Here is a 93291-nt window from a genome sequence, read left to right as displayed (position 1 = left end):
AATAACACTTTGTCTCTGAATACAGAAAATCTAAATGAAGGATCTTTTTTAAACGTCTGTAAAAATTATCCTTGGGAACTCGCTCACTCAACTGGAAATTATTAAACAGCTTTTCTTGATATTGCTTCTTGCCTTGCATTATTAAATATACGAAATTTCTGTATCTTTAAAAAATTGTGCAACAGACATACCGTATAAACTTTATTGCTGGCTTTTGCCTACTTACGAAAGTCCTCGCGGACTTTCTTGGTCAGTAAATATTTACTAAATTAGTTGTTCGAAACACGCAACAAAGCTTATACAAACACGTTAGCGAAACTAAAAAAAGCTCAAGAAAATTAAATTCTTGAGCTTTTTTTATTCTATAATTTTTTCTTATACTATGGTCTAAAAGAAATTTTACGCATACGTAAACTTGCAGGAGTTACCTCTAAATACTCATCAGTTTTTATGTATTCCATACATTCTTCAAGTGAAAAATCAATTTTTGGAGCAATTTTAACACTATCATCTGTTCCAGAAGAACGTACATTTGTTAATTTTTTTCCCTTAATTAAATTCACACCCATATCTGTATCCTTGCTGTTTTCTCCAACAACTTGACCAATATAAATATCTTGATTTGGGTCTATAAAAAAACGACCTCTATCTTGCAATCTATCAATGGCATAAGCAGTTGCTTTACCAGCTGCAGAAGAAACAATTGCTCCTTTAATATCTTCAGAAAACTCACCTTTATAAGGTCCATATTCAGAAAAACGATGGTTTATAATGGCTTGACCAGCTGTTGCTGTTAATATTTTATTACGCAAACCTATCAATCCTCTAGATGGAATTGTAAATTCTAAATGTTGTAAATCTCCTTTTGGTTCCATTACTAATAAATCTCCTTTACGTAAAGAAACTAGATTAATTGCTCTTGAAGCTACATCTTCTGGAACATCAATAGAAAGTGTTTCATAAGGTTCAGATTTTACACCATCAATATCTTTAATAATTACTTGTGGACGTCCAACCTGCAACTCATACCCTTCTCTACGCATTGTTTCTATCAATACTGATAAATGTAAAACTCCACGTCCGAAAACATTGAATTTATCTTCAGAATCTGTTGTATCAACTCTTAAAGCAAGGTTTTTTTCTGTTTCTTTAAACAATCTATCACGTAAATGACGAGAAGTTACAAATTTTCCTTCTTTTCCAAAAAATGGCGAATTATTAATAGTAAACAACATACTCATTGTAGGCTGATCTACTTCAATTCTTGGTAATGCTTCTGGATTTTCTAAATCTGCAATCGTATCTCCAATTTCGAAACCATCAATACCTGTAATTGCACAAATATCTCCACTTCTTACTTTAGAAACTTTGGCTTTACCCATTCCTTCAAAAACGTGTAATTCTTTAATTCTAACTTTTTTGTTAGTTCCATCAGCTTTACACAACATATAATCTTTGTTCTCTTCTAAATCTCCTCTATACACACGACCAATTGCGATTCTTCCTGTAAAAGAAGAAAAGTCAAGAGAAGTAATTTGCATTTGTGGAGTCCCTTCTCTGTAAGGAGCTTCTGGTATTGATTCAATTACAGCATCTAATAAAGGAATAATATTATCAGTTGGTTCTTGCCAATCTGTAGCCATCCAGCCATTTTTTGCAGAACCATAAATAGTTGTAAAGTCTAACTGATCTTCTGTGGCGTCTAAAGCAAACATTAAATCGAATACTTTTTCGTGTACCAAATCTGGAGTACAATTTTCTTTATCTACCTTATTTACTACTACAATTGGAGTAAGTCCTAATTCAATGGCTTTACCCAATACAAAACGAGTTTGTGGCATTGGACCTTCAAAAGCATCAACTAATAACAAAACTCCATCAGCCATTTTTAATACACGTTCTACTTCTCCTCCAAAATCTGCGTGACCAGGAGTATCAATTACATTGATTTTTACATCTTTATAATTTACTGAAACGTTTTTAGATAAGATTGTAATACCTCTTTCACGTTCTAAATCATTGTTATCTAACAACAAATCTTTACGTTCTTTTCTATCATCTAAAATTTTAGCTTGATCTATAATTTTATCAACTAAAGTTGTTTTACCATGGTCAACGTGCGCAATAATTGCGATGTTTCTTATTGATTGCATAACTGCTTTCTTAAATTTCGTGCAAAAGTAGTCTTTTCTAAATGATTATTTACAAATTATGAATGATGAATTTGTAAAGTTTAAAAATGAGTTTAATTAATTGAGAAAAAACAAACAAATTATTGAACTAAACATTATTAATCCCTAAAAGCAGAGGGCAAAATATCTGGTATTAATTTGATTAAAAGAGGCAAAAGCAAAGCTCCTCCAGGTAATAAAAAAACAGCTAAAGCTGGTATAGACTTGCAAATGTCTAAAAGTTGAACTCTAATTTTTTCTTTTTCTTCTGCAGATAATTTAGCGTGCGTAGATTTTTTAATTAGATGCATTGCTTCTTTACTTTGAGACAATTCTTGCATTAATCTCAACTTATTTTTATGCAACAATGCTTTTATTTCTTCAACAGTCTGCATTATAATTTTCTACGTTTTCGTTCTGTTTTTAGTAGATTTAATTCTCTACTGGTTTGGCCTGCAACAGAAGTGTTTTCTTCTGCTCTTCTTATTAAATAGGGCATAACATCTCTAACAGGTCCAAAAGGTAAGTATTTTGCTACATTATAACCTTCGTTTGCCAAATTATAACTAATATGATCACTCATGCCAAATAATTGACCAAACCAAAGACGATTATCATTTTCTTTAACACCTCGTTTTTTTGCTAATTCCATAGCTAAATAAGAACTTTCTTCATTGTGAGTACCTACAAATAATGCAACATTTGGTTGTTCCATCATATATGTAATAGCTTCATCATAATTAAGATCTGTGGCTTTTTTATTTTTACAAATTGGAGATGGATATCCTTTCTCTAAAGCTCTTTCACGCTCTTTCTCCATATAAGCACCTCTTACTACCTTCATACCAATATGAAAACCTTTTTCTGTTGCTCTTTTATGCAAATCTTTTAAATAATCCATTCTATCATGTCTATACATTTGCAACGTATTAAACACAATGGCTTTGTCCTTATTATAGGTTTCCATTAAGTGTTCTATTAAATCGTCTGCAGCCTTTTGCATCCAGCTTTCTTCTCCATCTATTAATAAAGGAACATCTTTTTGATGTGCTACCTTGCAAACTTTACGAAAACGAGCCACTACTCTATCCCACTCTTCTTGTTCATCAGCATCTAAAGTTTTTCCTTCGGATATTTTTTGATAAAGAGCAAAGCGTCCAAAACCTGTGGGTTTAAAAACAGCATAAGGAATAGATTGCTTTTCTTCGCAAAAGTTAATGATTCTTAAAATTTTTTCTAAAGCAGCATCAAAACTTTCTTCTTCCTCTTTTCCTTCAACAGAATAATCTAAAACACTATGTACATTTCCGTTTTTATACATATTATCGATAATTGGCAAACAATCGTCTTCTGTTACACCTCCACAAAAATGATCAAAAACAGTTGATCTAATCAAACCCTCTATTGGCAAATGTGCTTTTAAGGCAAAATTTGTAACTGCACTTCCTATTCTTACCATTGGTTGATTTTGTATCATTCTGAACAAAAAATATGCTCTTTCTAATTGTGAATCAGATTTTAAAGCGAAGGCAACCTCTGTATTGTCAAAAAGTTTCATACTATATCGATTTAGTAACCACAAATATACTATATGAATAGTAATAATTATAGAATTTCTATTTAATTTGCACCCTCAACTCTATTACAAATGAAAACCATTCAAGCAGTTTCGTATCCTGTTCATTTTCAAGAAGAAAGCTATGTATTGCTTTCTAATTTAATAAAAAATAATAATTACTCTACTATTTTTATTTTAGTTGATGAAAATACGATGGAACATTGTTATCCGAAGTTTATTCCAAATTTAAAAACTGATAAACGTATTGAACTTATTGAAATTGAATCTGGAGAAATTAATAAGAACCTCGAAACTTGTATTGGAGTTTGGAATGCAATCACAGAATTAGGTGGAGACCGAAAAAGTTTATTGATTACTTTAGGTGGAGGCGTAATTACAGATTTAGGTGGTTTTGTAGCTTCTTGTTTTAAACGAGGGATTGATTTTGTAAACATACCAACAACTTTATTATCTATGGTTGATGCTTCTGTTGGTGGAAAAACGGGTGTTGATTTAGGTGTTTTAAAAAACCAAATTGGATTGTTTGCTAATCCTCAAATGGTTATTGTAGATGATCGTTATTTAACTACAGTTACCCCAAGAGAAATAAAATCTGGAACAGCAGAAATTATTAAATATGGTTTAACTTATGATATTCATCTTTTCAATCAAATTAAAGATAATAAAGATTTAAAAATCAAGGATTTAATTTTTAGATCTGTAGAAATTAAAAACGAAGTTGTTTTACAAGATCCTAAAGAACAAAATTTACGTAAAATTCTAAATTTCGGGCATACTTTAGGGCACGCAATTGAGTCTTTTTATCTAGAATCTGAAGACAAAGAAAATTTAACTCATGGAGAAGCTATTGCTATTGGTATGGTTTGCGAAAGCTATCTATCTTCTCAATTATTAGGTTTATCAACAGAAAAAGTGAATACTGTTAAAGAAGTTGTTTTATCAATTTATAATAAAAACAATTTATTAAAACAAGATTTTTCATCAATAGTGAATTTATTGAAACACGATAAGAAAAACGTAAACGGACAAGTGAATTTTGTACTGCTCAACGATTTTGAAGATTTTAAAATTGATTGTAAAGTTCCTGAAGATTTAATTATTGAAAGTATGGAGTTTTATAATAGATAAACTAATACAAACTAAAGTAATCTTTATCCATCTTCTCACCTACCAAAGATAAATCTTCTACTAATTTTTCGATAAAGGTCTTTAAACCTCCTTGTACATCTTCAATTGTTTTATACTGATGTTCGTATTTTAATTTACCTATTAAAAATGCAGCTGTATCTTTATGAGGAATTTCTTCTTTCGATAAAAAACTGATATAATATAAAATATTGTTTAAAGAGTTCATTATAGATCGTGGACATACAGGATTTAAAATCAAAAAATCTAATACAGTATTGCTTGTAGGTATTTTTCTGTAATATCTACGCATCATATCATAGGTTTGTACACATTTTAATAAAGTAGTCCACTCATAACTTGTTGTTACAGAAGCTCCTGAATTTACTTTTTCTACTAAAGCATCGTTATATTTAGAATTGATGATTCTTATAACCTGGTTAGCTCTTTCTATATAAATTCCTAACATTATGATGGCATATACTTCATCGTGTAAAAGTGTTCCTCTTATTTTTGTTCTTAAAGACGCTACATTAGCTGTAATCATCGTTGTGAAATCAAACAAACCATTTTTTACAAAACGATCTTTATCGTAGTTTTTTACAGTTCTATTTAAAGTATTTATAGATTCGTATAATTCAGTAGAAATCAAATCTCTAGCTCCATTTGCATTTTGTTGTGCATTTTGGATAGAAGATAAAATAGAAAATTGCTTTTCTGGATTCAAACCAATATCAAACAATACTTTTCTCTCATCTAATTCTTTGCCTACTTTAAGCTCTTCTTCATCTGCAACAAATAACATAGAACGTAATACAAATTGTCTTGATTGAGATAACTCACTAGGAGCATCTAATGACGAAAAATAATTGACATTCATATACCTTGCTATATGTTCTGAACGCTCTAAATAACGCCCCATCCAAAATAAATTATTGGCTACTCTTGCTAACATAAAATTATTTTATTTTTTTAATACCCAAGTATCTTTAGATCCTCCTCCTTGTGATGAATTCACAACCAAATTCCCTTTTTTTAATGCAACTCTTGTCAAACCACCCTTTAAAACAAAACTTTTATCTTTTCCTAACAATGTAAAGGTTCTTAAATCTACATGTCTTGGCTCAAAAGAGTTTTCTTCTTCTATATAAGTAGCATGTGTAGAAAGCGACATTATAGGCTGTGCAATATATTTTCTTGGGTCATCTTTTATTGTTGCTTTTACTTTTTCTATTTCTTCTTTAGTAAGTTTATTACCGATTGAAATTCCATAACCACCAGATTCATCCACAGGTTTAACAACCAATTTATCTACATTTTCTAAAACATATTTTAACTCTTCTGGTCTACTACAATGATACGTGTATACATTATTTAAAATAGGTTCTTCATCTAAATAATATTTGATAATTTGTGGCATATAGGTATAAATGGCTTTGTCATCAGCAACTCCTGTTCCTGGTGCATTTACCAAACATACTTTCCCTTTCATATAACATTTAAACAAACCAGGTACACCTAGTAAAGAATCTTTTTTGAATTCTAAAGGATCTATAAATAAGTCATCTACACGTCTGTAAATAACATCTACTCTTTCTAAACCTTTAATGGTTTTCATGTAAACAAAATCATTTTCTATAAACAAATCTCGTCCTTCTACTAATTCTACTCCCATTTGTTTTGCCAAAAAAGAATGTTCGTAATAGGCTGAATTATATACGCCTGGAGTTAACACTACACATTTAGGAATATCTACTCCTTTGGGTTTTACTGATTCTATAATCTCTAATAAATTTTGACCATAATCTGATACATTATACGATTGATAATGATTAAAAACTCCAAACAAAGTCCTTTTTAAAGCATCTCTATTCCCAACAACATAACTCACTCCAGAAGGACATCTAATATTGTCTTCTAAAACATAGTAATCTCCATCTGAATGTTTGATTAAATCTGTACCTGAAACGTGGTTATAAATTCCACCTGGAGGATTAAAACCTTTCATTTGTTTCAAGAAATTTACAGAGGAGTTTATCAATTCAACAGGGACAATATTATCTTTGATTATTTTTTGGTCGTGGTATAAATCCCATAAAAATTCATTTAGTGCTTTACTTCGTTGTAATGCACCTTTTTCTATTTTACACCATTCTTTATTGCCAATAATTCTTGGAAATAAATCAAAAGGAAATATTTTTTCTTTAGTTTCTTTGTCTCCATATACCTGAAAAGTTATTCCTTGATTAAAAAAAGCATCTTTTGCTTTGTCGTTCAAATTTGCAAAATCATCTACAGAATATTCACTGAATAAGTTGAACAAGGTTTCGTATACTTGCCTTACTTCATTATTGTCTGTAAAAATTTCATCATAAAATCTTGAATCAAATTCGTAAGAAGAAAAGATAGGTAAATTAGTTGGTGCTTTCAAATCGAATACTTTTTGTGTAAATTTAATAAAATATTTTTTAACAAACACGTGTGTTTTAGCGTAAAAACTAGATTATTTTTATTGTTTTCAATAAAATCATGATTTTTTTTTACTAAAAATTGTTTTTTATTAAAAATACAATAATTGCTAAAATATGAGATTTATTTTGTAATATTTGTAACGGTTTTAGTAATTTCACACATACAAGACAACTTTATTTAAAGAAGCATTTATGGCACTAAAAATTGTAATTTCACACAAGACGAAATATAAATATGATCGTTCAGTAAAACTCTCTCCACATATTTTTAGATTAAGACCTGCCCCACATTCTAGAACACCAATAGAATCATATTCTTTAAAGATTCAACCAGAAAATCATTTTTTTAACTGGCAACAAGATCCCTTTGGAAATTATTTAGCAAGAGTTGTTTTTCCTGATAAAACAACAGAACTTTCTATTGATGTAGAAATTATAGCAGATTTAAAAACCATAAATCCGTTTGATTTTTTTGTGGAAGAATCTGCAGAAGAGTTCCCTTTTGAATATAATAATACTATAAAAAAGGAACTACTTCCCTATTTAGAAGTTACTGAAAAAGGTTCTTTATTAGAGGGTTTTGTAGCGTCTTTAGATATGACACCTCGTAAAACTATTTATTTTCTGATTGACATCAATAGAAAAATTTATGAATATTTAAATTATAATATTCGTATGGAACCTGGTGTACAAACATGCGAAGAAACTTTAGGTCAAAAAAATGGTTCTTGTAGAGATTATGCTTGGTTATTTGTGCAAACCTTACGTCATTTGGGTTTTGGAGCACGTTTTGTTTCAGGATATTTAGTACAATTAAAATCTGATGAACAATCTTTAGATGGACCTTCTGGACCTGCAGAAGATTTTACAGATTTACACGCTTGGGCAGAAGTTTATATTCCTGGAGCTGGTTGGATTGGTTTTGATGCCACTTCTGGTCTATTAGCAGGTGAAGGTCATATTCCATTAGCGTGTACACCTTCTTTTGAAAGTGCTGCACCTGTTTTTGGACTTTCTGATGTTTGTGAAACTACATTTGAATTCGAAAACTCTGTAAAACGAATTTTTGAATCGCCAAGAGTTACAAAACCTTATACACAAGAGCAATGGAAAGCTATTGATAAATTAGGGAAAAAGGTTGAAAAAGAACTGCAAAAAAATGATGTTCGTTTAACAATGGGTGGTGAACCAACTTTTGTTTCTATTGATGATATGGAAGGCGAAGAATGGAACACTGCTGCAGATGGTGAACACAAGAGAAAATTAGCTTCAGACTTATCTAAACGCTTTTTAGACAAATTTAGCGAAGGTGGCTTTTTACATCACGCTCAAGGAAAATGGTATCCAGGAGAACCTTTACCAAGATGGTCTATAGAATTATGTTGGCGAAAAGATGGTAGAAAAATATGGTTTAATCAAGATTTACTGGCAGCTGTTGGTAAAGAGGTTTCACTATCAGAAAATGCAGATATTTTATTTTTAGAAACATTAACACAATATCTAGGCATCACTTCAAATCATATAAAACCAACTTATGAAGATGCGTTTTTGATGCTGTATGAAAAAGGGAATCTACCTATTGATTACAATCCTTTAGAAGATAAAAACAGCTCTCTAGCTGAACAAAAAATTGCAGAAATCTTGGAAAACGGAACTTCTAAAGCTGTAGGTTATGTTTTACCATTAAATAAAACTGAAGGAAAATGGTTTAGCAGTGAATGGACATTTAGAAGAAATCATATTTATTTAACACCCGGAAATTCTCCTGTTGGTTTACGTTTGCCTTTAAATAGTTTAGCACAAAAACCAGAACACGAACTTTTCCCTATTTACGAACCCGATTTATTTTCTAAAAAGAAACGTTTGCCAAGTTTTAGGCAAATTGTTTCTAAAAGATATACTGACTTTTTAGAAAATGGTGTTCCTAAAAATATGCCTAATTATTTTGTGAGAACTGCTATTTGTTCAGAAATTAGAGAAGGGAAACTGCATTTATTTTTACCTCCATTAGACAACGCTGAATTTTATTTAGATTTATTAGCTTCAATTGAAGCTACAGCCAAAGCATTGCAAATTCCTGTTGTTTTAGAAGGTTATGGACCACCTCACGATAATCGTTTAGAATCGATGAAAATTACCCCAGATCCAGGTGTAATTGAGGTAAATGTGCATCCATCTAAAAGTTGGAAAGATTTAAAAGATACAACATTTACTATTTATGAAGAAGCAAAAAAATCGAGACTAGGTACAGAAAAATTTATGCTAGATGGCAAACATACAGGAACTGGAGGTGGAAATCATGTTACTTTAGGTGGTGTTTCTCCAAAAGACAGTCCTTTGTTGCGTAAACCAAGTTTGTTAAGAAGTTTACTCACTTTTTGGCAACATCATCCAGGATTATCTTATTTGTTTTCAGGTTCTTTTATTGGGCCAACAAGTCAAGCTCCAAGAGTTGATGAAGCCAGACATGATAGTTTGTACGAATTAGAAATTGCTTTTAGTCAAATTCCTAAAGATGGTGAAGTTCCTTTTTGGTTAACAGATAGATTGTTTCGTCATTTATTGACAGATTTAACAGGAAATACGCACAGAGCAGAGTTTTGTATCGATAAATTATATTCACCAGATTCATCATCAGGAAGATTGGGAATTTTAGAATTACGAGGCTTTGATATGCCTCCACACGCTCAAATGAGTTTGATGCAAAACTTATTGGTAAGAACTTTAGTTTCTTGGTTTTGGAAAAAACCTTACGAACACAACCTTGTTAGATGGGGGACAGAATTACACGATAAATTTTTGATAGAACATTTTGTTAGAGAAGATATTAAAGATATTGTAAATCAACTAAATAAAGCAGGTTACAAATTTAAAGAAGATTGGTTTGATCCGTTTTTTGAATTTCGTTTTCCTTTATATGGTATGGTTGATATTAACAACATCCATTTAGAATTACGTGCAGGAATTGAACCATGGAATGTTTTGGGTGAAGAAATGACTGGTGGTGGAACTGCAAGATATGTAGATTCATCATTAGAAAGATTACAAGTAAAAGTGACTAACTTTACAGAAGAAAGATATTCATTAACTTGTAATGGCGTAAAAGCGCAATTAAAAAGTACTGGAGTTCATGGAGAATATGTTGCTGGTGTGCGTTATAAAGCTTGGAATCCATACTCGGCTTTACACCCAACAATTGGTGTAGATACACCTTTAACTTTTGACATTATAGATACTTGGAATAAACGTTCAATTGGTGGCTGTACTTATTTTGTAGCACATCCTGGAGGTAGATCTTACGAAACCTATCCTGTAAATAGTTATGAAGCAGAATCTAGAAGAATTAATCGTTTTTGGGATTTTGGACACACACAAGGAGAAATAGAGCCAGAAAAAAAGAAAAAGAAGAAAAAAACAAATACTGAAAATGTTACTAGAAGTATGGAAAAACAAGGAAGTTCAAAAAAATTTAGTTTTAAAGAGATTCCTGTGAACCCAGAATATCCAAATACTTTAGATTTGCGTCTTAAAAAATAATTCAATTGATAAAACCATCGATAACCTCTTTTTTTACTGATTATTTTAAGGATTTTGAAAACTATGACGAAGTTTTAAAATCTGATATGAGCATCAATCCTAATTGGGAAAAATTATTAACAAATTTTTCTAAACTAGGTATTGATGAATTAAACAAAAGGCAAAATGATTTAGATTGGCTGTTAGCCGAAAATGGTGTTACTTATAATGTTTATAACGATCCTAATGGATTGAATAGACCTTGGAACTTGAACATAATTCCGTTTATTATTGACCAAAAAGAATGGAAAACTATTGAAAAAGGGCTGCAACAACGTGCACATCTTTTAGATTTGGTATTAAAAGATATTTACGGAAAACAAGAACTCATTAAAAATGGTATTGTGCCTTCAGAGATTATTTTTGCTCATAGAGGGTTTTTGAGACCTTGCCATCAAATACAATACAAAACCACACAACAATTATTAATTCACTCTGCAGATTTAGCAAGAGGTCCAGATGGAAGAATGTGGGTTGTAAATGACAGAACTGAAACACCATCAGGAATGGGTTATTCTTTGGAGAATCGTTTTTCTGTTCGCGAAGTTGTTCCTGATTTTTTTAAAGAAATCAATGTAAAACAACCTTTTGGTTTCTTTAAAGATTTAAATGATTTATTAATAAATTCTGCATCAACAAATAAAGAAAACCCAACGATTGTTATTTTAACTCCTGGGCCACATAATGAAACCTATTTTGAACATGCATATTTATCATCATTTTTAGGATATCCTTTAGTAAAAGGAAACGATTTGGTAGTAAGAGAAAACAAAGTTTGGGTTAAAACACTTAAAGGTTTAATTCAGGTTGATGTAATTTACAGACGTGTTGACGATGCCTATTCTGATCCTTTAGAATTGAAAGGCGATTCTTATTTAGGAGTAGCAGGATTATTAAATGTAGTTAGAGCACAAAATGTATCAATAATCAATCCTATTGGAAGTGGCGTTTTAGAAAACCCAGGATTAATTCCATTTATGAATTCTGTCTGCAAATATTTCTTAAAAGAAGATTTAATTTTACCACAAATTGCATCTTGGTGGTGTGGACAAGAAAAAGAACTAAAATTTGTTTTAGAAAACATTAAAAAGTTTGTTGTAAAACCAATAGATAATACACACAGAGAGCATATTTATTTCTGCGAATTTTTAAATGATGAAGAAATAGAAGTGCTAAAACAAGAAATTTTAGCAAAACCTTATCGTTATGTAGCACAAGAAAAAATATCTTTTTCAACGGCTCCTAATTTTACAGAAAATAGTTTAGAACCTAGAAAAGTAATGTGCAGAACCTTTGCTGTTGCAAAAGAGAAATCTTTTAGTATAATGCCTGGTGGTTTAGTAAGAGTTGCATCTGATAGAAAAAAAATACGAGTTTCTAACCAAAAAGGAGGTACTAGTAAAGATTTTTGGGTTACTAACAATACTGATAATACATTAAAAAAGAGACAACGTTATCATTGGCATCATGCTAGTGCAAATAATTTTTCAGGAATTGAAAATTTACCAAGTAATACAGCAGAAAACTTATTTTGGTCTGGTAGGTATTTGGCAAGAACATTAGTAACTGCTAGATATATTAGAATGGTATTGAATCAAGTAACAAATTATGAATTCAATAAACGAGAATCTGACACAGAAAGTTTACATATTTTATACCAATCTATAACACACTTAACATCTATTTTCCCAGGTTTTACTGGTAAAAACAAAGAAAAAGCTATTGAAAATCCTTTAGAAGAAATTGCGATTGTTTTGTTTGATAAAACTCAAATGGGTAGTTTAGCTCATGCACTTTCTTCGTTTAAAAATTCCTACTATTCTTTACGAAATCTTTGGTCTAAAGATATGTGGCGTGTATATGATATGTTACAAAAGGTTTGGCAAGATTTTGATAAGGAAGACCATCAAAATATACCTAAAATTACCAAGTTATTAGATACTATGATTACTAAATTAATTGCCTTTATTGGTTTAATTGAAGAAAGTATATTAGTGGACCAAGGTTTGCTCCTCTATTTTATAGGTTTACAAATGGAGCAAGCTATCATGACTATTGATAAATCAAGAGCGTTGTTGACGATTTCTTATGATGAAGATGTGGAATATGAAATTTTAGAATCACTCTTAAATAGTCATGAAAGTTTGAATATTTACAGATATAGTTTTAGATCTTATTTAGATGTTGAGAATGTAATTAAACTTATTTTATTAGATGATTCTTATTCAAGATCTCTAAAATATCAATTGAATAGAATTCGAAGAGATATTTCTAAACTTCCTAAAAGAACAAATGATACTGCATCTACATCTGTTGAAATAGCTATTTTAAAAGCTTGTAAAATTATTGAAAATGCAAAAGCAAGTTCTTTAACCAAAGTTGATAAAAACGCATTTACAAGATCAGAACTAGAGGAATTATTGGCTTCTTTAAGTGATTTGATTCATAATACATCATTATCTTTAACAGATATGTATTTTAATCATTCAGATGAGCAGATACAATTGGTTAATCAAAATTATACATTGTAATATGATTTTTTCTGTAGTTCATAAAACCACTTATAATTATGCAAACAATGTAACCTATTGTTATAATCTAGCGAATTTAAAACCAAAAACTTTTGATGGACAGGAATTATTAGATTATGAATTAGAAATAGAACCTAAACCAACTGTAATTAAAGAAAATATTGATTTTTTCGGGAACAATGTTACACATTTCTCTATTGAGAAACAACATAAAAAGTTAGTAGTTACTGCTAAAAGTAAAGTTTTACGTTCTTTTGAACATCAAAAGAATGCAGTAATTACTGAAGCCTGTAGAAGCATCACTTTAGAACAAGCTTTATTAAAATTAAAAGTATTATCACCAGAAAATATAGATGCTACACAGTATGTATTGGATTCTGCGTTTATTAAGAAAATTTCTGATAAAATAAATAATTACGCCAAAATTTCATTCCGAAAAGAGCGTTCTGTTTTTGAAGCGACTAACGAATTAATGAAACGTATTTTTACAGAATTTAAATTTGACCCAAGTTTTAGCTCTGTAGCTACACCTATTGATGAAGTTATGGAGGCAAAAAAAGGGGTTTGTCAAGATTTTGCACAAGTTGCGATTGCTTGTTTGCGTTCTGTTGGCATGCCAGCAAGATATGTAAGTGGATATATAGAAACATTTCCTCCTCCTGGAAAAGAAAAATTATTTGGTACAGATGCTTCTCACGCTTGGTTTTCTGTCTATATTCCTAATTTTGGTTGGATAGATTTTGATCCAACAAACAATCAGATTCCTAAAAATCAACATATTATTGTAGCATATGGAAGAGATTACTATGATGTACCTCCTTTAAAAGGTGTAATTTATGGTTCTGGTGAAAGCACTTTAGAAGTTTCTGTAGATATTAGGCCTTTTAAGAATGAAGTTCAACAACAGCAACAACAGCAACAATAATTAATTCTATTAATTATTAGTAGTACATAGTTGTTTTCCTTTTATATTGTAAATTCTTACAACTTATAAATTATCCAATTTCGTAATATACAAGCTTATGTTGTTAGAAATATTACCTTCGTTAAATAGCAAAACACTTTTAGTTTTTAGATGAAAAAAATCCCATCATAATAAAATGATAGGATTTAATAATTTAGAAAAAACTATTGTTTCTATATTTTTTTAACTTTTACTGCATTCATACCTCGCATTCCTTTTTCTAATTCAAAAGAAACCTTATCGTTTTCTGTAATGGTATCTATTAGCCCACTAACGTGTGTAAAATATTTTTCTCCATTATCAGCATCAATAATAAAACCAAATCCTTTAGAAGAATCAAAAAAGTTTACTTTTCCTTTTCTTACAGGGTCTTCTTCTGGTAAGTCTTCTTTTTTAGTGGTAGAAATTTGAATATCTTCTAACTCATACTCAACTTTTAAATCTGGATCTGGTGGAGTGTCTGTTAAATTTCCATTATGGTCTACATAAGCAAATTGAATTCCAGAAGTTCCGTGTTCTTCTTTGGCAGCTTTTCTAGCTTCCATTTTTTTACGCTTATCTTCACGTTTTTTTAAACGTTTTTTTTCTTTTTCACTTTTACTAAATGTCTGTTGTGATTTTGCCATTAATTATTTTACTGTGTTTATTCAATATAATTTTAAGAGACTTTTAAAAATACAATGCGTTCTACAGAAGAATACTATTAAAAATCGAATGAAGAATTATTAGCTATCGCTATAAAAATCTCTGTATAACAAATATATTATAAATAAAAAGGTTATCAAAATTTGAATCTAATTTAATTTTTATGTTAAAAAAATATTAAATAAAAGTATCATGTTTAGTATTTAATAGTAACACTATTATATTTGCATTCAAATTATACAACCATGAGAAATTTATTGTCAGTTCTTAAAATTACTGTCCCTGATAAAATTTACATTAAAGATCCTGAAACATCTCAATTAGGAAAAAGAATTATAGAGAATAGCATTATTTTGATTCATGAGATTGGTTTTGAGAGTTTTACCTTTAAAAAACTAGGTAATAAAATAGGTTCTAACGAGAGTTCTATTTACAGATATTTCGAAAGTAAGCACAAACTACTTTTGTATTTATCTTCTTGGTATTGGGCTTGGTTAGAATATCAATTGGTAATGGAAACATTTAGTGTTTCTAATCCAGAAGATAAACTAGAAAAAGCAATAAATATTGTTACTAGAACTGTTGAAGAAGATAGTAATTATTCTCATATTAACGAAACTCTACTATATAGAATTATAGTAAACGAAAGCTCAAAATCTTTCTTAACAAAAGAAGTTGATAAAGATAATAAAGAAGGATACTTTGAAATTTACAAAAGGTTAGTATCTAGGCTAGAGGAAATGATTTTAGGAGTTAAACCAGACTATACTTTTTCTTTAAGTTTAGCCAGTACAATTTTAGAAGGTGGTTTACATCAACATTTTTTGAACGAACATTTCCCTTCAATTACAAATTGTAAAAATGGACAAACTCCAACAGACTTTTATCAACAACTCGTTTACAATACATTAAAGTAAGTTATGGAAAATAAACAATTAACTCCATGGAAAAGATTTATAAATCTTTTAAGATTGGAGAAGAGAGATATATTTCAAATCTTTTACTATGCCGTTTTTGGAGGTTTTGTAGCTCTAACTTTACCTCTAGGTATTCAAGCTATTATTAACTTAATTCAAGGTGCACAAGTTTCTACTTCTTGGATAATATTAGTTATTGTAGTTACCATAGGTGTTATATTCTCTGGAGCATTGCAACTTATGCAATTAAGAATTATCGAAACCATTCAACAAAGAATTTTTACTAGATCTTCTTTTGAATTAAGCTATCGCTTTCCAAAGATAAAAATGACTGAATTGCGTAATTACTATCCACCAGAATTAGCTAATCGCTTTTTTGATACGCTAACTATTCAAAAAGGATTATCGAAAATATTAATTGATGTACCAACAGCAATCTTGCAAATTTTGTTTGCACTCATACTATTATCATTCTATCATCCTTTCTTTATTATTTTTGGTATTTTATTGTTGTTATTAATTTTTATTGTTTTCAGATTTACAGCTCAAAAAGGTTTACAAACTAGTTTAATTGAGTCTAAAATGAAATATAAGGTAGCACATTGGATTCAAGAAGTAGCAAGAACTGTAGTAAGTTTTAAGCTTTCTGGTAATACAAATTTGGCAATGTCTAAAAATGATAATCTAGTAAGTAAATATTTAGAGGCTAGAGAAAATCATTTTAAAATTCTGATACTTCAGTTTACACAAATGATTGGTTTTAAGGTAGTTGTTACTGCTAGTTTGCTATTAATTGGTGGTGCTTTGGTTTTAAATCAGGAAATGAATATCGGTCAGTTTGTTGCTGCAGAAATCATTATTCTTTTAGTTATTGCATCTGTTGAAAAACTAATAGTTGGTCTAGAATCATTCTATGACGTATTAACATCAATAGAAAAAATAGGCCAAGTAGTAGATAGAGATTTAGAATCACAAAATGGCGAAAAACCTTTATTTAAAGATGGTTTAAATGTTGAGTTAGATGATGTTTCTTTTGAAGTTGAAGATAGAAAGAAAGCAATTCTAAAAAATGTTTCTTTAGAATTGAAGCCTAGTAGCAGAATTTTAATAATGGGAGAAAGTGGTGCTGGTAAATCTACGCTTTTACGATTAATTGCAGGAGTTATTGAGCCAACTTCAGGAAACATTTATGCGAATAATTTATCGTTAAGGAGCTTACATATAAATCATTATCGTTCGCAATTAGGATTGTCACTATCAGAAGAAACCCCTTTTGAAGGTACTATTAGAGAAAACCTAATTTTTGGATCAGAAAAAGTAAAAGACAATGTAATTTTTGATGTGTTAGAAGCTGTGGGATTATCTCAATTTTTAAAAGAACAATCTAATGGTTTAGAAACTTTTATTAATCCTGAAGGTAAACAAATGTCTTACACTATTGCTAAAAAAATAATTTTAGCGAGAGCAATTATAAAACAACCAAAAATTATGATTCTAGAAGATCCTTTAGATCAATTTAATTTAGAGGAAACTCAACAAATAATATCCTATTTAACTGCACCAGAAAGACCTTGGTCTCTTATTGTAGTGAGTAGTAAAAAGAGCTGGCGTACAAAATGCACCAAAATTATAATATTAGAAAAGGGCGAAATTAAATCTATAAATTAATTATTATGTTAAACATTTCTAAAAATCAGTTGCATAAAACAGTAGATTTAACAGCATTTAAATCTGGTAAAGAAATTTTTTCGAAAAAATATTACAAAGCCTTAAATAGATTTTTATTAGTGTTTGCAGGGCTTGTATTGATTATACTTTTTTTACCATGGACACAAAATATAACTGGTAATGGTTTGGTAACTACATTAACTCCAGACCAAAGACCACAAACTATTCAATCTCAAATTCCTGGTAGAATAGAACAGTGGTTTGTAAACGAAGGAGACTATGTAGAAAAAGGAGATACTATCCTTCGAATATCAGAAGTGAAGAGTGATTATTTTGATGATCGATTAATAGAAAGAACCAATCAACAAATTAATGCAAAAAATTCTGCTGTAAATGCATATCAAGGAAAAGTAAAAGCACTTAACAGACAAATTAATGCTTTAAAAAATGAAAGGGAATTAAAATTAGAACAAGCACGCAATAAATTACTACAATCTAAATTAAAAGTACAAAGTGATAGCATAAAATTTGAGGCAGCAAAAACCAATATTGGTATCGCAGAAAGGCAGTACAATCGTGATGTAACACTTCAAAAAGAAGGTTTAAAGGCTGTAAAAGATGTGGAAGCAAAAAAATTAAAGTTACAAGAAACACAAGCCAAATTAATTGAAAGAGAAAACGATTTGCTTGCTTCAAAAAACAATGTAATTAATGCTAAAGTAGAAATAGGAAGAATAAAAGCACAATATGCTGATAAAATTTCTAAAGCACAAAGTGATCAATACACAGCTCAATCAAATCAATTTGATGCAGAAGTTCAAGTATCTAAATTAGAAAACAGTAACAGTAATTACAGAGTAAGAAATTCTCTTTTATACATTTTAGCCCCTCAAAATGGATACATTAACAGAGCTTTAAAAGGTGGTATTGGAGAAACGTTTAAAGAAGGTGAAGAATTAGTTGGCATAATGCCTGCTCAAATAGATTTAGCTGTAGAAACTTTTGTGAGACCTATAGATTTGCCTTTAATTCACCCAGGTGAAAAAGTAAGAGTTCAGTTTGATGGTTGGCCAGCAATTGTGTTTAGTGGTTGGCCTAACGTTTCTTATGGTACTTATGGTGCAAAAGTGGTTGCTATAGAAAGGTTTATTAGCGAAAATGGAAAATATAGAGTCTTATTAGCTCCTGATGAAACTGACCATGAATGGCCAAAAGATATTAGAGCTGGTTCTGGAGCTAGAACAATTGCTTTATTAGAAGATGTACCCATTTGGTTTGAACTTTGGAGACAATTAAATAGCTTTCCTCCTAATTATTATCAACCTGGAGGTGGTACAAAAGGAAAATCTAATAGTAAAAAGAAAAAATAAATATCAATTTATAGAAGATGTCTAAAATCATGAAAAAGTATATTTTAGTATTGTTTTTATTGATGTTTGCAAAACTTAATGCTCAAGAAAAAGTTGAGTCTGTAATGACCTTATCTGAATATTTGGGCTATGTAAAAACCTATCACCCAATTGTAAAACAAGCCAATTTAGTCATCAATAATAGTGAAGCTAAATTGCTGAAAGCTAGAGGTGCATTTGATCCAAAAATTGAGGTTGATTTTGATAAAAAGCAATTTAAGGAAAAAGAATACTATAACAAATTAAATGGAGCTTTTAAAATACCAACTTGGTATGGTTTAGAGTTTAAAGCTAATTTTGAAAATAATGATGGGCTGTTTTTGAATCCTGAAGCAAATGTACCAACAGATGGTTTATATGCAGCTGGTGTTTCTGCATCTTTACTTAAAGATTTATTAATAAACAAAAGAATGGCTTCACTAAAACAAGCTAAATTCTTTGTAAATCAGGCAAAAGAAGACCAGCAAATTTTAGTCAACGAAATTTTATACAATGCTTCTTTATCATATTTTAAATGGTTAAAAACCTACAATGATAAATTAGTTTATGATGATTTTTTACAGAATGCCGTAATTCGTTTCGATAATACAAAAAGAGCTTTTATTGAAGGAGACAAACCAGCAATTGATACATTAGAAGCAGGTATTACTTTAAATAATAGAAAGTTAAATCTAGAAAAGGCTAGAATTAAATTAGTGAAGTCTTCTCTAGAATTATCAAATTTTTTGTGGTTGAATGAAAATACACCTGTAGAACTACAAGATAATATTATTCCTGATATTACTACTTTAGACAAAGTAGATACTACTTTTAATATTGCTTTATTTAATAATGCAGATTTTGATATAGACAATCACCCAAAAATTAGATCTTTAGAGTTTAAAATTAAAAGTTTAAATATCGATAAAAAGTTAAAAATGAATAACTTGTTACCACGATTAGATGTTCAGTATAATTTTTTAACACAAACTCCAAGACAAGGAAATTCTTTAAATGTTGATAATTATAAAGCTGGTATAAACTTTAAGCTACCCATATTTTTAAGAAAAGAAAGAGGTGATTTAAAACTCGCTAGAATTAAGTTACAAGATGCAAAACTAGAAAATGAAGCAACAAAAGTTACCATAAAAAATAAGGTAAATGCTGTTCAACAAGAATTGGAATCTTTTATAGTTCAAAATGATTATATCAACACTATAGTTAGAGATTATGGAACATTGCTAAAAGCTGAAGAACGTAAATTCTTTTTAGGAGAAAGTTCTTTGTTTTTAGTTAACTATCGTGAGTCTAAATTAATTGAAACCAAACTTAAAGCAATCGAATTAGAGAATAAATTCTTTAAATCTAAAGCTAATTTATTTAAGGCTGCTGTTATAACTATAGCAGAGTAAATAGCATTAAAATTAATTTAGATAAATTAATAATTATGAATGTGAGAAGTTTAATCATCTTCTTCTAAAATAAAAAATTCGTTAACTGGTATTTTAAAAATAGATGATAATTTTAATGCCAAAACTGTAGAAGGTACATATCTGCTTTTTTCTATAGAATTGATAGTCTGCCTAGAAACACCAATTTTTTTTGCTAAATCATCTTGAGTTAAATCTAAAATAGCACGTTGCACTTTTATAGTATTCTTCATCCTATTTATTTATTCTTTTTAGTTGCCAAAAAACCATCAATTGAACAATTAGCATATAAAAAAGTACTTGAAAATAATCAAAACCTTCTAATTTTTCTGATTTATCAAATAGAAGTCCAACTCCATAATTTATAAGGGGTTGAATTAAAGCATATAAAATAACCAATACAAATGCAATTCTGTAAGACTGCGAACGCAAACTATCTATAAATTCATCTTCTAATTTTTCTTTTGATAACGAAATAATTAACATACCTATTAATAAAATACCGTGTAAAATTGGTCTTATCCATTCAGAATTATCAATATACTTTCTACCAATCATCAAAATAAAAGTTCCTAGAGCAATAAAATATCCTACTTTTTTAAATTGATGAGACAATTGAAATTTATTCATTTTTTCTAAATGACTTCTTTCTCTTTCACAAATTGATGACTTTGACATAATTTTTTATTTTACAAATTGACAAAAATACTTTATATAATGACAAAAATACTTTACATTTTTGATTTATACAAATATTTTTTATTACTTTTAAATAATCAATTAACTAAACTTTTTTATTTATGGGAACAACTACTAAACCCTCTACTTCTTTTTGGGTAATTGCTGTTTTAGCAATTTTATGGAATTTAATGGGAGTTATGGTATATTTAGGTCAAGCGTATATGACAGAAGAAATGAGATCTTTGATGGATAAAGATCAACTAGCAATTATAGAAAATGCTCCTGCTTGGGCTGTTGCAGCTTTTGCAATTGCTGTTTGGGTAGGTTTATTATCTAGTATATTATTAATTTTTAGACGTAAAATGGCTAAAGTAGGTTTTACTATCTCTTTTATTGGAATCATTATACAGCTAATTTATAATTTTGGTATAGCAGATGCTTATTCTGTTTATGGGGCTAGTGGTCTTATAACACCTATATTAACTGTTGCAATTGGTTTATATTTAATTTCGCACTCAAATAGATGCATTAAGTTAGGCTTATTAACGTAAAACCTATAAATAAAGGTTGTTATAGTTCAAAGTTGCTTTTAACTTCTTTTCTTATTCAAATAAAGCTGCCAAAAATTCTGCAACACAAGCAGGTTTTTCTTGACCTTTAATTTCTATAATACAAGTAAAAGTAATTTTTATGCCATTATTAGCAATCTCTTCGATATTTTTTATTGAGGTCAACATCCTTAATTCACTATTAACAAGAACAGGATTTGGAAAACGTACTTTGTTTAATCCATAGTTCAACCCCATTTTCACACTTTTTATAGTAAAAGTCTCTTCGAGCATTTTAGAAATCATAGCTACAGACATAAAACCATGAGCAACTGTACGTTTAAAAGGACTTTCTTTTGCAGCCCTTTCCTCATCAACATGAATCCATTGTTTATCTAAAGTAGCATTTGCAAAATCATTAATCATTTGTTGGCTAATTGTATACCACTCCCCTTTTGGTAATTCTTTACCTATCATTTCTTTAAAATCAGTAAAATCTTTAAATTCTAACGGCTTCATTTATGTGTCTTTTTTAACTTTTTATTTTAATCAGTCCTGTTTCAATTTATTAAATTAGACAAATTTTTTCAACTATGAGACCAATCTTAATTTTAATTGCATTTTTATCATTTTCAATTCATGCCCAAGACAATCCAAAATGGATGAGGCATTCATCTATTTCTCCAGATGGAACTCAAATTGCTTTCACTTACAAAGGCGATTTATATAAGGTTAGTACAAATGGAGGAACAGCTCAACAACTTACCTATCACAGTGCACACGATTATAAAGCGGTTTGGAGTAAAGATGGCTCTAAAATTGCTTTCGCATCTAATAGATATGGTAATTTTGATATTTATGTTATGAATTCTGAAGGTGGTTCTGCTGAAAGATTAACATTTCACTCAAATGACGAACATCCTTTTTCTTTTACTTCAGATGATAAAAACATTGTTTTTGGTGCTTTAAGACAAGATGATGTAAATCATAGACAACATCCACACAGATCACAATCAGAATTATACAGTGTACCTGTAAAATCAGGCAGAGTTTCTCAAATTTTTACAATTCCAGCAGAATATGTTCAATATTCCAAAAATGGAAAGAAAATGTTATATCATGATAAAAAAGGAGGAGAAAATGAATGGAGAAAACACCACACTTCTTCTATTACCAGAGATATTTGGCTTTACGATGCTAAAACTAATTCTCATAAAATGATTACTAAAAATTCAGCTGAAGATAGACAACCTTATTTTACTGATGATGAAAAAAGCATGTATTATTTAAGTGAAAGAAGTGGTTCTTTTAATATTCATAAAATGGCTTTAGATAGTTCTAAAGATGATAAATTAACAAACTTCAAACTACATCCTGTACGCTTTTTAAGTGTTGGGAATGGTGTAATTTCTTTTGGTTATGATGGAGAGTTATATACGATGAAAGAAGGGCAAAAACCTAGAAAATTAGCTGTAAAAATCATTACTCAAGACAAAGAAAATTCAGATCAATTTATTTCTGTAAATGGAGGTATTAGAGAAATGGCTATTTCACCAAATGGAAAAGAGATTGCATTTATTGCTAGAGGAGAAGTTTTTGTAACTTCAACAGATAAATCATTTACAAAAAGATTAACCAATACTCCTGAAAACGAACGTTTTGTTTCTTGGGATGCTAAAGGTGAATCTGTAATTTACAGTAGTGAAAGAAATGGAAAATGGAGTGTTTATAAAACTGAAAAAGTTAGAAAAGAAGAGCCTTTTTTCTATGCTGCTACATTACTAAAAGAAACACCTCTAATAAGTAATAAAACAGATAACTATTTAGCTAAATACTCACCAGATGGTAACAAAATTGCATTTATTGAAGGGAGAAGAACTCTAAAGATTAAAGATGTAAAAACCAAAAAAGAAGTTACACTTTTAACACCAAAAGATTTGTATCACATGAGAGATGGTGATAAATATTTTACCTGGAGCCCAGATAGTAAATGGTTGTTGATTGATTGGGGTAAAACATTAAGCAACAGTGAAGTTTTATTAATGGCTGCTGATGGCTCTAAAAGGGTAAATTTAAATGAAAGTGGTTATTATGATTATTCTCCTAAATGGGTAAATGGAGGTAAACAAATGTTATGGTTTAGCAATAGAAATGGGCTTAAGTCTTACGCAACAAGTGGTCGTTCTCAATCTGATGTATACAGTATGTTCTTTACAAAAGAAGCTTGGGATGAATTTAATTTAAGTGATGAAGATTTTAAATTAATGCAAGCCATTAAAGAGATTGAGAAAAAGAAAAAAGCGAAAGAGAAAAAGGAAAAAAAGACTGATAAAAAAGACGATAAATCAAAAAAGAAAAAAGATGATAAAACTAAAAAAGATGCAATAAAACCATTGCAATTTGATTGGGAAAACATGAAAGATAGAACTAGAAGACTTACTATACATTCCTCTAGTTTGGGAGATGCTGTTCTTTCTAAAAAAGGAGATTTTTTGTATTATTTAGCTAGTTTTGAAGGCAGATCTAATCTTTGGAGTACAAACTTAAGAACCAGAGAAACTAAAATGCTAATGAAGTTAAACGCTAGATTTGGTAGTTTGCAATGGGATAAGGATATGAAAAATCTTTATTTATTAAGTAGTGGTAGAATTACACAATTAAACCCTTCATCTAAAAAAAGAAAACCTGTTGCTATAAATGGTGAAATAAAATTAGATCAAAATGCAGAAAGACAAGCAATGTTCGATCATGTTTGGATACGTACAAACGCAATTTTCTATCATCCAGATTTTCATGGAATTAATTGGAATAAAATGAAGAAAGAATATCAAAAATATATACCTCACATTGGTAATGGATTTGAATTCTCTGAAATGTTATCAGAAATGTTAGGCGAATTAAATGTTTCTCATGCTGGTGCTGGTTACAGAGGCAGTAACGTTTCTAATGCTGATGCAACAGCTTCTTTAGGTATTTTTATAAATTATGATTATAAAGAGGATGGTATTCTTATTGATGAAATTATTTCTGGAGGACCTTTAGATAGAGCGAAATTCAATATCCAAAAAGGAGATATTATCAAAAAAATTGATGGTATTTTAGTTGATAAAGATCAAGATTTAGCAAAATATTTCAACAGAAAATCGAGTAAATTTATGTTATTGGAAATTGAAAATCCGAAAACGGAAAAAACACAAACAATAACTGTGAAACCAATTTCTTTGGGTGCTGAAAACAGATTATTATATAGAAGGTGGGTTAAGATGAATGAAAAGGAAGTTGCAGAAAAAAGTAATGGACAATTAGGTTATGTTCATATTCCTGGTATGGGTGATGGCCCTTACAGAAGTATTTATCAAGATATTATGGGTAAATATTTTGATAAAAAAGGGGTAATTATTGATACACGTTTTAATGGTGGTGGAGATTTAGTTGCAGATTTAGCGATGTTTTTTACAGGAGTTCCTTTTATAACGTATGCAACAGAAGATAAAGTTGTGGGTGGTGAACCAACTTCACGTTGGACAAAACCAACGCTTTCAATTTTTAACGAAAGTATGTATTCTGATGGCCATTGTTATGCTCAAGGTTACACAGATTTAAAAATTGGAAAAACTGTTGGAATGCCAGTACCTGGTACTTGTAGTTTTGCTGGTTGGGAAGGTTTACCAAATGGTGGTTATTGGGGTGTTGTACCAGTAAGTGCAAAAAATAAAGCTGGTGAATGGATGGAAAATAACCAAACAGAGCCAACAATTAAAGTTAAAAATATGCCTGGAAAAATATATAATGGTATAGATGAACAGCTATTAAGATCTATTAGAGAATTACTGAAAGATGTAAAATAAATTTTATAATTTATTATAAAAAAAAGTGAAGATAAATCTTCACTTTTTTTTATGTCTTCCCAAAAATATCATCTTTAATTTTAGGCAATTGTAATTTAAATTTTACAGAAATTAGCCTTACAATCACAATTACAGAGGCAGAAATGATAAAGTTAAAATCTTTTGGAACACCAAAATGATTCAGTAGCAAATAAGATATTCCACCCAATAAACAAGCAGATGCATAAATCTCTTTCTCAAAAATTAATGGAATTTTATTTGTTAATACATCACGTATAACACCTCCAAATACAGCAGAAATCATTCCCATAATTATGGCCACAACTGGGTGCAAATTAAAAGTCAATCCTTTTTGTAAACCTAATAAAGTAAAAACGCTAATTCCAACAGTATCAAACAAAAAAAGAGTTTTATACAATGGTAAAATTTTACTTTTAAATAAAAAAGTAGATATTACAGCTATTAAAATCACATATAAATAATTCATATCTCCAATCCAATTGATTGGATGTGCATCAATTAAAATATCACGTAGCATTCCACCACCAACTGCAGTCACAAATGCAATGATAATAACACCAAATAAATCAAACTTCTGGTCAGAAGCCACTAAAGCACCACTAATAGCAAAGGCAAACGTACCTAAAATATCTAAAACGTAAATTAACTCCATTTACACTTTTACTTCTGTAAATTTAATATTTAATTCTTTTTGAATTTGATGAATTTTCTCAATTTCACTTGGTAACACAAACGCTATAGAAGTCCCAGTATTACCAGCTCTTGCAGTTCTACCACTTCTATGCGTGTAATATTCTAATTTTTCTGGCAATTGATGATGAATAACAAATTCTAACTCCTTAACATCAATTCCTCTTGCAGATACATCAGTAGATATTAAATATTGTAAACTTTCATTTTTAAAAGCACGCATTACTTTATCACGTTCTTTTTGTTGCATATCGCCTTCTAAAGCAGCTGTAGAAAATCCTTCTTCTATCAATTGTTTTGCAAAATTTTGAGCACCAGCTTTGGTTCTACAAAAAATAATTCCTCTTTGATTTTGTCTTTTTTCTAAAAAGGAAATAATATCATTTGTCTTTTCTTTTAAGGTTGTTCTTGTAAATTGATGCCTAATATTTGCATTAACCAAGCTATCTTTATTCACTTCAATTCGTGGAGCATTAGAATCCATATAGGTTTTTACAATTCGTTTTATTTCATCTGGCATTGTTGCAGAAAAGAGCCAAGTTTTACGATCAGTTTTGTTTGTAAATTTTAAAATACGATTTAAATCTTGTTTAAAACCCATACTTAACATTTCATCAGCTTCATCTAAAACTACAGTTTTTACATGGCTAATATCAACAGATCCTCTCTCTATTAAATCAATTAATCTACCAGGAGTTGCAACAACTACATGTGTAGTTCTTTTTAGGTTATTCATTTGCCTGTCGATTTTTTCTCCTCCAAAAACTGCTTCAACAAAAATTCTATCTGAATTATACTTTGTAAACTTAAAAAGTTGCTTTTTTATTTGTTGTACTAACTCTCTTGTAGGAGATAAAATCAGTGCTTGAATATAATCTGATTTAGCATCAATTTTATGGAGAACTGGCAAACCAAAAGCAGCAGTTTTACCAGTACCTGTTTGTGCTAAACCAATAAAATCTGTACTAGATTTTAATAAAATTGGGATTGCTTTTTGTTGGATTTCTGTAGGTACTTTTATACCTATTTCTTTAATTGATTTTATATATTCTTTACCAATCTTTAATTCAGAAAAAGTGGACATTGTATCTTAATTTTTTGCAAAGATACTTTTATTTAGCAGGTAGTAGAAGATTTAAAATATTTTCTCTAATTCTAGCAGGCTTAAATGTAGTTGCATTTAACAAAACCCAAACTGTTCTAGATTTTGCTAGTAAAACAGTACCCTTATAAAACTCTATAAAACGTTCTGAAGTTACTCCCCTAGTATTACCTACCCAAGTTTTTGCAGTAATTTCATCACCCAAAAAAGCTTCATTTTTATAATCTATTTCATGCCTACTAACTACCCAAATAAATTCTTCTAAAGGGTTGTCTTTTGTTAAAAAAGCCCAATGTTCTCTTGCTACATTGTCCATCCACTTTACATAAACAGCGTTATTAACATGATTCAAATTATCAATATCTATAGATTCAATTTTTATTTTTACTTTAAAAGGAGTATCCATTTTATCAATTTTAACAAACATAATAGTTTTAATATTTACATAATAATAATTGATGTTACTTTTTACTTTTAAACATAAATTATGCTGATATTTGCAACTTCTTATGGCACAATTAGCAAACGAATTAGGATCAGAAAAAATAAGCAAACTTCTTGTAAAACAAGCAGTCCCTGCAACAATAGGCATTTTAGTGATGTCTATAAATATGATTGTAGACACTATTTTTGTTGGACAATGGATAGGTGTTTTGGCTATTGCTGCAATTACTGTAGTATTGCCAATAGCTTTTTTAATTTCCTCTTTAGGAATGGGAATTGGAATTGGAGGTAGCTCAATCATATCAAGAGCTCTAGGTGCAGATAATTCTGAAAAAGCCTTTCTAACGTTTGGTAACCAAATTTGTTTAACGCTTATTCTAGCCATTATTTTTGTACTCTTGGGGAACTTTTTTAGTGTACCAATTTTAGATTTATTTGGAGCTAAAGGAGCTATTCTACCAATTGCTTCAGATTATTTTTCTGTAATTATTTATGGTGTACCATTTTTAGCATTTGCAATGATGGGAAACCCTGTAATTAGAGCAGAAGGCAAACCAAAATTTGCTATGTACGCAATGATTATTCCTGCTGTTTTAAATATTGTTTTAGATATTATTTTTATAAAATATTTGGGTTGGGGAATGAAAGGAGCAGGTTTGGCAACATCATTATCTTTTGCCAGTTGTGGCTTATTTATTCTTTATTTTTTTCTATCCTCTAAAAGTGAGTTAAAAATAATATTGAAAAACTTTGCTCTAAATGGAAAAATTGTAAGAGAAATTGTCGAATTAGGTGGAGTTTCTGTGGTAAGACAAGGAGCCATTAGTGTATTGATGATTGTACTAAACTATTCACTTTTTACTTATGGAGGAGAAATTTCTATCTCAATTTTTGGAGTAATTAATAGAGTAATGATGTTTGCACTTTCTCCAGTTTTAGGAGTTTCTCAAGGTTTTTTACCAGTAGCAGGATTTAATATTGGAGCTAAAAAAAATGAACGTGTTAAAGAAACCATTAAAAAATCAATTTATTTTGGTTCAGTTTTAGGAACCATAATTTTTATTGGAATTATCATTTTTAAAGAACAAATTATCTGGATTTTTACCAATGATGAAACTTTGCTATCTGAAACACCAAGTGCAATGATTATCGTTTTTTTAGCAACGCCAATTGTAACTATGCAATTAATAGGTTCTGCTTACTTTCAGGCAGCAGGAAAAGCAATGCCTGCATTGTTTTTAACCTTATTAAAACAAGGAATATTTTTAATTCCATTAGCATACATTTTACCAAAATATTACGGAGTTGCTGGTGTTTGGTGGTCTTTCCCAATTGCAGATGTACTATCTACTGTAATTACTATTTGGGTTTTAAAAAGAGAAGTTGATAAAAATTTGAAGTAATATCATCAATCTAGAATACTCTCCCCATTTAAATTTGTGGTTAAAATATCGCTAAAGAGATTAAAAAATGGTCTTAAAGCTTTAAAGCTCTCATCTACTTGATTTATAAAATCTGCTGATAAAACCTCTTTATCTGTAAAGTTTTTTGTGGCTATAAATCCTTTTTTACGCAATAAATCAACATTTGGATGGGCTTTATCAAAACCTCTTGGAGCAGTCTTTAGCTCGCTAAAACTATGAAACTCACTTCCAAAATGCTTTTGGAAATTTTTATCAGCTAAAATTCCTTTTATTTCTGATGCATCTTGCTCTATTTCTTTGCGTATTCTAAATAAATCGTCTTTGTTTGGTTCCCAAAACCCACCAGCTAAAAAGGATTCTCCTGGTCTAATTCTTAAAAAATAACCACCTCTTAATTCCTTACCTAATCTGGAATATGAGTTTGCAAAATGGGCTTTGTAAGGAGTTTTATCTTTAGAAAAACGAACATCTCTGTAAATTCGCATCATTTTAGATTTCTCAATTTCATCATGAGCCTCCAACTTTTCATTGATTGCTGAAAACACAGCTTTTGCATTTTGTTGTGCTTTTTCATACTTAGGTTTATGTTCTGAAAACCAATCACGATTATTATTTTGATGTAAATCTTTTAAAAATTGAAAAGTTGATTTTTCTATTTGCATTAGAATTAAATTTAAATGTTCAATTTACAAAATAGATTTGTAACTTAGATTTTGAGATGCATCAAAAATCAAAAGATATTCAGAAAAGATATGAAGGCTTTTTACAAACTCCTAGTTTGTGGAATACTAATGATTTATATAATTTATCACAATTTGATGTACAACAAAAATCATCAAAAATAAATATTGAAATTGATGAAAAATTGCGTCTAGGAAAATATATAGAACGTTTTGTTTCTTATCAATTACATCAAGAAAAAAAGATCTCAATTTTATGTGAGAATGTTCAAATTCAACAAGAAAAAAGGACTCTAGGTAAATTAGATTGTATCTTAAAAAGAGGAAATACTATTATTCATCTTGAAATTATTTATAAGTTTTATTTGTATGATATTACTGTTGGTAATTCTGAAATAGAACATTGTGTTGGACCTAATAAAAAAGATTCTTTAAAGGAAAAATTAACTAAACTCAAAGAAAAACAACTACCTCTACTCTACTCTAACCAATGTGAAGAGTATTTACAGAGCATTAATTTATCATCTAAAGAAATGGTACAGCAAGTCTATTTTAAAGGGCAATTGTTTGTGCCTTATAAAGATAAAATAACACAACTAAATCAATTAAATGAAGCTTGTATTTGTGGGTTTTATATCAAACAAACAGAATTAACTCTCTTTTCTGATTGTAAATTTTATATTCCAAATAAAAAAGATTGGCTGGTAATTCCTCATCAAAATGTTACTTGGATAAGTATTGATGTCTTTAAGAAAATATCTAAAGGGTTTTTAGATAGAGAGTTTTCTCCATTAGTTTGGTTGAAACACAAAAACGGAGAAATTAATAAACTATTCTTAGTTTGGTGGTAAAAAAAGAGGCTCTAAAAGAGCCTCTTTTTTTACAATTAATTTATTTTTACTAATTATCTTTTTTGTCATCATCTTTAGAAGCTTTATTCCAGATTTTAATTTCGTCTGTAGCTGTTACACCTTCTAAAACTTCAACGTTTACACCATCTGAAGTACCTAGCTTAAGAGTTTTTTTCTCAAAAGTACCATCCTCTTTTTTAACTTCTACATAAGGTTCTTCTGTTTTTTTATCAAACTTTAATAATGCTTCCTTAATAGATAAAACACTATCTTTTTTCTCTAGAACTATATCTGCATTGGCACTATAACCTGCTCTAATATAATAATTGTCATCTAAAGAAACATCAGCTTTTATTTTAAACTGTACAGCCCCTTGTTCTTCTGTACCTTTTGGTGCTATAAAGTTTAATTTTGCAGGAAATTTTTTTCCTTCAATTGCTCCAATAGAAACCTCTATATCAGAACCACTTTTAAGTTTACCAACTTCAGATTCGTCAACTTTTCCTTCAAATATCATTTTATTCATATCTGCAATAGAAGCGATTGTTGTACCTGCATTAAAGTTATTAGATTGTATTACTTGATCACCTTCTTTTACAGGGATTTCTAAAATAGTTCCAGACATTTGCGCAATAATACTAGTATTTGCTGCACTACCAGAAACTGCTGAACCTCTTTTAATAATTAAATAATCATTTTCTGCATTTTTAAGATCTTGTTTAGATTGATTGTAAGTCAATTCTATTTGCTCAAATTCTTGTCTAGAGATTACACCTTTATCATACAAGTTTTTATTTCTATTGTATTGTATTTTAGCATTGTTTACTCTAATTTTAGTGTTATCTACTCTACCTTTAGCACTAATTAATGCTTGTTCATTAGGTACTACTCTTACAGTAGCAATTAAATCTCCTTTCTTAACTTTAGAACCTTCTAACAACAAAATCTTATCGATAATACCTGTTATTTGTGGTTTAATTTCAATTTCTTCTAAAGGAGTAACTTTACCAGTAGCTACTGTTTTTTTAACAATAGTTGTTTTAAACGGAGTTTCGGTTTCATATTCAACAATACTTTTTTTGTTCTTTTTTCCGAACCAAATTAACGCAACAACAAATCCTATTGCTATGATAATTAAAATAATTTTTGCTCTTTTACTCATGATTTAGTTAATTGATTTTTTATTCTTCTCTTAATGCTTCTATTGGTTTTACTATGGTTGCCATATGTGCTGGTATTAAACCTATCATTGTACCTAATACAATTAATGTGGCAAATGCGATAAAAATAATTGGGATATTTACTGTTGGATTAATTAATGGTATATCATCATTGTTACTGACTGCAGCGTCTATTAAAAATAAGACTAAACTTCCAAAAATGATTCCTAACATACCTGCAACAGTGGTTAAAAATACAGATTCTAATATAATTTGTTGACGAATACTTTTGGGAGTAGCTCCTAAAGCTCTTCGAATACCAATTTCTTTTGTACGTTCTTTTACAGTAATTAAAAGAATATTACCAATTGCAAATACACCTGCAATTAAAGTAGCTATACCAACAAACCAAGTCAGAAATTGCATTCCTATAATAAAGCCTGTTACTTTACCAATTTCTTTACCCAAATTTACACTACCAAAAGCTCTTTTATCTTCTGGATGCACTTTATGCAAACCTTTTAAAGTAAGTAAAATATCTTTTTCCATTTGTTCGATATTTGTACCTTCATTTGCGGTAATCATCATCCAGTCTACTCTGTTAGCAGTGTTGTAAACTTTTCTATAGGTTGTAAATGGAATGTAAGCTGTGTCTCCATCAAAATCTATTGTATTAGAGGGTTTATAAACACCGATAACTTTATAGTTGATACTATTTATTTTAAGATATTCACCAATCGGATTTACACCTTTATCAAACAACTGTATGTACATATCTTCTGAAATGACAGTTACTTTTGCAGTTGATAAAATATCATTATCATTTAAAAAACGACCATACAGTAATTGTTTTTTTTGAATTTGGTCTAAAACTGGATAATCTCCACTTACTCTAAAATCTCCCGATTTAAAATTATGAACTAATAAATTATTGGTTTGATTTCTAGGTGCTAAAAGTTTTATTTCATTAGAATATTCAGACTTTAATACCTCAATATCATTCATTGTTAAACGAAAACGCCTACCTTCTTGAAAACCTTTAAAAGGTGTATCTGTCCTTTGTGTCCAAACAAAAACACTATTTGTTGCAAAGTTTCCAAAAAGTTTGTTAAAACCATTTTCCATACCTCTTGCAGCTCCTAAAAGTACAACCAAAAGAAAGATACCCCAAAGCACACCAATAATTGTAATAACTGTTCTTACTTTATTCTTACGAATGCTTCCGTAAATTTCTTGCCAAGTATCTGAATCAAATAAAAACTTCATATTAATCTGCTCTTAATGCTACTATTGGTTTAATGTTTGCTGCTCTTTTAGCAGGTAAGTAGCCAGCAATTAATCCTGAAAGAATTAAAACAATTGTAGCTCCTACTACAATACCTGTACTTACACTTGGGTCTTTTATAAAATAATCTTCTTCTAAACTATTTCCTATTAAACTTAAGAGATAAGTACCTAAAGAAAGCCCTAAATAACCAGCTAATGTTGTAATTAAAACAGATTCTTGTACAACCATACCAACAATTGAAGATGGTTTTGCACCTAAAGCTTTTCGAATTCCGAATTCTTTTGTTCGTTCTTTTATCACAAAAATCATAATGTTTGATATTCCAATAATTCCTGCAACTAGAGTTCCTGAACCCACTAAAATTACAATAGCATACAAAATACCCATAAATTGACCAACTCCTTTATTAGCTTCTGCCATGTTTCTAACTGAAAGTGCACTTTGGTCATCTGGATGAATGTTCATTTTTTTACGCAAATCACGCTCCATTCTATTACCAAAAGCAATAGCAGCATCTAAACTTAAATTCGGATTATAACCTAGAACTATTTGGCTTATATAATCGTTATTACCATAAATCATTTGTGCAGTTGTAACAGGTATGTATGCGATTCTTTCTTCATTGTCTCCTCCATCATCAGAAAAGATTCCTATAATTTGATAAGAACTGCCATTAACATTTAATCGTTTTCCTAAAGCTGGTCTTTCTCCAAATAAATCTTCTTTAACTAATCTACCTATTACAATTACTTTAGATTTTTCTTTTAAATCTCTTTCATTCAAAAATCTTCCTTCATCTATAATTGTTTTTTCTAAAAACTGATGGGCTGGATTTACTGCTCTTATATTATAATTATCTGCCTTATTTTTATATTTTAAAGTGAAATTTTTGTAAATTCTTGCAGATTGATATTGAATTTTATTTGCGTATTCTTCTTTTACATAGTTATACTCATCGTTCTTAAGTTGAATTCTTCTCCCTGTTTGTAATCCTTTAAACGGTTTTGTTGTTTTCCAAACACGCACTCTCATAGAATTCTGTGCATCGTCTGCAAAAGCCCCTTTAAATGAATTACTTAAACCACTAACAATACCAAAAAGTAACGTGAATAATAAAATGGCAAATGCCACTGTAAAGCCAGACATTACAGAACGTAATCTATTTTTATTGATACTCTGAAAAATTTCTCGCCAACGATCTAAATCAAACATAATTAAACTGCTTTAGATGCTTTAGTCAATTCATCACTTATAATTACACCATCTTTTAAACGTACAATTCTTTTCGTTTGTTCTGCAACTTCTTCTTCATGAGTAATCACAAAAACGGTCATTCCTTCATCATTAATATCTTTTAACAAATCCATTACAGAGTCTGTTGTAGTAGAATCTAAAGCTCCTGTTGGCTCATCTGCTAGAACAACTTTAGGTTTGGTAACCAATGCTCTTGCGATTGCTACACGTTGTTTTTGCCCACCTGAAAGTTCGTTCGGTAAATGGTTTGCCCAATCTTTTAAGCCAACTTTATCTAAATATTCTAGTGCAACTTTTAAACGTTCTTTTCTACTCATCCCTTTATAATACAATGGTAGAGCAACATTTTCTAAAGCTGTTTTATAAGATATTAAGTTAAATGATTGAAAAACAAATCCTAGAAATTTATTTCTTAAAATTGCAGATTTCTTCTCATTCATATCTTTAATCAACTGATCATTTAAGTAATAATCACCTTCGTCATGAATATCTAATAAACCAACAATATTTAATAATGTAGATTTACCTGAACCTGATGAACCCATAATTGATACGAACTCACCTTCTTTAATGTGTAAATCTATTCCCTTTAAAACATGTAATGAATCTTTACCTATTGGATATGATTTGTGTAGTTTTTCTATTTTAATCATTAGTTGGTTAATTTTTTACTAAAGTACCTAATGCTTGTAATTGCTATTATTAATTTTTTGTTAAAAGGGTGCAATAATATTCAGATACAACCATAAGACGTTTGATTAAAAAAAATGTTACATGATTAATAAAAAAATATAAAGTAATTTTGTAAAAAATCTTCATGAGACTTAATTATGATTGATATTCCAAAAAATAAAAAAATTATTCTCTTTGATGGAGTTTGTAATTTATGCAACGATTCTGTGTTAAAAGTTATCAAATACGATAAAAAAAACACCTTTTTATTCACAGCTTTACAATCTGATACTGGAAAAAAAATACTTAATCATTTACAAATTGATGTTGCTAGAGTTGATTCGATAATTTTATACCAGCCTAATGTATCTTATGATATAAAATCTACAGCTGCACTTAAAGTAATGAAACATTTTGGAGGTTTCTGGAAATTAACACAGTTCTTTTTTATATTACCAGAAAACTTTAGAAATATAATATATGATTATATTGCAAAAAATAGATATAAATGGTTTGGTAAAAAAGAAAGTTGCATGATACCAACTCCAGAACTTAAAGCCAAATTTTTAAACTAAAATAAATTCTTTCCCCCATGAAAAAATTAAATCTAAAAACAGATGTAAAGTATAAAATGATAATAGTAGTAATTTCACTACTTATTTTTATTAGCATTTTAAGTTATCAATTCACAGATTCGAATTTTTACATTATTTCAACAATTATAGGTATCCTTTCTATAATAGCTATAATTATATCTGTTACAGGTTTAATTAAATCTATTAAAAATTTTAATCACCCTAGATCAAAAAGAAGATTTTTTTTATATTTTATTGTTGGTTTTTTGGTTTGTGCTTTACTATATTTTATCATTGCAAATATTGTAGATGCTTTAGAATATTTAACATAAATGAAACTACCAAAAGAAATAAAATGCATTATTTTCGATATGGATGGTGTAATAATAGACTCTGAAGAAATTCATAAAAAAGCCTATTATGAAACTTTTAATTTTATTGGGGTTGATGTCTCTGATGCACTTTACAAAACCCTTACAGGATCTTCTACCATTAATGCATTTCAGAAATTAGTTGTTCATTTTGGTTTGAGTGATAATCTAGAAGATTTGGTGTTGTACAAACGTAGTCGATATGTGAATTTCTTTGAGAATGATTCTACTTTGCATTTGGTTAGAGGTGTTGAAGATTTAATTAAACACGCTTACAGTAAAGGTATTACTTTGGTTTTAGCTTCTTCTTCTGCAATGATTAATATTGAAAGAGTTTTTAATCGGTTTCATTTAAACCCATATTTTACAGCAAAAATTAGTGGTGCCGATTTAAAAGAATCAAAACCTAATCCTGAAATTTTTAATAAAGCAACAGTTTTAGGAGACACAAAAAAAGAACATTGTATTGTTATTGAAGATTCTGATAATGGAGTTGAAGCTGCTAATGGTGCTGGTATTTTCGTAGTGGGTTATCAAAACCCAATGGCAGAAGACCAAACTTTAGAAAATGCTAATTTGGTAATTGATAATTTTAAAAAATTACAGCAATTAATTTAGACTTATTTACTCCGACAAATAAGTTATATTTACAATAGCAGTAATGTAAAAAATCTCATATCTAGTTTAATTTATTTTTGGCTTTTTGCCCACTTACGAAAGTCCTCGTCTACTTTTTTATACCTATGATTTATTTACTAAATTGGTTGATGAAACACGCTAATAACCATACTCGAAAAATTTAGCGATAATAAAACTTACAAACATGAAAAAAATGTTTTTATTAATTCTATTTTCTGCATCAATTACTAATGCTCAACTTAAAGAAAAATATGAAAAAGGATGGGTTATTACAAATGATAATACTAAAATAGATGGATATATTAAAACAGATGATTTATCGAATTTATCATCCAAAATTTGTTTTAAACGAAATTTAGAAGAAAAGAAATGTCAAGTCTATGACACTACTAAAATATCATCCTTTCAAAAAACCAATGGAAGTATTTTTAATCTGCTAAAGTTAAAAATAAATAACAAGCAAAATAAAATTACTGTATTTGCTAACTTAATTTTTAAAGGTGAAAAAGTATCTTTATATAAAAGTACTTATGAATCAGAAGTATTTTATATCCTATATAAAGATAATAAAAAATATGTTTTACAAAATGACAAATTAATTTCTGATGAAAGAAGAATTAGAAAATATAATTTCATAGGAACTCTGAATTTTGTAACCGAGGGTTTAGCTCTTTTAGAAAAACCAGCAATTAAATTTAATGAAGATGATTTTATTAAAATTGTAGCAAAGTATAACAGCTCAAAAAAAGCTAAAAGTGAAGATTTAAGAATAAAAGAAAAAACCGTAAATTTCTTTATTATTTCTGGTGGATTGGGGTTTGAAAAAAATGGTACAGAATATTATGGGCAAATAATTTATAGAAAATATTATCCTGAAATAAGTAGAAGTACATCCTTAAATTTTGGTATCAGCTATTTCAATTATCAATTTAAAGAACTCAATAATAACTTCACACAATCATTAATATCTATTCCTTTACAAATTCAACAAAACATTTTAAATAAAAAAATAAGACCTTATTTTTTTGTAGGATTTTCTATTAATTATTTGCAATTAAAAGATAAAAACGCCAATTCTCTTTTAGAACAAGGTTTTCAAAAAACTTATGGATTTAATTTATTGTATGGTGCTGGAATTGAAATAGACATTTTTAATAACATTTATTTAAAAAGTGAATATAGAAATGAAGCATATAGTCATCCTATTAGTATTGGAATAGGTTATATCTTAAAATAATAAATAGATTATTAAAACCAAAAACTAAATTAGAAAACAATAATTACATAGTTGAGTTAAAAAAATGGCATCATTGATTTGAGATTTTCATTGAACTATTTATAGAATATTTAAAGTAATGTCTAAATCAATAATATTAAAATATTAATTAGAAAAATCTATTACGATACATAAAAACTACTTCAAATTCTTTAAAATAAAATCTACAGTTTTATTAGTGTTCTTATTTTCAGAATAAGAATCTGTAATATGTTTTGAAGGAATTGCGTATTGGTTATCAATCATATATTGTATATCATCCACAAACTCTAAAGACACTTTTCCTGTAAGCAAAAGGCTTAAATCTTTACATTCTAAATGATAGTTATATATTTTTTTAAGACCAGTTAAATACAAATAGTCTTTGGTAAAGCCTCCTCCTCTAAGTGCCCTTACAGTTATATAAAATGCTTGTTCTCTATCTAAATCATATCCATTATGTAACATTCTAAAAGTTCTAGAGAATGAATATCCTTTAGCTAAACTATCTACAGCTAAAACTCTATATGCCAATTCTTTTAAACGCTTTATAGTAAGATTACCAGACATATATTCACTAAATACAGCTAAACCCTCTTGGGTTTCTTCGTTATTAGGGAAACCATGTGAAAATATTTTAAGTGGATGTAACATACCATTCATAGTAGTTACCATATGCACACCTATTTCATGATTTGTTAAAATATTTATTTCATTTTGAGAAAAAACATGATTTTCATTCAAAACCAAAGCTTGAGCAGTGTTAGAAACCATAGCAATAGCTCCCATTGCTGATGAGTTCTTTATAGCATAATTAAAATCATAATTTTTAGAATATTCTCTAAAAAACTGATGCGATTCTATTGCAGAATATTTTGGTTGAAAAAGTGGCGAGTTTTCATCTTCACTATCAAAATGTAAAATAAATTTTGCGTTTTCTACATCATTTTCTGTTGGCGTTCCAAAAGAACGTAAACTATTGTAATAGAAACGTTTTCCTTTACCAATAGTTTCAATACATTGTATTAATCCTGAATAGAAATAAATAATGTCTTCATAAAAATCACGTAAACGCTCGTCTTCTATATCATCTATTTTTAATGCAAAAAATTCTTTATGAAGCGAAAATTTATCGAAATCTCTTTTAGGATAGGTAAATTGGGGATCTGTTAAATATTTTGAATTAAAAAATTTTGCTTTTTCAGTTTCTATATTATTGGGGTTTACATAATTGAGCATCTCAATCTTCTTGACTAATGTGTCAATTTTTTGATCAATCTCAAATAGTTTCTGGTTTTTTATAGAAACAGCATCCTTCATAACTCAATAAGTATTTCAAGCACAAAGTTACGATTTATGCTTTTTATAAAAAGCTTCTGCATGCATTTTTAATTCAGTTTTCAAGTATTTTTCGACTGCAACAACTACTTCTGGAAACATAATTTGTTCCAATTCATTACAATAAACTTTTGCAATTTCTGTGGCTAAAACCAACGTATTTTTAAAATTTTGAGTAATGTATTTTAGGAAATATCCATTCCCTTGAAAAGTATCATTTATCAATGAGGTAGATTTTATTTTATTTGGTAAAGGAGTTTTTTCTAAAATTGCTCTCCAAGATTCAATTTCATTTCCAAAACGTTTATTGTCAACATTTGCTGTACCTAAATTCCAAGTAGGCACTGCTCTTGTCCAACGTTTCCAGTTATACGAATGCATATCATATACTACACATACTCCGAATTTTTCTTCTAATTTGTATAGTAATGCATGAACAACCTTATAAAAATTGGCGTGTTTTTGCAAACTCTTTACTTTTTGATTTTCTGGTAATGGATTTCTCCAAAGTTGCTTCCCCCAAGCATCTGTATAAATTGCTGTTTCTGGTGCTCTATTTAAATCATACTCAAAACGTGAATCACAACCTGCTATAACTATAGGATGACTTTTAACCATTTCTTTAGTTTCTGGGTCTTCTTCAAACCAACGCTCATATTCTGTATGCAAACAATTGGTCCACAATTCTTTTCTAAATTGATGTCCATCATGTACAGCTCCACAAGCATAATGTACATATTCATCAATTTTTATAGTAAAAGAATAATCATTAGAAACTGCTTCAAAAGTTTCTTCGTTATTAATTTTTCTTATAATTTCTTCTATTGTTAATTTTAGCATTTCTAATTGATGATTTTTTTAAGCAAAATAAATACTTTTTTCTCAATAATATCAACTGTTCCATCCGCAAAAAACACTTGTTTTATTTCTCTAATTAAAACTTCTTTTTCTTGTTCACTTATTTTATTTTCTGATAAATATTGCTGAATTTTATTTAGGTTTTCCTCATCAGAATCTACTACTACTTCTGTGTGAATTTTATGAAAAGTTGCTTCATCTATTTTTGATAAAATATAATTCTCCTCTTCTTTGGTTTCAAAGTGATTACAGTGGGCAGCATACAATAAAATATAAGCTTGAAATTCTTTTTTTGTCCAGTTTAGTTTGTTCATTATTTTGTAATTGGTAAATTATTTGTGCTTGCCCATTCTGTCCAAGAACCATCATAAACAGCTATATTTTTTTGTTTTGCTAAAGTAGCTCCTAATGCTAATATTGATGCAGTAATACCTGATCCGCAAGAAAAAATGAGATTTTTGTTTGTTGGGTTTATTTGGTTAAAAGTATGTTCTAATTTTGCTTTAGAAATTATTTTACCATCATTAATGATTTCTAAATGAGGTAAATTCACAGAATTAGGGATATGACCTCCTTGTAAACCTTTTCTTGGTTCTGGTTCAGTCGCATAAAAACGACCTTTTGATCTTGCATCAACAATCAAAAAATGTTTATTAGTAGTTGCATTTAGAACATCTTTTGTGTAAGTTATTTTTTCAGATTGATAATCAACTAGAAAATTACCTTTATTTACTTGTCTATTTTGCTGTTCTTCAATAGGATATTTTTTTGATTTCCATTCAGGAAAACCCCCATTTAACACTGCAATATTATTGAAACCCATTAATTGAAATAACCACCAAACTCTAGGTGATGAATAAATACCCAAATCATCATAAACAACAATACAACTATCTTTATTAATGCCTAATAGTTGAGCCTTATCTTCAAATTCTTTTGGGGATAATACAGTGTTTGGAAATGGTGCTTTTATATCAGAAAATTTGTTTTTAATATCAAAAAATCTTGCACCTTGTATTTGATACTTTCTTTCAGCATTTATATCATCTTTTTTGGATGTAACTTTAGCAATAGTAGCATTAAGAATGATTATATTTTTATCATTTAAATGTTGATATAACCAGTCTACAGAAACTATATTATTTGGAATTTTCAAAGACATTTAATACAAATACAAAGATTTACTTTAAAAATTAACTTCAAATTTATGCCTCATCAACTAATTTCTTCAATTTAGATTTACGTAAAAAAGCAGCATCTCTTTCGAGGACTTTACTCTCCATAAAGTTGACTACCTTCTCTTGAATTCTAGTTTTATAAACCTTGTTCATATAAGTAATTCCTCCTGGAGACATTACATTTACCTCTACCAATTTTCCTCCAATTACATCAATACCAACAAAATACAAACCATCTTTCACAAGTTTTGGACCTATTTTCTCACAAAGAATTTTTTCTTGTTTTGTTAGTTTATGCTTTGCGACTCTACCACCAGCTGAAACATTTGAACGATGATCTTTCTCTCCAGGAATTCTTCGCATAGCACCAATTGGTAATCCATTTAATAGCAATACTCTTACATCTCCTTGGTCAGCTCCCTCAATATATTCTTGAAGTATTACATATTCTGAACCTCCATCTCCTTTACTAATATAAAAATCTAATAAAGAATTGATATTACCCATAGCTGATTTTTCAATCAAAATTACTCCTGACCCTCCAAAACCATTTAACGGCTTTAAAATCATTTTATCAGAATTTGATTCTTCAATCATTTTAATTAGATAATTCTTGTTTTTTGATACATGTGTAACAGGAATAATCTCATTATTTGGGTCTTCAAAAACAGCTGTATATAACTTATTATTCGCTTCACGCATTCCTTGTACAGAGTTAATGATAAAAACATCATCTTTTACAGAATCTAAAAAGTTTAGCATTAAAGGGTCTAAAGGTGGCTCTGCTCTCATAAAAATAACATCAAAACCAGCAAGAGGTAACATTTCTTCTCTAGTCGTAGTTTTGTTATAAAAAGTTTTTATGCTCGAAGATATTTTTTCAGCTCTATTTAAAATAGTACAAAATGCATTTGTTACACTATTTCTTATTGTTAAATTTGATGGAGTACATATAGCTACTCCATGACCTCTTTTTACACATTCGTGAATTAAAGTAAGTGATGTATCATTCTCTGGAGATTTAATATCTTCCCAAGGATACATTAAAAAGCATACATTCATAGTAAGTTTTTAAAATTTTAAGTTCAGTTAATAAAAAAACATCAATAAAACTTATTGATGCTTAAAATTACTGATTTTTTATCGTTTTATAAAGTTTATTTCACTTCATCGTAATTATCATCCCAATTTTTAGCAACTGGATTATCGTGCAATTTACCAACAGATTTTGCTACTAATGATGCTACAGTTGCATCTCCAGTAACATTAATAACAGTTCTACACATATCTAAAGGTCTATCTACTGCAAAAATTAATGCCAAACCAATAGCTAATTTATCTGCAGGAAAGCCAACTGACTCTAAAACAATTACTAACATTACCATTCCAGCTCCAGGAACTGCTGCAGAACCAATGGATGCCAAAAGTGCAGTAAGTATAATTGTTAGTTGATCTGCAAAAGTTAAATCGAAACCCAATGCTTGTGCTATAAATACTGCTGCAACAGCTTGATACAATGAGGTTCCATCCATATTTATTGTTGCACCAACTGGTAAAACAAAACTCGAAACCTCTTTATCTACTCCAATGTGTTCTTCCACACGCTCCATAGTTACAGGCAAAGTTGCTGCACTAGAACTTGTAGAAAATGCTAATAATTGAGCTGGACTTAATTGTTTTAAAAACCAAAGTGGATTTTTCTTTGTAAATATACTTACTAATATCATATAAAAAATAACCATTATTAATAAACCTCCAACAACAGTAAATGCATATTTTAATAAAGCAAATAGTAAATCTGGATCATTTGATGATACAACTACGTTTGCTAGTAAAGCAAATACTGCATAAGGAGCAAATAACATAATTAAATCAACCATTTTTAAAACAACTTCGTTCAGCGAATCAAAAAAATCTTTCAAAGGTTTTGCTCTTTTTTCACCTATTAATAGCATAGATATACCAAGGAAAATAGTAAAGAATATAACTTGAAGCATAGATTTATTATCACTCATAGCTTTCAAAGCATTATCTGGAACCATATCTACTAAAAACTGTAAAGGACCACTGTTTTTTTGTTTAGATGCTTCTGCTATTTTTGCCTGTACTCCTCCACTATTTGCATAGGTTTCTGTTAATTTCGTAATGGTTTCTTTTGATATTCCTTCTCCTGGTTGAACTACATTTACTAATAACAAACCAATAGTAATTGCTATTACAGTAGTACCTACATAAATAGCAATTGTTCTTAAACCAATGTTTCTAAACTTTGAAATATCTTTTAAATCTGATATCCCTTTTACCAAAGAAGCTATAATTAGAGGAACAGCAATTAATTTTAAAAGTTTTACAAAAATACTTCCAAAAGGGTTAATCCAATTAGATACAAATTTTGCACCTCCGTCAATAGTAGTCATTCCTAAACCAAATAGAATTCCTACAATCATACCTATTAAAATCTTCCAGTGTAATGCTAAATTTTTCATCAAAAAGTTTAAATATTAAAAGAATTTGAAAGATAGAAAATATTATTAAAATTAAAGTGACTTTATTAGTATATTGTGTCATAAATTTAGAAAACATATAAATTAATTATTAAAAATATAATATGGCAGGAATTTTAGACTTATTAAATAGTGATTTAGGAAAACAAATCGTTTCAGGTGTAGCTGGTTCTACAGGAACAGATTCAAGTAAAACTGGTAGTGTTTTAACAATGGCTTTACCGGTTTTAATGAAAGCAATGGAACGTAATGCATCAACACCAGAAGGTGCTCAAAGTTTGCAAAATGCTTTAGAGAAAAAACATGATGGTAGTATTTTAGATAATCTTGGTGGATTATTTGGTGGTGGAGTTGACGAAAGCGTAAAACAAGATGGGGCTGGAATTTTAGGTCATATTTTAGGGGCTAAACAAAGTGGTGTTGAACAAGTAATTGGACAAAAATCTGGTTTAGATGCTGGTTCTGTTGGTAATATCTTAAAAGTAGCTGCTCCATTATTGATGGGGATTTTAGGTAAAGAGAAAAAACAAAATAATGTTTCTAATTCAAATGATTTAACAAGTTTACTGGGTGGAATGTTAGGTGGAAACAATACTAAAAATGAGCAAAGTTTTCTTGAACAAATTTTAGATTCTGATGGTGATGGAAGTGTTGTTGATGATGTAGCTGGAATGCTTTTAGGTGGTAATAAAGGAAATTCTGGTGGTGGAATTGGAGGAATGATTGGTGGTTTATTTGGGAAATAAAAACTTCTGTGTTATAAATAAAAAGGCTCAAACTTTATATAGGTTTGAGCCTTTTTATTTATACTTTACTCTCATAACAAGATTGATAAATATCTTCATAAACAGGTAATATATTCTGTAAAGAAAATTTTCTTGTATGCTTTTTAGCATTCAATTTAAACTTTTCCAAAATAGCATCTTCTCTTAAAATACTAATTGCATTTTGAGCCATATCTTTATAATCACCAACATTACTCAAATAACCAGTTTTTCCATGGATATTTACTTCTGGCAAACCACCTGTATTTGTAGATATAACTGCTGTTTTTGCAGCCATTGCCTCAAGTGCAGCCAAACCAAAACTTTCTGTTTGTGATGGTAGTAAAAATAGATCAGAATAACATAAAATTTTATCAATCTCTGTGCTATTACCTAAAAAATATATCTTTTGTTTAACACCTAACTTTCTAGCTAATTTTTCTGCTTTACTCCTATCTGGACCTTCTCCAATTAGTAATAATTTTGAAGGAATTTCTTTTTGAACTTCATTAAAAATTCGAACTACATCTTCTACTCTTTTTACAGGTCTAAAATTACTAATATGTGTTAAAATTCTTTCATCTGGTTTTGCTAATGCTCCTCTTTTACAATCCTCTCCTTGAGCTTTATCATACTTATTAGTATCAATAAAGTTATATACAACTTGTATTTCTTTGTCAATAGTGAATAAATTGTTTGTAGTATCTTTTAAATTGTTTGAAACTGCTGTTACTACATCAGAATTATTAATACTAAACTCAACAGCTGTTTTATAGGTTGGGTGACTACCTACTAAAGTAATATCTGTTCCATGCAAAGTTGTAACAACTTTTATATGAATTCCTTTTTCCTTTAACATTTGTTTTGCCATAAATGCAGCATAAGCATGAGGAATTGCATAGTGCACATGCAAAACTTCTATATCATATTTTTTTACAACTTCAACCATTTTACTGGATAAAGCTAACTCATAAGGTTGATATTCAAAAAGTGGATATTCTTCGATTAACACTTGATGAAAACGAAGTTTATGAGATAAAAAATCTAAACGAACTGGTTGATTGTAAGTGATAAAGTGAACTTCATGACCTTTATTGGCAAGTGCCATTCCTAGTTCTGTTGCTACTACTCCACTTCCTCCAAATGTTGGATAACAAACAATACCTATTTTCATATGTAAATTAAAATGTTGAAAAATTAAATAATTGAAAACTTCAAATTATTAGTTGTAAAGATAAAAGTATTCTTACAAATCCGTTAAAATGAAATCATAAAAAAAGAGTTTTTCAATTTTAATGAAAAACTCTTTAATATTTTAGTTTTTAATCTTTTAATTCAATTCTAGTAATCTCCTAAAGTTACTGGGTTTTGAGCCAAAGCACTTTCTAACTGTTCATTATTTGGTGCTTTACCATGCCAAGCGTGAGTATTCATCATAAAATCTACTCCATTACCCATTTCTGTGTATAATAAAATACAAACTGGTTTTCCTTTTCCTGTTAATGATTTTGCTTCTGCTAAACCTGCTAAAATCGCTTCTATATCATTTCCTTCTTTTACTTCTAAAACATCCCAGCCAAAAGCTTCAAATTTAGCTTTAATGCTACCCATTGGTAAAACATCGTCTGTTGCACCATCAATTTGTTTACCATTTAAATCAATAGTACAAATAATATTGTCTACTTTTTTTGCTGATGCGTACATGATTGCTTCCCAGTTTTGACCTTCTTGCAATTCTCCATCTCCATGTAAAGAATATACTAATTTATCATCACCATTTAATTTTTTAGCTTCAGCAGCACCTAAAGCAACAGACATACCTTGACCTAATGAGCCTGAAGCAATTCTTATTCCAGGTAAACCTTCGTGTGTAGTTGGGTGCCCTTGCAAACGAGAATCAATTAATCTAAATGTAGCTAATTCTGATACTGGAAAAAAACCACTATGAGCCAATACACTATAATATACAGGAGAAATATGTCCATTAGAAAGAAAGAATAAATCTTCGTTTTTACCATCCATAGAAAAGTTTGTAGAATACTCCATTACTTCTTGATATAAACAAGTAAAAAACTCTGCACATCCTAAAGAACCTCCTGGATGCCCTGAATTTACAGCATGAACCATTCTTAAAATATCTCTACGAACTTGTTGTGTAAAGTCTTGTAATTGTTGTGTAGTTGGCATTTTATAATTTAATTTTATTGTGACAAAAATACAAAAGTGAATGAATAAGAAATTAATTTAGAAATAATTTATTTCAGATTTATTAACAATATAACCAAACACCATTACAAAGGAAAAATGACAGAAGTAATATTTAATCTTATATAAACAGATTGCTTCGTTATCACTCGCAATGACATGTGTGTAATTACAAAGGAGGAATGAATGAAGTAATCTTTTTATAAATAGAGAGAATACTTCGTAAACTCGCAATGACCTAGGTTTTTTGTTTCTTTTTTTTAGCAGCAGGAAACAACACATTGTTTAAAATTAAACGATAACCAGGTGAAGTTGGATGCAAATCTAATTCAGTTTTTGGGTCTCCTACTCTGTGTGTATAATCTTCTGGATCATGACCACCATAAAAGGTAAACATTCCTTTTCCTTTGGTTCCGTGAATGTATCTTGCTTCTCTATTTGTTTTATTTTCACCTAAAACCAATACATTACTTTTTACAGTATTTCTATCGAAAGAAGTTGTTTGCCCCATAAAACCTTTAACCAAAATAGTATGATTTTGTGTCAACATTGTTGGTACAGGATCCCATTTTGCAGAAAATTCAATTAACGAAAAATAATCTGATGTTTTGGGAATTCTGCGTTTACGAGTCATATCAATTGATGAGAACTCATAGGTTGTTGGACTTCTTACCAAATCGAAATCTTTAAAAGCAAAAGTTTTATTAAAGTTGATTTTAGATTGATAATTAGGAGTTGATGCATCTCCATCGAACATTGCTTCTGCAATATCTATACCCTCTGCTGCTAATGCAATATCAAAACTGTCTGTAGCAGAGCACATCGCAAACATAAATCCTCCCCCAATTACATAATCACGAATCTTTTTTGCTACTGCTAATTTTTCTTCTGAAACTTTATTAAACCCTAATTCATTTGCTAATTTTTCAGCATCTTTTTTTCCTTGAATATACCAAGGAGCAGTTCTAAAAGAACCATAAAACTTGCCATATTGTCCTGTAAAATCCTCATGATGTAAGTGTAGCCATTCGTAAATGAGTAATTTATCAGCCAAAACATCTTTGTCATAAATAACATCAAAAGGAATTTCTGCATAGGTTAGTACCATAGTTACAGCATCATCCCAAGGCATTTTGTCTTTTGGAGAATACACTGCAATTTTTGGTGCTTTTTCTAAAGTAACCGCTTCTTGATTTGATGATGGTGATGAAATTTCTTGTAAAATCAATTGTGCTTTTGCATCAGAAATTACTTGATAAGAAACACCTCTGATTTTGCATTCGTTTTCTATGGCTTTGTTATTTTCTATTAAAAATGCTCCTCCATCATAATTCAATAACCATTTCGATTTTAAACCTGCTTCTAAACCAAAATAAACAATTCCATAAGCTTTTAAGTGATTTTTTTGGTTATCGTGATTCATGGGTACATATATAAATGATGCCCAAGTTGAATTAGATATAAAAAGAATTATAAATACTTTTATCAATTTTTTCATCAGATACTTATTGTATACTTAATATGTAATTTTCTGCAGTCATAACTGGTAATCTAGAATGTTTAAAATCTTTCAAATCTCTAGTTATTATGTAATCACAATTTGCATCAATTGCTGAATAATATTGTAAACCATCTTCAAAGTCGGGAAATTTATCATCACTCAAAGCAAGTTCTATTATTTTATCACTTAAAGAAATAATTGTAACCAACACTTTAAATTTAGATATTGCTTGATTTGCCAGTTCTTTAGATTTTAATTTTGAAATAAGATAGTGTGTATTCGGAACAGTTAAAGCAGAAATAATCAGATTAACATTACCTTTATCAGAAAGAGAAAAAATATCTTCTGCTGCCTTATAAAAAGGAGCTCTTTCAAGAAGCAAATCAACTACGATATTTGTATCAATAAATAACGTAACCATTTATTTATACTTCTCTAATAAATAATCTCTGTACATCTGCTTCTCATCAAAATCGCCTTCTACTTTAGCAATACCACTTAAACTTTTTACCAAAGGTGTGATTTCAATCTCTCTTTTATCACTTTCAATTTTCGATTTTGTTATCGTCGCTAAATAATTCTCTATTAAACGAGATAAACTTATTTGCTGTTCTTTAGCATAAGCTTTTGCCTGTTCAATAACAGCTTTATTTAATTTTAAAGTTAATTTTGAGTCCATAATATTTTATTATACGTGCAAATTTAATAAATTATTACGTACAATATATGTTAAAATGATTTCAAAACTTTTCAATCATTTTTTTTGGTATCTTTTTTTTGAAAAAACTAATAATAAAGAGAAAAGTAAATACAAAGCTTAAATATATTAGTAATTCTCTAAATTCAATATTCAAAAATGTAAAGTGATAAGCTGTTAAGAATGATATTAAACCAAGTAAAAAGAAAATAGTATTTTTAATTTTTGATTTTAAAGAAACTGTTTCTAAATAATCTTGATCAACTTTTTTTAGAGGTAATCCTCCAATAATTTTGCAACTTATTTCAACAGAGTCACTAGATTCACCAGAATGAATTAATTTTATGATAAATCCTTTATTTGCTTCGATATAATCAAAATCTACATTTATTGAAGATTTATTTTTTTCTAATGTTAAACCAGAATCATAATCTGAATTATACATCAAAGAGAAATCAAATATTTTTTCTGAAGAAATCGAAATTTTATTTTTCTTTGGTAGATCTTTTTTAAAAACAGGTGTATTACCTGAATTCCAAATTAAAATTTTACTTATAGTCAAAGTACTAATTTTATTTTTTTTATGAAAAACTTCAAGATTATTAACCTCTTTAGCATCATTAGAAATAATATTATAACTATCAATTAAATAATAAAATTTCTTTTTCTTTTTACTTTTGTAATAAAAATAAATAGCTAAAATAATTCCTAATAAACCTAACCCTAAACCAAAAATATTAACAAATTCTGTATCCATATAAAATTCTAAAAAGGCACATCATCATCACCAAAAGCATCTTTAGGCTCAATTCTTTGGTTTGGAGAAAAATCATCATCAAAAGGATTGTTCATAGAAGATTGAAATTCTGAACTAAACCCTTCTTCTAAATCAGAGAATTTAGCTAAATGCCCTGTAAACTTCAAACGTATATTATCTAAACCACCATTTCTGTGTTTAGCCACAATAAATTCTCCTTGACCTTCACAAGGTGTGTGCTCATCATCATCCCATTCTGTCATTCCATAATATTCGGGTCTAAAAATAAAGCTTACGATATCTGCATCTTGCTCAATGGCACCAGATTCACGTAAATCTGATAATAAAGGTCTTTTACTTCCCCCTCTTGTTTCCACTGCTCTAGATAATTGTGAAAGGGCAATTACAGGTACTGACAATTCTTTGGCTAATGCTTTTAAGTTTCTAGAAATTGTAGAAATTTCTTGCTCTCTGTTTCCTCCACCTTTTCCATTTCCACCAGCTGTCATTAACTGTAAATAGTCAATTACAATAATTTTCACATTATGTTGAGATACCAAACGTCTTGCTTTTGCACGCAAATCAAAAATTGATAATGAAGGTGTATCATCTATAAAAATAGGAGCATCAGAAAGTTTTTTAACTTTTACATTTAATTGTTCCCATTCATGTGGCTCAAGATTACCTTTTCTTAATTTTTCTGATGTTAAACCTGTTTCAGAAGAAATCATCCTTGTAATCAACTGAACAGAAGACATTTCTAGTGAAAATACAGCCACTGCATGATTAAAATCGATAGCCATATTTTTTGCCATTGAAATTACAAAAGCAGTTTTACCCATACCTGGTCTTGCTGCAATAATGATTAAATCTGATGGTTGCCAACCAGAAGTAAGAGCATCTAACTTGGTAAAACCTGTTGCTAAACCGGACATTCCTTCTTGGTTTCCTATTTCTTGAATTTTCTTTAAAGCCTGTTTTACAAGAGAACCTGCATCTTCTGAACTCTTTTTTAAATTTCCTTGTGTTACTTCAAATAACTTACCCTCTGCATCATCTAGCAAATCAAAAACATCTGTACTTTCATCGTAAGCATTTTCTATAATTTCTGATGAAATTGAGATTAATTTACGCTGAATGTATTTTTGTAATATAATTCTTGCATGGAATTCAATATGTGCAGAAGAAGCTACTTTTTGCGTTAAACGAATAAGGTAAAAATCGCCACCTACCATTTCTAACTTTCCATTCTTTTTCAACAAATTAGATACTGTTAACAAGTCAATTGGTTGTGAATTTTGGAACAATTCATAGATAACAGCATAGATTTCTTGATGCTTTACATCATAAAAAGCATCAGAATGTAAAATATCAATTACATCATCAATTCCTTTTTTATCTATCATCATTGCTCCTAGTACAGCTTCTTCTAAATCTACTGCCTGTGGTGGAATCTTACCTTTTTCAAGACTAATAATTCTTGATTTATCAATTTTTTTTCCTGCTATCGTATTCGTTTTTTCCATTGCCACAAATGTAATTTTTTAGAGATAATTTTACTGTGTAAACGTTAACTTTCTTTTTAAACAAATATTTGATAAAAATTGTTATTAGCATGTTAATAACTAATTTGCATTTAATTTGTTTTACTATTTTTACCAATAATGAAATGGAATAAATCTCACATTATATTAGCAATTTTCTTGCCAATTCAAATGCTTTTGATGCGTTTGGCTGAAAGTAATCCTGAATTTATTGAAAAATATTATTCGAATGGAATATATCCTTACATTTCTTCTTTTTTTAGAATTATTTTAGGTTGGATTCCTTTTTCTATTGGAGATCTTTTAATTGCTTTCTTACTCTTTACTTTAGTTCGTTTTTTATTTCGATTGATTAAAAATAGATTTCGAAATTTTGTCTTAAAAATGATTCACTTTATTGCTATTTTATCTGTAATTTATTTCTGCTTTTATCTTTTTTGGGGCTTGAATTACTACAGAGAACCTTTAGCAAAAAACTTAAACTATAAACAAGAAAAGTATTCTACAAAACAACTCCAAACTGTTACCAATCATATTATTGAAAAATTGAATTATTATCAATTAGAAATTACAAAAAATGATACTTTAAAAGTTGAAAATACATATCAACAAAAAGAAATGTATAAAATGGCAGTTTTAGGATATGATAATTTATCTAAAGATTTTCCTCAACTTAATTATAAATTTAAATCTGTAAAAAGCTCTTTAATGAGTTTATTACAGACTTACAATGGTACTTCAGGATATTTAAACCCTTTAACTGGAGAAGCTCAAGTAAATGATAGAATTCCTAAAACCAGTTACCCAACCACTACTTGTCATGAAATGGCACATCAAATTGGTTTTGCTGCTGAAAATGAAGCAAACTTTGTTGGTTTTTTAGCAGCAAATTATAATGATAATGTCTATTTTAAATATGCTAGCTATAGAATGGCTTTTGGATATTGTATTTCTGAAATAAGAAAAAGAGATAAAGAAATTTCAAAACAACTTTGGCAATCTGTAAATAAAGGAATTATTAAAGATTTCAATGCTAGTTATCGGTTTTGGCAAACCTATAAAAACCCTTTTGAACCCATTGTAAAAAAAGGATACAATGCTTATTTAAAAGCAAATAAACAAGCAAAAGGAACAGATTCTTACAATTATGTAGTTGATTTATTGATTTCCTATTTTGAATCTAAAAACAACTTTTAACTTCTTAAAATTTTGTTAAAATAAAGTGTTTTAACAGAATACCAAAAGCATATCTTTAAATTTAGAGAGTAATTCAATTAATTCAAACTACATGAAAAAATTATTCTTTCTACTCTTTTTCTTGTCGCTTTCACAAATTAAAGCACAGGATTATTTTCCTACAGATAAAGGAGTCAAAACTAAAGACAACAAAAGCTTCGCTTTTAAAAATGCTACTATTTACATAACACCAACAGAAGTTATAAAAAACGGCACTTTACTAATAAAAGACGGTAAAGTTGTTGCAGTTGGTAAATCTGTAAAAATTCCAAAAGGAACTCATACAGTTGATGTATCTGGTAAAACAATTTATCCTTCTTTTATAGATATTTATACCGATTTTGGTATTGCTAAACCAAAAAGACCATCAGGAGGTGGCTTTGGAGGAAACCAATATGCTGCAACTAGAAGTGGTTATTATTGGAATGATCATATTAGACCAGAAACAAATCCTATAGATGAATTTAAATTCGATTCCAAAAAAGCCAAAGCAATGATTAATGCTGGTTTTGGGGTTGTAAACACTCATTTACACGATGGTATTATTCGTGGAAATGGTTTACTGGTTGCTCTTAATCCAAATTCTAACAATGCTTATCGAATTTTGGATGATAATTCTGCACAGTTTTTATCTTTTAATAAAAGTAGAAAATCTCGTCAATTATATCCAGGTTCTAGAATGGGAGCTATGGCTTTATTACGTCAAGTATATTTAGATGCAGATTGGTATGCAAAAGGTAATATGGATAATAAAGACATGTCTTTAGAAGCCTTAAATAAAAATAAAAATTTAGTTCAAATTTTTGAAACAGGCAATTGGTTAGATGCTACAAGAGCAGATAAAGTGGGTGATGAATTTGGTATTCAGTACACCATTGTTGGTTCAGGTGATGAATATGAACGTGTTAACGATATTAAAAATTTGAATGCAAATTTTATAATTCCGATTAACTTTAGTAAAGCCTATGACGTTTCTAATCCTCTTTTAGCACAACAAATTTCGTTACGAGATATGCGTAAATGGAATCAAGAACCATCAAATTTAAGTGTACTTTCTAAAAACGGAGTAAATTTTGCTCTAACAACACATAACTTAAAATCTGTAAAATCTTTTCATAAAAATTTACAAAAAGCTATAAAATATGGTTTTGATAAAGAAAAAGCTTTAGCTGCATTAACAACAATTCCTGCAAATATTATTGGAAATAGTACTATTGGAAATCTAAAAGTTGGTAGTCATGCAAACTTTATCATTACATCAGGAGATATTTTCGACCCAAAAACTATAATGTATGAAAACTGGGTACAAGGAGATAAAAATGTAATTAATGATATGAACATCAGAGATATTACTGGTGATTATATGCTATCTGTAAATAATAAAAACTACGATTTATCTATAAAAGGTAAAGGTGCTAAACAAACTGGTACTATTAAAATTGGGGATAAAAAAGTGAAATCAAAATTTTCTTTTAAAGATGATTGGATTGCTATCACTCTAAATGAAGAAACTGGCTACACTAGAATGATGGGTAAAGTAATTAACGCATCTAATGTTATGCAGGGTACTGCATTTGATAGTTCTGATAATGAAACTTCTTGGTCTGCCAGTAAAAAAGTAAAAAAAGAGGATAGCAAAAAGAAAAAAGACAGCAAAAAGAAAAAAGATGCCAATATTCCTGAAGTTCTTCCTGTAAGCTATCCAAACCTTGGTTTTGGTAATTATACGCAACCAGAAACAGAAACTATTTTAGTTAAAAATGTAACAGTTTGGACAAGCGAAGATGCTGGGATTCTAAAAAATACTGATGTTCTATTAAAAGAAGGTAAAATTGAAAAGATTGGAAAAAACCTATCTTCAAGAAGAGCAACTGTAATCGATGGTACAGGTAAACACTTAACAGCTGGTATTGTTGATGAGCACTCTCATATTGCTGCTTCTGCTATTAATGAATGGGCACAAAACTCATCTGCAGAAGTTACTATAGAAGATGTTGTAGATCCAACAGATATAAATATTTATAGAAATATTTCTGGAGGTACAACATCAGCACAAATATTACATGGTTCTGCAAACCCTATTGGAGGTCGTTCTGCAATCCTTAAATTAAAATGGGGAGAAAATGCACAAGGGATGATTTATGAAAACACGCCAAAATTCATCAAGTTTGCTTTGGGTGAAAATGTAAAACAATCTAGAAGTCCAAATGGAACACGTTTTCCACAGACAAGAATGGGAGTTGAGCAAATGTTTACTGACTATTTTACTAGAGCTAAAGAATATGATGCTTTAAAGAAAAGTGGTAAGCCTTACAGAAAAGATATTGAAATGGAAGTTATTGCCGAAATTTTAAATAAAGAACGTTTTATTTCTTGTCACTCTTATGTACAGTCAGAGATTAATATGTTAATGAAAGTTGCAGAAAAATTCAACTTTAATGTAAACACATTCACACACATTTTAGAAGGTTATAAAGTAGCTGATAAAATGGCTGAACATGGTGTAGGTGGTTCTACTTTTTCTGACTGGTGGGCTTATAAATATGAAGTTAATGATGCAATACCTTTTAATGCTGCAATTATGCATAATGCTGGGGTTACAGTTGCCATTAATTCTGATGATAGAGAAATGTCTAGACGTTTAAATCAAGAAGCTGCAAAAACTATGAAATATGGTGGAATGTCAGAATTGGATGCTTGGAAAACAGTAACTATTAATCCTGCAAAATTATTACATATAGATGATAGAGTTGGCAGTATTAAAGAAGGTAAAGATGCAGATGTTGTATTATGGTCTCATCACCCAATGTCTATTTATGCTAAAGTAGAAAAGACAATTATAGAAGGTAAAGTATTTTTTGATAGACAAGAAGATCTAAAAAAACGTGAAGCAATCACTCAAGAAAAAAGTAAACTTATTAATATGATGCTGAAAGAAAAATTAGGTGGAGCACCAACAAAAGCACCTATGAAAAGAAAAGATAGAAACTTTGAGTGTGATACTTTAGAAGAACTTAAAAACTAAAAAAAGATGAAAAAAATAATATATAGTTTGATGTTTTTCTTTTTGATGACAAGCATCAACGCACAACAAACACCTGCACCAAAACAAAGCAATGCTATTTCTATTGAAGGTGCAACTGCACATTTAGGAAATGGGCAAATAATTAAAAACTCATTAGTAATGTTTGCTAATGGTAAAATTACTTTTGTAGGTTCTGCAATGGCTAAAATAGCTAGGCAAGGAACAGTTATCAATGCCAAAGGAAAACATATTTATCCTGGTTTTATTGCTGCAAATGCTTCTTTAGGTTTAGCAGAAATAGACGCTGTAAAAGCAACCAGAGATTTTGATGAAGTTGGAGCAATGAATCCTCATATACGTAGTTTAATTGCATACAATGCAGAAAGTAAAGTAGTAGAATCAATGAGACCAAATGGAGTTTTAATGGCACAAACTTCACCTAGAGGAGGTACTATTTCTGGTACATCTTCTATTGTGCAATTAGATGCTTGGAACTGGGAAGATGCAGCTTTTAAGACTGATGATGCAATTCATATAAATTGGCCAGGAAGCTTTACTAGAGGCAGATGGTGGCTAGGAGAAGATCCTGCTTTGAAAGCTGACCCAAAATATGGCAAAAATATAGATAATATTAAGCAGTATTTTATGAATGCAAAAAATTATTTAGCAAGTAATAAAGAAAAAACACATTTACCTTATGAGGCTACTAAAGGATTATTTGATGGAACCCAAAAAGTTTTTATTCATACTAGTGGAGCTAAAGAAATTACAGATGCTGTAACTATATGTAAAGATTTAGGTATCAAAAATATTGTAATTGTACATGGTGATGGGGCTGAAAGTGTTGCAGATATGTTGGTAAAAAACAATGTTGGTGTTGTTTTAGACAGACCTCATAGAAATCCTAACAACGAAGATGACGCTTATGATTACACTTACACTATTGCCAAAGTTTTAATTGATAAAGGCGTTTTAGTTTGTTTAGGCATGGAAGGTCAAATGGAACGTATGAATACCAGAAATTTACCTTTTTACGCAGGTACTTTTGCTGCACATGGTTTAGATAAAGAAGTAGCTTTAAAACTTCTTACATCTAACTCTGCAAAAATTTTAGGAATAGATGATAAAGTAGGTACTCTTGAAGTTGGTAAAGATGCAACTCTGTTTATTTCTGAAGGTGATGCATTAGATATGAGAGGAAATATCTTAACAAAAGCTTACATTCAAGGTAGAGATATTAGTTTAGAAACACACCAAACAAAACTTTGGAAACGTTATGCTAACAAATATAAGTCTAAATAAAAATTAATTTAAAAAAATCAAAAAGGCTCGCAAATGCGAGCCTTTTAACTTTCTTTTTCATTGATATTAATGATTAAATTCTGCATAAAAATATGACTATCAAACTCTTACAAAAATTACTTTTCCTATTGTAAAACTAATTTTGTTAAAACTTTTACTCAAAAAAAATACTGTGTATATTGTTTACTTATTCTAACAGTAAAACGCCCATCATCTGTTCTTTCTCCTTTATTCTCCTTTACCCTTATAGACATTGAAATGATTTTTTGAAGTTGTTTTTGAATCTGATATACCATTCACATTATTATTATTTGCCTTTTTAATTTGATATCTTAAGTATCTAAAACAAGAGGTAGTTTTCCAGTTTCCCCAACTGTTTTGAGCTAAATCGCTTTCATTGATATTAATTTCTGTAGTATCATTTTTTTTTCTTTAGTTGTAACTTCTTTGTTGCTAATAGACATTAATACTAAAACTTAAAGCCAATAGTAATCTATTTTTTTTATGTTGTAAGTTTTTTTGAATTATGTGATACAAATGTTGATTTTATTTTTAAAAATAAAATACTTACAAATAGGTATATTTGTGTTGATGAAAGAAATTACTAGCATTCAAAATACCTACATTAAAAATCTAATAAAACTTCAAGAGAAATCTAGAGAGCGTAAAAAACAAAGTTTATTTTTAATTGAAGGAAAGCGTGAAATTTCTTTAGCTATTGCCGCAAATTATAAGTTTGACACCATTCTTTTCTATGCTGATTTAATATCAGAAAATGAAGTTTTACATTTGTTTAATGATAATATCAATAAAATTTCGATTTCAAAAGAAGTGTATCAAAAATTGGCGTATAGAAATTCTACAGAAGGTATAATTGCAGTTACAAAAACCAAAGATTTTTTATTAGAAAATATCAATCTAAACAACAAAAATCCATTAATTTTAGTAGCTGAAGGAATCGAAAAACCAGGAAATATAGGTGCCTTATTAAGAACTGCTGACGCTGCCAATATTGATGCAGTTTTTATTGCAAATCCTAAAAGTGATATGTACAATCCCAATATTATTAGGTCTAGTGTTGGGTGTATTTTTACGAATCAAATTGCAATAGGTACATCAGAAGAAATTATCGAGTTCTTAAAAGAAAATAAGATTGCTATTTATAGTGCTACTTTGCAAAATTCTAATGAATATTATAAAGAAAATTACACAAAAGCATCTGCAATTGTTGTAGGTACAGAGGCTACTGGTTTATCTGAAATTTGGAGAGAAAATGCTGCTCAAAATATTTATATACCTATGCATGGGCAAATCGATTCTATGAATGTTTCTGTAGCTGCAGCAATTGTTATCTATGAAGCCAAGAGGCAAAGAGGATTTTAACAAAACCAACCTATAAATAGTTAAAAATACGCCATATGCCGTATTTTATATTTATTGAAAATCGCAGAAATTTGTTGAGTAAATTTATAATTCAAAAATTATGAAAAAAACTTTTACTCTAATTTGTATTCTATTTTTTAACCTATACATTACTTCTCAAAACTGGGTCTCTGTTGGTATTTCTGCAAACTCAAATCAAGGTGGAGTTTACGATATGGAATTCCATAATAACGTACTTTACGCATCAGTAAATAATGATGGACTCATAAAATCATCTGATAAAGGAGCTACTTGGTCAGTTATAAATATCACAGATTTTGAAACGAATCCAAACAGTAGACATATTTCTCACATTATAAGTACTGGTTCTTCTTTATATGTAGTTACACTTTATGCAAATACATCATCATCTATGATATATAAATCTACAGATAATGGGCAAAGTTTTACAACAGATATTAGCGGTTTTCCTCTAGCTCCAAATGATAATACTAGATTAATGAATATAGCAAACATTTACTATGAAAATGAAAACCTAATTGCTGTAATTAATGGGGGTAATTATACAAAAAAAGAAAATGATGCTTCTTGGCAACCTACAAATACTACCGTAAAGTTTGCTGAATATTATGGTTCTCACAATAATACCCTTTTTGCTTTCCCTTCTTATGGAATATATAAATCTACAGATGATGGGCAAACTTGGGTAAAACCAGCAAACACAAATCTACCACAACTATTTTTAGCAAATAATATGAATATAAATCCTATAACTGGTAGAATTTATGTTTCAGGGAAAGGTTTAGTAGAACAGATACACAAACTTTTATATAGTGATGATGAAGGAGAAACCTGGATAAGTGCAAACATTGAAAGCTATTTAGACAAAAATTGGATTGGCCTTCCACAAGAAATAGCAGAAATTTATAGCTATGGAAATCTAGTTCAACTTGCTTTAATTAATGATAACAGCAATTCTGGTCCAGAAGTTTTAATTAGTGTAGATAGTGCTACAACTTTTTCTGATGATAAAACTGGTATTTTAGATTTAGGGCTAGGCACAACCCTAATTTCAAAGTTTGCAAAACAAAACGATTATGTATATGCAGCTGTAAATTATGGCCAAATTTATAGCAAAGATTTAACAACATTGGCTAATGCGAATTATGCAAAACAAAAATCTTTTAAAGCTTACCCAAATCCTTTTAAAAACGAAACAATACTAACATTTAATGAAATTTTGCAAAATGGTGAATTAACCGTTTTTACAATTCTAGGGAAAAAAGTTACAGTAAAAAAAGGAATTAGTGGTAACTCTTACCATTTTGAAAGAAGCAATCTATCTAGTGGACTATACTTAATTCAAATTAAAGACACAAACAAGCTATTTAAACCATTTAAATTAATTGTAACTGATTAATTACCAAGATGTAGTTTGACATTTTTGTTTACTAAACACTTCAAAATCTAAATTTTTAGATTTTAAAGTGTTTTTGTTTTGGTTTCACTATTTTTGATAAATTAATTTGATTTTATGAAATTACTAGGATTTGATATTGGAGGTTCAGGAATTAAAGCTGCAATTGTAGATACAAAAACAGGACAATTATTGTCTGAAAGACATAGAATTCCTACTCCTAAACCTGCAACTCCAGAAGCTGTTGCAAAAACTGTAAAAGAAATGATTAATCATTTTAAATGGAAAAAAGCAGTAGGGTGCAGCTTCCCAACTACTATTGTAAATGGTAAATGCATTCATTCAGGTAACTTAAGTGAAAAATGGCTGAATGTTAAGGTAGATAAACTCTTTAAAAAAGCAACTGGTTTAGATTTTTATGTAAGCAATGATGCAGATTTAGCAGGGCTTGCAGAAATAAGTTTAGGTGCTGGTAAAAAAGAGAAAGGCGTAACTATTGTTATTACTATTGGAACAGGTATTGGTTCTAGTTTATTTTACAATGGTAGGTTAATACCCAATTTAGAACTCGGAAAAATGCTGCATTCCAATGGAAAAATCATAGAGTATTACACAGCAGATTCTGTAAGAAAACGAGAAGATTTAACCTTAAAACAATGGGCTATTCGTTTTGATGAACTTTTAGAATATACAAGAATTGTATTCTCTCCAAGTCTTATTATTTTGGGAGGTGGCATTAGTAAAAAATTTGATGAATTTAAAGAATATTTAACTACAGATGTTAACGTAAAAGTTGCAGAATTTAGAAATAATGCTGGTATTATTGGGGCTGCTATGTATGCACGTAAAAGGGTAAAGTAAGGTTTAATTTGGTTTGTTTACCATTTATTTTCTTATAACTTCGCTAGCTCTGGATATAACGAATTAAAACTCGGCATATCCGAAAAGAGTTACACAACATTAACACAAAACTCAAAAACTGAATAAATAAATCTATATGAAATACTTTATTGCTCTATTATTAATTACAAAACTCACTTATAGTCAAGAATGGTCAGAAACAAAATTGAATGATTTTTCATCAATTGAATTCCCTAATAAACCTGAAAAATCTTTACAAAATGCAGATGTCTATTATACAGCATCAGACGATTATGGAGTATATCTTGTTATGATTAGAAATTTAGGAAATCAAAAAATATCGGAATCTGAATTTCCTCAATTCTATGAAGGTTTTATGAAAGGTGCATTGAAATCTGTAAAAGGAGAATTAATCAAACAAAATGAATTTACTACAAACGGAATTATTGGAAATGAAATGGTTTATTTAGCTAATTCAAATCCTCAATTACCAAATCTAAGACACAAACGAATTTTTATTGCAAATAATAATTTAATAAGTTGTGAATTTTGGACTAATGAAGACATTGAAGAGTTAGCTTTAAGTAACAAGGAAAAGTTTTTCAATTCAATTTCTGTATCAGTCAAAAAAGGAATTGAGACTGGAAAAAAGGAAATGAATTCAGAATATGAAAGTGGATTTATAGTCGGAAAAATAATTTCTTATTTATTAGTTATTGGTTTAATAGTTGGTGGAATTTTGTTAATCCGAAAACTTACGAGGAAAAAAAATAAAAACGTTGGGTAACAAAGAACTGAGTTAAAAACCAAATAAATTCTTCCTTAAATTTAGGCACTATTTTTCTTGCATTGTTGAAGTAGAACAAATCTCCTTTGGTCGATTTATTTCCAATTCAACAAGCTATAATTATTCATATTTCTTTTTAGTTTTTATTTCACTTTTAGAACTGAAACGTGACCTGCATCATAAGGGATACCTGATTTTGCAATAGCAAAACATTGTTTTAATAGTTTATTGGAAACCGCTATTAAAGCCAACTTCTTACTCTTTCCTTTGTTGGTTATTCGCTCAAAAATCGCTACACAACCTTTATTATGCTTGTAAGCACTAAAAGAACATAAGAAAAGTAAGTTTCGTAATTTTCTGTTTCCTACTTTACTTATTCTGGCTCTTCCTCTTACGCTACTTCCACTTTCTCTAATTGTGGGTGTTATTCCTGCATAACTACACAATTGTGAAGCAGTTTCAAACTTCTTAAAACCATCTGTAATTACAATTAAAAACATAGCGGTTTTAGACCAATACCAGGAATGCTCTGCAATAGTGTCAGTTGTTTTTGTTGGTCTTTCTTTACTAAATACAATAGTTTCTGATCTATTCCTTTTAACTCTTTATCTAAATATTTAAGCGTTCTTTTTAAGGATCGTTAAGACGTATAAACTTTATTGCTGGTTTTAGTCAATTCACGAAAGTCCTCGCGGACTTTCTATCTGTGATTAATTTACTAACTTTAGTGCTTAAAACACGCACCTTTTCGTACACAAAAACGTTAGCGAAGTCAAGTAAAATTATGCAACCAACAACACTCTTTTATATTCTAATCTCTATAATTATTATCAGTTTTATTATTGATAAAATTTTAGACGCTTTAAATACCAAGCATTTTGATGATAAGATTCCAGAGAAATTAGCAGACGTTTATGATGAGGATGAATACAAAAAATCACAAGCCTATAAAAAAACCAATGCAAAGTTTTCAAATTTAACATCAACATTTTCATTAGTACTAACTCTAGGTTTCTTTTTTATAGATGGTTTTAAATATGTAGATGATTTCGCAAGAAATTATACTAATAATCCAATTTTAGTAGCACTTATTTTCTTTGGAATTATAATGATTGGTTCAGATATTTTAACAACACCATTCTCTTATTACAAAACTTTTGTAATCGAAGAAAAATTTGGGTTTAATAAATCCACAAAAAAAACATTTTGGTTTGATAAAATTAAAGGTTGGCTAATGAGTGCCATTTTAGGCGGAGGAATTTTATCACTAATTATTTGGTTTTATCAACAAACAGGAACAAAGTTCTGGGTTTATGCTTGGGTTTTAGTAGCTGTTTTTTCTTTATTTATGAATATGTTTTACGCAAAACTCATTGTACCATTATTCAACAAACAAACTCCTTTAGAAGACGGGGAGTTAAAATCTGCCATAGAAAAATATGCGAAAAATGTTGGTTTTACATTGAATAATATTTTTGTAATTGACGGCTCAAAACGTTCAACAAAAGCAAATGCTTATTTTTCTGGTTTTGGTTCTCAAAAAAGAATTACACTTTTTGATACCCTTATCAATGATTTAGAAACTGATGAAATTGTAGCTGTTTTAGCTCATGAAGTTGGCCATTATAAAAGAAAACACATCATTTTTAATTTAACAACCTCTATCCTACTCACTGGTTTTACGCTGTACATTTTATCCCTTTTTATTAATTCAACAATATTATCAGAAGCATTAGGGGTTGCTATACCAAGTTTTCACATTGGTTTAATTGCATTCGGAATTTTATATTCACCTATTTCAGAAATTACAGGTTTATTTATGAATTATATGTCTCGCAAGTTTGAATATCAGGCAGACAATTATGCCAAAGAAACTTTTGCCTCACAACCTTTAATATCATCACTCAAAAAATTATCCAAAAATAGTTTGAGTAACTTAACTCCACATCCTGCGTATGTTTTTATGCATTATTCACATCCAACGTTATTAGAAAGAGTTAAAAATTTACAATCTTAAATGCTTGTTTGTTAAAATAGTTATCATTAACTTCACTTTAGATTTAAATAAAATCTTTAGTGTAATTTATGCAGTACACAGCAACCATAGAAGAAGAGAATAAAGAAATTGCAAATCGCTACAAAGATTTGCTAAAAGGGACTTATGAAGTTTTATCAAAAGAAGATAAGGAACTAATAAGAAAGGCCTTTGATATTGCTGTTGATGCACATTCTAATCAACGAAGAAAAACTGGAGAACCTTATATTTTTCATCCTATAGCTGTAGCAAAAATTGTTGCTATGGAAATTGGTTTGGGAGCAACATCTATAGCCTCTGCATTACTACATGATGTTGTAGAAGACACAGAATATACAATAGATGATATGGAGCATCTATTTGGAGAAACCATTGCAAGAATTGTAAATGGATTAACCAAAATATCGCGTTTAAATAAAGAGCAAGATGCCTCTATACAAGCAGAAAATTTTAGAAAAATGCTTTTAACATTGCATGATGATGTTAGAGTTATTTTAATAAAAATTGCTGATAGACTACACAATATGCAAACTATGGATGCAATGCCAGCCCATAAACAGGTAAAAATAGCGTCTGAAACCTTATATATTTATGCTCCACTTGCGCACAGATTAGGTTTATATAACATTAAACAAGAACTTGAAGATTTAGGTTTAAAATACACAGAACCAGAGGTTTTTAATAGTATTATAGCAAAAATAAAAGAAAGTAAAGAAGAGCAACAAGATTATTTAAAACGTTTTTCTAAAACATTAGAAGATGGCTTAAATAAAGAAAACTTCAACTATGAAATTAAAGGACGTTTTAAATCTATTTTTTCAATTAGAAGAAAAATGCGTAATCAAAATGTTACGTTTGATGAGGTTTTTGATAAATATGCCATAAGAATAATTTTTGAGCCTATTTCTAAAGATGAAAAGCATGATGCTTGGAAAATATATTCTATTGTAACCGATAATTTTAGACCAAATCCTGCTCGTTTACGAGATTGGATTTCACAACCAAAATCAACAGGTTATGAGGCTTTGCATATTACAGTAGTTGGTCCAGATGCAGAATGGGTAGAAGTTCAAATTCGTTCAGAACGAATGAATGAAATTGCAGAGAAAGGTTATGCTGCTCATTTTAAATACAAACAAGGTAGTGAAAATGAAAGTGGTTTAGAAACTTGGCTTAATAAATTAAAAGAAACATTAGAAAATCAAAATATAAATGCAGTTGACTTTGTAGAAGATTTTAAGCTAAACTTGTATGCCAAAGAAATCTATGTTTTTACACCTAAAGGCGATTTAAAATCGTTGCCAAAAGATGCATCTGCTTTAGATTTTGCTTTTTCTATTCATACAGATGTGGGGTTAAAATGTAGAGGAGCAAAAGTTAATGGAAAGCTAGTTCCTTTAAGTCATACCTTAAAAAGTGGAGATCAAATAGAGGTAATTACTAGTTCTACCAATAAACCAAATTCTAGGTGGTTAGATTTTGTAATTACTGCAAGAGCTAGAACAAAAATTAGAGCTGCTTTAAAAGAAGAAGAAAAGAAAATTGCAGAAGAAGGTAAAGCTATTTTAAGCAGAAAGTTACGTCATTTAAAAATACCTTATAACGAAAAAACAATCAATGAGTTGGTTGTTTATTTTAAATTAAGAACCAGTTTCGATTTGTTTTATAGAATTGGCAATGGTGCAATAGATAACACACAATTAAAGGCATTCGTAGGTCAAAGAAACAGTAAAATTCTTAACTTTTTCAAAACTAAATTTAAGAGAAGTCCTTCAACCAAAGAAGAATCTGAAAATACAGAAGAAATTACTGCTAAATATGATGCTTTAGTTTTTGGAAAAGAAGAAGAAAAATTAGATTTTAAATTTTCTAAATGCTGCAATCCTATACCTGGAGATAAAGTTTTTGGATTTTTAACTATTAATGATGGTTTAAAAGTTCATAAAAAAAACTGCCCTAATTCAATTTCATTACAATCTAACTATGCTTACAGAATAATGAAAGCAAAGTGGATTGATTCTACAAAACAAGACTTTAAAGCTATTTTACATATTAGTGGCGTAGATAATACTGGTATTGTAAACAACGTTACCAAAATAATTTCTAGTAATATGGGGGTATTTATTCATAGTATTAATATTTCTGGTGATGAAGGTGTTTTTGACGGTAAAATATCTTTAAGTGTAAAGAACAGTTCGCAATTAAATAAACTAATAAAACGTATTCAAAAAGTAGAAGGTGTACAAAAAGTAGATCGTGTTAATAGAATGTAAATATCATTCTTATAAAAGTGTATTTTAATTCAGAAATAACTGTAAATTTGTCTGTCTATAAATAGTATTAATATGAGTAATTCTCTTGAGAACCAAGAAATAGTAAAAAAGGTTTTTACTTCTTATCTAGAAGATAATAAACATAGAAAAACTCCTGAACGCTATGCTATACTTCAAGAAATATATGATGCTGATGAGCATTTTGATATAGAATCTTTATATATCAAAATGAAAAATAAAAACTATAGGGTAAGTAGAGCAACACTTTACAATACTATAGATTTATTGTTAGATTGTAATTTGGTTAGAAAACATCAATTTGATGGGCAATCTATGGCTCGTTATGAGAAAAGCTATTTTGATAAAAATCATGATCATGTAATTTTTACAGATACAGGTGATGTTAAAGAGTTTTGTGACCCAAGAATTCAAATCATCAAAAAAACAATTGAAGATATCTTTGATATTGATATTCAAAATCACTCGCTTTATTTTTACGGAACAAAAAAGAAAAAATAATTTTCAACTAAATACTTAAACGCTTTAACAATTACACAATTACAAAATGGCTGTAGATTTATTACTAGGATTGCAATGGGGAGATGAAGGAAAAGGTAAGATTGTAGATGTTCTTACCAAAAATTACGATATTATTGCACGTTTTCAAGGAGGTCCTAATGCTGGGCATACTTTAATTTTTGATGGGAACAAACATGTTTTACATACTATTCCTTCAGGAATTTTTCATAAAACAGCACTAAATGTTGTTGGTAATGGAGTTGTAATTGACCCTGTAATCTTTAAAAAAGAATTAGAAAATTTAGACAAACACAATATTGATTATACATCAAAATTATTAATTTCTAGAAAAGCTCATTTAATTTTACCTACACATAGATTGTTAGATGCAGCTTCTGAAACTTCTAAAGGAAAAGCAAAAATTGGTTCTACTCTAAAAGGAATTGGACCAACTTATATGGACAAAACTGGCAGAAATGGAATGCGTGTTGGAGATTTAGAACTAGAAAACTGGAAAGAAAAATATGATGCTTTAACAGAAAAGCATATTAAAATGTTAGAATTTTTTGATGTTCAAATTGAATATGATTTAAAAGAACTAGAAACTGAATTTAAAAAAGGGATTGATAAATTAAAAACATTAGCGTTTATTGATAGCGAAGAGTTTTTAAACCAAGCCATAAAAAATAAAAAAACAATTTTAGCTGAAGGTGCACAAGGTTCTTTATTAGATATTGATTTTGGAACGTATCCTTTTGTAACTTCATCTAATACAACTGCTGCTGGTGCTTGTACTGGTTTAGGGGTTGCTCCAAACAGAATTGGAGATGTTTTTGGAATTTTTAAAGCCTATACAACTAGAGTAGGTTCTGGTCCTTTTCCTACCGAATTATTTGATGAAGATGGAGCAACAATGGCAAGAGTTGGTCATGAATTTGGAGCTACAACTGGAAGACCAAGAAGGTGTGGTTGGTTAGATTTAGTAGCTTTAAAATATGCTGTTGATGTAAATGGTGTTACTCAATTAATGATGATGAAAGGTGATGTTCTTTCTGGTTTTGATACACTAAAAGTATGTACATCATACAATTACAAAGGCAAAGAAATTACACATTTACCATATAACATAGAACCAGAAAATGTTTCTGTCAACTATTCAGAGTTTAAAGGTTGGGAAGATGATTTAACAAAAATGACTTCAGCAGATGAATTGCCACAAAACCTAATGGATTATGTAGCTTTTATCGAAAAAGAAACAGGAGTGCCAGTAAAAATAGTTTCTGTGGGGCCTGATAGAAAACAAACTATTGTTAGATAACTACATTTATCTTAATATTAAGATTTTGAGATATTCTTTTCATTATTTTTGTCGCAAAACAAATCTTTTGAAAAGAATATTTTTTTTATTTCTTATTTTATACACAGTTTCTTTTTTTTCTCAAAAAAAACAGACAAGAAAAATTGTATATACCTCTGAATATCAATATACAGATGAAGAAAAATATCCTGGTGCTACTATTTTAATTGGTGATGTAAAAATGAAACATCAAGGTATAGATTTAAAAAGTCAACAAGCATTATATTACAGAAAAGAGAATTTTTTTAAAGCTATAGGTAAAGTTTTTATTAAGCAAGGAGATACAATTACTCAAACTAGTGATTATGCTGATTATGATGTAAATGCTAAACAAGCACTTTCTTGGGGCAATGTGGTTTTAACAGATCCTACAATGACACTAACTACTGACACCTTACAATTTGATAGAATCAATCAAAAACTATATTATCAAAGTTATGGTACTATAAAAGATGTAAAAAATACTTTAAAAAGTAAAAAAGGGAACTACTATTTAGAAACCAAAAAATTTACTGCAACAAACAGAGTTACAGTAGTAAATCCTGAAAATAATTTAGAATCTAATCATTTAGATTATTATACAAATTCTGGTTTGGCATATTTGTATGGTCCATCAACTATAACAAATACACAAAACAAAAATAAATTATACACAGAAAAAGGATTTTATAATACTAAAACTGATATTTCTCATTTTACCAAAAACGCAAAACTCTATTTAAAAGAAAGAACTGTTGAAGGTGATAGTTTATATTATGATAAAAAAAGAGGTTTTGCTTCTGCAACAAACAATATTCAAGTTGTAGACACTGTGCAAAACTTTGTAACAAAAGGCAATTATGCAGAGTTATTTGAACTTAAAGACTCACTATTTATTATAAAAAGAGCAGTTGCCATTTCTATTATAGATAAAGATTCTATGTTTATTCACGGAGATACATTGTTAGTAACTGGAAAACCAAAGAAACGAATTGTAAGAACCTATCATAATGTAAAAATTTTTAAATCAGATTTGCAAGGCAAATGCGATTCCATTCATACCAATCAAACTACTGGTTATACAAAAATGTATAGAAATCCTGTGATTTGGTCTGATCAAAATCAAATTACTGGTGATAGTATCTACTTACAATCTAATATAGAAACAGAAAAATTAGATTCTTTAAAAGTATTTAATAATGCATTTATCATTTCAAAAGATTCAATTTCTAAAAAAGATTTCAATCAAATTAAAGGCAGAAACATGTATGGCAAATTCTTTAAAAACAAGTTAAAAACTTTGTTGGTTAAAGGAAATGCTGAATCTGTATATTTTAATAGAAATGAAGAAACACAAGTTTTAGAAACCATTACCAAAGAAATTTCTAGTAATATTGAGTTTAGCTTAAAAGATGGGCAAATTGAATCTATAAAGTATTTAAATCAATCTGATGGAGTTACTTATCCTCCTTCTCAATTACCTGAAGAAGTAAAAAAATTAAAAGGTTTTATTTGGCGAGAAGATGAACAGCCAAAATCTAAAGAAGATATTTTTAGTAAAGACTCAAGTGATAAAAAAATACCAAAAGATAAAAATAAAGATAAAAAATTACCTGCTATTATAGATAAGAAAAAAAAGAAAAGACCACCAATTGGTATGAATAATAAATAATGCGTGAAGTCAGATTTTTTTAAATATCAAGCACAAACTTCTCCTTACCCACTTGCCATAGAAATTTCTCATGCAGATGGGACTTATATTTATGACACTGCAGGTAAAAAATATCTAGATTTTGTTGCTGGTGTTTCTGCAAATAGTTTAGGTCATAATCATCCAAAAGTTTCAAAAGCAATTAAAAATCAAGTTGATAGATACAGTCATGTGATGGTTTATGGCGAGTTTATTCAACAACCACAAGTTGAACTCTGTAAATTATTAGCAACTACTTTGCCTAAAGAATTATCATCTGTTTATCTAACAAATTCAGGTACAGAAGCTACTGAAGGAGCTTTAAAACTAGCCAAAAGAGTAACCAAAAGAGCAGAAATAATTGCTGCAAAAAATTCTTATCATGGTAATACTATGGGTGCAATGTCTGTTTCTGGTGCAGAACAGCAAAACAGGGCTTTTAGACCTTTAATTCCTGGTACGAAATTTATCGAATTTAACTGTGAATTTTGTTTACAAAAAATTACCACAAACACTGCTGCTGTAATTTTAGAAACCATACAAGGTGGTGCTGGGTTTATTGAACCTAAAAATAATTATTTAGCTAAAGTAAAAAAACGTTGTGAAGAAGTTGGAACGTTATTAATTTTGGACGAAATACAAACAGGTATTGGAAGAACAGGTACTTTTTGGGGTTTTGAAAATTATAATGTAACTCCAGATATTTTGATAACTGGTAAAGGTTTAGGAGGTGGAATGCCAATTGGTGCATTTATTGCATCTTATAACAATATGAGTTTATTAAAAGATAATCCGAAACTTGGTCATATTTCTACATTTGCAGGACATCCTGTTATTGCTGCAGCTGCAAATGCAACATTAAAAGAAATTTTAAGTACTAATTTAATTTTTGAAAGTTTACGAAAAGAAAAATTAATCAAAAAACATCTAAAACATTCTGCTATTAAAGAAATCAGAGGAAAAGGGTTAATGTTAGCTGTAATAGTTGACACTCCTGAACTTGCTGCTAAAATTATTCATAGATGTTTAGAAAAGGGTATAATCTTATTTTTTTTACTTTTTGAGGCAAAAGCAATACGAATTACACCTCCTTTAACAATTACTGATAAAGAAATTAGTGAAGGTTGCAAGATTATTTTAGAAAGTATTGAAGAATTAATTCAAAAATAATAAAGAGAAAAAATATAGAAATAAACTTTATCTCCTACTATAATTTGGTGCTTCTTTAGTAATGGCCACATCATGTGGGTGACTTTCATTTATTCCACTAGCTGTAATTCTTACGAATTTTCCAGTTTCTTTTAAAGTTTCAATATCTTTAGAACCACAATAGCCCATTCCTGCTCGTAAACCTCCAATAAACTGATGAATGCTTTCAAACAATTCACCTTTGTAAGGCACACGTCCTACAATTCCTTCTGGTACTAACTTTTTAATATCATCTTCTACATCTTGAAAATACCTGTCTTTAGATCCTTGTTTCATGGCTTCTACAGAACCCATACCTCTATAAGATTTAAATTTTCTACCTTCGTAAATAATAGTTTCTCCTGGAGATTCTTTTGTACCTGCTAATAAAGAGCCCAACATTACAGAATCTGCACCAGCAGCTATTGCTTTAGGTATATCACCTGTATAGCGTATTCCACCATCAGCAATTACAGGAACACCACTGCCTTTTATTGCATTTGCAACTTCTAAAACAGCAGAAAATTGAGGAAAACCAACACCTGCTACAACTCTTGTTGTACATATAGAGCCAGGACCAATACCAACTTTAACTGCATCTGCACCAGCATTTACTAAAAATTTAGCAGCTTCTGGAGTTGCAATATTACCTACTACAACATCTAAATTAGGAAATTTACTTTTTATTTGTTGTAATACTTTAACAACACCTTCTGTATGACCGTGTGCTGTATCAATAATCACAGCATCAACACCAGCATTTACTAATGCTTCTGCTCTTTCTACAGCATCACCAGTAACTCCTAGTGCTGCAGCTACTCGTAACCTACCATAGGAATCTTTATTTGCAATCGGTTTTTGTGTAACCTTTGTAATATCTCTAAAAGTAATTAATCCTTTTAGTTTATAGTCTTTATCAACTATTAATAGTTTTTCAATTTTATTTTCTTGTAGAATGGCTTCTGCATCTTTTAGAGAAGTACCAACATCTGCAGTAATTAAGTTTTCACTTGTCATTACTTCTACTATAGGTCTGTTATTTTCGTGCTCAAAGCGTAAATCTCTGTTAGTTACAATACCTTCTAGTTTCCCTTCTTTATCAACTACAGGAATTCCTCCTATACTATGTTCTCTCATATTATTCTTTGCATCTGCAACAACAGCTGTTAATGGTAACGTAACTGGATCTAAAATCATACCACTTTCAGCACGTTTCACTTTTCTAACTTCTTGTGCTTGTTGTGCAATGGTCATATTTTTATGAAGCACACCTATGCCTCCTTCTCTAGCCATAGCAATAGCTAAAGCAGATTCTGTTACAGTATCCATAGCTGCAGACACAATAGGTACGTTTATAGTAATATTTCTAGTAAATTTTGTTTGGATATTTACTTTTCTTGGAAGTACTTTAGAAAAGGCTGGAACTAAAAGAACATCATCATAAGTTAGCCCTTCTCCTAGAATTTTATTTTCGTGTGAAACCATCTTGCAATTAAAATTTAATTGCAGGCAAATTTACAACTAATAAATGATATTATAGCTTGTAATACGTTTAATTTGATGTAAATATGATATTTAAAGTATTATCGTATTTTATCATATTGACTCTGCCAGGAATATTCACTGAAATTTTTACCAGAACTACCAAAGAAAATAAAGAACATGCCTGCAACACCCTTAAAATAAAACATAAATAACATTAACAAGTAACCAAAATTAGGTTCTCTATTAAAAAAGAGCGGATATGAAATTGCAGTACATAAAATACTTAAAATTGCTAGGGCAAAACCTAATGTTTCAACATTTTTAAACGCCCAAAATTTAAATTTTCTTAAAGGGTGTAAGTCTGTTCCCCATTTGTGAATTAAGTGATAATAACCATTTCCCATAGGTGCGAATAATAAAGGATCATCTGCCTTCTTTTGCTTAAAAGCCTCATAAGGTGCAACTATTTTAAAATTACATAAAGTTGTGTTATGTAAACTTTCAACCATATGAATTTTAGTAATTAATTCTTCTGGATATGGATTAATAAAATTTGCTGAATCTAAAAAACGAAGTCTGTAATCTGCACATATTCTTTTTATCTGACTAATATGGAATATGGCATTTGCATCAATCTTATCAATATTAAAAACATTAAATGCTTCGTTATTTTTTGAGTTAAGTTTAAGAATTGTTTCATTTCTTTTAGCATCTACTTTATTTAAGAGATACTTGTAATTTTCTAAAAGTTTATCAGCAGAAAAAGTTTTTTTTCTTACTTTTTGTAATTTGTTAAGTACATCAATCTTTTGTAACATTATTATACTTTTTTATAAAAATACGACTTAAATATATTTTTGTAAAATATCACTTAAAAAATCTTCTTATTTAAAATGATTTTAAATTTTAACCTCTAGTGTTAAATAATAGTTTTTAGGAGCAGAAGGTATAATACCTGGGCCTGGGTAACCAGAAGCTCTTCTTGTAAAATAAATAGTATTTAAAAGGTTGTTTACACCACCTTCAAGCTTTAAAAATTTGTATTTGTAAGAAGCTGATAAATCTAAAATATCATAAGCTGGTATTGGACCTCTAACTGCATTCGAAGCATCTGAAGTTGTTGAATTTGAAGCATCATTAAATTGCTCTGATAAATAGCTATATTGTGCACTAATTAAAAAATTATCATAACCAAAACGAATGCCTGTTTTAAAATTCACATCTGGCACAAACTCTACTTTTTTACCTACTATACCATTTTGAATAGATTCAGTATATTCTGAATTTATAAATGAAGTATTAAAAAACACATTCAACACATAATTGTTGTTCATTTCTAAAATTCCTTTTAAGTTAAAATCTATTAAAGATTCTATACCTAATATTCTTGCTTTACCAACATTGGTTCTTAATAATCCTACATTATTTACTGGTGGAATTGTTGTAAATACATCCCCAATTCTATTATTATAGAATAGTGCAAATAAATTGGCATCATAAGAAATATTTTTATTGATGTTACCTCTTGTTCCAAAATCTGCTGTAAAGCCTTTTTCATCTTCTAAATTTACATCAACTGCATTAGAAGGATTTATAATATTTACATCAGAAAACGTAATGGATCTATAGTTTTGTGAAACATTAGCATAAAATTCAAGAGACTTGTTATTTTTATAGCTAAAACCAATGCCAAATAAGGCAAAAGATCTCTCTTTAGTGATATCATCATCATCAATAACAGTGCCTATAGGGTTACCTGCTCCATCAAAATTAGTACGTTTACGAGTACCATTACTACCTGTATTAATGTATTCAAATCGAAAACCTGGTGTTATTGAAAATTTATCGTTTATGTAGAAAATATTTTCTCCAAAAACAGCAATATTTTCATTGGGGTTCTCAAAATCTGATTGAAAACGATAGTTTGGGAATTGACTCGAGGCTTTTGTAAAGTTAGCATCAGAACCATCAGTACCTGGTCCTTGAAATGAAGCATTTGAAGCCCTATAATACTTGCTACCAATCAAATAAGTAGCTTTTATACCTAAAAATTTATAGTTGTTTACAAATCGTGCTTCAAATCCGAAGTTGTTAAAATCTCCAATAATTAAGTCTCTTGCACCAAAATCATCATTAGTTGCCACTCTAACTACTCTAAAACCAACTGCTTTTCTTGAAGCATTTAATCCAAAGAAATTAAAACTAAATGTTGCATCTTTAGTAATTTTATAATTGTATTTTAAGTTATATAGTAACCAATTTACTTTAAACCAATTTCTAGTTCTATTGCTCTGAAATGGGTTTTGAGAAAACATTTCATCAGTTAAGCCTCCTGCTTGTTGTGCCAAATAATTTAAATAAGTTACTTCTAAAATTAACTTGTTTTTGGCATCAAAATCATATCCTAAATGTAAAAAAGCATTTTTAGAATCGAATTGTGAATTTGGTCTAAAACCATCTCCTGTTTTATAATTAAAATATGCATAATAACTCAATTTATTTTTTGTACCACTTAAACTGGTAAAATTGGTATATAAACCAAAACTGCCTGCTGTATTTCTAGTAATTATTTCTAATTCTTTATTTGCATTTGGTTGTTTCATCACAAAATTAATGAGACCTCCAAATTGAGTTCCATATTGTAATGAAGCAGCTCCTCTAACAATTTGAATTTCTTGTAAACCTTCTGCTGCTGGTGTATAATAGCTTTCTGGATAACCTAAAACATCAGCACTTATGTCATATAAATTTTGACGTGTGTTAAAATTAGATGTTCTATTTGGGTCAAGTCCTCTACCTCCAATGTTGAGTTGTAAACCTGCATCATCATTTTCAAAAATATTTAAACCTGCAACTTGATTATAAATCTGTCTTGCATTATTAGTAGCTAAATTTGCAGTAGATTGATTTACCAAAACAACTTCCGTTTTTTTACCTGCATAAATAGATGTACCTTCTACATCTTTCAATCGTTTTAATTCAAAAACTCTTTGTTTTCTTGACTTTATTTGAATTTCAGACAACTCCTCTTCAAAACCTTCTAACGTAATTGTTACATTTTGATAATTGGTTTTGTTTAATTTAATATTTTTAATTCTATAACTTTCTGAATAAACTATTATAGTTATACGCTCTTTTTTTGTAGTAAAAGTAAACTTACCTGTTATTAAAGTCTCTGTTAAAAACCTTCCATTTTCACTATATAATTGCACTTTATTCAATGGTTTTTTGTCATTATCAACGACAATACCACTAACCGTAAATTGACTGTAAATCGATGAGTTTAATAGTAAAAATAGTATAGTAATTTGTGTTTGAAACTTCATTTTAAATTCCTTTTATTTTTATTTCTGATGAAAACGGAAGTATCCAGTTTTTATGTTTAAAAGATTCCCTTTCTTGATACAAATTAATTTTTGGGTTAATGAATTTAGTACTCATCCTTCCATTTAAAGCCACATAACTTTCTGCATAAACTTCCACATTTTTATGTCCTTGACTTGTAAAATGATCTCCTAAATAATGAGCATACTCTAATATAAAATCGGGTTGAAAACTCATTTGTTTTTCTTGAAATGAGGTTAAAAAATCTTTATTATCTACCATAAAAGATTTTCCTGTTTTACCATCAACAATTTTAAAAGTAGTATAGCCTGCTTTTTCCATCAACATAACTCTCCAAGAAAAACGATACCCTTGTTCTGTCCAAAACAGTTCTCCTGGATATGCTAAATATCGCCAAGGAAATAGAAGTTGGATTGTGAAGAATATTACTATGATTGGAAATATGAGTTGTTTTTTTGATTTTGAAAAGTTGTAGTTTGAAGTTCTCAATACAATTTTTCGTGCCTCAAAATCACTCGAACTGACATTGAGGTTTCTCCATTTCAGTCGAAATGACAAGTGTGATAAAAATTTTTGCAGAAATGAGATTATTTTCTGGTGAAAATTAGCATCAAAAAATATTAAGGTTGCTACAATCATGATGTAAGGAAACATTCCTATAGGAAATAGCACTCTTGTAAAAATATGGAAGAAAACTACTAATACAAAAGCAAAGATTCTTGTTCGTTTATAAAGCAATAAAAAAGGAATTGTTAAATCGTACAACATGCCTCCCCAACTCATGGCAAAGTGAAACCACTCTTGTTGCATAAAGTTGTTGCCAATTAATGGTAAGTCGTATTTAGAAGGCAACCAAATCTTTAAAGGTTGAGCTCTAAACAACCAATCTGAATTTAATTTTGCCAATCCTGCATAAAAATAAACAATTCCTAACAATAACTTTATACTATCAATTGTCCATTTAGGTACGTTTTGATAACTTCTTTTCTTTACATAGCTATCAATAGAAAAATAGACATTTGCTGGTAGAAAAATCATTAAAAAACTCAAAACACTGATAAAATAATAATGATTTAAATACGTGGTTTTATCCATCAATTCTATATAGGTAAAAGATAGAAAAAAAGTAATTATTGCAAGTCTATATTTGTAACCTACTGCCACAAATAGAGTTGCTATACCACAAACTATAAAGAGTACATAAGTAAAATCTCCTATAGGTTTTACCCATTCAAAACCATAATAAGAAAAATGAAATTTTGGGGCTAAATACAATTCTTCAATCCAACCATTTGCCCAAAAACGAACAATGCTAGCAAACATCAATAAACCAAAAAAAATCCTAAAAACTGCTAAAGGTGCAACATTAGTTTGCTGATTTAAATATTTTTTAATGTAGTTTTTCATCTAAAAACAAAAGATATTTTTCATGGTTATGAAAAATATCTTTGTAACTTTTTATCTATTTTTTTTCGGAATTAATCTCCATCTGCATCAATAAATACAATTTGTATATCTAGAGCAGAAGCCATATCAACTTTTAACAAAACAACAGCTTTTTGAAGTTCATCATAAGCTCTAGTCATTTTAGAATTATCATCAATTATTTGCTGATTAAAATTATTATTTAAGGTTTGAATTTCAGCTTTTGCAGCAAATAATTGACTGGTAATTGCAGTAGCCAAATCTTTTCTATCTAATGCTTCTAAATATTGTTCAAAACTTAATCCGGTTGCAGTTACATTTCCTTTATATTTTCCTTGAAAAAGACTAATAAAAGCATTTAAACTTTCTAGAGCCAACTCTTTAGAGATATCTTTTTTGTAAAATGCTTCAACTTTTTCTGGCAAAGTAGTAGAAGAAAAAACACCTGCAGGTATTCCAAATTTATTTGCTCTTAATTTTCTTTCATAATACTCTATGTAATCATTCAAAAATTTATTTAAAGAACTTGTTGCAGTATTTGAGGTGCTAGCAATAAATTCACTTCTAAAAGAAGACCAACCTGTAACCACTTGTTCAGTTAGACTATTCATTTGGTTTAAAACATCTAAAAGATATTTTTTATAATTTGTTGCATTGGTATCCGTAGTATATTTTGATAAAATTTCAGTATCAGAATTTGCAACACCATAAAGTAAATAATCTAAAGCAGGAAAACCTTGTTCATCATGATAATTGTCATTATCTAAATTGTAAGTACCAGAAGAAATATTGGATTCTAAATCTACACTAGACAATGGATAAATATTCATAAAAAATGAATAATTCAACTCTTCTGCTTTTCCAATATTAAACATTTCAATATTCTGCCAATCTATATAAGCATTTACATAAAATGTTCTCAATGTCTCTAAATTGGTTTGATTTGGAGTAGTTGCAAAAGTATCTCCAGCTAATTTTAAAGCAACCATTTGATTTTTGAAACTTTCGTATGATGGGTTGATAATGTTATCAGCAATATGCGTTAGCATCGCTCCTCTATTAAAATTATCTATAATTCCTGTTTCACCTTCATCTGTTGAATTACAAGCAATTATTACTATCGAAATTATAAAAAGTATTCCAATTTTTTTTAACATCTTATTTCTATTTATTCTAAATAAAGATACAAAAGTAGTGAAAACGTTTAAAAAAACGTCTTTCACTACTCGAAATTTTTAAAAAATTTCAGCTTCCAGCTTGATCTACAGTAAAGTTAAATTTTGCTGCAATTGATGTTGAAATTTGATCTAAAGTAGTTGTAGAAACATCCCAAAAACCATTTCCAGTCATTAATGTGCTTATAAATCCTTCTACTTCAGATTTTGAAAAATATGGAGCAGTTAAATCTGATTTTCTTGTGAATTGCAGGCTATAAATAAACCCAAATCCTTCTGATAAATCATGAAAAGCAGCACCTTTATTATTAGCTAAAGAGCTTTTTGCTTGTTGTAAATAGTATACAGCTCTAATACCAATAATTTCAGAAACTTTTTCTCTAATAATTGCAGTTTGTGCATCTCTAGTTGTATAATCTTTAGCCACAATTGCTGCTCTACCTAATTTGAATGCATTATAAATATCTGTTGCAATTCCTGCAAAATCGCCATCTCCTTCCACTCTACTTAAATATTTATTTAAAAAATCATCTGTATTTAAAACTGGTGAGGTTGCATCTGGTTCATTACCATATAAATATCCAAAAGCTTCATCCCACTTATGCTCCATATTTGTATAGTTTTGTCCACTTGCAACTGTTTCTGCATCATTATCTGCTCTATTAGAACCTGCATCTAAAACTGCTGGGCTTAAATAATTATTAAGCATCTGATCTGTCATCAAAGCTCCAATTAACCCTTTATTAATAGCTTGGTTTAGTTCTAAACCTTTTGCATTTACATATCTTATAGAACCACCACCAGCTTCTTGAATTTTACCTGCTGTTCCAGCAGCTGCATCAGTATTCCAATTTGGAAAAACTTCATTTACTTGCGCAGCTATCCAAGAATCAAATTCAGCTTTTATGGCAGTAGCATCTGTAGTATTTGCTGAAAAGAAATCTGAAGAAGCAGCAGTTTTGCTTCTAAGGCTTTTTGAAGAAGCATTCAAAGCTGGATCAGTAAAATTATTATCTCCTGCTGAATGTGCAAATTTTGCATTTAAACTTGCTACTGTTTCTAAAGTTTGTTTTAAAGCATCATTCAGTTCATTACCCATTTGAATTCTTGTAGTCTGTCCACTATAACTTACTGTGGTACTTCCATTTCTTTCGAAAGAATACGAACCTGGTGCTTGAGTTGTTGGTGTATCATTATCATTACTGCTACAAGAAAATAATGTTGTTACAACCGCTAATGATAGAATTACTTTTTTCATTTTTATTTAGATTAATTTAAAATAACTATTTAATTTTCCGCAAATATACAACTCATGTTTAGTTAAACAAATATTATTTAGATTAATTTTAAATAATATTTTATACAAAACTTAAATAACTTGAGTTCGATATAACTTTTCTAATTATTATAGGCAATTTATTTAATTGACAATTAGATTATTGTCATTTCGAACAAAACGTAGTGGAGTTGAGAAATCTCAAAATTAGTATAAGATTTCTCCATTTCAGTCGAAATGACAACAATCTCATATAACAAAATTTTTATCTAACTAATGAACAGTACTTTTTAATTCGAACTCAAGTTAAATAAGATAAAATGGAATATTATTAAATAGTATTATTCTATTTGAAACAACTTATACAGCCTTTAGAGTAACAGAAGGTTTAAAATCTAGTCATTATTTTTGTTGCTTAAGTAGGCTTTCAATATCAGTTTTAATATTCTAAAAAGAGTGGTTTAACTATTGACATTCTAATAAAAAAAAAACGAACTTCGTTAACTTCTGATATAAGTTTAAAATGACATCATATCAGAAGTTGTCCACAATAAAAAATAAAAAACTTCAAACAGAATTTAAGGAATAAACCAACCCTATTTTTAATAATAGGAATTTTTGTTTTATTTATTGGTATTCCATTTGGAATTTATGGATTGACATTAAATGGAGGTGCAAGTTTAGGTGGAGTTTTAGTTTTATTCGGAGTTTTTATTTGCATTCCATTTTTAGTACTTGACCGAATTTTAGTTAATAAAATAAAACCTACTAAACTCTCAATTTATGAATTGATTTTTTCAGGAATTGTACTGACAATTTATTTATCTGACAATAAAAAACTTTATGTTGACCTAACTGAATATAAAGATGAATACTTCGTTGTAATTTATAAGGGTGGGAATTTAAAAAACTCTGAATTGAATTGGAGTTTTCCATTTAATAAAAATGCTGAATTGAATAAAAATTCTATAATTATTCCAACAGAATATAAGGAGAATTATCAAATTAAACTTAAAACACCAAGAGAGTGGAAAGGTTGGAGAATGAATCCAGACAGAATCAATGAAGTTAGCTTGAAAATATACTCGAATAATAAAACTAAACTGAATCAAAAAGAAATTGATTCATTAGCAAAAGTGGTAATAATTACTGTGGGCATCAACGTGTATAATTAATGACTAATTATCGCCTAAATACGAAAATCCTTGCGGACTTTCTATCTGTGATTTATTTGCTAACTTTAGTGCTTAACCACGCAACAAACCATACACAAAAACGCTAGCTAAAGTAAATATTTTAATACTTTTCTTCTTCCTTTAATAACTCTGGAAATTTAGCTTTAAATCGATTTAATCTAGGTATGGAAACAGCTTTTACATAACCTTGGTTAGGGTTTCTTTTTTCAAAATCTTGGTGGTATTCTTCAGCTTTATAAAACTTGGTATGTTTAGTAACTTCTGTAACAATTTTATTATTGTAAATTTCCTTATTTAGTTTGGCAATTTTATTTTCTATTATTTTCTTTTCAGCATCATTCGAATAAAAAGCAATAGATCTATATTGAGTTCCATAATCTGGATGCTGACCATTTTTAGTAGTTGGGTCATGAGAACCAAAAAAAACATCTACAAGTGTAGCAAAACTAACCACTTTGGGGTTGTAATACACAGCTACAGTTTCTGAATGACCTGTTTTTCCTGTTCCTATGGTTTGGTATGTTGGGTTTTTGGTAAACCCACCTGCATAACCAGAAACAGCCTCCTCTACTCCTTTTACACTTTCAAAAATTGCTTCTACACACCAAAAACAACCACTAGCAAAATAGGCAATTTTTGTTTCATTAGAAGGTTTGTAAATGGTATTATTATTTGATTCTACTTGTGTATTTGCATAACAAGACAATAAGGACATTAAAAAAATAACAATAAGAGATACTCTAATAAATTTCATAAATTTTGTTTTTCTGTTATAATTTGTGCCAAGAAAATAAAACTCCTTGGTACAAATTTCTGAACTTTTAATCCGATAAAAAACACGAATTACTATTTTTGTCGAAATTAATTCAAACTTTTTACAATTGTTTACAACTTTAGCATTTTGTTAAGAAAGCTAGTTGTACATAATCTGTGAGATAGCTATTTTTGTTTAAATATTTAAAAGTACTATGGAGCATTTTATAGTTTCTGCACGCAAATATCGTCCTCAAAATTTTGAGGATGTTGTTGGGCAACAAGCTATAACAAATACGCTCGAAAATGCTATTAAAAGTAACCATTTAGCACAAGCATTATTATTTACTGGGCCTAGAGGTGTAGGTAAAACTTCTTGTGCTAGAATATTGGCTAAAAAAATTAATCAACAAGATGGTAATACTTCTGAAGATGAAGATTTTGCTTTTAATATTTTTGAGCTTGATGCAGCTTCTAACAATTCCGTTGATGATATAAGAAGCTTAACAGATCAAGTACGTATTCCACCACAAGTTGGTAATTATAAAGTGTATATCATAGATGAAGTACACATGCTATCTCAAGCCGCATTTAATGCTTTTTTAAAAACGTTAGAAGAACCACCTGCACATGCAATTTTTATATTAGCAACAACTGAAAAGCATAAGATAATTCCGACGATTTTATCTCGTTGTCAAATTTTCGATTTTAAAAGAATTGGAGTTTTAGATGCTAAAAACTATCTAAAAGTAATTTGCGAGAGAGAAAATATAACTGCAGAAGATGATGCTTTACACATTATTGCTCAAAAAGCTGATGGCGCAATGCGTGATGCATTGTCTATTTTTGATAGAGTTGTTAGTTTTTCAGGTAAAAATCTAACTAGAGAAGCAGTAACAGAAAATCTTAATGTGTTAGATTACGATACGTATTTTAACATGACAGATCTATTGTTGAACAATAAAATACCTGATGTATTAAACGCTTACAATGTTATTTTAGGAAAAGGTTTTGAAGGACATCATTTTATAAACGGATTAGCAAGTCATTTTAGAGATTTATTAGTTGCAAAAGATAAAGTTACTTTAGATTTATTGGAAGTTGGCGATAGTGACAAAAAGAAGTATTTAGAGCAAGCTACAAAAGCTAGTGTTCCTTTTTTAATGCAAGCCATTAACAAAGCTAATGATTGTGATTTGAATTATAGAACTAGCAAAAATCAACGATTATTAGTTGAACTTACACTAATGCAAATTGCCTCTATCACTTTTGATGGAGAAAAAAAAAAGCCAGCTAATTACATAATTCCTGCTACTTTTTTCCAAGCTTTATCTCCAACAGCAAAACAGGTTGAAAAAATTATTGCTAAAAAAATAGAAGTAAAAGAGCCTCTTGCTGTTGAAGAACCAAAACCCAAGTTAAAAAAACCAGTTTTAAAATTTGTTGAAAAACGTTCTTCTTCCCTGTCACTAAAGAGTGTACATCAAAAAAAGGAAGTTAAAAAAACTGATATTGAAGAGAATTTTGACAACCATCCAAAAGATGATTTTACAGAACAAAAATTACAACAAATTTGGAAAGATTATGCTACTCTTTTAAATAAAAAAGGAGAAAGAAGTATGGCTTCTATTGTAGCTACTGATGTACCAAAACTTGAGGGTAAATTTGCTATCAACTTTACAGTACCTAATAAATTGATGCAAGACCAATTTAAACGAGGAAGACCAAAATTATTACAGTTTTTAAGAGAAAAATTAAATAATTACGGAATTGATATTCATGTAAATTTAAACGAAACTATTGAAAAAAAGTTTGCTTACACAAATCAAGAAAAATTTAATAAACTTAAAGAAAAGAATCCTCTTTTAGAAAAGTTGAGACAGACCTTTGAGTTAGATTTATAATTAATTATTATCTGTGCTTTCTACTATCTCTTCTTTAAAATCAGCTTGCATTACTTTACCTAGATATGATAAAGTGATGTCTTTTTTATCAAAATTTTCTCTTTCAAACTCGGTAACTAAATAGATCCCTTTTTTATTTTCAACAAAAAGTGGTATCGATTTTTCTTCTTTAGACAGTATATTTAAAAAGTTATTATACTCACTCTCTGTTTTTAAATCAATCTCATGTATTGTAGGATCTTCTCTAAATGCTTCACTTAAATTGATAAAATCGTCTTGTGGTGTAAAAAAACTTTTCCTTTCTTCATCAGTTGCATTAATAACTTCTATTGATGATGCCAATCTATAGGCTCCATGCTCTCCAAAAATGTTAGAAAAACTTGTTAATGCATATTTATTTACTGCATCATTACCTGTTAAAGCTACTAAATAACCAACATCATTTAACTCGATATTGTCTCTTAACTCATCATCATAAATATTTACATTTAAAGCCTCTAAATCATCATCTTCAGCTTGTTCAATAAACTTTTTATTAGAATCTATTAATACTACACGTTTTCCTTTATCTCTTAAATATGAGGCAATCAGCCTAGATGGTTTAGATGCACCTACAAATAAAATACCATTAGAACTTTTAAGAAAAACTCCAACTAATTTTGCAAATAATCTTGCTGTAGTAGCATTTAAAAGTACAGTTCCTAAAACAATCATAAATACAAGAGGAGTTATATACTCTGCACCTTCAACACCTTGTTTTAGTAATTTACTACCAAATAGTGACGCAATACCTGCAGCAACAATACCTCTTGGTCCAACCCAACTTATAAAAATTTTTTCATTCAGTTTTAATTTAGAATTCATAGTACTTGCAAAAACAGCTAAAGGCCTTATAACAAATACAACAATTGCAAATAAAATAGCAGTTTTCCATGTGTATAGGAGCATTAAATCTTTCATGTTTATATTTGCAGCTAATAAAATAAACAGAATAGAAATTAATAAAACGCTTAAAGATTCTTTAAAATATAGTAATTCTTTGAGGTTTTTTAGTTTTCCATTTCCTAAAACCATTCCCATTACTACAACAGCTAAAAGACCAGATTCATGTGCAAAGACTTCAGATTCAACAAAAACTAATAATACAGTTGATAATGAAACTACATTCAATAAATAATGTGGAATCATTTTTTTATTGATAGCATAAGCCAAAGCATGCGCAAAAGTAAAACCAAAGGTAGTTCCAAATAGTAGTATTTTACCAAACTCAATTAGAGCGGTTTTGGTAAAACCTCCTCCACCTCCTACACTAATAAACTCAAAAACTAATACAGCAACTAATGCACCAATTGGATCTATTAAAATACCTTCCCATTTTAAAACGGTAGAGATATCTTTTTTTAGTGGAATATTCCTTAAAATTGGTGTAATTACTGTTGGGCCTGTAACAATTATTAAGCCAGCAAATAAGAAAGAAAGATCCCAACCTAAATTAAAAAAATAATGAGCAACAATACCAGAACCAAAAAATGTAATTGCTGCTCCTAACGTTATAAGCTTTGTAATTACTGGCCCAACATTTTTAATCTCATTTCTTTTTAAGGTTAAGCCTCCTTCAAAAAGAATGATACTTATGGCTAAAGAAACAAAATAATACAAGCTTTCTCCTGGAAATAATCCTTTTTTACCATCCCAAACTGGTTCTATCCATTTTGAGCCATCATCTGTAATGTAAGTTGCTGCAATTGGCCCAACTAACAAACCAATTAGAATTAAAGGTAATATTGCAGGAATTTTAAATTTCCATGCAAACCACTGTGCCAATATTCCTAAAATAATTATTCCTGCTAACTCTATCATGTTTTTTATCTAAACAACTAATTTAAAAAAAAACCAAGGAGTAACAAGTTTCTTTACATAAAATAATGTTTAAATTTGTAATATAAATTATAACATGTTAGGCTTACAATTCGAAACGGAAACTTCTTGGGCAGATATTGCCAAAGTAAATTTGCAACAAATATTAACAGATCATGCCTTTTTAGAGCAAAAAGCGGCTTCTAATGCTGTATCTATAATTATCAATTATTCTGAAGAAACAGAATTAGTTAAAGAAATGAGCAATATAGCTATTGAAGAAATGCAACATTTTAAAATGGTACATTTATTAATGGTTAAAAGAGGAATGGTTTTAGGCCGTGAACAAAAAAATGACTATGCTGTAAGATTACAAAAATTCTTTCCTAAAACAAAAGATAGAACTAATGCCTTAATTCAAAGATTATTGGTTGCTGCTTTAATTGAAGCTAGAAGTTGTGAGCGTTTTAAGGTATTTTCTGAAAATATGGAAGATGAGGAATTGCAAAAATTCTATAAAAACTTGATGATTTCTGAAGCTAACCATTATACTACTTTCTTACAATTTGCCAGACAATATCAAGATAGAGCTATTGTTGATGAAAAATGGAATGCCTTATTGGCTTTTGAAGCTGAAATGATGAAAGAAAGAGGAACTTTGGCTAAAATTCATGGATAAATGCCCATCTTAATCTTCTCAATGGGAAGAAACTCTGACTTATAAAAACAACTGAAATAAGTTATTTTCATCATTATATTATCACATGAAATATAATTTATGAATCAAAGTAATTGTTAGTCCGAGTTTATGGAGAAATCTCAACTTTGAAACTTATAAATTAAATGTTCTCTAAAGAAGAAGCTGCACAATTACGAAAATTATTTTGGACAAGTTTTGGAAAATCTTTTCCGAGAAAATGGTTGTTGTACAATACCAAAATAAAAGGTTTGGCTTTTAAATTTGTAGCAGATCGAAAAAAAGCAATGGTTTGTTTAGATATTGAAACTACAGATGAAATTGCAAATCTTTTATATTTTGATCAATTACTTTCTTTAAAAACACTTTTAGAACAAGAACTTCCTGAAGTTATTTTTGATGATTCTCATGAATTGAATAACGGAAAAACTATTCATAGAATTTATGTGCCTTTTAAGGGTAAATTCAGCATTCATAATAAAAATACTTGGCGAGATTGTTATGAATTCTTTGTAACTAAAATGTCAAAATTTGAGCTTTTTTACTATGAGTATGAAGATATTATTAAAAATATTTAAGCGTTTTTCTTAAGCTATTCATTTGCAAATATGCCTGCGTTAAGGATTGTAGCATTTGTTTGAGCTCTTTTGTGAAGATATGAGCAAAAAGCGAGTGCGCAAAGCCTGACTTTATAACAGAATGCTTTCTGTATAAAGTAACGCCCACAAAAAAATCGCCCTGAAAAAGGCGACTTTATAAATTGCTAAAATTATATATTATTTTATAAAAGTAATTGAAAAAGGATAGTTAGGTTCTTCATTATTACTTGCTTTTATTGCATTTGTAATTGGAAATATTAAATAAAAGAAGCCTAAAATTATTAAACCAATTGCACCTAAACCTAACAATAGTATTAATGGTATACATAATAACACATATATAAACATAGATATTCTAAAATTTAGAATTGCTTTTCCATGCTCATCCATATCTCTTATTTCATCTTTTTTTATAAGCCATAAAATTAATGGCACTACAAAACCTCCAATACCTGATACAAAATCTAATAATTGACTTAAATGTGTTAATACTAATAGTTGTTTGTTTTCTTTCATGTTTAAATTTCTTTACATCTATATGTAGTTAGAACACACTTTTTGTTACAAAAAAATACAAAAAACAGAGAAAATAAAATAACAACTAAATGATAGTCAATTAATTAAAAAATTAATCTATATGAGTTAACATCTCATTTATTTGAGCAAATAAGAACTGTGGTTTGATTGTAATTTTGTTTCAAACTTAAAAAACAATTATGAATTATTTAAATATAGACAATCAAAAAATATTGCCAGTAGTAACAGAATTAAATGTTTTGCTTGCAGATTATCATGTATACTATCAAAAATTAAGAAACTTTCACTGGAATATTCTTGGAAAAAACTTTTTCGATTTGCACAAGAAATTTGAAGAAATTTACAATGATACTAGAGTAAAAATTGATGAAGTTGCTGAACGAATTGTAACATTACAATATCACCCAATTAGTAAATTATCTGATTATATTGAAATTTCTAAAATTAAAGAATCTACACCTTTATTGACCGACCAAGAAATGGTAGAAGAAATTATTGAAGATCATAGAATTCTATTACAACAACTTAACAAAATTGTAGACAGAGCTAATAAATGTAAAGATGAGGGTACTATTGATATGATGGGTGCTTACATTAGAGAATTAGAAAAAACTACTTGGATGCTTAATGCTTGGTCTAAAGATACTAAAGACGAGTTAAATTCGACTTTTGTTAGATAATTGATTTAAATATTAGCTAACATAAAATTATAACCAATCATTTAAACATTAATCATGGAAAAAATATTAGATAAATTAGAATTATGGAAAGATATTTTCATAAAGAATATTCCAAATATTACAATAGCATTAGTTGTACTTATTGTTGCCTATTTTAGTTCTAGGTACATGAGTAACCTAGTGAATAGAGCTATTGGAGGAAAAATCAAACAAAAATCTGTTAGAAATTTAGTATCAAGAATTGCATCTGCAGTTATATTTTTATTAGGTTTATATTTTGCAATGACCATTTTAAAATTTGATGATACATTAAAAACGATAGTTTCTGCTGCTGGTGTTTCTGGTATTGTTGTAGGTTTAGCTTTACAAGGTACCTTATCTAATACCATATCTGGTGTTGTATTGTCATTTAGAAAGAACTTAAATATTGGTAACTGGGTAGAAACAAACGATTATGCAGGTGAAGTTATAGATATTAACTTAAATTATTTTGTAATTAAAGAGGCTGATAACAACATGGTTGTTATTCCTAACAAAATGATTTTAGAAAGTCCTTTTAAAAACTACTCTTTAACTACAAAAATGAGAATTGCAATTGAATGTGGAGTTGAATATGGTGCAGATTTAGAAAAAGTAGAAAAACTGACAAAAGAAACGATTACCAATAATTTTAATCAAAAGAAATTAGAAAAAGAAGTGGAATTCTATTATACAGAATTTGGTGACAGTTCTATTAACTTTCTATGTAGATTTTGGGTTGATTCAGAAAATGCTTTAGAAAAATTGAAAGCAAAAAGTAATGCTATTGTAAAGATAAAACAAGCTTTTGATGCAGCAGGCATAAACATACCATTCCCAATGAGAACTTTGGAATTTGTAGATGACAATAAATTGAATATCAAGGAAATTGCTAAACAAAAAGTAAGTGCTAATTAAAGAAAAAAATACCTCTAGTCTAAAAAGCTCAATACATATGTGTTGAGCTTTTTTATTTTCTGATAAAATCTTTGCGTATTTTTGTATAATGATTAAAAACGATACTATTATTGCTTTGGCTACTCCTTCTGGTGTTGGTGCAATTGCTGTGATAAGACTTTCTGGAGAAAACGCAATTTCTATTGTTGATACTTTTTTTAAATCAGTAAAAAAAGATAAATCATTATTGAATCAAAAAACACATACCATTCATTTAGGGCATATTGTACATAATAATATTATTTTAGATGAAGTTCTAGTTTCCGTTTTTAAAAATCCAAATTCTTATACAGGAGAAAATGTAGTTGAAATTTCTTGTCATGGATCTAGCTTTATACAGCAAGAAATTATTCAACTGTTTTTACAAAATGGTTGCAGAATGGCTGATAATGGCGAATTTACAATGCGTGCTTTTTTGAATGGTAAAATGGATTTATCTCAAGCAGAAGCTGTTGCTGATGTTATTGCTTCTAATTCTGCTGCAAGTCACCAAATGGCAATTCAGCAAATGCGTGGAGGAATTACCAATGAATTAAAAGAATTGCGTTCAAAATTGTTAGATTTTGCTGCTTTAATAGAGTTAGAACTCGATTTTTCTGGAGAAGATGTTGAATTTGCAGATAGAACACAGTTTAAAAATCTAGTGACAAAAATTACGTTTGTTTTAAAACGTTTAATAGACTCTTTCTCTTTTGGAAATGCTATGAAAAACGGAATTCCTGTGGCTATTATTGGTGAGCCTAATGTTGGAAAATCTACTTTATTAAATGCACTTTTAAATGAAGAAAAAGCCATAGTTTCTGATATTGCTGGGACAACTAGAGATGCTATTGAAGATGAAATTATTATAGAAGGAGTTGCGTTTCGATTTATAGATACTGCAGGAATTAGAGAAACTAAAGATGTAGTAGAATCAATTGGAATTAAAAAAGCTTATGAAAAAGCTGAAAATGCACAATTGATTATTTTCTTAATAGATGCTAGAATAGAAAAAAAAGAAAAAAGAGAGAAAGAAATTACTATAATAAAAGAGCGTTTTCCAAATAAAAGACTTTTGGTAATTGCTAATAAAGTAGATTTAATTTCTGCTGAAGAAATCACTACTCTACAATCAGAAATTGAGAATTTAATTCCTTTATCAGCAAAAAATAAAACAGGAATTGAGGAATTAAAAAACGAATTAACTGCTTTAGTGAATATTGGTGCTTTAAGTAATAACGAAACGATTGTTACCAATTCGCGTCATTTTGAGGCTTTAAATAATGCCTTAAAAGCAATAACATCAGTTCAACAAGGAATTGATTTAGAAATTTCTACAGATTTATTTTCGATTGATATTCGTGAATGTTTACGTCATCTAGGAGCTATAACTGGAGATTATGATGTAGATAAGGATATTTTAGGTCATATTTTTTCTAATTTTTGTATCGGGAAGTAAGTAATATGTTGTTATAAAAATGAGAAATGATGGAAAAAATTTAGAAATTCAAGTAAAATATTTATTTAAAAAAATATTTGAAGAAATAGGTTTTTATGTTCATAAAACAAGAATACAAAAGGCTGGGACACAAGATGGGTTTGATGATGAATTTAAAATTATAGATGAATTTTATAGAACATATAATATCTATATTGAATGTAAAGACTACACAACTAAACCAAATTATTCTGAAGCTATTACTAAAATTCCACAAATTATATCTTCTTATAATCCAGACATATTAATTTTTGTATCACCTCACAAACCATTTGGAAACCCTTTTAACGATAGTCGATTAGAAAATTTTTACACTAATTTTAAAACACCAATTGAATTTTTAACACCTGATAATGACATAGAAAAATTTATAGCTTTAGACAAAAAATTATATCAAGACATTTATAAAAAAGAAGCTCCTTTTGAAGTTAATAGAATACAAATTTTAGAAGACTTCAAAAAGTTTATTTTCTCTACTAAACCTTTGAAAAAAGTCATTATAAGAGATTCTGACAGAGAGCAATTTATAACAAATATTCAAGAACTTCAATTTTATATTTCAAGAAATTTTTATTTGCCTGAAAATTCTGAAAGCTTTAATAAAAATGAAATTTATTTCCAAAACTCTATTTTAGATTTAGATAAATTAGTATTTAATCTTACTAAAATTAATCCAAAAAATGAAAATAAAATTATAAATGGTTTGGTTATTCTTGGTAATCCTGGAATGGGTAAATCTGTTGAACTAAAAGAATTAGCAATTAGATATTGGAATGATAGAGATAATTTAAAATGGATTCCATTTTATAGAAATGTAAGTAATTTTACTTCTGACTGTAAATTACAAGACCACTTACCTAATGAATGGGAAAACATCCCTCAATTACTTATAATTTTAGATGGATTAGATGAAGTTTCTTTTGCCCAGAATTTTAGAACAAAACTTGAAAAATTTATTTTAGATAGTAAATCTAAAAATCAAAATATAAAATTTATTATTAGCTGTAGAACTAATATATATCAAAATACAATTAAAAATATCGAGAGTTTCAAATGTTATATACTAGATAAAATAAAGTTTAGCGAAGCTTTTAACTATTTAGAAAAGAAATTCAAGTTTAAATCAGATAATTATACAAACTTAACTCTTAATAAATCGCAAAAAGAATTTTTCGAAATTCCATATTTTTTAAATCTATTTGGAGATTACTATTCAAAAAATAATATTCTACCTTCTAATAAATCTGATTTATTTGAAAAATATATTCAAAAACGACTGAATGATGATGATTTGAGATTAAAAGAAACTGTATTTGACAAATCAATAGTCTTGAGTTCTTGTAAAAAAATAGCACTCATTCTGGAAGCTATGCAAGAAAATGAAATAAAAGATGGTTATTTAAATTTAATATTAGGTAACAACAAACAAGATTTTATAAACTCTTGTTTCATTCAAAAAGTTTTTAATAGTAATAGTTGGGAGTTTGAACATAGAAGTTTACAAGAATTTTTAGTAGCAAAAACACTTTCTACTCTTTCTTTTAATGATATAATAAGTTTTATAAGCATAGATGAAGAGACAAGTAATACTCATCCTTCTTGGTTTAATTCAATAACATACCTAATAAACGTATTAGATGAAAAATCAGAGTTGTATGCACATGTTATAGATTGGCTTATTCAAAACGATTATGAAATTTTATTAAAAGCAGATACAGACAGAATAACAGATAGCATCAAGGCTATAGTTTTTCAAAAGTATTTTACAAAAAGGTGTATTAAAGATAATTTATGGATTTCTAAATATGGTATCGAAGCAAAAGAATTGGCAACTTTTGCAAATTGTCATGTAAATATTGATTTTCTAATAAATCAATCTAAAAATATTAATAATCATAGAAGAGCAAGGATATCCGCTATAAATGTGATTTCTAATATGACACTAAATTATAAAATTGATGAAATTAAGTTGATGATGTTAGAAATGCTGACAGAACCAATTGAAATAGTTGATTCAAGATTTAAATCTGATATTATTTATGCAATTAAGGAATTGAAATTTCATAGTGATGAAAACTACATCAGAGAAGTTATTAAAGCTTTAGATAGTAATGACCATCATTTTGTCACAGGAGCAATTTTACAACTTATAAAAGAATCTAATGCTGACAACTTTTTTCACTACTTGCAATCTTTAACTCCAAAAATTATTGATGCAAACAAAAGAAAATTTCCTAAAAATGATAATTTTAGTACTTACACTGAAGAAGACAATTTTAAAGAAATTCTCAAAAAATTTAATAATCCAGAACATTTAGTTTATTCATTAAAAACATTCTTAAAATTAGAGTACAACTATAAATTAGATTTAAAAAAAGAAGAAATTGAAAGTATTATTAATAAATTAAATAACCTGCAAAAAAAAGATTCATCAGTTTATGATTTAATGATAAAATTTATTGTGAGTAGTATTGATGATAAAAGTTTAACATTAATGAATGAAGCAGTTATTTTGACTTTTATTCATAATTGTAATAAAGCTGATGAAGCTTTTAAAACCATTCTGAATACAGATACAAACAAATCAAAAAAATTAAGTTTTAGCGACAAAAGGCATTTTCTTTCTGAATTAGCTTCTGAAAATAATATAGATTTAATCCTTAATGAATTTCAATCTGGAAATATTGATAGAAAAAATGTATTATATTTTAGAAATAATTTAATTCATAAAGATTATGATTTAGCTTTTAAATTTCAAAAATTAATACTTGACAACACTGATTTAAATTTTGATGATGACCAATTAGATTATAATATAAGAAATGATTGGGCTGAATTTCACAAAACCAGTTTATCTGAAAGTTTTGATTTGTTATTTAATCAAAAAGTCATAATTGAAAAAGCTAAAGATTACTTTAGTTTAATATCTGATAAAATCATTACTTGGAAAAATAATTTAGAAGATAGAAAATCTTATTACGATAATGTAAAGTTACGAAAAAAGTTTCCAGATACTTTTATGAATTTAATTCATAATACTTTATTAAATAATAATGGGAAAGCTAATCTAGATGATGTTTTACTAAATGTCAACAACGAATTATATTTAATCACTAAAATTTATGAAAAATTAAAATCTGATAAGAAGGAATCAATTATCCTAACAAAACGTCAAATAGAACATATTTCTCGTTGGTGTTTTGAAAACATAGATAAGGTTACTTTTAATGAATACTCAAATAAGAATGATAATAATAGGAATAAATGTGAATTATTATGGTTTTTTAGAAATTATTTGGATTTAAGTTTTTCAGAAAATCAATTATTAGAAATGCTTTTCATTGATGGTTCAATGTTTATGAATGATGAAGACTTTGGATATGATTATATAATTAAAAATGTTGAAAAAAAACTATTAGATGAAAGAATAATTGATAACTTAAAAAATAAAAATATTACGCCAATAATTTTTAAAAATCACGCAATTTATGCTTTAAAAAATGGACTTGATGAAGTAAATGATATAATAAAAAAATTCATATCC

77 protein-coding genes and 1 pseudogene (1 of these 78 only partly in view) are annotated in these 93291 nt (G+C 28.9%); 38 read left to right on the top strand and 40 right to left on the bottom strand.

Annotated features, from left to right (window positions below):
- Nucleotides 1–380 precede the first annotated feature (380 nt).
- From typA to BTO18_RS03520, 3 genes are all read right to left on the bottom strand, one after another.
- Complete coding sequence (typA, locus tag BTO18_RS03530; RefSeq protein WP_105014901.1) at nucleotides 381–2153, bottom strand: translational GTPase TypA; 1773 nt, start codon at nucleotides 2151–2153, stop codon at nucleotides 381–383.
- 137 nt (nucleotides 2154–2290) lie between these two features.
- Nucleotides 2291–2566, bottom strand: a complete 276-nt coding sequence (locus BTO18_RS03525; RefSeq protein ID WP_105014900.1) for an LETM1 domain-containing protein — start codon at nucleotides 2564–2566, stop codon at nucleotides 2291–2293.
- Nucleotides 2566–3729: a proline dehydrogenase family protein gene (locus tag BTO18_RS03520; RefSeq protein ID WP_105014899.1), complete on the bottom strand. Its 1164-nt coding sequence runs from the start codon at nucleotides 3727–3729 to the stop codon at nucleotides 2566–2568. The genes BTO18_RS03525 and BTO18_RS03520 overlap by 1 nt, the downstream gene beginning before the upstream one ends.
- Before the next feature lie 90 nt (nucleotides 3730–3819).
- Between BTO18_RS03520 and aroB the strand changes: the two genes are divergently transcribed.
- Nucleotides 3820–4878 (top strand): 3-dehydroquinate synthase, encoded by a 1059-nt coding sequence (gene aroB / locus BTO18_RS03515; protein ID WP_105014898.1) that lies wholly within the window; start codon nucleotides 3820–3822, stop codon nucleotides 4876–4878.
- A gap of 1 nt (nucleotide 4879) precedes the next feature.
- On the opposite strand, the gene BTO18_RS03510 is transcribed toward aroB, so the two are convergent.
- Together BTO18_RS03510 and BTO18_RS03505 are read right to left on the bottom strand one after the other, a co-directional pair.
- Entirely contained in the window at nucleotides 4880–5830 is a 951-nt protein-coding gene (locus BTO18_RS03510) for an alpha-E domain-containing protein (protein WP_105014897.1), read from the bottom strand.
- A 9-nt stretch (nucleotides 5831–5839) separates the two neighbouring features.
- A complete protein-coding gene (locus BTO18_RS03505) occupies nucleotides 5840–7306 on the bottom strand; it encodes a circularly permuted type 2 ATP-grasp protein (RefSeq protein ID WP_105017487.1) in 1467 nt (488 codons plus the stop codon).
- A 232-nt stretch (nucleotides 7307–7538) separates the two neighbouring features.
- On the opposite strand from BTO18_RS03505, the gene BTO18_RS03500 reads away from it, so the two are divergent.
- Genes BTO18_RS03500 through BTO18_RS03490 form a run of 3 tightly spaced genes read left to right on the top strand, consistent with a single transcriptional unit; the run spans nucleotide 7539 to nucleotide 14378 of the window.
- Nucleotides 7539–10883, top strand: coding sequence for a transglutaminase family protein (locus tag BTO18_RS03500; RefSeq protein WP_105014896.1), 3345 nt, complete (start codon nucleotides 7539–7541; stop codon nucleotides 10881–10883).
- A 5-nt stretch (nucleotides 10884–10888) separates the two neighbouring features.
- Nucleotides 10889–13453, top strand: a complete 2565-nt coding sequence (locus BTO18_RS03495; protein ID WP_226789143.1) for a circularly permuted type 2 ATP-grasp protein — start codon at nucleotides 10889–10891, stop codon at nucleotides 13451–13453.
- 1 nt (nucleotide 13454) lies between these two features.
- Nucleotides 13455–14378, top strand: a complete 924-nt coding sequence (locus BTO18_RS03490; RefSeq protein ID WP_105014895.1) for a transglutaminase family protein — start codon at nucleotides 13455–13457, stop codon at nucleotides 14376–14378.
- A 212-nt stretch (nucleotides 14379–14590) separates the two neighbouring features.
- Here the strand turns inward: BTO18_RS03490 and BTO18_RS03485 are convergent, their stop codons facing one another.
- Nucleotides 14591–15043 carry a cold-shock protein gene (locus BTO18_RS03485; protein WP_105014894.1) on the bottom strand — a complete coding sequence of 151 codons (453 nt, stop codon included), beginning with the start codon at nucleotides 15041–15043 and terminating at the stop codon, nucleotides 14591–14593.
- 264 nt (nucleotides 15044–15307) lie between these two features.
- Between BTO18_RS03485 and BTO18_RS03480 the strand changes: the two genes are divergently transcribed.
- The 4 genes from BTO18_RS03480 to BTO18_RS03465 are packed head-to-tail and all read left to right on the top strand — an operon-like array spanning nucleotide 15308 to nucleotide 20447.
- Nucleotides 15308–15979, top strand: coding sequence for a TetR/AcrR family transcriptional regulator (locus tag BTO18_RS03480; RefSeq protein WP_105014893.1), 672 nt, complete (start codon nucleotides 15308–15310; stop codon nucleotides 15977–15979).
- A 3-nt stretch (nucleotides 15980–15982) separates the two neighbouring features.
- Complete coding sequence (locus tag BTO18_RS03475) at nucleotides 15983–17647, top strand: peptidase domain-containing ABC transporter (protein ID WP_105014892.1); 1665 nt, start codon at nucleotides 15983–15985, stop codon at nucleotides 17645–17647.
- A gap of 5 nt (nucleotides 17648–17652) precedes the next feature.
- The gene (locus tag BTO18_RS03470) at nucleotides 17653–19017 is read left to right on the top strand and encodes an HlyD family secretion protein (protein ID WP_105014891.1); all 1365 of its coding nucleotides are present in this window, start codon (nucleotides 17653–17655) and stop codon (nucleotides 19015–19017) included.
- Nucleotides 19018–19046: 29 nt separating this feature from the next.
- Nucleotides 19047–20447, top strand: coding sequence for a TolC family protein (locus tag BTO18_RS03465; protein WP_105014890.1), 1401 nt, complete (start codon nucleotides 19047–19049; stop codon nucleotides 20445–20447).
- A gap of 50 nt (nucleotides 20448–20497) precedes the next feature.
- Here BTO18_RS03465 and BTO18_RS03460 read toward each other — a convergent pair whose 3' ends face one another.
- Nucleotides 20498–20698, bottom strand: coding sequence for a helix-turn-helix transcriptional regulator (locus tag BTO18_RS03460; RefSeq protein ID WP_105014889.1), 201 nt, complete (start codon nucleotides 20696–20698; stop codon nucleotides 20498–20500).
- 1 nt (nucleotide 20699) lies between these two features.
- Nucleotides 20700–21143, bottom strand: a complete 444-nt coding sequence (locus BTO18_RS03455; RefSeq protein WP_105014888.1) for a hypothetical protein — start codon at nucleotides 21141–21143, stop codon at nucleotides 20700–20702.
- A 122-nt stretch (nucleotides 21144–21265) separates the two neighbouring features.
- Here BTO18_RS03455 and BTO18_RS03450 point away from each other — a divergent pair, with 122 nt between their 5' ends.
- Complete coding sequence (locus BTO18_RS03450) at nucleotides 21266–21697, top strand: hypothetical protein (protein ID WP_105014887.1); 432 nt, start codon at nucleotides 21266–21268, stop codon at nucleotides 21695–21697.
- Between the two features lie 51 nt (nucleotides 21698–21748).
- On the opposite strand, the gene BTO18_RS03445 is transcribed toward BTO18_RS03450, so the two are convergent.
- Nucleotides 21749–22213 (bottom strand): MaoC family dehydratase, encoded by a 465-nt coding sequence (locus BTO18_RS03445; protein ID WP_105014886.1) that lies wholly within the window; start codon nucleotides 22211–22213, stop codon nucleotides 21749–21751.
- Between the two features lie 74 nt (nucleotides 22214–22287).
- On the opposite strand from BTO18_RS03445, the gene BTO18_RS03440 reads away from it, so the two are divergent.
- A complete protein-coding gene (locus BTO18_RS03440; RefSeq protein ID WP_105014885.1) occupies nucleotides 22288–25542 on the top strand; it encodes a S41 family peptidase in 3255 nt (1084 codons plus the stop codon).
- Nucleotides 25543–25591: 49 nt separating this feature from the next.
- Here BTO18_RS03440 and BTO18_RS03435 read toward each other — a convergent pair whose 3' ends face one another.
- From BTO18_RS03435 to BTO18_RS03425, 3 genes are read right to left on the bottom strand one after another with little or no spacing between them, the layout of a single operon-like run.
- On the bottom strand, nucleotides 25592–26215 hold the full coding sequence (locus BTO18_RS03435) for a trimeric intracellular cation channel family protein (RefSeq protein WP_105014884.1): 624 nt from the start codon (nucleotides 26213–26215) through the stop codon (nucleotides 25592–25594).
- Nucleotides 26216–27337 (bottom strand): DEAD/DEAH box helicase, encoded by a 1122-nt coding sequence (locus tag BTO18_RS03430; protein WP_105014883.1) that lies wholly within the window; start codon nucleotides 27335–27337, stop codon nucleotides 26216–26218.
- Between the two features lie 28 nt (nucleotides 27338–27365).
- The gene (locus BTO18_RS03425; protein WP_244905133.1) at nucleotides 27366–27782 is read right to left on the bottom strand and encodes an acyl-CoA thioesterase; all 417 of its coding nucleotides are present in this window, start codon (nucleotides 27780–27782) and stop codon (nucleotides 27366–27368) included.
- A gap of 82 nt (nucleotides 27783–27864) precedes the next feature.
- Between BTO18_RS03425 and BTO18_RS03420 the strand changes: the two genes are divergently transcribed.
- Entirely contained in the window at nucleotides 27865–29202 is a 1338-nt protein-coding gene (locus BTO18_RS03420) for an MATE family efflux transporter (RefSeq protein ID WP_105014882.1), read from the top strand.
- A gap of 5 nt (nucleotides 29203–29207) precedes the next feature.
- On the opposite strand, the gene BTO18_RS03415 is transcribed toward BTO18_RS03420, so the two are convergent.
- The gene (locus BTO18_RS03415) at nucleotides 29208–29885 is read right to left on the bottom strand and encodes a DUF2461 domain-containing protein (protein ID WP_105014881.1); all 678 of its coding nucleotides are present in this window, start codon (nucleotides 29883–29885) and stop codon (nucleotides 29208–29210) included.
- Between the two features lie 56 nt (nucleotides 29886–29941).
- Here BTO18_RS03415 and BTO18_RS03410 point away from each other — a divergent pair, with 56 nt between their 5' ends.
- Complete coding sequence (locus tag BTO18_RS03410; RefSeq protein ID WP_105014880.1) at nucleotides 29942–30754, top strand: DUF1853 family protein; 813 nt, start codon at nucleotides 29942–29944, stop codon at nucleotides 30752–30754.
- Between the two features lie 49 nt (nucleotides 30755–30803).
- Here the strand turns inward: BTO18_RS03410 and BTO18_RS03405 are convergent, their stop codons facing one another.
- From BTO18_RS03405 to BTO18_RS03390, 4 genes are read right to left on the bottom strand one after another with little or no spacing between them, the layout of a single operon-like run.
- Entirely contained in the window at nucleotides 30804–31916 is a 1113-nt protein-coding gene (locus BTO18_RS03405; RefSeq protein WP_105014879.1) for an efflux RND transporter periplasmic adaptor subunit, read from the bottom strand.
- A 19-nt stretch (nucleotides 31917–31935) separates the two neighbouring features.
- Entirely contained in the window at nucleotides 31936–33180 is a 1245-nt protein-coding gene (locus BTO18_RS03400; RefSeq protein WP_105014878.1) for an ABC transporter permease, read from the bottom strand.
- A 1-nt stretch (nucleotide 33181) separates the two neighbouring features.
- Nucleotides 33182–34414 carry an ABC transporter permease gene (locus tag BTO18_RS03395; RefSeq protein ID WP_105014877.1) on the bottom strand — a complete coding sequence of 411 codons (1233 nt, stop codon included), beginning with the start codon at nucleotides 34412–34414 and terminating at the stop codon, nucleotides 33182–33184.
- Nucleotides 34415–34416: 2 nt separating this feature from the next.
- Complete coding sequence (locus BTO18_RS03390) at nucleotides 34417–35109, bottom strand: ABC transporter ATP-binding protein (protein ID WP_105014876.1); 693 nt, start codon at nucleotides 35107–35109, stop codon at nucleotides 34417–34419.
- A gap of 177 nt (nucleotides 35110–35286) precedes the next feature.
- On the opposite strand from BTO18_RS03390, the gene BTO18_RS03385 reads away from it, so the two are divergent.
- The 4 genes from BTO18_RS03385 to BTO18_RS03370 all read left to right on the top strand — a co-directional run bounded on the left by BTO18_RS03385 (nucleotide 35287) and on the right by BTO18_RS03370 (nucleotide 37950).
- Complete coding sequence (locus tag BTO18_RS03385; RefSeq protein ID WP_105014875.1) at nucleotides 35287–35703, top strand: thiol-disulfide oxidoreductase DCC family protein; 417 nt, start codon at nucleotides 35287–35289, stop codon at nucleotides 35701–35703.
- 17 nt (nucleotides 35704–35720) lie between these two features.
- Complete coding sequence (locus BTO18_RS03380) at nucleotides 35721–36035, top strand: hypothetical protein (protein ID WP_105014874.1); 315 nt, start codon at nucleotides 35721–35723, stop codon at nucleotides 36033–36035.
- A complete protein-coding gene (locus BTO18_RS03375; RefSeq protein WP_105014873.1) occupies nucleotides 36036–36692 on the top strand; it encodes an HAD family hydrolase in 657 nt (218 codons plus the stop codon). It abuts the gene before it with no gap.
- 205 nt (nucleotides 36693–36897) lie between these two features.
- A complete protein-coding gene (locus tag BTO18_RS03370) occupies nucleotides 36898–37950 on the top strand; it encodes a putative outer membrane beta-barrel protein (RefSeq protein ID WP_105014872.1) in 1053 nt (350 codons plus the stop codon).
- A 177-nt stretch (nucleotides 37951–38127) separates the two neighbouring features.
- Here BTO18_RS03370 and BTO18_RS03365 read toward each other — a convergent pair whose 3' ends face one another.
- The 6 genes from BTO18_RS03365 to BTO18_RS03340 form a co-directional block, all read right to left on the bottom strand.
- On the bottom strand, nucleotides 38128–39288 hold the full coding sequence (locus BTO18_RS03365; protein WP_105014871.1) for a peptidase MATCAP family protein: 1161 nt from the start codon (nucleotides 39286–39288) through the stop codon (nucleotides 38128–38130).
- 27 nt (nucleotides 39289–39315) lie between these two features.
- Nucleotides 39316–40146, bottom strand: coding sequence for an N-formylglutamate amidohydrolase (locus BTO18_RS03360; RefSeq protein WP_105014870.1), 831 nt, complete (start codon nucleotides 40144–40146; stop codon nucleotides 39316–39318).
- Nucleotides 40147–40148: 2 nt separating this feature from the next.
- Entirely contained in the window at nucleotides 40149–40478 is a 330-nt protein-coding gene (locus BTO18_RS03355) for a hypothetical protein (protein WP_105014869.1), read from the bottom strand.
- A complete protein-coding gene (locus BTO18_RS03350; protein ID WP_105014868.1) occupies nucleotides 40478–41326 on the bottom strand; it encodes a sulfurtransferase in 849 nt (282 codons plus the stop codon). The genes BTO18_RS03355 and BTO18_RS03350 overlap by 1 nt, the downstream gene beginning before the upstream one ends.
- Nucleotides 41327–41369: 43 nt before the next feature.
- Nucleotides 41370–42404 (bottom strand): glutathione synthase, encoded by a 1035-nt coding sequence (gene gshB, locus BTO18_RS03345; protein WP_105014867.1) that lies wholly within the window; start codon nucleotides 42402–42404, stop codon nucleotides 41370–41372.
- Between the two features lie 95 nt (nucleotides 42405–42499).
- Complete coding sequence (locus BTO18_RS03340; RefSeq protein WP_105014866.1) at nucleotides 42500–43828, bottom strand: dicarboxylate/amino acid:cation symporter; 1329 nt, start codon at nucleotides 43826–43828, stop codon at nucleotides 42500–42502.
- A 122-nt stretch (nucleotides 43829–43950) separates the two neighbouring features.
- Here BTO18_RS03340 and BTO18_RS03335 point away from each other — a divergent pair, with 122 nt between their 5' ends.
- Nucleotides 43951–44592 (top strand): DUF937 domain-containing protein, encoded by a 642-nt coding sequence (locus tag BTO18_RS03335; protein WP_105014865.1) that lies wholly within the window; start codon nucleotides 43951–43953, stop codon nucleotides 44590–44592.
- A gap of 58 nt (nucleotides 44593–44650) precedes the next feature.
- Here BTO18_RS03335 and bshA read toward each other — a convergent pair whose 3' ends face one another.
- From bshA to dnaB, 7 genes are all read right to left on the bottom strand, one after another.
- Nucleotides 44651–45784 (bottom strand): N-acetyl-alpha-D-glucosaminyl L-malate synthase BshA, encoded by a 1134-nt coding sequence (gene bshA, locus BTO18_RS03330; protein ID WP_105014864.1) that lies wholly within the window; start codon nucleotides 45782–45784, stop codon nucleotides 44651–44653.
- Between the two features lie 167 nt (nucleotides 45785–45951).
- Nucleotides 45952–46797: a transketolase gene (locus BTO18_RS03325; protein WP_105014863.1), complete on the bottom strand. Its 846-nt coding sequence runs from the start codon at nucleotides 46795–46797 to the stop codon at nucleotides 45952–45954.
- Nucleotides 46798–47053: 256 nt separating this feature from the next.
- On the bottom strand, nucleotides 47054–48238 hold the full coding sequence (locus tag BTO18_RS03320) for an asparagine synthetase B (RefSeq protein ID WP_105014862.1): 1185 nt from the start codon (nucleotides 48236–48238) through the stop codon (nucleotides 47054–47056).
- Nucleotides 48239–48320: 82 nt separating this feature from the next.
- The gene (locus tag BTO18_RS03315) at nucleotides 48321–48737 is read right to left on the bottom strand and encodes a type II toxin-antitoxin system VapC family toxin (RefSeq protein WP_105014861.1); all 417 of its coding nucleotides are present in this window, start codon (nucleotides 48735–48737) and stop codon (nucleotides 48321–48323) included.
- Nucleotides 48738–48995, bottom strand: a complete 258-nt coding sequence (locus tag BTO18_RS03310; protein ID WP_105014860.1) for a DUF6364 family protein — start codon at nucleotides 48993–48995, stop codon at nucleotides 48738–48740. It lies immediately after the preceding gene.
- Nucleotides 48996–49056: 61 nt separating this feature from the next.
- Nucleotides 49057–49770: a hypothetical protein gene (locus BTO18_RS03305; protein WP_105014859.1), complete on the bottom strand. Its 714-nt coding sequence runs from the start codon at nucleotides 49768–49770 to the stop codon at nucleotides 49057–49059.
- A gap of 8 nt (nucleotides 49771–49778) precedes the next feature.
- A complete protein-coding gene (dnaB, locus tag BTO18_RS03300; RefSeq protein ID WP_105014858.1) occupies nucleotides 49779–51296 on the bottom strand; it encodes a replicative DNA helicase in 1518 nt (505 codons plus the stop codon).
- Nucleotides 51297–51434: 138 nt separating this feature from the next.
- On the opposite strand from dnaB, the gene BTO18_RS03295 reads away from it, so the two are divergent.
- The 7 genes from BTO18_RS03295 (at nucleotide 51435) to BTO18_RS03265 (ending at nucleotide 61325) form a co-directional block, all read left to right on the top strand.
- On the top strand, nucleotides 51435–52511 hold the full coding sequence (locus BTO18_RS03295) for a DUF3810 domain-containing protein (protein ID WP_105014857.1): 1077 nt from the start codon (nucleotides 51435–51437) through the stop codon (nucleotides 52509–52511).
- A gap of 91 nt (nucleotides 52512–52602) precedes the next feature.
- Entirely contained in the window at nucleotides 52603–55575 is a 2973-nt protein-coding gene (locus tag BTO18_RS03290) for an amidohydrolase family protein (protein ID WP_105014856.1), read from the top strand.
- Nucleotides 55576–55581: 6 nt separating this feature from the next.
- Nucleotides 55582–56877 (top strand): amidohydrolase family protein, encoded by a 1296-nt coding sequence (locus BTO18_RS03285; RefSeq protein WP_105014855.1) that lies wholly within the window; start codon nucleotides 55582–55584, stop codon nucleotides 56875–56877.
- Between the two features lie 591 nt (nucleotides 56878–57468).
- A complete protein-coding gene (locus BTO18_RS03280) occupies nucleotides 57469–58260 on the top strand; it encodes a TrmH family RNA methyltransferase (RefSeq protein WP_105017484.1) in 792 nt (263 codons plus the stop codon).
- A gap of 100 nt (nucleotides 58261–58360) precedes the next feature.
- Nucleotides 58361–59680 carry a T9SS type A sorting domain-containing protein gene (locus BTO18_RS03275; RefSeq protein WP_105014854.1) on the top strand — a complete coding sequence of 440 codons (1320 nt, stop codon included), beginning with the start codon at nucleotides 58361–58363 and terminating at the stop codon, nucleotides 59678–59680.
- Between the two features lie 114 nt (nucleotides 59681–59794).
- Nucleotides 59795–60538: a polyphosphate--glucose phosphotransferase gene (gene ppgK, locus BTO18_RS03270; protein WP_105014853.1), complete on the top strand. Its 744-nt coding sequence runs from the start codon at nucleotides 59795–59797 to the stop codon at nucleotides 60536–60538.
- 136 nt (nucleotides 60539–60674) lie between these two features.
- Nucleotides 60675–61325, top strand: a complete 651-nt coding sequence (locus BTO18_RS03265) for a hypothetical protein (RefSeq protein WP_105014852.1) — start codon at nucleotides 60675–60677, stop codon at nucleotides 61323–61325.
- Between the two features lie 143 nt (nucleotides 61326–61468).
- Here the strand turns inward: BTO18_RS03265 and BTO18_RS03260 are convergent.
- Nucleotides 61469–61965 (bottom strand): annotated as a pseudogene (locus BTO18_RS03260) (IS110 family transposase); the annotation flags it as partial.
- Between the two features lie 144 nt (nucleotides 61966–62109).
- Here BTO18_RS03260 and BTO18_RS03255 point away from each other — a divergent pair.
- From BTO18_RS03255 to BTO18_RS03230, 6 genes are all read left to right on the top strand, one after another.
- Complete coding sequence (locus BTO18_RS03255; RefSeq protein ID WP_105014851.1) at nucleotides 62110–63342, top strand: M48 family metallopeptidase; 1233 nt, start codon at nucleotides 62110–62112, stop codon at nucleotides 63340–63342.
- Between the two features lie 68 nt (nucleotides 63343–63410).
- Nucleotides 63411–65633 carry a RelA/SpoT family protein gene (locus tag BTO18_RS03250; protein ID WP_105014850.1) on the top strand — a complete coding sequence of 741 codons (2223 nt, stop codon included), beginning with the start codon at nucleotides 63411–63413 and terminating at the stop codon, nucleotides 65631–65633.
- A gap of 72 nt (nucleotides 65634–65705) precedes the next feature.
- Nucleotides 65706–66152, top strand: coding sequence for a Fur family transcriptional regulator (locus tag BTO18_RS03245; RefSeq protein ID WP_105014849.1), 447 nt, complete (start codon nucleotides 65706–65708; stop codon nucleotides 66150–66152).
- 46 nt (nucleotides 66153–66198) lie between these two features.
- Nucleotides 66199–67470, top strand: coding sequence for an adenylosuccinate synthase (locus BTO18_RS03240; RefSeq protein ID WP_105014848.1), 1272 nt, complete (start codon nucleotides 66199–66201; stop codon nucleotides 67468–67470).
- A 67-nt stretch (nucleotides 67471–67537) separates the two neighbouring features.
- Nucleotides 67538–69160 carry an OstA-like protein gene (locus BTO18_RS03235; RefSeq protein ID WP_211295561.1) on the top strand — a complete coding sequence of 541 codons (1623 nt, stop codon included), beginning with the start codon at nucleotides 67538–67540 and terminating at the stop codon, nucleotides 69158–69160.
- 3 nt (nucleotides 69161–69163) lie between these two features.
- Nucleotides 69164–70348 (top strand): aspartate aminotransferase family protein, encoded by a 1185-nt coding sequence (locus BTO18_RS03230; protein ID WP_105014847.1) that lies wholly within the window; start codon nucleotides 69164–69166, stop codon nucleotides 70346–70348.
- 27 nt (nucleotides 70349–70375) lie between these two features.
- On the opposite strand, the gene guaB is transcribed toward BTO18_RS03230, so the two are convergent.
- From guaB to BTO18_RS03200, 6 genes are all read right to left on the bottom strand, one after another.
- Entirely contained in the window at nucleotides 70376–71851 is a 1476-nt protein-coding gene (gene guaB / locus BTO18_RS03225) for an IMP dehydrogenase (RefSeq protein ID WP_105014846.1), read from the bottom strand.
- A gap of 98 nt (nucleotides 71852–71949) precedes the next feature.
- The gene (locus BTO18_RS03220; protein ID WP_105014845.1) at nucleotides 71950–72669 is read right to left on the bottom strand and encodes a hypothetical protein; all 720 of its coding nucleotides are present in this window, start codon (nucleotides 72667–72669) and stop codon (nucleotides 71950–71952) included.
- An 81-nt stretch (nucleotides 72670–72750) separates the two neighbouring features.
- Nucleotides 72751–75177 (bottom strand): TonB-dependent receptor family protein, encoded by a 2427-nt coding sequence (locus tag BTO18_RS03215; RefSeq protein WP_105014844.1) that lies wholly within the window; start codon nucleotides 75175–75177, stop codon nucleotides 72751–72753.
- Nucleotide 75178: 1 nt separating this feature from the next.
- Nucleotides 75179–76603 carry an HTTM domain-containing protein gene (locus BTO18_RS03210; protein WP_105014843.1) on the bottom strand — a complete coding sequence of 475 codons (1425 nt, stop codon included), beginning with the start codon at nucleotides 76601–76603 and terminating at the stop codon, nucleotides 75179–75181.
- 71 nt (nucleotides 76604–76674) lie between these two features.
- Complete coding sequence (locus BTO18_RS03205; protein WP_105014842.1) at nucleotides 76675–77778, bottom strand: imelysin family protein; 1104 nt, start codon at nucleotides 77776–77778, stop codon at nucleotides 76675–76677.
- An 88-nt stretch (nucleotides 77779–77866) separates the two neighbouring features.
- Nucleotides 77867–79054 carry a DUF4856 domain-containing protein gene (locus BTO18_RS03200; RefSeq protein WP_105014841.1) on the bottom strand — a complete coding sequence of 396 codons (1188 nt, stop codon included), beginning with the start codon at nucleotides 79052–79054 and terminating at the stop codon, nucleotides 77867–77869.
- 674 nt (nucleotides 79055–79728) lie between these two features.
- Between BTO18_RS03200 and BTO18_RS03195 the strand changes: the two genes are divergently transcribed.
- Nucleotides 79729–80247 (top strand): hypothetical protein, encoded by a 519-nt coding sequence (locus tag BTO18_RS03195; RefSeq protein ID WP_105014840.1) that lies wholly within the window; start codon nucleotides 79729–79731, stop codon nucleotides 80245–80247.
- Between the two features lie 121 nt (nucleotides 80248–80368).
- Here the strand turns inward: BTO18_RS03195 and msrA are convergent, their stop codons facing one another.
- On the bottom strand, nucleotides 80369–81022 hold the full coding sequence (gene msrA, locus BTO18_RS03190) for a peptide-methionine (S)-S-oxide reductase MsrA (RefSeq protein WP_105014839.1): 654 nt from the start codon (nucleotides 81020–81022) through the stop codon (nucleotides 80369–80371).
- A 214-nt stretch (nucleotides 81023–81236) separates the two neighbouring features.
- On the opposite strand from msrA, the gene dnaX reads away from it, so the two are divergent.
- The gene (gene dnaX, locus BTO18_RS03185; protein ID WP_105014838.1) at nucleotides 81237–82925 is read left to right on the top strand and encodes a DNA polymerase III subunit gamma/tau; all 1689 of its coding nucleotides are present in this window, start codon (nucleotides 81237–81239) and stop codon (nucleotides 82923–82925) included.
- Here the strand turns inward: dnaX and BTO18_RS03180 are convergent, their stop codons facing one another.
- The gene (locus BTO18_RS03180) at nucleotides 82926–84785 is read right to left on the bottom strand and encodes a cation:proton antiporter (protein ID WP_105014837.1); all 1860 of its coding nucleotides are present in this window, start codon (nucleotides 84783–84785) and stop codon (nucleotides 82926–82928) included. It abuts the gene before it with no gap.
- A gap of 94 nt (nucleotides 84786–84879) precedes the next feature.
- On the opposite strand from BTO18_RS03180, the gene BTO18_RS03175 reads away from it, so the two are divergent.
- Together BTO18_RS03175 and BTO18_RS03170 are read left to right on the top strand one after the other, a co-directional pair.
- Nucleotides 84880–85461: a MiaE family protein gene (locus tag BTO18_RS03175; RefSeq protein ID WP_105014836.1), complete on the top strand. Its 582-nt coding sequence runs from the start codon at nucleotides 84880–84882 to the stop codon at nucleotides 85459–85461.
- Between the two features lie 164 nt (nucleotides 85462–85625).
- Complete coding sequence (locus BTO18_RS03170) at nucleotides 85626–86057, top strand: DUF4268 domain-containing protein (protein ID WP_105014835.1); 432 nt, start codon at nucleotides 85626–85628, stop codon at nucleotides 86055–86057.
- A 198-nt stretch (nucleotides 86058–86255) separates the two neighbouring features.
- On the opposite strand, the gene BTO18_RS03165 is transcribed toward BTO18_RS03170, so the two are convergent.
- Nucleotides 86256–86594: a DUF4870 domain-containing protein gene (locus BTO18_RS03165; protein ID WP_105014834.1), complete on the bottom strand. Its 339-nt coding sequence runs from the start codon at nucleotides 86592–86594 to the stop codon at nucleotides 86256–86258.
- Nucleotides 86595–86794: 200 nt separating this feature from the next.
- Here BTO18_RS03165 and BTO18_RS03160 point away from each other — a divergent pair, with 200 nt between their 5' ends.
- From BTO18_RS03160 to BTO18_RS03145, 4 genes are all read left to right on the top strand, one after another.
- Complete coding sequence (locus BTO18_RS03160) at nucleotides 86795–87295, top strand: Dps family protein (RefSeq protein ID WP_105014833.1); 501 nt, start codon at nucleotides 86795–86797, stop codon at nucleotides 87293–87295.
- 54 nt (nucleotides 87296–87349) lie between these two features.
- On the top strand, nucleotides 87350–88231 hold the full coding sequence (locus BTO18_RS03155) for a mechanosensitive ion channel family protein (protein ID WP_105014832.1): 882 nt from the start codon (nucleotides 87350–87352) through the stop codon (nucleotides 88229–88231).
- Nucleotides 88232–88319: 88 nt separating this feature from the next.
- Nucleotides 88320–89708: a tRNA uridine-5-carboxymethylaminomethyl(34) synthesis GTPase MnmE gene (mnmE, locus tag BTO18_RS03150; RefSeq protein ID WP_105014831.1), complete on the top strand. Its 1389-nt coding sequence runs from the start codon at nucleotides 88320–88322 to the stop codon at nucleotides 89706–89708.
- Nucleotides 89709–89727: 19 nt separating this feature from the next.
- A protein-coding gene (locus BTO18_RS03145) for an NACHT domain-containing protein (protein WP_105014830.1) crosses the window boundary here: on the top strand, nucleotides 89728–93291 show its 5' portion. The gene runs 702 nt beyond the window's last position; only the first 3564 of its 4266 coding nucleotides appear in the window; it begins with the start codon at nucleotides 89728–89730; its stop codon lies off the right edge, out of view.

It is taken from the genome of Polaribacter porphyrae (assembly GCF_002954685.1).
GTDB classification, from domain to species: domain Bacteria; phylum Bacteroidota; class Bacteroidia; order Flavobacteriales; family Flavobacteriaceae; genus Polaribacter; species Polaribacter porphyrae.
Note: the sequence above shows the minus strand (reverse complement) of the source record. Positions and strands in the feature narration are given on the sequence as shown.

Bases quoted from the DNA above. Each gene is read 5' to 3' on its own strand.
- BTO18_RS03165 (WP_105014834.1), bottom strand. From the start codon at position 86,594: ATGAAAGAAAACAAACAACTATTAGTATTAACACATTTAAGTCAATTA.
- BTO18_RS03380 (WP_105014874.1), top strand. From the start codon at position 35,721: ATGAAAAAATTAAATCTAAAAACAGATGTAAAGTATAAAATGATAATA.
- BTO18_RS03210 (WP_105014843.1), bottom strand. From the start codon at position 76,603: ATGAAAAACTACATTAAAAAATATTTAAATCAGCAAACTAATGTTGCA.
- bshA (WP_105014864.1), bottom strand. From the start codon at position 45,784: ATGAAAATAGGTATTGTTTGTTATCCAACATTTGGAGGAAGTGGAGTA.
- BTO18_RS03160 (WP_105014833.1), top strand. From the start codon at position 86,795: ATGAATTATTTAAATATAGACAATCAAAAAATATTGCCAGTAGTAACA.
- BTO18_RS03245 (WP_105014849.1), top strand. From the start codon at position 65,706: ATGAGTAATTCTCTTGAGAACCAAGAAATAGTAAAAAAGGTTTTTACT.
- guaB (WP_105014846.1), bottom strand. From the start codon at position 71,851: ATGGTTTCACACGAAAATAAAATTCTAGGAGAAGGGCTAACTTATGAT.
- BTO18_RS03430 (WP_105014883.1), bottom strand. From the start codon at position 27,337: ATGTCCACTTTTTCTGAATTAAAGATTGGTAAAGAATATATAAAATCA.
- ppgK (WP_105014853.1), top strand. From the start codon at position 59,795: ATGAAATTACTAGGATTTGATATTGGAGGTTCAGGAATTAAAGCTGCA.
- BTO18_RS03220 (WP_105014845.1), bottom strand. From the start codon at position 72,669: ATGTTACAAAAGATTGATGTACTTAACAAATTACAAAAAGTAAGAAAA.
- BTO18_RS03155 (WP_105014832.1), top strand. From the start codon at position 87,350: ATGGAAAAAATATTAGATAAATTAGAATTATGGAAAGATATTTTCATA.
- dnaB (WP_105014858.1), bottom strand. From the start codon at position 51,296: ATGGAAAAAACGAATACGATAGCAGGAAAAAAAATTGATAAATCAAGA.
- BTO18_RS03525 (WP_105014900.1), bottom strand. From the start codon at position 2,566: ATGCAGACTGTTGAAGAAATAAAAGCATTGTTGCATAAAAATAAGTTG.
- BTO18_RS03470 (WP_105014891.1), top strand. From the start codon at position 17,653: ATGTTAAACATTTCTAAAAATCAGTTGCATAAAACAGTAGATTTAACA.
- BTO18_RS03415 (WP_105014881.1), bottom strand. From the start codon at position 29,885: ATGCAAATAGAAAAATCAACTTTTCAATTTTTAAAAGATTTACATCAA.
- BTO18_RS03285 (WP_105014855.1), top strand. From the start codon at position 55,582: ATGAAAAAAATAATATATAGTTTGATGTTTTTCTTTTTGATGACAAGC.
- BTO18_RS03520 (WP_105014899.1), bottom strand. From the start codon at position 3,729: ATGAAACTTTTTGACAATACAGAGGTTGCCTTCGCTTTAAAATCTGAT.
- BTO18_RS03500 (WP_105014896.1), top strand. From the start codon at position 7,539: ATGGCACTAAAAATTGTAATTTCACACAAGACGAAATATAAATATGAT.
- BTO18_RS03350 (WP_105014868.1), bottom strand. From the start codon at position 41,326: ATGTCTTTGAAAATTCCAAATAATATAGTTTCTGTAGACTGGTTATAT.
- msrA (WP_105014839.1), bottom strand. From the start codon at position 81,022: ATGAAATTTATTAGAGTATCTCTTATTGTTATTTTTTTAATGTCCTTA.
- BTO18_RS03420 (WP_105014882.1), top strand. From the start codon at position 27,865: ATGGCACAATTAGCAAACGAATTAGGATCAGAAAAAATAAGCAAACTT.
- BTO18_RS03255 (WP_105014851.1), top strand. From the start codon at position 62,110: ATGCAACCAACAACACTCTTTTATATTCTAATCTCTATAATTATTATC.
- aroB (WP_105014898.1), top strand. From the start codon at position 3,820: ATGAAAACCATTCAAGCAGTTTCGTATCCTGTTCATTTTCAAGAAGAA.
- BTO18_RS03465 (WP_105014890.1), top strand. From the start codon at position 19,047: ATGAAAAAGTATATTTTAGTATTGTTTTTATTGATGTTTGCAAAACTT.
- BTO18_RS03455 (WP_105014888.1), bottom strand. From the start codon at position 21,143: ATGTCAAAGTCATCAATTTGTGAAAGAGAAAGAAGTCATTTAGAAAAA.
- BTO18_RS03250 (WP_105014850.1), top strand. From the start codon at position 63,411: ATGCAGTACACAGCAACCATAGAAGAAGAGAATAAAGAAATTGCAAAT.
- BTO18_RS03355 (WP_105014869.1), bottom strand. From the start codon at position 40,478: ATGAACAAACTAAACTGGACAAAAAAAGAATTTCAAGCTTATATTTTA.
- BTO18_RS03180 (WP_105014837.1), bottom strand. From the start codon at position 84,785: ATGATAGAGTTAGCAGGAATAATTATTTTAGGAATATTGGCACAGTGG.
- BTO18_RS03375 (WP_105014873.1), top strand. From the start codon at position 36,036: ATGAAACTACCAAAAGAAATAAAATGCATTATTTTCGATATGGATGGT.
- BTO18_RS03445 (WP_105014886.1), bottom strand. From the start codon at position 22,213: ATGAAGCCGTTAGAATTTAAAGATTTTACTGATTTTAAAGAAATGATA.
- typA (WP_105014901.1), bottom strand. From the start codon at position 2,153: ATGCAATCAATAAGAAACATCGCAATTATTGCGCACGTTGACCATGGT.
- BTO18_RS03410 (WP_105014880.1), top strand. From the start codon at position 29,942: ATGCATCAAAAATCAAAAGATATTCAGAAAAGATATGAAGGCTTTTTA.
- BTO18_RS03480 (WP_105014893.1), top strand. From the start codon at position 15,308: ATGAGAAATTTATTGTCAGTTCTTAAAATTACTGTCCCTGATAAAATT.
- BTO18_RS03475 (WP_105014892.1), top strand. From the start codon at position 15,983: ATGGAAAATAAACAATTAACTCCATGGAAAAGATTTATAAATCTTTTA.
- BTO18_RS03315 (WP_105014861.1), bottom strand. From the start codon at position 48,737: ATGGTTACGTTATTTATTGATACAAATATCGTAGTTGATTTGCTTCTT.
- BTO18_RS03290 (WP_105014856.1), top strand. From the start codon at position 52,603: ATGAAAAAATTATTCTTTCTACTCTTTTTCTTGTCGCTTTCACAAATT.
- BTO18_RS03360 (WP_105014870.1), bottom strand. From the start codon at position 40,146: ATGCTAAAATTAACAATAGAAGAAATTATAAGAAAAATTAATAACGAA.
- BTO18_RS03205 (WP_105014842.1), bottom strand. From the start codon at position 77,778: ATGTTAAAAAAAATTGGAATACTTTTTATAATTTCGATAGTAATAATT.
- mnmE (WP_105014831.1), top strand. From the start codon at position 88,320: ATGATTAAAAACGATACTATTATTGCTTTGGCTACTCCTTCTGGTGTT.
- BTO18_RS03440 (WP_105014885.1), top strand. From the start codon at position 22,288: ATGAGACCAATCTTAATTTTAATTGCATTTTTATCATTTTCAATTCAT.
- BTO18_RS03510 (WP_105014897.1), bottom strand. From the start codon at position 5,830: ATGTTAGCAAGAGTAGCCAATAATTTATTTTGGATGGGGCGTTATTTA.
- BTO18_RS03240 (WP_105014848.1), top strand. From the start codon at position 66,199: ATGGCTGTAGATTTATTACTAGGATTGCAATGGGGAGATGAAGGAAAA.
- BTO18_RS03450 (WP_105014887.1), top strand. From the start codon at position 21,266: ATGGGAACAACTACTAAACCCTCTACTTCTTTTTGGGTAATTGCTGTT.
- BTO18_RS03425 (WP_244905133.1), bottom strand. From the start codon at position 27,782: ATGTTTGTTAAAATTGATAAAATGGATACTCCTTTTAAAGTAAAAATA.
- BTO18_RS03370 (WP_105014872.1), top strand. From the start codon at position 36,898: ATGAAAAAAATGTTTTTATTAATTCTATTTTCTGCATCAATTACTAAT.
- BTO18_RS03340 (WP_105014866.1), bottom strand. From the start codon at position 43,828: ATGAAAAATTTAGCATTACACTGGAAGATTTTAATAGGTATGATTGTA.
- BTO18_RS03170 (WP_105014835.1), top strand. From the start codon at position 85,626: ATGTTCTCTAAAGAAGAAGCTGCACAATTACGAAAATTATTTTGGACA.
- BTO18_RS03310 (WP_105014860.1), bottom strand. From the start codon at position 48,995: ATGGACTCAAAATTAACTTTAAAATTAAATAAAGCTGTTATTGAACAG.
- BTO18_RS03175 (WP_105014836.1), top strand. From the start codon at position 84,880: ATGTTAGGCTTACAATTCGAAACGGAAACTTCTTGGGCAGATATTGCC.
- BTO18_RS03365 (WP_105014871.1), bottom strand. From the start codon at position 39,288: ATGAAGGATGCTGTTTCTATAAAAAACCAGAAACTATTTGAGATTGAT.
- BTO18_RS03280 (WP_105017484.1), top strand. From the start codon at position 57,469: ATGAAAGAAATTACTAGCATTCAAAATACCTACATTAAAAATCTAATA.
- BTO18_RS03295 (WP_105014857.1), top strand. From the start codon at position 51,435: ATGAAATGGAATAAATCTCACATTATATTAGCAATTTTCTTGCCAATT.
- BTO18_RS03395 (WP_105014877.1), bottom strand. From the start codon at position 34,414: ATGTTTGATTTAGATCGTTGGCGAGAAATTTTTCAGAGTATCAATAAA.
- gshB (WP_105014867.1), bottom strand. From the start codon at position 42,404: ATGAATGTATGCTTTTTAATGTATCCTTGGGAAGATATTAAATCTCCA.
- BTO18_RS03460 (WP_105014889.1), bottom strand. From the start codon at position 20,698: ATGAAGAATACTATAAAAGTGCAACGTGCTATTTTAGATTTAACTCAA.
- BTO18_RS03405 (WP_105014879.1), bottom strand. From the start codon at position 31,916: ATGAGTAAAAGAGCAAAAATTATTTTAATTATCATAGCAATAGGATTT.
- BTO18_RS03385 (WP_105014875.1), top strand. From the start codon at position 35,287: ATGATTGATATTCCAAAAAATAAAAAAATTATTCTCTTTGATGGAGTT.
- dnaX (WP_105014838.1), top strand. From the start codon at position 81,237: ATGGAGCATTTTATAGTTTCTGCACGCAAATATCGTCCTCAAAATTTT.
- BTO18_RS03265 (WP_105014852.1), top strand. From the start codon at position 60,675: ATGAAATACTTTATTGCTCTATTATTAATTACAAAACTCACTTATAGT.
- BTO18_RS03490 (WP_105014895.1), top strand. From the start codon at position 13,455: ATGATTTTTTCTGTAGTTCATAAAACCACTTATAATTATGCAAACAAT.
- BTO18_RS03215 (WP_105014844.1), bottom strand. From the start codon at position 75,177: ATGAAGTTTCAAACACAAATTACTATACTATTTTTACTATTAAACTCA.
- BTO18_RS03485 (WP_105014894.1), bottom strand. From the start codon at position 15,043: ATGGCAAAATCACAACAGACATTTAGTAAAAGTGAAAAAGAAAAAAAA.
- BTO18_RS03275 (WP_105014854.1), top strand. From the start codon at position 58,361: ATGAAAAAAACTTTTACTCTAATTTGTATTCTATTTTTTAACCTATAC.
- BTO18_RS03390 (WP_105014876.1), bottom strand. From the start codon at position 35,109: ATGATTAAAATAGAAAAACTACACAAATCATATCCAATAGGTAAAGAT.
- BTO18_RS03435 (WP_105014884.1), bottom strand. From the start codon at position 26,215: ATGGAGTTAATTTACGTTTTAGATATTTTAGGTACGTTTGCCTTTGCT.
- BTO18_RS03400 (WP_105014878.1), bottom strand. From the start codon at position 33,180: ATGAAGTTTTTATTTGATTCAGATACTTGGCAAGAAATTTACGGAAGC.
- BTO18_RS03325 (WP_105014863.1), bottom strand. From the start codon at position 46,797: ATGCCAACTACACAACAATTACAAGACTTTACACAACAAGTTCGTAGA.
- BTO18_RS03320 (WP_105014862.1), bottom strand. From the start codon at position 48,238: ATGAATCACGATAACCAAAAAAATCACTTAAAAGCTTATGGAATTGTT.
- BTO18_RS03200 (WP_105014841.1), bottom strand. From the start codon at position 79,054: ATGAAAAAAGTAATTCTATCATTAGCGGTTGTAACAACATTATTTTCT.
- BTO18_RS03305 (WP_105014859.1), bottom strand. From the start codon at position 49,770: ATGGATACAGAATTTGTTAATATTTTTGGTTTAGGGTTAGGTTTATTA.
- BTO18_RS03335 (WP_105014865.1), top strand. From the start codon at position 43,951: ATGGCAGGAATTTTAGACTTATTAAATAGTGATTTAGGAAAACAAATC.